This is a genomic window from Paenibacillus sp. LjRoot153, from assembly GCF_964253085.1.
Classification (GTDB): domain Bacteria; phylum Bacillota; class Bacilli; order Paenibacillales; family NBRC-103111; genus Paenibacillus_E.
Genome location: NZ_CAXUQH020000001.1, coordinates 70,172 through 185,514, shown reverse-complemented (window position 1 = coordinate 185,514; position 115,343 = coordinate 70,172). Strand labels below are relative to the sequence as shown.

At 45.7% G+C, this 115,343-nt stretch carries 85 protein-coding genes (1 of these 85 cut by a window edge); 13 read left to right on the top strand and 72 right to left on the bottom strand.

Translation table 11 applies throughout. The features are described 5' to 3' along the window. From ACSQ8P_RS00775 to ACSQ8P_RS00725, 11 genes are all read right to left on the bottom strand, one after another. On the bottom strand, window positions 1-1,021 hold the 5' portion of the coding sequence (locus tag ACSQ8P_RS00775; protein ID WP_436233486.1) for a sensor histidine kinase. 767 nt of this gene lie to the left of the window's left edge; only the first 1,021 of its 1,788 coding nucleotides appear in the window; the start codon lies at window positions 1,019-1,021; the stop codon falls past the left edge of the window. Continuing rightward, window positions 993-2,621, bottom strand: coding sequence for a response regulator transcription factor (locus ACSQ8P_RS00770; protein WP_436233485.1), 1,629 nt, complete (start codon window positions 2,619-2,621; stop codon window positions 993-995). The genes ACSQ8P_RS00775 and ACSQ8P_RS00770 overlap by 29 nt, the downstream gene beginning before the upstream one ends. Before the next feature lie 149 nt (window positions 2,622-2,770). Further along, window positions 2,771-3,775: an endo-1,4-beta-xylanase gene (locus tag ACSQ8P_RS00765; protein ID WP_436233484.1), complete on the bottom strand. Its 1,005-nt coding sequence runs from the start codon at window positions 3,773-3,775 to the stop codon at window positions 2,771-2,773. Between the two features lie 29 nt (window positions 3,776-3,804). Continuing rightward, on the bottom strand, window positions 3,805-5,874 hold the full coding sequence (locus ACSQ8P_RS00760) for an alpha-glucuronidase family glycosyl hydrolase (protein ID WP_436233483.1): 2,070 nt from the start codon (window positions 5,872-5,874) through the stop codon (window positions 3,805-3,807). Between the two features lie 189 nt (window positions 5,875-6,063). Next, the gene (locus ACSQ8P_RS00755) at window positions 6,064-7,656 is read right to left on the bottom strand and encodes a response regulator transcription factor (RefSeq protein WP_436233482.1); all 1,593 of its coding nucleotides are present in this window, start codon (window positions 7,654-7,656) and stop codon (window positions 6,064-6,066) included. Further along, window positions 7,649-9,409 carry a histidine kinase gene (locus tag ACSQ8P_RS00750; protein WP_436233481.1) on the bottom strand — a complete coding sequence of 587 codons (1,761 nt, stop codon included), beginning with the start codon at window positions 9,407-9,409 and terminating at the stop codon, window positions 7,649-7,651. Before ACSQ8P_RS00750 ends, ACSQ8P_RS00755 begins: the two co-directional genes overlap by 8 nt. 108 nt (window positions 9,410-9,517) lie before the next feature. After that, entirely contained in the window at window positions 9,518-11,116 is a 1,599-nt protein-coding gene (locus ACSQ8P_RS00745) for an extracellular solute-binding protein (protein WP_436233480.1), read from the bottom strand. 54 nt (window positions 11,117-11,170) lie between these two features. Further along, the gene (locus tag ACSQ8P_RS00740; protein WP_436233479.1) at window positions 11,171-12,058 is read right to left on the bottom strand and encodes a carbohydrate ABC transporter permease; all 888 of its coding nucleotides are present in this window, start codon (window positions 12,056-12,058) and stop codon (window positions 11,171-11,173) included. 12 nt (window positions 12,059-12,070) lie between these two features. Beyond that, complete coding sequence (locus ACSQ8P_RS00735) at window positions 12,071-13,033, bottom strand: ABC transporter permease (protein ID WP_436233478.1); 963 nt, start codon at window positions 13,031-13,033, stop codon at window positions 12,071-12,073. A gap of 245 nt (window positions 13,034-13,278) precedes the next feature. After that, window positions 13,279-19,107, bottom strand: coding sequence for a carbohydrate binding domain-containing protein (locus ACSQ8P_RS00730; RefSeq protein WP_436233477.1), 5,829 nt, complete (start codon window positions 19,105-19,107; stop codon window positions 13,279-13,281). Between the two features lie 226 nt (window positions 19,108-19,333). Beyond that, a complete protein-coding gene (locus ACSQ8P_RS00725; RefSeq protein ID WP_436239423.1) occupies window positions 19,334-21,886 on the bottom strand; it encodes a DUF3656 domain-containing U32 family peptidase in 2,553 nt (850 codons plus the stop codon). Window positions 21,887-22,152: 266 nt separating this feature from the next. Between ACSQ8P_RS00725 and ACSQ8P_RS00720 the strand changes: the two genes are divergently transcribed. From ACSQ8P_RS00720 to ACSQ8P_RS00695, 6 genes are all read left to right on the top strand, one after another. Beyond that, window positions 22,153-25,410: an FG-GAP repeat domain-containing protein gene (locus ACSQ8P_RS00720; protein ID WP_436233476.1), complete on the top strand. Its 3,258-nt coding sequence runs from the start codon at window positions 22,153-22,155 to the stop codon at window positions 25,408-25,410. A 51-nt stretch (window positions 25,411-25,461) separates the two neighbouring features. Continuing rightward, window positions 25,462-25,713, top strand: coding sequence for an acyl carrier protein (locus tag ACSQ8P_RS00715; RefSeq protein WP_436233475.1), 252 nt, complete (start codon window positions 25,462-25,464; stop codon window positions 25,711-25,713). Between the two features lie 7 nt (window positions 25,714-25,720). Continuing rightward, window positions 25,721-26,920, top strand: coding sequence for a hypothetical protein (locus ACSQ8P_RS00710; protein ID WP_436233474.1), 1,200 nt, complete (start codon window positions 25,721-25,723; stop codon window positions 26,918-26,920). A 91-nt stretch (window positions 26,921-27,011) separates the two neighbouring features. Beyond that, window positions 27,012-27,929, top strand: coding sequence for a hypothetical protein (locus ACSQ8P_RS00705; protein WP_436233473.1), 918 nt, complete (start codon window positions 27,012-27,014; stop codon window positions 27,927-27,929). A gap of 90 nt (window positions 27,930-28,019) precedes the next feature. Then, on the top strand, window positions 28,020-29,174 hold the full coding sequence (locus ACSQ8P_RS00700; protein ID WP_436233472.1) for an MBOAT family O-acyltransferase: 1,155 nt from the start codon (window positions 28,020-28,022) through the stop codon (window positions 29,172-29,174). A 51-nt stretch (window positions 29,175-29,225) separates the two neighbouring features. Next, on the top strand, window positions 29,226-30,194 hold the full coding sequence (locus ACSQ8P_RS00695) for a sugar phosphate isomerase/epimerase family protein (protein WP_436233471.1): 969 nt from the start codon (window positions 29,226-29,228) through the stop codon (window positions 30,192-30,194). Between the two features lie 82 nt (window positions 30,195-30,276). On the opposite strand, the gene ACSQ8P_RS00690 is transcribed toward ACSQ8P_RS00695, so the two are convergent. From ACSQ8P_RS00690 to uvrB, 4 genes are all read right to left on the bottom strand, one after another. Continuing rightward, on the bottom strand, window positions 30,277-30,480 hold the full coding sequence (locus ACSQ8P_RS00690) for a hypothetical protein (protein WP_436233470.1): 204 nt from the start codon (window positions 30,478-30,480) through the stop codon (window positions 30,277-30,279). A 292-nt stretch (window positions 30,481-30,772) separates the two neighbouring features. Continuing rightward, window positions 30,773-30,922 (bottom strand): hypothetical protein, encoded by a 150-nt coding sequence (locus ACSQ8P_RS00685; RefSeq protein WP_436233469.1) that lies wholly within the window; start codon window positions 30,920-30,922, stop codon window positions 30,773-30,775. A gap of 262 nt (window positions 30,923-31,184) precedes the next feature. After that, the gene (gene uvrA, locus ACSQ8P_RS00680) at window positions 31,185-34,067 is read right to left on the bottom strand and encodes an excinuclease ABC subunit UvrA (RefSeq protein ID WP_436233468.1); all 2,883 of its coding nucleotides are present in this window, start codon (window positions 34,065-34,067) and stop codon (window positions 31,185-31,187) included. Between the two features lie 41 nt (window positions 34,068-34,108). After that, window positions 34,109-36,106, bottom strand: a complete 1,998-nt coding sequence (gene uvrB / locus ACSQ8P_RS00675; RefSeq protein ID WP_436233467.1) for an excinuclease ABC subunit UvrB — start codon at window positions 36,104-36,106, stop codon at window positions 34,109-34,111. 271 nt (window positions 36,107-36,377) lie between these two features. Between uvrB and ACSQ8P_RS00670 the strand changes: the two genes are divergently transcribed. Both ACSQ8P_RS00670 and ACSQ8P_RS00665 read left to right on the top strand, forming a co-directional pair. Beyond that, window positions 36,378-37,169, top strand: coding sequence for a flagellar motor protein (locus ACSQ8P_RS00670; RefSeq protein ID WP_436233466.1), 792 nt, complete (start codon window positions 36,378-36,380; stop codon window positions 37,167-37,169). Next, entirely contained in the window at window positions 37,153-37,974 is an 822-nt protein-coding gene (locus ACSQ8P_RS00665) for a flagellar motor protein MotB (protein ID WP_436233465.1), read from the top strand. The genes ACSQ8P_RS00670 and ACSQ8P_RS00665 overlap by 17 nt, the downstream gene beginning before the upstream one ends. A gap of 141 nt (window positions 37,975-38,115) precedes the next feature. On the opposite strand, the gene ACSQ8P_RS00660 is transcribed toward ACSQ8P_RS00665, so the two are convergent. The 5 genes from ACSQ8P_RS00660 to ftsE all read right to left on the bottom strand — a co-directional run bounded on the left by ACSQ8P_RS00660 (window position 38,116) and on the right by ftsE (window position 44,160). Then, window positions 38,116-39,399, bottom strand: coding sequence for a PDZ domain-containing protein (locus ACSQ8P_RS00660; protein ID WP_436233464.1), 1,284 nt, complete (start codon window positions 39,397-39,399; stop codon window positions 38,116-38,118). Between the two features lie 120 nt (window positions 39,400-39,519). Then, window positions 39,520-40,983 carry a S41 family peptidase gene (locus ACSQ8P_RS00655; protein ID WP_436233463.1) on the bottom strand — a complete coding sequence of 488 codons (1,464 nt, stop codon included), beginning with the start codon at window positions 40,981-40,983 and terminating at the stop codon, window positions 39,520-39,522. A 91-nt stretch (window positions 40,984-41,074) separates the two neighbouring features. Continuing rightward, on the bottom strand, window positions 41,075-42,268 hold the full coding sequence (locus ACSQ8P_RS00650; RefSeq protein ID WP_436233462.1) for a murein hydrolase activator EnvC family protein: 1,194 nt from the start codon (window positions 42,266-42,268) through the stop codon (window positions 41,075-41,077). A gap of 298 nt (window positions 42,269-42,566) precedes the next feature. Then, window positions 42,567-43,484 carry a permease-like cell division protein FtsX gene (gene ftsX / locus ACSQ8P_RS00645; protein ID WP_436233461.1) on the bottom strand — a complete coding sequence of 306 codons (918 nt, stop codon included), beginning with the start codon at window positions 43,482-43,484 and terminating at the stop codon, window positions 42,567-42,569. Next, on the bottom strand, window positions 43,474-44,160 hold the full coding sequence (gene ftsE / locus ACSQ8P_RS00640; protein ID WP_056611468.1) for a cell division ATP-binding protein FtsE: 687 nt from the start codon (window positions 44,158-44,160) through the stop codon (window positions 43,474-43,476). The genes ftsX and ftsE overlap by 11 nt, the downstream gene beginning before the upstream one ends. 217 nt (window positions 44,161-44,377) lie before the next feature. Here ftsE and ACSQ8P_RS00635 point away from each other — a divergent pair, with 217 nt between their 5' ends. From ACSQ8P_RS00635 to ACSQ8P_RS00620, 4 genes are all read left to right on the top strand, one after another. Continuing rightward, a complete protein-coding gene (locus tag ACSQ8P_RS00635; RefSeq protein ID WP_436233460.1) occupies window positions 44,378-45,811 on the top strand; it encodes a VanW family protein in 1,434 nt (477 codons plus the stop codon). A gap of 114 nt (window positions 45,812-45,925) precedes the next feature. Continuing rightward, the gene (locus ACSQ8P_RS00630) at window positions 45,926-46,699 is read left to right on the top strand and encodes an HAAS signaling domain-containing protein (protein WP_436233459.1); all 774 of its coding nucleotides are present in this window, start codon (window positions 45,926-45,928) and stop codon (window positions 46,697-46,699) included. A gap of 3 nt (window positions 46,700-46,702) precedes the next feature. Next, window positions 46,703-47,593 (top strand): DUF4097 family beta strand repeat-containing protein, encoded by an 891-nt coding sequence (locus tag ACSQ8P_RS00625; RefSeq protein ID WP_436233458.1) that lies wholly within the window; start codon window positions 46,703-46,705, stop codon window positions 47,591-47,593. Between the two features lie 221 nt (window positions 47,594-47,814). Then, window positions 47,815-48,447, top strand: coding sequence for a DUF975 family protein (locus tag ACSQ8P_RS00620; protein WP_436233457.1), 633 nt, complete (start codon window positions 47,815-47,817; stop codon window positions 48,445-48,447). A gap of 106 nt (window positions 48,448-48,553) precedes the next feature. On the opposite strand, the gene ACSQ8P_RS00615 is transcribed toward ACSQ8P_RS00620, so the two are convergent. From ACSQ8P_RS00615 to ACSQ8P_RS00600, 4 genes are read right to left on the bottom strand one after another with little or no spacing between them, the layout of a single operon-like run. Continuing rightward, complete coding sequence (locus ACSQ8P_RS00615; RefSeq protein ID WP_436233456.1) at window positions 48,554-48,916, bottom strand: response regulator; 363 nt, start codon at window positions 48,914-48,916, stop codon at window positions 48,554-48,556. Beyond that, window positions 48,909-50,666, bottom strand: coding sequence for a response regulator (locus ACSQ8P_RS00610; protein WP_436233455.1), 1,758 nt, complete (start codon window positions 50,664-50,666; stop codon window positions 48,909-48,911). The genes ACSQ8P_RS00615 and ACSQ8P_RS00610 overlap by 8 nt, the downstream gene beginning before the upstream one ends. Further along, on the bottom strand, window positions 50,667-51,212 hold the full coding sequence (locus ACSQ8P_RS00605) for a heme NO-binding domain-containing protein (protein ID WP_436233454.1): 546 nt from the start codon (window positions 51,210-51,212) through the stop codon (window positions 50,667-50,669). Between the two features lie 19 nt (window positions 51,213-51,231). Then, entirely contained in the window at window positions 51,232-52,275 is a 1,044-nt protein-coding gene (locus tag ACSQ8P_RS00600) for an HD-GYP domain-containing protein (RefSeq protein ID WP_436233453.1), read from the bottom strand. A gap of 198 nt (window positions 52,276-52,473) precedes the next feature. Between ACSQ8P_RS00600 and ACSQ8P_RS00595 the strand changes: the two genes are divergently transcribed. Further along, window positions 52,474-54,219 (top strand): methyl-accepting chemotaxis protein, encoded by a 1,746-nt coding sequence (locus ACSQ8P_RS00595; RefSeq protein WP_436233452.1) that lies wholly within the window; start codon window positions 52,474-52,476, stop codon window positions 54,217-54,219. 134 nt (window positions 54,220-54,353) lie between these two features. Here ACSQ8P_RS00595 and argH read toward each other — a convergent pair whose 3' ends face one another. The 48 genes from argH to ACSQ8P_RS00355 all read right to left on the bottom strand — a co-directional run bounded on the left by argH (window position 54,354) and on the right by ACSQ8P_RS00355 (window position 115,297). After that, window positions 54,354-55,769 carry an argininosuccinate lyase gene (argH, locus tag ACSQ8P_RS00590; protein ID WP_436233451.1) on the bottom strand — a complete coding sequence of 472 codons (1,416 nt, stop codon included), beginning with the start codon at window positions 55,767-55,769 and terminating at the stop codon, window positions 54,354-54,356. 153 nt (window positions 55,770-55,922) lie between these two features. Further along, the gene (locus ACSQ8P_RS00585) at window positions 55,923-57,161 is read right to left on the bottom strand and encodes an argininosuccinate synthase (protein WP_436233450.1); all 1,239 of its coding nucleotides are present in this window, start codon (window positions 57,159-57,161) and stop codon (window positions 55,923-55,925) included. Between the two features lie 39 nt (window positions 57,162-57,200). Further along, window positions 57,201-58,160 (bottom strand): ornithine carbamoyltransferase, encoded by a 960-nt coding sequence (argF, locus tag ACSQ8P_RS00580; RefSeq protein ID WP_436233449.1) that lies wholly within the window; start codon window positions 58,158-58,160, stop codon window positions 57,201-57,203. Between the two features lie 30 nt (window positions 58,161-58,190). After that, window positions 58,191-59,387 carry an acetylornithine transaminase gene (locus ACSQ8P_RS00575; RefSeq protein ID WP_436233448.1) on the bottom strand — a complete coding sequence of 399 codons (1,197 nt, stop codon included), beginning with the start codon at window positions 59,385-59,387 and terminating at the stop codon, window positions 58,191-58,193. A 30-nt stretch (window positions 59,388-59,417) separates the two neighbouring features. Further along, entirely contained in the window at window positions 59,418-60,188 is a 771-nt protein-coding gene (argB, locus tag ACSQ8P_RS00570; protein ID WP_436239422.1) for an acetylglutamate kinase, read from the bottom strand. 36 nt (window positions 60,189-60,224) lie between these two features. Then, window positions 60,225-61,475, bottom strand: coding sequence for a bifunctional glutamate N-acetyltransferase/amino-acid acetyltransferase ArgJ (argJ, locus tag ACSQ8P_RS00565; protein ID WP_436233447.1), 1,251 nt, complete (start codon window positions 61,473-61,475; stop codon window positions 60,225-60,227). 7 nt (window positions 61,476-61,482) lie between these two features. Continuing rightward, window positions 61,483-62,532, bottom strand: coding sequence for an N-acetyl-gamma-glutamyl-phosphate reductase (gene argC / locus ACSQ8P_RS00560; RefSeq protein ID WP_436233446.1), 1,050 nt, complete (start codon window positions 62,530-62,532; stop codon window positions 61,483-61,485). 445 nt (window positions 62,533-62,977) lie between these two features. Further along, window positions 62,978-63,850 carry a YitT family protein gene (locus tag ACSQ8P_RS00555; RefSeq protein WP_436239421.1) on the bottom strand — a complete coding sequence of 291 codons (873 nt, stop codon included), beginning with the start codon at window positions 63,848-63,850 and terminating at the stop codon, window positions 62,978-62,980. 116 nt (window positions 63,851-63,966) lie between these two features. After that, window positions 63,967-65,080 (bottom strand): peptide chain release factor 2 gene (gene prfB / locus ACSQ8P_RS00550; RefSeq protein ID WP_436233445.1). Its coding sequence is split into 2 segments (ribosomal slippage): window positions 63,967-65,007 and window positions 65,009-65,080, totalling 1,113 coding nucleotides; the frame shifts between segments, so codons are not numbered across the junction. Between the two features lie 54 nt (window positions 65,081-65,134). Then, complete coding sequence (secA, locus tag ACSQ8P_RS00545; protein WP_436233444.1) at window positions 65,135-67,654, bottom strand: preprotein translocase subunit SecA; 2,520 nt, start codon at window positions 67,652-67,654, stop codon at window positions 65,135-65,137. Between the two features lie 286 nt (window positions 67,655-67,940). Then, window positions 67,941-68,489 (bottom strand): ribosome hibernation-promoting factor, HPF/YfiA family, encoded by a 549-nt coding sequence (gene hpf / locus ACSQ8P_RS00540; protein ID WP_436233443.1) that lies wholly within the window; start codon window positions 68,487-68,489, stop codon window positions 67,941-67,943. 172 nt (window positions 68,490-68,661) lie between these two features. Next, the gene (locus ACSQ8P_RS00535; protein ID WP_028556842.1) at window positions 68,662-68,859 is read right to left on the bottom strand and encodes a cold shock domain-containing protein; all 198 of its coding nucleotides are present in this window, start codon (window positions 68,857-68,859) and stop codon (window positions 68,662-68,664) included. Window positions 68,860-69,270: 411 nt separating this feature from the next. After that, window positions 69,271-69,600: a flagellar protein FliT gene (locus ACSQ8P_RS00530; RefSeq protein WP_436233442.1), complete on the bottom strand. Its 330-nt coding sequence runs from the start codon at window positions 69,598-69,600 to the stop codon at window positions 69,271-69,273. After that, on the bottom strand, window positions 69,593-69,976 hold the full coding sequence (gene fliS / locus ACSQ8P_RS00525) for a flagellar export chaperone FliS (RefSeq protein WP_436233441.1): 384 nt from the start codon (window positions 69,974-69,976) through the stop codon (window positions 69,593-69,595). Before fliS ends, ACSQ8P_RS00530 begins: the two co-directional genes overlap by 8 nt. 35 nt (window positions 69,977-70,011) lie before the next feature. After that, the gene (locus tag ACSQ8P_RS00520; protein ID WP_436239420.1) at window positions 70,012-70,374 is read right to left on the bottom strand and encodes a flagellar protein FlaG; all 363 of its coding nucleotides are present in this window, start codon (window positions 70,372-70,374) and stop codon (window positions 70,012-70,014) included. A gap of 83 nt (window positions 70,375-70,457) precedes the next feature. After that, window positions 70,458-72,452 carry a flagellar filament capping protein FliD gene (fliD, locus tag ACSQ8P_RS00515; protein ID WP_436233440.1) on the bottom strand — a complete coding sequence of 665 codons (1,995 nt, stop codon included), beginning with the start codon at window positions 72,450-72,452 and terminating at the stop codon, window positions 70,458-70,460. 178 nt (window positions 72,453-72,630) lie between these two features. Continuing rightward, window positions 72,631-72,825, bottom strand: a complete 195-nt coding sequence (locus ACSQ8P_RS00510; RefSeq protein WP_436233439.1) for a YjfB family protein — start codon at window positions 72,823-72,825, stop codon at window positions 72,631-72,633. Between the two features lie 26 nt (window positions 72,826-72,851). Next, window positions 72,852-73,148, bottom strand: a complete 297-nt coding sequence (locus tag ACSQ8P_RS00505; protein ID WP_436233438.1) for a hypothetical protein — start codon at window positions 73,146-73,148, stop codon at window positions 72,852-72,854. Window positions 73,149-73,293: 145 nt separating this feature from the next. Continuing rightward, window positions 73,294-75,738 carry a flagellin gene (locus ACSQ8P_RS00500; protein WP_436233437.1) on the bottom strand — a complete coding sequence of 815 codons (2,445 nt, stop codon included), beginning with the start codon at window positions 75,736-75,738 and terminating at the stop codon, window positions 73,294-73,296. A gap of 198 nt (window positions 75,739-75,936) precedes the next feature. Continuing rightward, window positions 75,937-76,176 carry a carbon storage regulator CsrA gene (gene csrA, locus ACSQ8P_RS00495; RefSeq protein ID WP_436233436.1) on the bottom strand — a complete coding sequence of 80 codons (240 nt, stop codon included), beginning with the start codon at window positions 76,174-76,176 and terminating at the stop codon, window positions 75,937-75,939. Window positions 76,177-76,188: 12 nt separating this feature from the next. Continuing rightward, window positions 76,189-76,632, bottom strand: coding sequence for a flagellar assembly protein FliW (fliW, locus tag ACSQ8P_RS00490; RefSeq protein ID WP_436233435.1), 444 nt, complete (start codon window positions 76,630-76,632; stop codon window positions 76,189-76,191). Window positions 76,633-76,731: 99 nt separating this feature from the next. Then, window positions 76,732-77,301, bottom strand: coding sequence for a DUF6470 family protein (locus ACSQ8P_RS00485; protein ID WP_436233434.1), 570 nt, complete (start codon window positions 77,299-77,301; stop codon window positions 76,732-76,734). A 15-nt stretch (window positions 77,302-77,316) separates the two neighbouring features. Continuing rightward, window positions 77,317-78,213 carry a flagellar hook-associated protein FlgL gene (flgL, locus tag ACSQ8P_RS00480; RefSeq protein WP_436233433.1) on the bottom strand — a complete coding sequence of 299 codons (897 nt, stop codon included), beginning with the start codon at window positions 78,211-78,213 and terminating at the stop codon, window positions 77,317-77,319. A gap of 28 nt (window positions 78,214-78,241) precedes the next feature. After that, window positions 78,242-79,807, bottom strand: coding sequence for a flagellar hook-associated protein FlgK (gene flgK, locus ACSQ8P_RS00475; RefSeq protein WP_436233432.1), 1,566 nt, complete (start codon window positions 79,805-79,807; stop codon window positions 78,242-78,244). 42 nt (window positions 79,808-79,849) lie between these two features. Continuing rightward, window positions 79,850-80,347 carry a flagellar protein FlgN gene (locus ACSQ8P_RS00470; RefSeq protein ID WP_436233431.1) on the bottom strand — a complete coding sequence of 166 codons (498 nt, stop codon included), beginning with the start codon at window positions 80,345-80,347 and terminating at the stop codon, window positions 79,850-79,852. A 36-nt stretch (window positions 80,348-80,383) separates the two neighbouring features. After that, window positions 80,384-80,656, bottom strand: a complete 273-nt coding sequence (gene flgM / locus ACSQ8P_RS00465; RefSeq protein ID WP_436233430.1) for a flagellar biosynthesis anti-sigma factor FlgM — start codon at window positions 80,654-80,656, stop codon at window positions 80,384-80,386. A 112-nt stretch (window positions 80,657-80,768) separates the two neighbouring features. Then, window positions 80,769-81,185, bottom strand: coding sequence for a flagellar protein (locus ACSQ8P_RS00460; protein WP_436239419.1), 417 nt, complete (start codon window positions 81,183-81,185; stop codon window positions 80,769-80,771). A 116-nt stretch (window positions 81,186-81,301) separates the two neighbouring features. Then, the gene (locus ACSQ8P_RS00455; RefSeq protein WP_436233429.1) at window positions 81,302-82,060 is read right to left on the bottom strand and encodes a ComF family protein; all 759 of its coding nucleotides are present in this window, start codon (window positions 82,058-82,060) and stop codon (window positions 81,302-81,304) included. After that, window positions 82,057-83,910 carry a DEAD/DEAH box helicase gene (locus tag ACSQ8P_RS00450; RefSeq protein WP_436233428.1) on the bottom strand — a complete coding sequence of 618 codons (1,854 nt, stop codon included), beginning with the start codon at window positions 83,908-83,910 and terminating at the stop codon, window positions 82,057-82,059. The genes ACSQ8P_RS00455 and ACSQ8P_RS00450 overlap by 4 nt, the downstream gene beginning before the upstream one ends. Before the next feature lie 85 nt (window positions 83,911-83,995). Next, window positions 83,996-84,385, bottom strand: a complete 390-nt coding sequence (locus ACSQ8P_RS00445) for a hypothetical protein (RefSeq protein ID WP_436233427.1) — start codon at window positions 84,383-84,385, stop codon at window positions 83,996-83,998. A gap of 80 nt (window positions 84,386-84,465) precedes the next feature. Further along, entirely contained in the window at window positions 84,466-85,191 is a 726-nt protein-coding gene (locus ACSQ8P_RS00440; RefSeq protein WP_056611570.1) for a response regulator, read from the bottom strand. A gap of 1 nt (window position 85,192) precedes the next feature. Then, window positions 85,193-86,356, bottom strand: a complete 1,164-nt coding sequence (locus ACSQ8P_RS00435; protein ID WP_436233426.1) for a sensor histidine kinase — start codon at window positions 86,354-86,356, stop codon at window positions 85,193-85,195. A gap of 98 nt (window positions 86,357-86,454) precedes the next feature. Then, complete coding sequence (locus ACSQ8P_RS00430) at window positions 86,455-89,058, bottom strand: stalk domain-containing protein (protein ID WP_436233425.1); 2,604 nt, start codon at window positions 89,056-89,058, stop codon at window positions 86,455-86,457. A 196-nt stretch (window positions 89,059-89,254) separates the two neighbouring features. After that, complete coding sequence (locus ACSQ8P_RS00425) at window positions 89,255-89,509, bottom strand: hypothetical protein (protein WP_436233424.1); 255 nt, start codon at window positions 89,507-89,509, stop codon at window positions 89,255-89,257. A gap of 200 nt (window positions 89,510-89,709) precedes the next feature. Then, window positions 89,710-90,924, bottom strand: a complete 1,215-nt coding sequence (metK, locus tag ACSQ8P_RS00420; RefSeq protein WP_436233423.1) for a methionine adenosyltransferase — start codon at window positions 90,922-90,924, stop codon at window positions 89,710-89,712. Between the two features lie 397 nt (window positions 90,925-91,321). After that, a complete protein-coding gene (locus ACSQ8P_RS00415) occupies window positions 91,322-91,588 on the bottom strand; it encodes a small, acid-soluble spore protein, alpha/beta type (RefSeq protein WP_436233422.1) in 267 nt (88 codons plus the stop codon). A gap of 151 nt (window positions 91,589-91,739) precedes the next feature. Further along, entirely contained in the window at window positions 91,740-92,132 is a 393-nt protein-coding gene (locus ACSQ8P_RS00410) for a hypothetical protein (protein ID WP_436233421.1), read from the bottom strand. A 219-nt stretch (window positions 92,133-92,351) separates the two neighbouring features. Further along, window positions 92,352-95,576, bottom strand: a complete 3,225-nt coding sequence (locus tag ACSQ8P_RS00405) for an S-layer homology domain-containing protein (protein ID WP_436233420.1) — start codon at window positions 95,574-95,576, stop codon at window positions 92,352-92,354. Between the two features lie 397 nt (window positions 95,577-95,973). Next, on the bottom strand, window positions 95,974-98,994 hold the full coding sequence (locus ACSQ8P_RS00400) for an S-layer homology domain-containing protein (protein ID WP_436233419.1): 3,021 nt from the start codon (window positions 98,992-98,994) through the stop codon (window positions 95,974-95,976). A gap of 392 nt (window positions 98,995-99,386) precedes the next feature. Further along, a complete protein-coding gene (locus ACSQ8P_RS00395; protein ID WP_436233418.1) occupies window positions 99,387-102,404 on the bottom strand; it encodes an S-layer homology domain-containing protein in 3,018 nt (1,005 codons plus the stop codon). A 291-nt stretch (window positions 102,405-102,695) separates the two neighbouring features. Next, window positions 102,696-106,646, bottom strand: a complete 3,951-nt coding sequence (locus ACSQ8P_RS00390; RefSeq protein WP_436233417.1) for an S-layer homology domain-containing protein — start codon at window positions 106,644-106,646, stop codon at window positions 102,696-102,698. A 270-nt stretch (window positions 106,647-106,916) separates the two neighbouring features. Beyond that, window positions 106,917-108,026, bottom strand: a complete 1,110-nt coding sequence (locus tag ACSQ8P_RS00385) for a glycosyltransferase family 4 protein (protein ID WP_436239418.1) — start codon at window positions 108,024-108,026, stop codon at window positions 106,917-106,919. Between the two features lie 128 nt (window positions 108,027-108,154). Beyond that, window positions 108,155-108,946 carry a WecB/TagA/CpsF family glycosyltransferase gene (locus ACSQ8P_RS00380; RefSeq protein ID WP_436233416.1) on the bottom strand — a complete coding sequence of 264 codons (792 nt, stop codon included), beginning with the start codon at window positions 108,944-108,946 and terminating at the stop codon, window positions 108,155-108,157. A 75-nt stretch (window positions 108,947-109,021) separates the two neighbouring features. Next, window positions 109,022-110,152, bottom strand: a complete 1,131-nt coding sequence (csaB, locus tag ACSQ8P_RS00375) for a polysaccharide pyruvyl transferase CsaB (RefSeq protein WP_436233415.1) — start codon at window positions 110,150-110,152, stop codon at window positions 109,022-109,024. Next, entirely contained in the window at window positions 110,125-112,176 is a 2,052-nt protein-coding gene (locus ACSQ8P_RS00370; protein WP_436233414.1) for a DUF5693 family protein, read from the bottom strand. The genes csaB and ACSQ8P_RS00370 overlap by 28 nt, the downstream gene beginning before the upstream one ends. Before the next feature lie 277 nt (window positions 112,177-112,453). Further along, window positions 112,454-114,148 carry a phospho-sugar mutase gene (locus ACSQ8P_RS00365; RefSeq protein ID WP_436233413.1) on the bottom strand — a complete coding sequence of 565 codons (1,695 nt, stop codon included), beginning with the start codon at window positions 114,146-114,148 and terminating at the stop codon, window positions 112,454-112,456. Between the two features lie 32 nt (window positions 114,149-114,180). Further along, window positions 114,181-114,609, bottom strand: a complete 429-nt coding sequence (gene fabZ / locus ACSQ8P_RS00360) for a 3-hydroxyacyl-ACP dehydratase FabZ (protein ID WP_029195635.1) — start codon at window positions 114,607-114,609, stop codon at window positions 114,181-114,183. A gap of 169 nt (window positions 114,610-114,778) precedes the next feature. Further along, entirely contained in the window at window positions 114,779-115,297 is a 519-nt protein-coding gene (locus ACSQ8P_RS00355; RefSeq protein WP_236290457.1) for a CDP-alcohol phosphatidyltransferase family protein, read from the bottom strand. Between the last annotated feature and the right edge of the window lie 46 nt (window positions 115,298-115,343).

Sequence of the window (115,343 nt, the reverse complement as noted above, 5' to 3'; positions counted from 1 at the left end):
TCGTTTCCGGCTCATCGATGAGATCGAAATGTTGATTTTTCACCTTTTTCATATGCACAAGAATACGGACTAGACGCGTATGCAATGAGGATGAGATCCAGAAAATAATTAAAGTGGGTATCAGGAAGTTAAGAAGTGCTAAATAGACGACAAATTGCTTGGATTTGCGCACCGCATCCAGGACATGTCCATCGGAAACGAGTACAATTCGCCAATTTTTTAAATAATTAGTGCTATAATCGCGCTCCAATTGAATGGCATCCTTAGGGATGGCCACGCTGCGGAAGTTCGTTTTACCCCGAATCCAATCCAGCTTCGTGTCCGTCGTATACTGAATATCCCCTTCGGCGTTCAGCAAATACAGATTCCCTTGCAGTGCTTGGTTGCTAAACATCATCTCGATCGCGTCCGGACTCATCTCAATTTTCAGTATTTTACTATAGGTGTTCGCATTCACGAAATTGTTCATTTGACGGATAATGCTAAGTCCGCTGTACGAGCTCTCATTGTCATCGCTTCGCATAACGAGCGGATAGGGTTGCCCGACCGCAAGCACCTTCTGCAGAGCACGGTACCATTCCGATTCCCGAATGATATCCGTAAGCGGGTGTAAGCCGCCTGAGTCAATTATCGTTGGATTGTTGGTATACATCTGAATCCCTTTAATTTCGCTATACACCAAATTGTACTTATTAATGTTGGTAGCCAGCTGGGAGTTATACATGCGCACATAATCGATGGTTTCTGCGTATGTTTGCTCCAGGGCATCATTTAAGAGGCCGTCTGTATAAAAGACGGATGAAATCCCAACCGCATTGTCGATCTTGGCACGAAATTCATCCTTCAATTTATCTAAATTCAACGAGATATCTTCCGTTTTCTGACGCTGAACATTATGAGTCGTCACTTGATAGAAAATTACATTGGTCAATAATATCGGAATAAACACACTTAGAAAGTAAAGCATCAACAACTTATTGCGCAAACGCACATTATTTAGTTGAAATCGTCGTATTTTCATGGGAATGCCCGCCTTGTTTGGTCAGTAGTTTTTTGCGATATTCAGATGGAGGCATATCCTCCATTTTCTCAAATTGCGCAACAAAATAGTCCGCGTTATTAAAGCCTACCTTTTCGGCAATTTCATAAATCCGCAAATCTGTTTGACGTAACAGCTTCTTGGCTTCGCAAATGCGGATAGACAGCAGAAACTCATTAAAATACTGACCGTATGTTTTCTTGAACAATTGCCCGACATACACCGGATTCATATAGAACTCAGCAGCAATGCTTTTGAGATTGATGTTCTCTTGGTAATGATGCTCAATGTAGCTCTTGATCTTGTGGATGCTGCCCTTGGTTTGCTCTCCCCGCAATTGTTCCATCATACGAGAGCTCTCGATCATAAACGAAATAAATAAGTGCTGCAGTTGGCTAAAAGAAAGCGGTTGTGCATCCCAGCTTAGCATGGGCTTAAGATTTACGAGTAAATCCGTTGGCCCTTGCATCCCCTGTAATGTTCCCACGATTCGGTGCACATAGCGATTGATAATCGTTCGAATCGCGTCTTTGGCTAGTGATTTTGTTTCAATTTCAACAAACAGCGTCGCGATCGTTGTCTTTATCTTCTCTGTTTCTTGCTCTTCAACGGCTTCCTGGATGGAATGAAACAGGCCGACATCCGGCTCTGCATAGCTTAGCTTCGTCTTAGAGGCTGTTTCATAGAAGAGAACATCCTTCATCCCCTTCACATACTTGTACTGCAGCAGCTCGTTAGCTGTCTGAATCGACGTGCTGAGCATTTTCATATCTTTCACACTCGTGCCAAAATAAAGCGTGACTCCCGCTTGCAGCCGCTTGGCCAACAAGTTCTGCAGTGCTGCGCCAAATTGCTCATAGCTGCCGCCATACAGCTTCAACGCATCAGAGCAAATAAGAAAAGCGCACTGATGATTGCGCAGCTGAACAACAAAGTCGCTAGGAACATCGACTAACGTTTGTAAGGCCTGGGCGACAACGGTGACATCGTCCTTGATGAGGTAATCCGTCGCATCTCCTTCTTGGGAGAGGCTTCGATTCATTTCAACAATGCCATACCGGAGCACGCTTCCTTTGGACAGACGAACCCGTTCGTCAAGCTCCAGCACGGCTTTGGCTGCTTGCTCGCCTCTACTTAGTTGTTCGAACAAGCCCCTCAATGTGAGTCGGCCGCTGATCGCTTTCTGCAAGCGCACTTCTTTAATCTCAAGCGCTAACTTCCGTAGCGTCTCTTCCAAATCCTCTTCCTCAATGGGCTTCAAAATGTAGTCGCTAACCCCATAACGAATGGCGGTTCGCGCATACGAGAAATCATTGTAACCGCTTAAAATAATAAACTTGCATGTACTAAGATTGTGAAGCTTCACTTCTTCTATTAGTTTTAAGCCATCCATCACTGGCATTCGAATGTCCGTGATGACAACATCAATTTCAGATTGCCTGGAGGTAATGATTCGCAGCGCATCTTTTCCATTATCCGCTTCGTGGCTGACACAGTATCCCAAGGAATCCCAGTCAATTAAGCCTAGCAAACCTTTCCTGACATATTGTTCATCATCAACTAACATCACTTGCAGCTTCATGACCTTCACTCCCTTGGTAACTAAAATGGAAAAGCGAGTCCGGTACTTAGCCGGACTCGCAGGTATCTATACGAGAATCTAGATGTTGTCTATTGTATCCCACTCTGTCATGATCTGACAACTATGGGTGTAAAGGTCTATTTTCACAACTACTTCATTATGCGATGGAAAGCTTTCTTCGGCGCGTGATGACCATCAAAGAGGAATGGCCAATTCTTTCTCCCCTTCACCGGGAAATCATCCAGCCATGTGTAATCGTCCGCCGCTCCCCAGAATGTGACTGCCGTAATGCTGTTACGGTACTCTCGGAATAGCTCGAAAATTTGCTCGTACCTCTGCGCCTGCAGCTCTAGCATCTCAGAGGTCGGCTCTGTGAGATCGGTTCGTCTGTCTGTGAATTCGAATACCGACAGATCTAACTCTGTAATTTGAAGCTGTACGCCAAGAGAAGCGTAGAGCTCAATGGCGGTGCGGATTTCTTCAATGGAAGGGCCTTGAAGGTTCCAATGTCCCTGCATTCCAATGCCATGAATCGGTACACCTTGATCTTGTAAGGATGACACAAGTGCAGCAATTTTATCTCGTTTCACAGGGTTTGTTTCATTGTAATCATTGTAGAATAAGAGCGCATTAGGATCTGCTTGATGGGCAAAATGAAAAGCTTTCGCGATGTAATCTTCACCAATGATGTCCAGCCACTTGGATTTACGCAGCGTGATATCTGTCGTATCCTCAATCGCTTCATTCACAACATCCCATGCGTAAATTTGGCCGCGGTAACGCTTCACTACTGTTTCAATATGCTGCTGCATCCGGATTAATAGCTGATCCCTCGTTGCCGGCAGCCCGTTTGCTCCTTCAAACACCCAATCTGGCGTTTGATTGTGCCAAACTAACGTATGACCTCTTACCCTTTTCCCCTGATTTGTTGCAAAATCAACGATTGCGTCCGCCGCTCCAAACGTATAGCGGTCCAGGTCGGGATGAATCTCAGCAAACTTCATTTCATTCTCTGCCGTTACACTATTATAATGCCGTTCGATGAGATCGGCTTGCGTTACAATGGTTCTCGTATTCACAGCTGCACCCATATCGAAGTAATGCTCAAACTTCTGATATAAGGAAGCTATTCCGATTTGGCTTTCTTTCGTCACGTTGGTTGACCTCCTTCAGTTCCTGTGAGTTAGTAAATCGTACGCCCCTGCTCATCCGAAATCCCTGATTTCCTTGCAAAATACGTATTGATCACATCGCGCCATTCCTTCGCATGCTCAGCTTGATCATGGAGACGCTGCAGCACGTGGGCATAGCGAACTTCATCGATGTGCTCCTGAAGCGCCGTCCATGCAGCAACCAACCCAACCGCTTCATCAACACCTTCAAAGTGGGTGTCGTACACGTGTTGGATGACGGTTTTGCCGGACTTTAAGCGATACGTATACGGCACATGATGGAAAAATAACAACAGCTCATCCGGACATTGCGCTAACGATTCGTATCGTTCTGCCTGCGGCTCATGATATTGTGCGGTATAGCCCGTTCCCGATTTCACGGTGCGATCGACGCCAATACCGTGACAATCCGCAAAATGGTAGGTCCCCCATTTGGCATATTCATACCCATCCACATTCGGACCGTAGTGGTGGTTGGGGTTGACCATCCAGCCTACGCCAAGCGGTGCTGTGTATTTCTCGTAAATGCTCCACGAACGGAGCATCATGTCCGAAAGCGTTGCAACCACCTCAGGCTGGCGGCTGAACGTCATCTTGATCCACTCTTCTGCAATAGCTTCCGCAGTAAGACTTGGATCCCATGCCAAGCGGCCGTATCCATAGAGATTCGCTTGCGCTAGCACGTGACCCGTCCAATTCCAATCATCACCGATATTGGACACCGCTGCGAAGCCGCCGTGCGCCCGCCCAAATAGAGCGCCGCTGGCAATGTCAGCCGTCGTTGAGCCTTCGCCTTGCGCATAGGTATCGAAGTCGATGACTTCTTTCCATTGCGGTACTAAGAAGCAAACGTGCTTCTGCTGCCCCGTGTACTCCTGCGTGACTTGCAGCTCCAGCATTTGATTCGTGCTGCGCAGACCTCCGAGGAGCGGTGATACAGGCTCGCGAACTTGGAAGTCCATCGGACCATTCTTAATTTGCAAAATGACATTATCTTTAAATTTCCCGTCCAGCGGCGTGAAATGATCATAAGCAGCCCTCGCCCTATCCGTGGAACGGTCGCGCCAATCCTGCAGGCAGTTGTAGACGAAGCACCGCCAAATGACCAGACCGCCATGCGGCCAAAGCGCATTAGCCAACATATTGGCACCATCCGCATGGTCGCGGCCATACGTGAATGGTCCTGGGCGGAATTCAGAGTCCGCCTTCACCAGGAAACCGCCGAAATCAGGGATGTATTGGTAAATTTCGGCCGCCTTCTCTTCCCACCAGAGGATAACATCGTTATCCAGCGGATCGGCTGTAGTCAATCCGCCAATTTCCATCGTACTTGCGTAGTTCACACTGAGAAATAAAGTGATGCCGTACGAACGGAACACCGCAGCAATCTGCGCTACGTCTGGAAGAAACGCCTCTGTGATCAGCATCGTTTCCTGGCGATGTACGTTCACGTTATTGATCGAGATCGCATTAAGGCCTACCGATGCAAGCAATCGAGCGTACTCACGAATGCGCGTGTGATCCTTAACGATGGCACTATCCTCGAAGAAAATGGAGCGACCCGCATATCCACGTTCGATGCTGCCATCCATGTTATCCCACTGATTCATCATCCGCAGGCGATTCGTGGGATTCTGAACAACGGCGAGTTGCTCGAGAGATTCTCCGCACTGAAGTCTGCGAAGCAATTCGAAAACCGCGTATAGCACACCCTTATCGGATCCGCCGATGAGGACGATATAGCTGTGACCTGCAGATTCTACCGTTTGAATCAGGTACCCATCTTCCTGTATGTTGACTACACGCTTGGCATCCAACAGATAATCAAGTGCAGTCGTTTGATCTTTTACGCTAAGCAGAATCGCATGTGATTTCGTAGGTGTTTCTGAATGGACAGGCGTGACACCAAGCAACGCTGAAATTCCTCTGTGAAGCTCGTGCGCAGCCGTCTGAAAGACTTCAGATATCGTATAAGTAACAATTTCCTGACACCACGTTCGGTAGGTTTCTAGTAAAGCGGCCTCATTTATTGGGGAGTATCGAAGCCAACAAAGATCTGTTTCTTGCTTATATGTAGGCATGCTGCACCACCCCTTGTTTATGTATAGTTTTCAAAATAAAGCGCTTTCGCGTGTTATTATATCGTCTGCATCGCCAGTTTCATACCCTACGAATTTTAGATTTTACCCAACAGATTAAAGGAGTTCGAAGAACGGCTCCCTCTCTGAAGCTGGAAATGTAAAAAACCATAAACGACTAGTGTCTATGGTTCACACATGCATGGAACTGCTTTTTTTATATTCCGTTGGGGTTGATCCCGTTATACTTTTAAACAATTTGCAGAAGTAACGGTATTCGGGAATACCAACGGCTTGCGCCACCTCATAGATTTTCATCATCGTATGCCGAAGGAGCTCCTCCGCCTTCCTAATTCTGGTACGGTTTAAATAATCGGAAATATGCTCCCCTGTCTCCTGTTTGAACAGCTGACCTGCATAGGAGGGATGGAGATCTACAAAGCGAGCTAACTCCGTAACCTGCAAATCTTCGGTATATCGTTCATGGATTAGCTTACATATCATTCGTACTTCTTTCCGCATATGAGCAATACCTTGTTCCCCAGTTGCACGCTCTATATCAGCCAATGCTTCGTTCCACCAACTTTGGAAATCAGCCAATTTCTCTATATAACGAATGCTATCGAGCTTGGTTATGACCGAAGTTGGCAGTTTGGTATGAGCCGGATCCAGCATCTTCTGTGTAATAAGCAGCAGATCTGGCGGGAAATAAGGTGGATCTACTTTGTTCATCATATCACTAACCGTTCTGCGAAGCGGTTTAATCAAACCTTGCTCAAGTGACCGAACCCCCGCTGAGATCCATTTTCGACTTTGCTCAGGATCGATTCGTTGAAAGGTTGATTTCACTAAACCACTTATATAAGGACTATCTCTATAAAAATAACCCGAAAGTCCTTCGCGTAATAGGAGCATCGCTTCTACCCATTGCTGCGAATATATCAGGTTATTTCCGACATACGTAAAGCTGTGTGCACCTACAATGGAGCGCACTAAGTCCAAACCAATCTTAGCGATCATCACGAGCTCAGATTGTACGCCCGCGTGATCTGGCATACGAAGGAAGACGAACAAGCGGTTTTCTCTATATGGAATGGCAACCGCATTCCGCATTTCTGTGCTGCATATCGTGGACTCCAGTATCTGTTGTACAAGTTTTCTTTCAACGATCCTACCCGCTTCTGCCTGCAATTGGAGAATTCGTTCTTCAGTAACAAGACCACCAAATATACGATGGATATCCCAACCATACGCTAAGATGGCAAAGGGCTGCGGTCGCTCTTGATGAATCAATTCGGACAGTGCAGCCGGATAGACGGCCGTATCTAGCTGTGAATGTCCATCTAGCATTCGCTCTCCCCACTTTTTCCGTTCGTGCCATACCAACTGCCAGTTCGCATCGATTTCTTGATGAAGATTTTGCGCAATCTGATTTATCGTATCCAAAATGTGCTCCGGTGATTTCGCCATTTTCATTAGATAATCAGTAACACCTAGAGAGATCGCCCGCTGGGCGTAAGCAAACTCACCGTAGGCAGTGAGAATGACAATTTTGACCTTTGGCCACTTTGTACGGACGTAGGCGGCCAGTTCCAATCCGTTCATCCCCGGCATCGTGATGTCAGTCAGAAGGATATGAGGTCGCTCTTTCTCCATCCATTCAATAGCCTCCTCCGCATCAGATGCAGCCCCCATCAGGTGGACGCCAATCGAATCCCAATTGACTCGCTCCGAAAACCGTTCTCGTACCCACAGCTCATCATCTACGATCATCAACTTAAGCAAGCCTGCTCACCTCCTTGTTCACAGTCACAGAATGCTCACTCTCCGAAGGTAGTCCCGGCAATCGAATGGACACCAACAATCCTTCACCGGGCTCGTTGTAGAATCGAAGTCCGAATTCAGCTCCAAAGTATAACTGAATGCGTTCCTGAATGTTACGCAGACCTAGATTATTTAATCCTTTTTCAGATGATGTCGCCACGTTCCCCGCAAGAATCTGTTCAAATTTCGCTGGATCAATGCCCGGCCCTTTGTCGGAAACCTCAATCACCACGACCTTCTCTGCCTCTGATGATGCCGTTACGATAATATGATTAACTGCCCGTTTGCGTAATCCGTAAAAAATACTATTTTCAACCAAGGTAATAATCGTCAATTTAGGAATGGGTACATCCAGCAACCACTCTGGTACAACCATATCAACCTCAAATTTCTGGCCATAGCGCAGCTTCATTAACCGTACATAATGCTCCAAATGTGCTAATTCATCCTGAAGTGTGACCATGTCACCTACTTTATCGATGGAATACTGCAGCATCCCCATTAAAGAATCAATCATCGCAGCCATTTCGGAAGCCCGGCCAGCTTCATCCAAGCAGTAAATCGCGTTTAGCGTATTATTCAGGAAATGAGGATGGATTTGAGATTGCAGCACTTTTAATTCATGGTGAAGCTTCTTTTCCTCTGCCGTTTTCAGGTCCTCGAACAACAGCTGAATGTTGTCCATCATACGGTTGAACCCATCAGAGATAAGCGAAAATTCATCATTACGTTTCAATAGCACTCTGGCATGCAGGTCTCCTCTGGCCCCTACCTTCATTTGCTTGATAATAACGCCAACTGGCTTATGAATATATTTGGCGATCCACACGGAGACAATCGCTGATAAAAACACAGCCATCACCAACACAAACCAAAGCTGCTGTTTCAAAAGCGCGATAAGCGGATATGCCTCTTCCTCTTTGACGACAGAAAGTACAACCCAATTCCAGCGATTCTGCTCACTCTTTAAAACTCTATACGTGGCTTTCGAAGTATGAATCTGATCGAATGAGGAGCGGCTTGTCGAAACCAGCTTCTGCAGCTCAACAACCATCTGCCCATGCTCCATATTCGTTTCATAATCACTTCGTTTCCTATTCGAGGTAATAAATTCACCTTTATTCGTAAACAGAAAAATATTCTGATCACGTCTCTGTACAATCGTGGGACCCGCTAATGCACTTAAATTCAAATCGATTACGATCATCCGATGCCCATCAACCCGTTTGGCGACCGAAATCGTTTGGCTATCTGTGATCGCGTATGGAGAACTCCACCAAAATCCGGTCTTCTCTGTTTGTTCAAAAATATTCTGAATTTGCCCCGCTGGCACATAAAATTGGTACCCAAAAGGTGCACTGCTTACGATTTGCCCATCCTGGACATAGTAAAACCCTTCAATCTCTTCTCGATGCAGGCTCATTACGTTCTCCATAAGGGAGTTGTAGTCGTTATCGGCAACTTTCCCGTCAATGACGTAACTAGACATAAATAATAATTGAGATTGGATATTGTTCATTAATGTTTTTATATAATTTTCGACTTCTACAACGGAAAGTTGGAGCGCCTCCTCATTACTCTCACGAATCGGTTCAAATACGCGCTGGTAACCAAAAAAGCTTAGGATGCTCACCACCCCGATAACGGAAATAAAGTTAAGGATGAACAGCTTTTTACTAATACCGACAAAGCTTGGTTTCCTTATCATTCGCATGCTGTTAGAACCTCTCCTTACCGAGGTGATATGAGTCGATTACGACACAAGTATAGCATGTGGACGGAAAGGCTGTCCGCAGATGGCGGACAGCCTAAACCAAATGATCTATTTGAATGTGATTGGCTTGCCAGAAGCACCTGCAACCTGTTCAGCATAGTAATCGAAGAGCGCTTTAGCGCCATACTTATCCATGAGCTCTTGCCGCATTGCCGGCCATTTGGAAGCGTCTTTTTCCTTGAATAAAATTTGGATATGATCTTCACTCATCTTTTTTCGTATTCCCGCTAGATCCATGCCATCTTTCACCACAAGACTAGTACCAACGGATGGAATGAGCTTATAGGACGCGATTTTAGCAGCAATTGCTCTATCGCGATCAGACATATTCGAATCAATAACGTTAAGTCCAAGTTGCGTTATTTCACTCTGAACGAACCAACCGTATACGCTTAAGAAATTTCCGTTATCAATAATGTCCTTCTTATACGCATCTACAATCTGTTCAATACTTTTGCCATTCCTTTTGTAATGCACGCCTTCTTTTCCGTATCTCGTTAACAAGAAGCCTTCTTCACTGGACAGCCAATCTAGAATTTCAATGGAACGCTTTGCTTTCTCATCTGTTGCTTTGGCACTAATCAGGAATGGATTCAATGGTAACGGTTCACGCCATACACCTGTTTTGGCTCCAATATGGAACGGCTGCCAATCCACTTTCTGGTTGCCTGTTACGGCCTTTGTTTTGACCTGAAGTCCATCAGGATTATTATCGTAAGCAATGTCACGCGTACCGCCAAGTACGATACCTACCTTACCTTGCTGTGCTTTCTCGATATGCTGAACACCTTTATTCAGCAGCCAATCTGGATCAATAACCTTCATATCCATGACTTTCTTGACATCTGTCAATACATTCTGCATCCGCGCATCTGTACGAACATCCACAAACTGATTATTTTCTATTAAAAAATCACCAATGAGTCCATTTTTAATATATTCCGGGAAGTCTAAGGAGAGATTAGCTCCATTTCCTGATGCCGAAAAGCCATACGTATCGTTTTTTCCATTGCCATCAGGGTCCTGCTCCGTAAATGCCTTCATCACCGCAACCATATCGTCATAGGTCTCCGGCATTTTGAGATTAAGTTTGTCTAACCAATCCTTCCGAACATAGTAAGAGCGAGGCTCTGTCTTTGGAAAAGGTAAAGGAGCACGTTTGTAAACACCATTTACTTGATATCCCTTAATGTCTGCTTCGGTTACCCAGTATTTGAAATAGTTTGGCATCGTTGCCGGTGTCACAAGCCCTGTCAAATCGCGAGCAACACCATCCTTGATATATTTCACGGACTCCAGACCGTCGGAATAGAAAACATCTGGAATCTCGCCAGAGGCAATCATCGTGTTCAACTTGCTTGCAAAATCGGGACCTTTGCCCAAGTAAATCATTTTCAAATCCACGTTAAATTTCGACTCAATGGCCTGTTTCACGAAATCTTTATCCACGGATGGAAGCTGCGCGTTATTGGCAGCTGGGACGAACCAGGTCAGCGATACTTTCTCTTTCTTAGCTGCATCGGACGGTTTGGTTGACTGTGAGGGACTCGCAGAGCTACCCCCGTCTGTTTTCGTGCTGCACCCTGAAACGGCCACAGCCGTAACCAGCGTGATTGCCAGCAATGACATTGATTTTCTTTTAACCATGGATATGACCTCCTGTTTATCTTTCGTAAGTACATCATGACACGACACCATCTATCAACCTTTAATTGAACCGAGCAGCACCCCTTTCATGAAATACTTTTGCAGAAAGGGGTATACAATCAATACGGGGACCGTTGCCACAACAACTACAGCCATTTTGATCGTTTCTGGAGGCAGTGACTCCATCTGTGACTGGGACACCGCTAGTTCCTGACTCACCGCTGGTGAAACAATCATATTGCGCAGTACCACTTGAAGGGGATATAGCGTACGTTCATGGAGATACATAATGCCAGAGAAGTACGTGTTCCAATGTCCAACTGCGAAGAACAAGGCAAGTGTAGCGACGATTGGCATGGACAGCGGCAATACAATACGCAGCAAGGTTGATACATCACCACAGCCATCTATTTTAGCAGCATCTTCAAGCTCAGCTGGCAAGTCTTCGAAATAGGTTTTCATAATCAGGAGATTAAAAGAAGATACAAGACCAGGAATCATAAGTGCCCATAATGTATTGATGAGTCCAAGCCCTTTAACGAGCATGTAGCTTGGAATAATCCCACCTGAGAACATCATGGTAAACACAATAGCGAGAAGCATTGCGCTTCGCCCTGGCAAGTATTTCTTCGACAGTGAATAAGCAAGCGCTGTCGTGACAGCTAGATTCAGGATCGTTCCCACTACGGTAATATACACCGTAACCCCAAGAGCCCGTGGAACTGTCTGAGAGCTGAAAATCGTTCTAAATGCCTCCAAAGTCAGATGTTTGGGAATCAGCACGAATCCGCCATTTTGCAGGACCTCGGTAAAGGGAGTAATTGACATAATGAAAACGAAGTACAACGGAAACAAGGTTGCTAGACAAAATAAAGCGAGAATTGTGTATAAAAAACTATTGAAGATATGGTCAGAAGGTGTCTTCTTCAGTATATAAGTCATCGTTGCCGCCCCTTACCAGATGCCGGAACTCCCGAATTTTTTGGCTAATTTGTTAGCCCCAAGGACAAGAATAATACCAATAACAGACTTGAACACACCCATGGCTGCAGGCACGCTGAAATCCAAATTCTCGATCCCCCTTCGGAATATCCACGTATCTAGAATGTCTCCTACTTCGTAAACACGCGCATTCAAGAAAATGTAAACTTGATCGAATCCCGCGTCGAGAATGGAACCTATGCGGAAGATGAGCAGCAAGACGAACACTTCCCGAATACCAGGCAAGGTAATGTGCCACAGTTGGCGCCAACGGTTGGCACCATCGACGACGGCTGCTTCGTAAAGCTCGGCATTGATGGATGCCAGTGCAGCTAAGTAAATGATGGCCCCAAATCCGGTATTTTTCCAAATATCTGTTAAGAGAAGCATCGGGCGAAAGGCGTCTGCATTGGTCAGTACGTCAATTTCCCCCCAGCCCATATCCCGAAAGAAGGTTGTGATGAACCCCGCTCCTGGAGCAAAGAAAGAGAATACAAGCCCATAGACAATAATCCATGATAAGAAATGGGGTCCGTACGTGATCGTCTGAACAAGCTTTTTGAACCATTTCACACGAATTTCATTTAGCATGAGTGCCAGAATAATGTCTGGGAACATATTAAACAAGATTCGGTACACACTCAGGATGAGCGTATTCTTCATAAGAAGAGGAAAGTCAGGCGTTGAAAAAATGGTTCGGAAATTATCGAATCCTACCCACGAACTCCCCCACATCCCTTTCATCAAGTTATAATCCTTAAACGCAATGACCAATCCGACCATCGGCGCGTAATGAAAGATCATATAGTAGAGCATTCCTGGCAGGGCCAGGATATACAACCATCGGTAGCGGTACAGCGTCCGGATCACATTTCTGTAGCTGGTTGACTTGGGGAGGCTGGGGTTGACCAACGTGGTCGACTTATCAGTCTGCATCTCTTACTCCTTCTGTGATTAAAGTCACACACATTGTAATTAAAACGCTTCCATTCCGTTTCTATTACCAGTATAAACTCGCTAGAAGGGTGAAAATATGCCACTATTTCTAGATTGTGTTCACTATTTCAAAATAGATCAGCTTTGGTTGTAACACGCAGCTAGCTGATCCGTGAAGCCTATGTATTCGCTTCACGGAAGCAGCTCACTTACGGCTGTGTTGCGTTTCTACAGTTATTATCCAATTATTGAAAATCGAAAGTCGGACTCGTAGTAATGTCTCTAACAAGCTCTCTGTACGTTCCCAAATATGTCATGCCAAATGTATAGGAACCTGGCAATAATTCCTTACTAACTTTGCCACCTATCGTTTGACCGAAAGACCGCCAGCCCCCTGCATAATACTTCACACTGCCCGTGTCGATGAAGTTCCCTTGGCTATCTTTCAGCTGCACCGTGACTTTGGTCGTTTGAAACACAACCATAGGATCCGTGCCAATTGACTGTACCTTCTCTTTGTAGGTTCCCTCATACGTCATGCCGAAAGTGAAAGAACCTGGCAGCATCTCCTTGCTAGCCTCTCCGCCTGTTATTTGACCAAAAACCTTCCAGCCTCCTGCATAGTACTTCACACTACCGCTGTTCAACGGATTGCCTTGGCTATCCTTCAGTTGGACCTTTGCCTTAACCGTCTGGAACACAACCACAGGATCCGTGCCGATATGTTGCACCTGTTCTTTGTAAGTTCCCTCATAGGTCATACCGAATGTATAGCTGCCAGGTAATAGCTCCTTCGTAATCTGCCCCTCGACCGTTGAACCGATCGTCCTCCAGCTTCCTGCGTAGTATTTGGCGGAACCGCTGTCCATGAAATTTCCTAAGCTATCCTTAAGCTGTACCTTCGCCTTAACGGTCTGAAACAGGACAACAGGATTTGTACCTGTATGCTGCACCATCTCTTTGTAGGTTCCTTCATACGTCATACCGAACGTGTAGCTTTTATCGGGAAGCTGTTTACTGACTCTGCCATTGGCATCGGTTACCCCGAAATCCTTCCAGCCTCCGTCATAGTACTTGACTACACCGCCACTAAGCGGATGTCCGCTACTGTCTTTCAATTGAATGCTAACAGGCGGCTGCTCCGTATGGCTTGCTGTATATGTTAGCGGGATTCGAAAGGAAGCACCGCTCGCGATATTGTAAATAAAACCTTTATCAAAATCATTGGGGTCTTTATAGGAACGGACCATAGTAATATCCCCGATGTCGAGTTTCAAATGCGAGTTATCCACTACCGTCACGCCCCTAATGGTGTATGCAGCGTTACCGATACCATCATTTTGAATGATCACATTCTTCCCGATCCAATCCGTAGGGGTGCCCGTTGTACCTGATGTTGCAACCATAATCTCATTATGCTGCGACAATTCCTGTGTGAAGTCTACGACGACTCCAGTAACTGCGCTCACCTGCACTTGCTGAACCTCACCATTTTTTCCGATATAAGATCCGTCATGCAGATAGGTGGTTACATGTCCATCATCCTGCACAGAATACACGCCGAAGAAGCCTTTAAATGCCAATGCATAGGACTGATCCGGCAGGTCAACTGTATAGGCTTTGCTTGGATCCAAGCTGCTCACGATATAATCCGTTCTGCCGTTCTGCAAAGTTACTCCTACGGCCCGAACCTCGCTATCAGATGCAATCTGACCATTCAGCTTTACCGTCAATGGTGTAATGGAGCTAATAAAACGTTGCCCCTTATACGGCTCAATGATCGAAGTAAATAAGCTATCCAAGTTAGAGCCGCTGCGATGAGCAATCATATACCGAAGATTCGCTGGATTACCCGGCTTGTTCGTCGGCGGTACGCCGTCAGCAAGCGCAACATCGTTGACATTACCCATCATCGTTAAGCGGAGATGAACATCTGTTGGAGCTCCTGCTCCCTGACCATATACATTCCATGTATCCTTGACGTTCCAATCGATACTGAATTTGTTCGTCGGGGATGTATCTCTTTCCACATTTTTTAAATAATGAAAGCCACTGCCCATATAGAGAGGTCCATCGATATCATCGACCCTTTGCCCGTAAGGGACATTAGCACCCGCATACGTACCTGTTGGCTGAGCAGTCAAGCTGATTCCTTCCGTTGTGACGGTTCCTTCTGCGCCATGGAAACTGAAATAGTGATCATTTCCACCTTTTACGCGAAACAGGTCTACCGTATAAGAGTTCACATCATCGGCCTTAATCATGGCTGTCGTCCGTTTATACAGCGATGTCTGTGTATAAACATCGGGTGACTCCACGTCAATTAGCTTCACTAAATCTGTTTGATCAAAATGCTTCGGATCCGCAGCCCACAAGTTCTCTTTCTGTTTCCGCGCATCCACGTTCACGGTGTTATGACTAATTGTATTGACTACCCATTGTGCCCGGTGCATATCGACATTATCGGCATACTCTGGATAGCCTAGGTCTGGTGATAAATCGAGACCGAAGCCATGAACGCCAATGTTTAACGTATCTCGATGACCATGACTGGAGTTGCGTCCAAAGAACATCCATGTGTCTCGCAGCGTGCTTTCCTCATCCACTCTTGCATCTCGCAGGGCACGTGCATCCGCATTCAATAAATTCAACACGCGAACGCCCATTTTAAAGCCGCTGGCTAGCGCCTGCTTCCCGATGCCCTGGAAAGAAATATGATGCGCCCCTTGTGTGAGATTCATCCGAATTAAGGTTTCATATTGATTTAAGTTGCTCCCGTAGAAATCCATGTCTTTCACCTGCTGCCCGTCAATCGAAATACGGTACACCCCATAAGACGGAGCCTTGACCGCAAGCAGGTCTAGATCGTAGTCATCGGTTGCAGGAACGTCGAAAACAAATGTTGCGGTTTCCCCGCTTGAGTCAGCCTCCAGCTGAACGGAACCCGACTCTTCCGTAAACTTCATCGGCACACTTTGCTCCGACACCGACATTCCACCAAAACCAAGTCTTATCCCATAATCGACTTCCAGACTCTCTCCGTCTCGCAGCGCCGTAAATCCATATCCGCTTTCCGTTATGCTTTTCAAATCAAGTGTGCCGTACTGCCCAATAACCCCTTTCATACGATCCGCGATCGCGTTCGGGTTGGAGGCAAAGACATCCAAATGAATCCCATCTGTCGTGTTGTTATTCATAAAATAGGCAAGCTGTGCGTAGATAGGATCACCGTATTTATCAAAGGCTTTGACCAGATCGGTCATCCTGTAAATGAGGAAAGGATTGCCGGTACGTCCCGTATCTCCAATATTGGCTGTATATCTCTCGCTCAACAGGAGCGGATTCATAGCAGAAAACATTTTTTGAAACTTAACATTACGGTAAAGATCCGCCTCTGGGTAAAGGTCATAGCCTTCCAAAATGTCAGCCGTCATCCGATGAGTCTGAAGCCACAATGTATTATAACCAGGCGAGCTTTCGTTTCCGTTGCCATCACGATCCACATTTGATACAAGCGAGTTGAGAATATTTCCGCCAGTCAGACGGGTTGGATTACTCAGAACTTCTCCCGTTTGGAAAATAAAGTCCAACCACTCTTTCGTGTCGGGCATTGTATCGTAAACGACAGCCGCCATAGCCAGCGCGCTTTGATGCATACCGTCATTGCCAAGAATTTGCGTTTTCTTCACCGCAGGAAATACTTGTTTAATGATGCCATCTTCGATGTTACGACGAATATCCGTTCCTGAGCTTATGCCATTCGTAGCCCGGTACTGTGTAGACTTCGTTTGTAGGAACTGAACCGTTTGCGGGTCATTCATGGCTGGGAAAAAGGCATCATACGCACTCAAATACGATTTGATATTATCCGTTTCCCAAATACCTCCCACGACTTTGCCATTACCGACTGATTTACCCCAAGAGTTGAGGAACACCGCCTTGTCATATTTGCCTACATCCATGTCTGGATACATATCAGCTACGCGGTTCAACATGATTATGCCAGCTCGGGCATACTTCGTATCACCGGTATAGAGATAGGCATCCCGTAGGGTATCTAGCGCCTGCTGGATGATGGCATTCTCGCGATACCAAACAAACCAATGGACATAGTACGCAATGAAGGTGTAACGATTGCCCTGTCCGTCTACCCAACCCATGCCGTCATCAACGCCCCAAGTTGGTCCCTTCTCTGGATAGAGGGTATTCACGAGCAAGCTTCGGTCTGCTAATTCAGGCCGAAACATCCCGTGTTCATCCATACCACTGTTGTAAAAGGCACCAAAGTCATTCGTTGGAAACTTATAACCGCTGGATGGATCCACTAGTTTCCATGGTTCATTCAACGGATCGGCTCGATAGGGATAATTGCCATATTGCTCGACGGCTTTCCCCGTCACAGGGCTTCCTACGGCCTGATTAACGGCATAACTTCTAGGTAAGGTTTGACCAGGAATGGCTTCCCACAAAAAATCCAAGCCTTTCGCCAAATAGGTATCAGCTTTGGATACAGCAGCATCCTTCAGGCTCTTTGCCCATTGAAGCTGCTGTGCGTTGTACCGCGCGGCAGCAATCTTAGCCGGACTATATAACGTTGTCCTTGTCTTACTATTCATGACTTCTCCTGACCTCTTGAATGTCGCGTTGTCAAAATACACCGTACCTCCCCCCTGCTGCAAGGTGCCGAATCGCAAACTAGCATAGGCGGCCGACGCTGGGGCCACAGTGATAAGCGTCATAGGCTCCCATGTATGGTTGGTTGAACCTGCCATCGTTTGTGAGGATAAGAGAACTTTATCTGCATCCCAGAATTCGATTGCTTGTTGGGCTATCCCTGTGTTCGCGAATGCATACACACTAGAGGTGTACGTCACACCAGGTGAAACTGAGATGAGATGACTTCGCAGACCTGCTTGTTGCGTACCGCTATTGGATATTTGGACACTATGAGTCCCCTCATAGACTTGCGTAGTAGATACTTGCACAGGACCATCTACGCCACGCCATTGGCTAGGCTTTCCATTAACTAATAGCTCGAAGGTACCATTATTTAAATTAGTACTTGGCTCTGGTGGTGCTTCACTAAATTTGGCATCATCGAAGTAGGTAGTACCTACATTCGCAGCCCCCAGATATAAACGAACTGTCGCATAGGTTGCTCCTGCTGGAGCGACGCCCACTGCACGAATCGGCTTCCAAGCGCTCAGATCAATTCCCGAGACAATTACATTCGATAAATTCACATTGGCTTCATTCCAATACTCTAGGAAAACTGTTGCATTGCCCGCTTCGATATAAGCGAATGCCTCTGCTTCATACTTGACCCCTGGTGTAACTGGCATGCGATGACTTCGCACACCAATCCCAGCGGATGCGCTTGTATCTGTGATTCGTATACTACGGTCTCCCGTACGTTTCCTGACGGTTGATGAGGCAATATCACCACCAAAGATAGAGTCCCAGAATCTTGGCAGAATATCGGCCAAAGTCTCCATTCCGCCATTCCTGAGCAGGGAATTCGGATCCTGTACGACCTCCCCAAACTCAGCATCATCAAAAAAGGAGGTACCTATGTTCCCTTGACCCGCGTAGACTCTCAAACTCATCGATACTGCACCTGCTGGCGCAACGGTGGAGATATAGAGCTGCTTCCACTGATTTAACGTAGAATTCGTAGCAAGTGGGAAGGCAATTAGTGTGTTATTAGCATCCCAAAACTCAAAGTACAGCTGTGAACTCCCTTGTGTATTGTAAGAATACACGGATGACTCATATTCCTTTCCAGGCGTCACCGCGATCTTGGTGCTGCGCAACCCCACCGATGCCGTAGAGCTCAAGTCCGTTAATTGCACGCTGTAGACAGCGCTATGTACGGTATATGTTGAGGATGTCACCGTCCCGCTTATTACAGACCAACTTGCAGGCTTTCCATTAACAACCTGCTCAAATCCACCATTTGGAAGAATGGGTAAAGAATCTGCTCTTACTTGTGTAGGAATGGCAGTAAAAACGGAAATAAGCATTAAAAAGGATAGAAAAACAGCTAACAATTGCTGACTTCGAAATCGATACATAAATCATCATTCCTCTCTTATTTAAATGACAGCCCCACATATTTAAAGCGTTTTCATTTCGTATTATCGATCATTATAAAGCCCACTGCAGATCGGATACTATGCACTTATTTCAACAAAGTGTTCACTATTTCAATACAGCCTAGATAAATCATCATATAACAAAATAAAAAAGAGGTGAGCTTCTGCTCACCTCTCTAACGAATACCTAGAATGTTCTAGCTATTTATTTCACTAACGTACCCTTCGTTACACCCAACTGATTCGTCGCCTTCAGGGAACGCCACACTTGCGTGCCATTGATTTGTCCGTCGATTGCACGGCGATACAGATCGAGAATTTCCGTTACTTTCTCCGGTGTTTCTTCCAAGAACTCCACCCGGAACGAGCGGATGCCCAAGTCCATAAAGTGGTTCAAATATTCCGCACCTGACTGATCTACCGCGTTGTAGACGGTATTCCGGCAGCCCTCATCTACGCGGACAGGATGAGACATGCCCACACGATCCTGCAAGGACACACGCTTCTCTTCGCATGGACGACCACAGTTCGTGAAGTCCGTGCCTTCACTCAGGAAGGTACAGTACACGCAATGTTCGGTGTGGAACATCGGCATGTGCTGATGAATGACGACTTCGAGCTTGGATGTTTCCGCGCGGCGAAGCAAGTCAACCATCTGCTGAATGTTCAAGTCATACGAAGGTGTTACTTTCGAAAGACCCGCATCCAAGAACAAAGTTGCTGCCTTATGGTTAGCGACATTCAAGGAGAAGTCACCAATCAGCTGCGGTTGTGATGCATCTGGATTCTCAAAGCGATGCTTCAAGAAATAGTAGGCTGCGCCTGTATTACGAATCAGAACCGCATCTGGCTTAAGCTTGAGTATATTGTTAAAATAGCCCGTTTCCCCTGGCATATGAATCCGTGGTGTCACTAGCGCGATTTTGCGCCCAGCGGCATGAACGGCTTCAACAGCGGCAGGGAACTGCTTAATAAATTCAAAATCAGCATAAATCAAGTTGACGTCCGTTGTTGCTAGCACAGCTTTCACCTGATCCAAGCTACGGCAAAGTGCCGTCAACTCGACCGCATTGCGGTCCGCGAGGGATAGAGCAGGTGCATTCACAGCGGTAACAGCCGCGTGATGCTCGGTCACAGCAGCAGGCACGTCGTCGTACACGCCGACTTCGCGCTTGATGTACGCGCGCGGCTTCTGCCGCTCGTCTTCCATGAGCTCGACAGCCATGCGGCGCATGCTGTTCAATTCACGCATCGGCACGATCAGCTCCCCATCAAGCTGGACATCCAGCTCGCTGAGCTCATAAATCGTGCCGCCAAGACGACCGAACTGCTCGGTGAAGAGCTGTTCGTCCATCGGTCTTTTCTCCGCACGAACCAGCGGAAGCTCGGATTGTACGAAGACGGTGTGACCACCTTTCACATCCGTCCACCAGCTCTTGAGCGTCTCGCCAATGACACCGCTCACTTTCACGCTTACCGGGAATGTACGGTAAGGCTTGTCCGTCTCAAACGTCTGGCGCAGACGTTTGTCCAGCGCAGGATCGTTCGTCTTCCAGATACGGTCGCCAACATGCAGACGACCAAGCTCCACATCGTTTCGTCCCATCACGATTTCAATGAGGCCACCCTCGGCTTCGCCTTCGAGTTTCTCACCTTTGCGGCGCAAATCATAGATGCGCCCGCCTTCTTCCTTCTTCGTCGGGTCCCCCGCGTCGAAGACAAGCCCGTCGCCACGCTTTAATGGCGCCTCCAGCTCACAGATCACAGCATTGCGCAAGATCTGCTTGATGCGCCCCACGAAAACCCCACGGCTCTTCGGAAACGTACCGTCGACTAACTGCTTATTGTTGGTTCCTTGCAGGAACCCAACGGTAAAACCACGTGAGAAGCTTTGCTGAAGCTCACGTACTTCCTCACGAGACGGACGCGCGTCCTGTCCCTCAAAATAACGATCAATCGCTTTGCGATATTTGCTCACAACATTGGCTACATATTCAGGGGTCTTCAGACGCCCTTCAATTTTAAAGGAACGAACACCTGCTTCGATTAGCTCGGGCACGATTTCAATCGCCGCCAAATCCTTTGGCGACAACAAATACGTGACGTCTCCCATCGGTTTTTGCTCACCATCGACCATCAGATCATACGGCAAACGGCAAGCTTGCGCGCACTCTCCACGGTTAGCGGAACGCCCTCCCCACATTTCGGAGGTCAAACATTGTCCCGAATAGGACACACAAAGGGCACCATGCACGAATACTTCCATCGGAAGCTTCGCTTGATCGCCGATTTGTTTAATTTGTTTCAAGTTATTCTCACGACCTAGAACGACACGCTCGATATCGAAAGGTTTCGTAAATTCAACAGCTTCTGGCGATGTAATCGTCATCTGCGTTGAGCCGTGAATCGGGAAATCAGGTGAGATTTCACGAATCATTTTAACCAAGCCCAAATCCTGCACGATCACGGCATCCACGCCTGCATCAACACACGCCTCAATTAATTGCTTCGCATCGTTCAACTCTTCTTCGAACACGAGAATGTTAAACGTCAGGAAGCCCTGTACCCCATATAGATGAAGGAACGACATAATATCCGGCAGCTCAGCCATCGTAAAGTTATGCGCTCTCGCTCTCGCATTGAATTTCTCCACACCAAAAAACACGGCATCCGCCCCATTGGCAACAGCCGCTCGCAAACAATCCCAATCCCCCGCAGGGGCCAATAATTCTACATCTTCTCTGCGTATCGTACGCATGGCAGCAAATCCTTTCAATATCAATCCTCGGAATCCTCAAACTCTTCTCTTTAGTGTAACAGAAACGATAGGTAGGAATCTAGGGCAGGGGATAACTACGCCTAAAGCCAATATCCGACAATACAATCCGTTTCCATGCCTTTAGAAGTTAACAAACGTACCCATGAATGCTATAATGGCAAGGATAGTGACCTATATTGACAACTCTCCCATGCATCGCAAGGGCGAATTGCAATCTTTCTAGCAATCGAGGGATCCATTTGATTTTGTCGAAAATTCGCGCACGTCTACTACTGATCGGGTTAAGCCTTGGCTTCTTAGTCCTCGTGCTAATCCTTCTATTTTTGCCAAAAGTCGAGGAAACTAAGCTTCTATACGCAACTAGTGGGGATTCTTATGATATTGCTGCTTATAGTAATTTCGAGCAAACCTTGCAAGCAGGTGTTCAAATTGATAGAAAAAGCGTGCTTTCCCTCTCAGTCCGCCAGCTACGCTCATATGACGCTTTGTATCTGGATCCCGCGCTAGCGCAGGCTTCCACATGGTCCGAACAATCGGATAAGTTCATGAGCTTTGTGAAGCAGGGCGGACATCTACTGTTGGAAAATGAGTTTGCTGATCGGTTTCCACTAGACTTTCTGGGTGCTGCTGGGATCGTTGATTTAAAAAAAGTGCCCATTAGCAACTTAGTTTTAACGCCGCAGACTTCAGATTCGCTAACGCTCGGTTATCCACAGGTTTCTGTTAATCTACAAGGCATTCAGCAAACGTTTCAATTGTTTACACAAAGCTATCTCAAACATAATGCTATGGATGATATGCCTGGATTTAATCTTGGATACGGCTTTAATCCTTCCACGGGGCAGTCTGTCGTCAACATGTATAAAGCATTCGAATCGAAGCAGCCTGTTTCCCTTGTCATGCAAAATCGCGTTGGCAAAGGTGCCGTGCTCATCAGCAGTAATTTCCTGCCGAATCGGTACTTCCCTACGGGATTTGATATGAAGAGTGGTGCGGATTTGAAGCTAGGCTTTGCCCAGCTCGCCGAGAAATACCAAGCGACAAGCAAGGCAACACCAGGTACGACTTATTTCAATAAAAGAGTGATTCCGATTGAGCCGTATTTCAACTTCGCTTGGGCGGCGGCGAACATGCAGTATCGCAGTGAGCTACTCTCCTATGTCGCTAAGGAAACGCTCGGGTACAGTATAAAGAAGAGTCTTGGGCCATATGGCAGGCCAGCGATGGCGTTCCAGAACCATTTTGAGGCAATGCCGGCCATCGGGCAAAAAGACGGCATTGCTTGGGCGGAGAAGCTGAAGGAGTATAACGAGGTTCCATCGTTTACACTCGTACGCAGCGCCTTCTACTGGGGTGAATGGCGCGAGAGCGTGACGGTGCAGCTCAACACAGGAACGAATGCGAAGCCTTCGTTTGTGGGTGAACTGCCCGGCTCCGGCTACGCGAGCGGACTGCACGTGATGGCTGCCGGCATTCCATTAAGGCAAGCCACGTACCCCGATTATCGTGATCTTGCAGGCACGATTGAACTGCCGTATCGCGCGTACCCGGCCGCCGCGGATCTGAACGGCGACGGCCGCACGGACTTGCTGGCCGGCAGCAGCGATGGATTCGTGTATGTCTACACGAATCTGGGCAAGGATGAGGCGGCTTACGTCAGCGAGCCGCCGCCGAAGGGCATGGCGCTGCCCGACACGTTCGGCGCGCCTGCGAAGGTTTTGCTGGAGAGCGGCGCGCCGCTCCAGCTCAGCCCTTACAGTGCCGTTCACGCCGCCGACGTGAACGGGGATGGCCGCACGGATCTCGTCGTCTCGGACGAGTCCGGTGGGGTATGGCAGCTGCCGCAGCTCGCAGGCGGCAGGTTCGGCAAGCCCGCGGCTGTGCGCGCGGACGGAACTGCGCTGCAGCTGCCCGGAGGGCCTGCAGCGCCATCCGTCGCCGACGTGAACGGCGACGGCAAGCTCGACCTCGTCCTAGGCGCAGCCGATGGACGAGTGTGGCTGTATCAGGGCCGCAGCGCAGCGGCCCTGGATCTAAACCAAGGCAGCGTGATTGTGACGCTGCCGAACAAGGCCACGCACGCCGCGCCAGCGGTGCGTGATATGAACGGCGACGACCGACGCGATCTCGTGGTCGGCAGCAGCGACGGGGACCTGCAAGTATTCATCCAAGAATCCGCTGGCGCTTGGACTGATATTGGTCCCCTCGCAGGGACAACCTTGAACCAAGTCGGCAACCACGCATTGGTTGCTGGACATTATTCCGTTCCGCTATGGCTGGACCTCAATCATGATGGCAACGACGATCTCATTGTGGGCGGTATCGAATTCGGCTCTCCTGTGGCGATCGATGACCCGCACTTTCCTTATAAATCGGAATTAAACGAGTTCATTGCGTATGCAAAAGATCAGCATTTACAACTAAATCCGCATACATTTGTACATAATTTTAAGAGTGCTGAAGATGAGAGCACGGAGTTCAACCTGCATCAACAGGCTTTTGATAAGCTTGGTATACCATGGTTACATCCTGGAACGAACCAGCACACCTGGCGCATTAATAATGAAGATCACGATCAGACCCTGCTTACAGAGAAAGCAAAAGGCATGTGGTACAACTTCGGATTCTTACCATCCGAGTCACCTGTGCTCGCTCGTCCAGAATCAATCTGGTCGCTTCCCTTCCTTTTACAAGATCAGCAAGGGAAGACCAATGCGACAATGCTCATTCATGCTCCTACACCTGTCCTTAGGCTGGCTGGTGACAATGCGAACACGGATGTGTTCGAGTCCATGGTAAAACTAGATATGCCGATTGATTATTTCGAGCATATTGAATACCATTTTCCTGAACCTCAGAAAATTGCTAACTTAACGGAATTTGCTGATTACTTTGACAAGCTTCGCACGAAGCATGATTATAACTTTATGTCCGAAACACAGATGGCCAAATCATTCATAACCGCTATGCAAAGCGATGTGAAGATCAGCCAATCCTGGGGTTCCTACCTGTGGGATCGATTGAAGGATCGTCTCAGCGGAGGTAGTCCTCACTTCCACGCTACGCTGTCACCTGAAACATCAGGTGTTTCTCGTTTAGCTGAGGAGTATGCGGATACCTTAGGCGTCACCATTGAAAAGGGGGATAAGCTCGCCCTATACTCCCTGCAAAGCAATTCAAACATCTACACGACGATTGAGAACAAGTTATACCTCGGATTAGCGAAAAAGGCTGAGCTTCGCGTAGGTCCGTCGTCACAACAGTTCCATGTAGTCCGTTCGAATGTTCCTTTTACCCTTACTAGTGAAGGAAGCACACATCAGTTGAAGCTAGAATCAGCGGGTCTGCAGCAAGTAAAATTATTTAGTCCTGCCCAGCTCAAGTTCAGTACTTCTGAGGACACGACAATTGTTTATGATGCACCTACGATGACGTACACACTGACCCGATACGGGGACGTGACGACACTTACTTTTACCGGCCCTGTCGCAAATGCGCAGTAACCCTATCAACATTAAATCATCTACTTATTTTTGAATCAGGAGGCTTTCCCCATGTCTAATTTGTTAGAAAAGCTAGAACAGCATATTCGCGAGCGTTACGAAATTGCTGAGGACGATGACGATTTCGATGTTGATGTTCATTTGTTCGATTATGGGTTTATTGATTCCGTTGGGGCGACTGCACTCATCGCTCACATTGAGAAAACGTACAACCTACAAGTAACGAACCAAGATTTGATGCTCTATCCGATGAACACGGTGAGTGAAATTGCCGAATTTATTTCCAAGAAGACTGCGAGGTAACGGATTTATGAGTACAGTTAAAATTCCACTTACAGGCCTAGCTGAAAGCCAGCACGGTCAAGTCAAATACGCCTCAGCTTTTGCCGATGAGCACATTCAAGAAATCCTTTTGATCGATGGAGAAATCATCATCACCCACAACTCACCTAACGGCGATGAAGGGATTACTGCACGAGTTGAGCGCCTGATTGAGCGTTTCTCCCACGGTGATTTCGGATTTAAAGAAAATATTTTATTCGAAAATAAAGTCGACACGCCTTATGAAGGCGATATTATTGCTGAGCTTGCTGAGCGTAAAGCGATTAAAGTGCTAGAGCCCGGACTCTTCATCTTCCGTGAGCCTTTCTCCAGCTTAATGCGTTTCCTTGACTACTCGTTCGTCAGCAAAATTGCGAGACGTTTCGAAGGTGTCCAAGAGGAACAATATCCTGCGGTCATCAATAGTCATACGTTGAACAAAACAAATCATTTCACTTCGTTCCCAGAGCACATTCATTTTGTGACGCATCTGCGTGAGGATCTCGATGTTATCGAGGCATTCTCCCAAACGATTCGCGAAGCTGGCGGTTGGGACCAAGAGAAGCCATTGGCGCTGGATAACAACATGGTGAAGCCTAACTTCATGATGAACCCTTCTACGTGTTATCACTGCTATGAAGGTCTCGAGAATGAAACCCTTGAAGGCGACGGCATTGTCGTGACCGCGATTGCGAAATGTCATCGTTTTGAGTCCAAGAACCATTCCGACTTCGGTCGCTTACTCGACTTCTCAATGCGTGAAATCATTTTCGTCGGTAAGCCGGATTTCGTGAAAGAGAATCGCTTGAAATCGATCGAGTATTTGAAAGAGTTGGCCGTTGAATGGCAAGTAGACAGCTTACTAGAGATCGCGAATGATCCGTTCTTCACGAACGATTTCCAAGTAAAAGCGTCGTTCCAACGTAACCAGGAGATGAAGTACGAGCTTCGCCTGAACATTCCGCATGTGAAGAAGTCGATCGCTTGTTCCTCCGTCAATTTCCATAGCAACACATTCGGGAATGCGTTTAATATTAAAATGGGCAAACGTAACGCCGTTACGGGCTGCGTAGGCTTCGGTATTGAGCGTTGGGCTTTCGCGTTCCTCGCACAGTACGGTCTTGATGAGGGGCAATGGCCTGCCACGTTCCGTGAGCAGTACCACGCTTGGCAAGAGAAGGCTTTGTAAGTCTTATTTCAATTTCCCCAGGGTGCTCGTGTCATACGAACGAGTCCTTGGGTTTTCATTTTAACCACTACGAAGATAATGAGTGATTCTATTGAAAGCAACCGCTGCTTTTCTCAAAAAAAATAGCTTTGCACTCGGCCTTTTGCTCGCCATCGTCGTCTCCGACCTGCTCATTTCCTGGTGGAACCCGATGGCGTCTTCACGCCGTTTTTACAAAAACGACTTTACCAAAACGCTCTACCACCATAGCTGGTCCCATACGGGTCCGGTTTTCTTCGGTAATTCGGCCGTTACGGGTGCTTATATCGAAGAGAAGTCTGACGCTCATTTGGTTGAGATGGGGCTTTCTTATGGCAAGCTGACTGACTTGAAGGGCATCCTGAAGGACAATCTCTACCAGGTCAAGGATGAGCTTGTCATCGGGATCGACGTGCACACGATGCTCGACCCTCTCGAAACGGATCCGACTTATCAGTGGTTCAAACCTTGGTACCAGCCTTATGTGTATACGTACCGCGATTACTTCCGTGATTCTGGTATCGAGTTTGCTCGCAATTTAAGCAAAGGTAGCCTTGCCTTCGAGCCGCGCTGGATTGATAAGGAGTTGTACCCAGGTCGCAAGGACGACGCAGCGTTAAAGCTCAAGTGGGACGACTACGACAAACAGTTCGGCGCCATGACCTTGAAGGATTTTCAAGACAATCTGGATGCCTTACAGTGGGTGCTCCAGTATGCGGACGAGCATGAGCTCGCGCTGCGTGTGATTTGGATGCCGTGGAACAAAGGCTACGCCGATCCTCCCTATATCGCTTCACTTAAGGATGCGGTTAACGCCCAGCTTAAAGCCAAGAACATACCTACACTCGATTTGATGCACACGTACGATCCGCGTTATTTCCATGACCTCGTTCACCTGAACCGAGAAGAGGGCGCACCGCTATTTACGAAGGAGGTTGACACATGGTTAAATTCCTTAGGAAAACCGTCGAAATCCTCATCTACCTCGTGATGCTTTACTTGGTTTTCATTTATTTTACCGGCAAGGGATTGTTCATCTACGAGAAGTTCTAAGATCTAGCAAGCGAGGAGTTCTATAGCTATGTTTTATATGCACATGAACGCGATGGTCGCGATGAGTGGCATGATTGCCGTTCTGATGCTCACCCGGAAGTGGACGGATAATAAGCGCATTTTGATGATCATATTCAGTCTGTGCTTCCTCCTGTTGTTTAGTAAGAAGCTGGTCGTTTTCTATGCTGCTTTTACGATTATTAATTATTTCGGGTTTGTGTATCTGTGCCGGACGACGCTTTGGCGGAAAGCGACCTTTATTTTCGGGATCGCCGCGAATATCGTAGGCGTCTTTCTCGGTGTTCGTTTTTTCGTTATGGGTGTTTTCAGCAGCCCGTTGTTCGACGCCATCATTTACTTAGGTCTCATTTACAACGTTCTCAAAGTCATTGATTCGTATTATTTCGCTTATTTCTTTGGAAAAGAAGGCGAAGTGCCGGCCATTGATTATGCCAACTATCTGCTGTTCATTCCGACTTTTACGTCCGGACCGATTCTGAAATTCCGTGATTTCATGGCGGACAGCAAAAAGCCCTACACGGTAGATGCTAAGCTGTTTGAAGACAGTATTAAGCGTATTATCTTAGGCTTATTTAAGAAGATCGTCGTCGTCACCTGGATGACTGGGGTGTTCGACCACGTCTTGAAGCAGGAGCTTCACACACACCAATCGCTGTTCCTGTTAGTCTGGTTCTATGCGCTCATTTATTTCGATTTCTCCGGTTATTCTGATATGGCGATTGGCTTTGGCCGATTAATGGGTTATACGATGCCTGAGAACTTCAAGAAGCCTCTCTTCTCGCCTTCCATGACGCAGTTTTGGCGGAATTGGCATGCGACGCTGGGCGATTTTTTCCGGGATCACATCTTCATGTTCTTCTCGCGAAAAACACCCTCCACGGGGCTCACAGCCAGCCTATCCATCCTGATCATGGTACTGATGGGCTTATGGCATGGCTTTACGTGGCTTTACTTCCTCTATGGGCTGTACCACGGCATCATTATCGCGATCGAGAATATCTTCAAGCTCACGACCGTGAATAAGAAGAAGGTATCCAAAGCATACTTCTACTTCCGCTGCTTCGTTACGCAAACACTGGTTACGTTCTCGGTCATTATTTACAGCTCCAACTATGATACGGTTCTTCGAATCTATAAAGGCTTGCTTCATTTTACTGGATGATAGTGGTATAATTTGAACTGATTGTTTTACCAATTATGGAGGTGTAATCGAATGAAGTTAGGCGTGTTTATGGTTCTTTTCGGTGGAAAACCTTTCGAGGAAGCGCTGGATTATATTGCTGCGAAAGGCTTGGACGCTGTTGAGATTGGTACGGGTGGATACCCAGGTACTGCGCACTGCAACCCAGCTGAATTACTTGCTGATGCAGGGAAACTTAAAGCTTTTAAACATGCGGTAGAGTCCCGCGGTTTGACGATTAGCGCACTTAGCGCTCACGGTAACCCTCTTCACCCGCAAAAACACATCGCGAAAGAGTTCCACGATGCTATTATACAAACGATTGAATTGGCTGAACGCCTTGAAGTACCTGTTGTAAACACGTTCTCTGGCTGCCCTGGTGACCATGAGGATGCCAAATATCCGAACTGGCCTGTAGCGCCTTGGCCAAACGATTTCCAAGAGATCTTGGACTGGCAGTGGACGAACAAAGTTATTCCTTACTGGCAAGAAACAGGTAAATTCGCTGCTGATCGCAATATCAAAATCGGATTAGAACTGCACGGCGGATTCTCCGTACATACACCTGCTACCCTTCTTCGTCTTCGCGAAGCTGCTGGTGAGGCCATCGGTGCTAACCTGGATCCAAGTCACATGTGGTGGCAAGGGATTGATCCCGTTCAAGCGGTTCAGATTCTTGGACGCGCGAACGCGATTCACCATTTCCATGCCAAAGATACGTCACATGATTACAACAACACGAACCGTTTCGGCGTGACGGACATGCAGTCCTACGCAAACATGCTGGATCGCTCTTGGCAGTTCCGTTCCGTTGGTTTCGGCCACGATATGAAGGTATGGGCAGACATTATCAGCGCATTGCGTTTGGTTGGTTATGACTATGTCGTTAGTATCGAGCACGAGGACGGCTTGATGTCCGTTGACGAAGGCTTCTCCAAAGCTGTACAAAACCTACAACAAGTACTCATCAAGGAACCTCTTGGTGAAATGTGGTGGGTGTAATCTAATATAATGTACACAAAAAGCCCACAGGCTAGAGATCTTCCGATCTAAAGTCCTGCGGGCTTTTGTTTGCTTGTATGTACTACCAGCCTTTGATCATGATAACATCCATGAAAAGAAATACGAGTAGAGATACAGTTCCAAATCCAAGTGCAAACAGATTTCTTTTTGGGTTAATCAATTGACGGATAACGGCAATTGCAATCACCACTGTGAAGATCAAAACATAGATATCAAAGCTTGTATACGTGCTAGTTGATGCTTCAGCTGCTTCTGCGAATAACATGGTGAAACCTCCTTATAGTAACTCGGTGCAAGGCACACGTCCTGCTATTTTAATACTATGTTAGCTCGATTGGACACGAGATGCAAGTAGTTGCATCGATGTGTAACAAGTTTGTCACCTTTTGTTTGGGATTAGGCCTATTTGGCTAGCCCTTACAGGCAGATTTCATTATTATCCCTTGTACGTATAAAATGTCCATCTGTGCAACTATTTATTACTCTCAGGAAGAACAACAAAAGCCCGTACGGAGAAACCGTACAGGCACTGTTCCGATTGCAATTTAGAACTGTTCTTACACAGCCAACGAATCTCGGTGCTCTTCATCTTCCGGAAGTTCAGTCAATCTCGTGTAGGTTAGCTCTTTTTCTTGCCATGCTAGAAATCGGAAAGGATCAATTCCCAATGCAGATACAATTTCCTGAAGCTCTAACGTCGGTTTCATTATTAGCCTCCACAACATGAATTAGATTAGAACTGCTATATCTCTCAATCATCAAGTCAATAGTTAGGTAGAGGGAGATGTTCACTGTTACTTACTATTATTATAGGCCTACTTTCATCATGATTGATAGAGGGTTAAATTGTCGAAGCCTGTATCATTCAATTAAGTCTTAGCAAACTTTTAGGTATTTTAGTCACTTGCGAAAAGAAAAAGCTTGAAATTGGCAAATGAAACACCTAATTTCAAGCTTAATGTTCGCTTTTTAGCTAACGGATCCTTCTAGAACCTCCATACGCTTCGCATAGTCATCCGAACGTACGCGATCCCGCTCAAGGATCGGCTTCAAGTACTGGCCGGTGTAAGACCCGGCCACCTTCACGACATCCTCTGGCGTACCCGCCGCCACGATCAAGCCCCCACGGTTACCACCTTCGGGTCCTAGATCGATGAGGTGGTCCGCCGTCTTAATGACATCGAGGTTATGCTCGATGACCAGTACCGTTTCACCGCTCTCCACGAGGCGGTGAAGGACCTTCAGGAGACGATCGATATCATGGATGTGGAGCCCCGTCGTGGGCTCATCCAGAATATAGATCGTCTTGCCAGTACTGCGGCGGTACAGCTCCGCCGCGAGCTTCACACGCTGGGCTTCGCCGCCTGACAGCGTAGTTGCAGGCTGGCCGAGGGTCATATAACCCAGGCCGACATCCAGAAGTGTATTCAGCTTACGATGAATCCGCGGCAAGTTCTTAAAGAACTCGCAGCCGTCCTCAATCGTCATCTCTAACACTTCAGAAATGCTCTTGCCCTTATACTTCACTTCCATCGTCTCGCGGTTGTAGCGTTTGCCTTTGCAAATTTCGCAAGGTACGTAAACATCAGGCAAGAAATGCATCTCGATCTTGATGATGCCATCGCCGCGACAAGCTTCACAACGACCGCCCTTCACGTTAAAGCTAAAGCGTCCCTTCTTATAGCCACGCACCTTCGCTTCGTTCGTATTCGCGTATACATCACGGATATCATCAAACACACCTGTGTACGTCGCGGGATTGGAGCGCGGTGTACGTCCAATTGGCGACTGATCAATATCGATAACTTTATCAATATGCTCTAATCCGACAATTTCTTTATGTTCACCAGGTCGAACTTTAGCTCCATTCAAATCGCGAGATAAGGTCTTAAACAAAATTTCGTTGATCAACGTACTCTTGCCAGACCCGGATACGCCGGTCACACATGTGAAAACGCCTAGAGGCACTTTAGCTGACACATTTCGCAAGTTATTTTCTTTGGCGCCTTTCACTTCAATCCATTTGCCATTCGGCTTACGTCGAACCGCAGGAATCGGAATGAATCGCTTGCCACTCAAATACTGGCCTGTTAAGGAGTTCTCATCCTTCATCAACTCTGTTGGTGTACCTTGAGCAATAACCTGTCCACCATGGATTCCGGCCCCAGGACCGATATCAATGATGTAATCGGCCGCCATCATCGTGTCTTCATCATGCTCGACAACGATCAACGTGTTGCCCAGATCACGCATATGCTCAAGAGTTTGAATCAATCGCGTGTTATCCCGTTGATGCAGACCGATACTTGGCTCATCGAGGATGTAGAGGACGCCCATCAGGCTTGAACCGATTTGCGTAGCCAAGCGAATCCGCTGCGCTTCTCCACCTGACAAGGTGCCTGCAGCACGATGCATCGTCAAATAATCAAGTCCGACGTTCACAAGGAAGCCTAGACGAGCTCGAATTTCTTTCAGGATCAAATTCGAAATCGTCAACTCACGCTCGTTCAGTTGCAGACCCTTGAACCATTCTTCCGCTTCTCCGATGGAAAGGGAAGTTGCGTGCGAGATGTTCTTACCGTTAATCGTTACGGCAAGTGTTTCAGGCTTCAGGCGATGACCTTTACATTTCGGACAAGGCTTGGTGCTCATGTAGCTCTGAATATGCTCGCGAATACCCTCAGAAAAAGTATCCTTGAATCTGCGCTCCAAGTTTCGAATAATCCCCTCAAAAGGAACTAATGCTTCCTTGGAAGCTCCCATATCATTCTCATAGCGGAAACGGATTTTCTCGCCGCCTGTTCCATATAAGATCACCTTCATTTGGTCGCTGCTGATCTCAGATACGGGAACATTACGTGGGATCTTGTAGTGCTCACACACAGCCGCAAGAAACTGCGGATAGTAGTTGGAGGTACTGCCCGCCCACGCTTCAAATGCACCCTCTTCAATCGTTAACTTCATATCTGGAACGAGTAAATCTGGATCCACGATCATCTGACTGCCTAAACCATCACAATCCGGGCAAGCACCGAATGGGCTATTAAAGGAAAACATTCTCGGCGCTAGCTCTTCAACACTGAATCCGCACTCTGGACATGCCAAGTTCTGGCTGAATAACAGTTCTTCCTTCTCCATGACATCGACGATTACACGACCATTCGCCAACTTAAGCGCAGTTTCCAAGGAATCTGCCAGACGTGTCTGTACATCATCTTTGACCACGATACGGTCAACGACCACATCAATGGTGTGCTTCTTATTTTTATCGAGCTCAATTTTCTCGGAAAGGTCTACCGTTTCCCCGTTTACACGAACCCGCACAAATCCCTGCTTCTGAACATCCACAAATAGCTTCGTATGCTCACCTTTGCGTCCAGAAATAAGCGGGGCTAGAATTTGGATCTTCGTGCGCTCCGGGTACTCCATAATCCGGTCTACCATTTGTTCCACGGTTTGCGATGTAATCTCGATACCATGGGTAGGACAGTGCGGCCGCCCAATACGAGCAAACAACAGCCTTAAATAGTCGTAAATCTCCGTTACGGTTCCAACCGTGGAACGTGGATTACGGCTTGTTGTTTTTTGGTCGATTGAAATTGCAGGTGACAACCCTTCGATCGAATCGACATCCGGTTTATCCATATTCCCAAGAAATTGACGTGCATAGGCAGACAGTGACTCTACGTAACGCCTCTGCCCTTCTGCGTAAATCGTATCAAAGGCCAGCGATGATTTCCCCGATCCACTTAAGCCCGTGAGTACGACGAACTTGTCACGTGGAATGGTGACATCAATATTTTTAAGATTGTGAGCTCTAGCTCCTTTAATAACGATCTGATCTCTAGACACAGATACCCTTCCTCTCCTATGTGAAGCTGAAACCCTCTTACTTAGGCGTCAGCTTTCATTTCCATAATCGCGTCACGCAGCTGTGCTGCACGTTCGAACTGTAGGTTCTTCGCCGCCTCTTTCATCTCAACTTCTAAGCGCTCAATAAGGGATGCTCGATCTTTCTTCGACATCTTGGCACCCTTCACATCAGCCAGATAGTCGGACTTCTGTTCGGCAACCTTGGTGGCTTCGATTACATCGCGAATTTTTTTAGCAATCGTCTGCGGTGTGATACCCAATCTCTCATTGTTAGCTTCCTGAAGGGCGCGGCGTCGATTAGTCTCCGAGATCGCTTTCTCCATGGAATCAGTGATTTTATCCCCGTACATAATGACTCGACCATCCGAGTTCCGTGCTGCACGGCCGATCGTTTGAATTAACGAACGCTCAGAACGCAGGAAGCCTTCCTTATCCGCATCAAGAATAGCAACCAGTGAAACCTCTGGCAAGTCGAGCCCCTCTCTGAGGAGGTTGATCCCGATTAGCACATGGAAAGTCCCCAAGCGCAAGTCCCGCAAAATCTGCATACGTTCAAAAGTCTTAATATCCGAATGCAAATAACGCACTTTAATGCCAATTTCTTTAAAATAATCCGTTAGATCCTCCGACATCTTCTTCGTTAAGGTGGTAACAAGCACACGCTCATCTTTACGAACACGGTCTTGGATCTCGGCGATAAGATCATCGATTTGACCTTTGGTTGGTCGAACCTCAATAATCGGATCCAACAGCCCTGTTGGCCGGATAATTTGTTGAATCATAGTAGGGCAATGTTCTAGCTCATAAGGTCCTGGCGTTGCTGATATATATAAAATCTGACTGACTTTCTCTTCGAATTCCTCGAAACGCAGCGGACGGTTATCAAGTGCGGAAGGCAGACGGAAACCATGATCAACCAATACATCTTTCCGTGCTTTATCCCCATTAAACATCGCGCGAATTTGCGGCAACGTAACATGAGACTCATCCACCATGAACAGCATGTCGTCTGGGAAATAATCCATCAAGGTATACGGTGTTGCCCCTCGCTCACGGAATGTCAATGGACCAGAGTAATTCTCAATACCTGAGCAGAAGCCCATCTCTTCCATCATTTCCATGTCATAGCGCGTCCGCTGCTCCAATCGCTGTGCTTCCAGCAGTTTCCCTTGCTCCCTCAACTCAGCTAAACGCTCCTCGAGCTCTTGACCAATGTTCACGAGCGCGCGCTTCATCGTATCCTCGCCCGTTACGAAGTGAGATGCCGGGAAAATCGCAATATGATCGCGTTGGCCAATAATTTCACCCGTTAGGACATTGATCTCCGTAATCCGCTCTATTTCATCCCCAAACAGCTCAACACGGACTGCGTGCTCACTGTGCGAAGCTGGGAAAATCTCCACAACATCTCCACGCACACGGAACGTACCGCGAACGAAGTTCAGATCATTGCGTTGATACTGAATATCCACGAGTCGATGCAAGATTTCAGTCCGCGATTTCTCCATCCCCACCCGTAACGATAACAGTAAATTACCATACTCAATTGGTGACCCCAAGCCGTAAATACACGACACGCTGGCAACAACAATGACGTCGCGGCGTTCGAACAATGAACTTGTCGCCGAGTGACGAAGTTTATCGATTTCTTCATTGATGCTGGAATCTTTCTCGATGTAAGTGTCGGAGGAGGCAATGTAGGCTTCGGGCTGGTAGTAGTCATAGTAACTGACGAAGTAGGAAACGGCATTATGAGGAAAAAACTCTTTGAATTCACTGCACAGTTGTGCGGCTAAGGTTTTATTGTGGGCAATAATCAAAGTTGGTCGGTTTAGTTTCGCTATCACTTGTGCAGCTGTGAACGTTTTCCCTGTTCCCGTTGCACCGAGCAGCGTCTGATGCTTGTTGCCGGCTTGTATGCTCTGGACGATCTCCTCAATCGCTTGAGGCTGGTCCCCTTGCGGAAGAAAATCTGATACAAGCTCAAATTTCTTAGAGCTCATGACAATTTCATTCATCCATTATCACCCTCATTGTCGAAATAAATCGAACTTTTATCCTATAAACTTTCCCATTCGACATTCCGATATAGAAGTCTATGGAACTTTTACGTACATATATGAAGGATTGCAATAACTATCCAACATAAGAATGTTTGTTCTCGTTTTTTCATTATACTATTTTTGAATCATGGATGCAAACAGCTTTATCTGTTTTAGCCTTATATAAGGCGGTTTTCCTGAGTTTTTGGACCCTATTCTTTTTATGATAATTAGGAGTGGTACAGTCATGGATTTGACAACAGTATTAGGATTACTATTAGGACTTGCAGGTTTAATTGGCGGGTACATGTGGGATGGCGGTCATGTCAATTCGTTGATCATCCCCAGTGCGATGCTCATCGTTTTCGGCGGAACCTTCGGTGCAGTCGCCGTTAGTTTCCCTGGCTCTATTTTAGCCAATATTCCTAAAGCACTCGGCATTGCCTTTAAGCAAGTCAAAAGGGATCCTGCAACAACCATTAATGAAATTGTCGATATGGCCTCTATCGCTCGTAGAGAAGGCGTACTTGCCCTAGAGCAACGCGCTCAAGAGCACGAGAACCCGTTCCTGAAGGACGGATTGCTTATGGTCGTAGACGGAACCGATCCCGAGCTTACCAGACAAATTCTTGAGCTTGAAATGGACGCCATCGAACATCAAGTCAATAATATGTCGAAGGTGTTCGAAGCTGGAGGCGGATATGCACCAACCATGGGGATTATCGGTACGGTCATGGGACTTATTCATGTTCTCGGTAATCTAGAAGATCCTTCTTCCCTTGGCCCAGCTATTGCCGTTGCTTTCACAGCTACTCTCTATGGTGTTATGAGCGCCAACTTAGTTTATTTACCCATCGCTAACAAAATCAAAGTCCGTGGTAAAGAAATGGTCAATGAAATGGAACTAATGCTAGAAGGCATCCTTGCCTTGCAAGCTGGTGAAAACCCGCAATTGATTAAGAAAAAACTGAACTCCTTCCTCCATGATAAGTCGAAAAAAGCCGTAGAGGAGGATGACATGAATGGCGAGGCGCGGTAAGAAGCACGAAGAGCATGTTAATCATGAAAGATGGCTCATTACTTACGCTGACTTAATTACGTTGCTGCTCGTATTTTTCATTATTATGTATGCGATGAGTAAAGTGGATGTTCAAAAGTATGCCGTTTTGGCGCAAGCCTTAAACCTACAGTTCCAAAAAGCTGACTCCGTCTTAGATAAAAACCATGGTATCAGCGGCTCGATGACCCCTAAGCAGGGTGATGCAGACAGCAAGGATAAGGATTTAACGCATCAGAATCAGGATGACCAGAAAGAAGAGCATGACAAGACGAAGACGGAAGACAGCGAGAAAGAAAAGCGCGAGAAAGAGCTCCAGGATCTTCTGAAACAAGTGCAAGCTTATATTAAGGATCAAAATTTACAGTCGCAAGTGTCTGCCAGTGATACAGAACGGGGTGTGGCGATCACGCTCAATGACTTGTTCCTATTCGATTTAGGAAAAGCTGATCTGAAGGCGCCATCCTTCCCGATTCTGCAAAAGTTGGCTTCACTCTTCCCAACCTTGAAGAGTAAAGTTAGCATCGAAGGACATACGGACGATCTGCCTCTTGCACCAGGCTCTCCCTATAAGGATAACTGGGGACTATCGTTTGCCCGTTCCCTTTCTGTGCTTCGCTATTTCAGCGATACGGCTAATCTGGATGATCACAAATTCATCGCCACCGCCTACGCGGATACGATGCCTCAAGTGGCCAACTCAAGCGATGCAAATCGCAGCAAGAATCGCCGCGTCGAAATCATCGTCTTGCGGAAAGATATTGCACCAACGACGCCAGCCCAATAATTCGTCCGAACGAATAGAAGCCCTATTTCCACTCTTGTGGAGGTAGGGCTTTGTTGTGTTCGTGGTTACTTGGCGCCGTCTATTCATACAAAAAAGAGCCATCCTCACCCGTAGATCTCTCTACGCTGAGGACAACTCTTCTCACAATGACTTCGTCGAGTCATTCGGCAATAAGCCCGTTAATTTGCTGCGCAGATAACTAAACAGGTGCATCGGACGCTGCTCCAAGAAGTACAGCACATCCTGATCCGGTGCCAGTAGAATGCCCAGTTGATGATGATCACCAGCGAAAATACCCCGCTTTAGGAAGCGAACCTCCCCTTGATCATTCAGGACTTCCAATCGGCAGAAAGCGGAGTTGAGCCCCATGGCCGCATGCAGATCCGTCTTCGACTTAATTTTGTATCCATTGACCTTGTGGATGATCTCTCCGATACCAATACCTAACTCCTGAGCAGGACTATTGGGTACAACGGAAAGCACCATGAGCCCGCGCTCCGAGTGGATGTAGAAGGGCGTCTGCTTCGCTTCTACCCATTGGTTGTAGAGCAGCAGCCCTTCGTGAAGGGCTATGCTAAGGATCGCGGCAAGCAGCACCAGTGGCGTCCAGTAGTGAGCAGCAACCGCTGCGCCTAGCAGAACGAGCCCGTACAGGTAGAGCAGCTTAGCACTAAAACGTGCCTGTCTCTTCGGCAGCTTCGAGATCGTCAGCTCCGTGAAGCCGATCATCGCCGGGAATGCGAGCATCGTCCAGCCTGCGCTCAAGTTTGAGGCAAACAACGTTTGCCACGGCAGGCCCAGTTCACTTCCTCCAGCCATCGGCACGAGGAGAAACAGTGGGACTGGCCAAAAGCCCTGCAGCTGCTGCCCGCCAATCATTTGCCCGCGCTTCCCTTCCAGGAACAGCGGCGTCGCCATTCGCGCACCTTGGAAACCAACGAGCACTCCCTCCAAGAGATGAAGCACGCCTACAATGACCAGCAGCGATGGGATATCTGCACTTGCAATGGTCTCGAGAACCGTGTAGGACTCACGTAGACTGTCTGCGTTAGGAAACCAAGAGAAGATCACTTGGGCAATTCCTAGAATCCCTACTGCATAAGCTAGGCATAGGAATCGTATGCGGAATATCATCAGTACGACAGTGATGATCCAGAGCACGATCACGACATTCAGTTGTATGTTTACTCCGACGAAAAGGAGCAGAATGGAGGCTCCCAGCCCGCCTAACCAGCCCCAGAGCACCACGCGCCATGTTTCGTTCAACAAGGAATGAAGACGCGTGTGAAACAGCTTGCGTTCTAGTTGGATTTGCTTTCTGTAATGCAAAACAATAAAGAATACACCTATATAGTAGAAAGGATTCGTAAACAACTGCCTCACAGCCAGCAGCATTCTGTCCAATAATTGAAACCACACATCCATACGAATCTAGGCTCCTTGAAAAAGAAATAGGAAGGCCGCCTTAAGCAACCTTCCTACACTATTTCGACTGTTAAAGCTTATTTCCTGCCGCTCCGTACAATTTCCATTAACTAACGGTCATTATTTCCCAAGCTGCTTCTGAATTTGAAAGACGGCAGCCTTCAATTGCGAGTCATTCTTCGGATCACGAATTTGCGCTAAAATCGCTTTTTCGATTTTGGCAGCTGTGTCCGTATCAACCTCGCCTGTCACCGGTAAATCATTCGTCCGCTGGAACGCTTTGACCGCTAGAGCTGTCTTATCGTTGAAATAACCATCTGTTCGTTCCGGATTGAAACCAATACCTGCAAGCATCAACTGCAAATTCTTCACATCATCGCTGTTGCTGTCTTGTTTCAGCACATCTTTCTTCGTAAGCGGTGCTGCTTTGAAATAGGCTGGTTGCTCGATCGGGATATCCGGCGTAATGCCCTTTTTGTGGATCCAGTTGCCATTTGGCGTTAACCATTTGTAGACTGTCATCTTAATGTTGCTGCCATCGCCCATTTCTTTCTCGAACGTCACTTGGACCGTTCCTTTACCGTAGGACGTTTCACCAACAATCTTACTGCCTACTGCTTCTTGGAATGCACCTGCAAGGATTTCCGATGCGCTGGCACTTCCTTTATTAATCAACACAGTAACTGGATAATTCTTACCTTTACCTGTAGAAGGTGTTGGCTCACGTTTGCCGTCTCGATTCTCCACTTGGAGAATGGAAGCTCCACTCTTCACGAACGGATTCACGATATCGACTACGACGTTCAGTAGACCGCCTGGATCATTACGAACATCGATGACCAGTCCCTTCATCCCTTTGGCTTCTAAGTTTTTCAACTCTTCAGCAAAACGAACGGCCGTGTTCGAGGAGAACTGGCGAATCTCAATTTTGCCAATCTGATCCTGCATCATTTCGCCGTAGACCGTTTCAACGTCAATATTGTCTCGAACCACGATGACTTGAACTGGATCTCCTGTTCCTTGGCGGAGTAAATCCAGTTTAGCTTGCGTGCCCTTCGGTCCGCGGATTTTCATGACGGCTTGATTCAAGGTTAGCCCGTCCAATTTGTCGCCATTCACGGAGAGGACAACATCTTTGGATTGAATGCCTGCTTTCTCGGCAGGTGAACCTTTAATCGGTGATACAATGACGAATTTACCATCCTCTAGCGATACCTCAGCCCCGATGCCTTGGAAAGAAGACGTAATACTCTCATCGAATTGCTTTGCTTCCTTCTGATCCATATAAACGGAAAAAGGATCCTCTAATGATTCCAACATCCCATTAATAGCTCCGTTAACCAATTGATCATGATCAGGCTGTTTCAAATACTTGCTTTCAATTAACTGAAACGTTGTTGCGATCTTGCTTAAATCCTTGCTCGAAAGACCAGACGAAGCAGATACGGAGGTTGCTGAACCTCCTGTTGATTGCTCCTTCCGCCCCCAAGTAAAGGAGGGATCTACAATCGTTAATGTGACAACACTACTTGCAAACATCGCTAACAGAACAAATACAATGACCGTACGACCTTTGAATTGCAAAACCGATTCACCACCTTTTTCCTAAAACCGAATTTGAGTTGGCCTGTTTGTAGTATATGACAAGCCATACCCCTTTTATAACCAAGTTGTCCTATCTCAGGAACGGTTTAGGATCGGTAGGGACTTCATTTTTCCGAACTTCAAAATGCAAGTGATTACCCGTCGACTGTCCCGTGGAGCCCACGCCCGCAATTTTCTGGCCGCGCTTCACGACATCGCCTACTTTCACATAAATCCCATCGTTCATAATATGACCATATAACGTCCACAGTCCATTCCCGTGATCCACGATGACACAATTCCCGTAACCGTTCATCCACGAAGCATAAATAACAGAACCATTCTCCGCAGCAAGGATTGGCGTACCTTTCGCCGTACCTAAGTCAATACCTTTGTGGTTCTCTGCTCGCCCTGTAACGGGGTTAATCCGCGCTATGAAATCAGAGGTCATTGGCGCCTGTACAGCCAAAGGATATCCAAGCTTACCACCCGAATAAGTAAACGGTGATTTCGCATTGGCAGCTGCCCGCTTCTTCGCTTGCAAATCCGCCTCTTGCTTCGCCAGCTGCGTGATCATTCTGTCGCTTTCTTCCGAAATTTCCTCGAGCTCTCTCTCTTGCTTGGAGAGGGAAGCAATCTTTACTTCCTTCGCCTTCTCTTTCGCTTGCAGATCATCTCTCAGCGCATCTGCTTCCGCATAAAGCCCCTTCACATTCTCAAGCTGCTTCTCGGTGTCAGCCTTCTTCTGCATTACGGTTTCTTTATCTTTCACATTCGACTCTAGTATTTCTTTATCTTGATTAACAATAGATTTCAACGCTTCGACCCGATTCAAAAAATCCGAGAAGCTCGTTGCGCTTAGCACCACGTCCATATAGGAAACGAAACCGTTCATATACATCAAGCGAACACGGGATTTCAGCATATTATCGCGGCTCTCAACACGAGCCTCGGCTTCATCCAATTGCTTAGCGCTCGCTTCCAGGGCGTTCGACACTTGATCAATTTGTTCATTGAGCTGCGTTAGCTTCTTACTCGCCTCATTCACTTGGCTGACAAGGGCATTCATATCCTTCGTTGTCTGTTCTTTCTCAGACTGAACTTTCGTGATTTGACTTTGGGCGCTATTGGCCTTCTGCTGCGCTTCCGCCTTCTGCTTTTTAAGCTGCGTCAACTGCTGGTCAATCTTGTCCGTTGCCGAAGCGGCATAGCTAGCTGCATGAGGTATAGTAAGCGATATCGCCATACCTAACGTCAAAATGACAGGTAAAATCTTCTTCTTCAAGCACGTAGCCTCCCCATTTTCAAGCGATTGATGCCCCATGTATGGTTTGAATCTCTTACGTTCTGTCTCTAGGAATCTATACTTCTAGGAATCTATGAATCTTTGAAAATAAAAAAATAAAAATAAAAGCTAAAAAAGCCCGCTTTCAGAACCGAGAAGGTTGGACGAAAATGAGGGCAGGTGGAACGGAGTGTAGCAAGCTACATGAGTACCGCACTGCCCCATTTTCATTCAAGATTCGATGCCGAGTTTGCTTCATGGAATACTACGTTATCAAAGCGGGCTTTTTTAGCCTCCACTATACGCGAAGGAATTTGCGGACGGAGATGAGGGAACCCCATACCCCAATCACAATCCCTAAGCCAATTAAAAGTACAGTCATCGTTGGTGCAATATCTTCAAATGGTGTTAATTTAATCATCAGTAAATTCAAATTCAAGGAGCTTAAATTCAGCAATTTCCAATAGCCAGCAAGAATAATGGCGGTAGGGATTGCAGAACCAATCATACCGAGCAACGCACCTTCGATGAAAAACGGCCAACGAATAAAAGAGTTCGTCGCACCCACGAGCTTCATAATCGAAATCTCACGTTTTCTTGCCAAAATCGTAACTTTGATCGTATTCGCAATCAGGAATACCGCTGTAAAGGAAAGCAGCACAACGATACCAATGCCAATCCAACGTGCAATCTTCGTCACTTTAAACAACGCTTCCACGGTTCCTTTACCGTAGTTCACTTTGTAAATAGGCTTAGGATCCTTGCCAACGTTAAGCGCTGAGATTTGGTCAGCTACAACCGCCACATTCCGCGGATCATCCACTTCGATCGTGAACGCGTCGTTCAGCGGATTGTTATCCCCCTCGAAGCCATCTAAGAGCGCTTTCCCGCTATCCCCTAACTTTTCGCGTAAGTAGACGAGTCCCTCTTCCTTCGAAACGAATTTAATCGTTTTCACTTCAGGGATCGCCTTAATTTGCGTTTCGAGTGCTGTGATTTGATCCTGAGCGGTATTGACCTCCAGGTACACGTTGATCTCAACTTGTTGCTCAATTTGCGTAGCAACATCATTCACATTTAAGGTGATAAGTACGAAAATACCAAGAATAAATAGGGAAATCGCGATGGAGCTAATCGACGCGAACGTCATCCAACCATTTCGCACGACATTTTTCGTACCTTCTCGCAGATGTCGAGAAGCTGTACTAATCTTCATAGCCATATTCCCCCCGGATTTGATCGCGAGCAATAAGGCCATTCTCGATTGCAATCACGCGCTTACGCATCGTATTCACGATTTCTTTGTTATGCGTAGCCATGACAATGGTGGTACCGCGGAAATTAATTTCCTCCATCAATTTCATAATGCCCCATGACGTTTCAGGGTCCAAATTTCCTGTCGGTTCATCGGCGATAATGACGGAAGGGCTGTTTATTATTGCCCGGGCAATAGCAACACGCTGCTGTTCGCCCCCTGATAACTGCGATGGAAGGGAGTTTGCCTTGTCCTTCAGCTTAACGAGCTCAAGAACTTCCATGGTGCGTTTCTTGATTTGCTTCTTAGGTGCCTCAATAACTTCCATGGCGAAAGCTATATTTTCAAAAATCGATAATTTCGGAAGTAAGCGATAATCTTGGAAAATTACGCCGATATTTCGACGTACATAGGGAATTTTACGTTGTTTTAGTTTTTCTAAATTAAAACCATTCACGAAAATTTGACCTTTCGTTGGTCTTTCTTCTCTATACATCAACTTCATGAAAGTAGATTTACCTGCGCCTGAAGGTCCAACCACATAGACGAACTCATTGCGGTCCACTTTTACATTAATACCTCTTAATGCATGAGTACCGTTGGCGTATGTTTTCCATACGTCCTGCATTTCGATCACAATATCACATCCTAATTATATAGATAGCCTATATCCATTCGACACAAATGGTGAAAATCCTTCTAAATTCACTTTGAAATTCATGGGGAATACCGTCATTATACCATGGTTTGTACATATTTTAGCCGAATCAGGATTCTGTACTAAATTGGCATCGAGATCGATACATATAAAGAGACAGGCCGTATCACATTCGTATGTAAAGGAGTGGCTCTTCATGACACGCTCATTCAGAAACCCCATCCTCTATTTCTCGGTCGCTCTTGGTTTGTTCGTCACGTGCGGCACCGCACTCTACATATATGGGTCTCAATCTACCTTCCCTCGGAATGTCACGATTGCTGGCTGGCGTGTGGGCGGAATGTCCTATGCGACATTTCAGTCTGAATCCGAGCAGCGCCTGAAGCGGCTAGCCGCTTTTCCTGTCCTTTTGCATTCATCCTATCCTGAAATTCCGGCCAAAGAATTGTCCCTTGGACAACTAGGCATTCGTTATGATAAGAGTCTCCTCACACAATCCCTACAACAATTAACTAGCGAATCTCCCTTCAAGCGTGTCAAAGCCCGCTGGACCCTGCGGAATGCGAGTATCCCTTTGAATGTCTCTGTAGATCCCGCGGGGCTTACGGCCACCGTCAAGGAAACTTGGAAAGAGCTATATACGAAACAGCCTGTTGCCGCCAAGCGTATCCTCAAATCTCAAGATCAAATTGCTTACGAACCCGAGCAAAATGTGCTGCGCATTGATACCGCGCACTTGCAAGAGGAGCTGCAGAGCATCGCCCCTAGCCTGGGTACTCTCACGCATACCGCACCACTAGGGCTCTCGTTGCCCGTGTACGAGCTGAGTCCGTCTGTCACAATGACATCCTTGAAGATGCAAGGTATCGACGGCAAAATTTCCGAATTCACGACCTCGTTCCCTCTATCAGGCGAAGGACGGGTTCACAATATACGGGCAACCGCTACGTCCATTCAGGATTACTTGATGGCACCAGGAGACACTTTCGATTACAGTAAAATCATTGCTCAGACAGAAGCCAAATTCGGTTACAAGGAAGCCCCTGTTATTCTCAATGGGAGTCTCGTCCCAGGAATCGGCGGCGGCATTTGCCAGGTATCCACAACGCTCTATAATGCCGTCTTGCGCAGCGGTCTTGAAATCGTAGAACGACGTAATCACTCTCTCCCGGTCAGTTACGTCCCTCTTGGGCAAGATGCCACATTCGCAAGCGGCTATATTAATTTCAAATTTCGCAACAATACAAATAGCTACATCTGGATTCGTACCCTAACGACGGATTCAGCGGTTACCGTGAAACTTTTTGGGCATCAAACGCCATCTATCACCTATGACATTGCGTCCGAGATCATAGAAACGATTCAACCCCCGATCAAGTATGTGAACAATCCGAGCTTGAGCCCAGGGTTAGAACGCCCAATCAGCACGGGAAAGGTCGGTTACAAGGTTGAGACCTATCGAACCAAACGAGAAAATGGCATCGTCGTGAGCAAAGAGTTAATCTCGAAGGATCAGTATTCACCTGTACCCACAGTGGTCGCGGCCAACCGTAAAGATCTCCAAACAGAGGAGCCCGCGCCAAAGCAGCCAATGGTGGAAGATGGCGTGAGTACGCTCGCTGTCCAATGATACACAATAAATGTGATGAAATCATGAAGGTCATGTGACTGTAGTTACTACGTCATTATGACTTTTTTCTTTTATGATTAAGACTATAGAAAGAGTATTGAAGGAGGCATAACGATGAGCAAAGTCGATTATTTCAAAGAATTAAACTATCGCCTGCGCGGACTTCCTGAGAAGGAGCGCCAAAATATATTAAAAGTGTATGAAGAATTATTTCAAAAAGCCGTAGAAAACGGCAAGCATGAAGATGAGGTTTCACAGTCTCTCGGCTATCCGCGGGTACCAAATTGGGATGCACAGAAAGAGACACCACCTGTTCAAGAGGAAGTTGCCAAGCGTTCCATAGATGCTTTTGATGCTGAGGTGACACAAGCTGAGGAAATACCTTATTCGAATGAGGAGTTGGAAGGTTATGTAAAGCAGCCCGATCCGGCCATCGGACCGAAGATTCCCGTACAAGCCCCTGAGGCCTGGGTGCCGCCTGCCTATACACAGCCACCTCAGCCGAATTACCCACCTATGTATAATACACCTTACCCGTCTCCCTATCCGACAGCAAAGCCGGATAGCGGGATCAAGGCGATCATTATTTCGATTATGCTCGGTTTCTTTAATCTCGTCTTCGTTGTAGGTCCGTGGTTTGGGGTTTGCTCTGCGTTGATTGCGTTGTTCGCTGCCGGTTTCGCTCTTCTCATCGCCCCTGTTATCGGCGTGCTTACCAGCTTAGCAGGAACAACGGGCAGCGACTTCCAATTCATTTCCTTTACGCTTCTTGCCTGCTTTGGCTTAGGCATCATCATCACAACGCTTAGCACTTGGCTGCTCAAGCAGTTTTTCAAGCTTAGCTGGACGTACATCCAATTCAACGCCAAATTGATTAAGGGGGTTTAAGCCATGCAACTTAAAGTGAAATTTTTCTTGGTGACTGGCTTTATCTGCCTGGCAATAGGCCTGATTGGAGCAGCCGTATCTTTCCAGTCCCTGGACTTCGATACAGGTGTCGCTAACATAGATGTCGAGAAGAAAATAGCAGCAGCTAATATCGATACATTAATTATTGAAAATGATATCTCAGGCATGACTTTCGTTCCCAGCAATTCAGATGAAATCAGCGTTCGTTTAGTCGGCGCTGCACGATCCGAGAATGCTCAGAACTGCACAATCGAGGCCGTGACAGAAGGTTCAAATACGTGGCGAGTTGACGTCTGTACGAATAGAAAAAATCACATTAATATCGGATTTGATCTCACCGAATTCAAAAGCTTATTCAGCGGTCAACGCCTTCGTTTACAGACAGAAGTTCGTTTGCCCGACAAGCTTTACAAGGCGATTACCGTCAGCACAGATACAGGCAGCATCAACTTCAAGGAAGTGAAAGCTGAGAAGCTAACTGCTAGTACAGATACCGGAACTATTACGGTTGACCGCTATGAAGGAAAAACATTGAATCTGCAAACAGACACAGGCAGTATTCATCTCAATGACGGGCAGGGCAATATGAAGCTCAAAACCGATACAGGTACCATCACAGCGAAGCTTCGTGAGCTTGGTGATACAGTTACCGCTGAATCAGACACTGGAACAGTTCGCATACAGCTAGATTCCGCAACTACAGATACAACCTTTGATCTAAGCACAGATACGGGCACTGCCAGGCTGGATGTGCCAGGTGTGAACGTTCAACAGCCGACCAGACATAATATAGTTAAGGGTTCTATCGGCAATGGCAGCAAAAAAGTTACCGTTCGCACGGATACTGGCTATGTTGAGGTTAAAGGTAGATAATCCTCCTCTTTTTTTCAGATACACATCGTTTTTCCAGGAAGCCGATTCTAAGGAGTCGGCTTTTTTCTCGTTAACAAGGCAATAGCTTGAATAATTATTATTTTGTCGAAGAAGAAGGAATTAAGTCACATACCCCGAATATACAAAAATATACAGATAATATCTATATTTATCCAAAAGTTAAAAAACCTGTATGAGACAAAAAGAGAAGAGGGTCAACATTGAAAAATAGCAGAGAGATTCGAGAAGAAGCAAGGAAAGCATTGAAGGGGAATTGGCTTGCTGCAGTTGGGCTGTATCTAATTACAATCCTCATCACGATCCCGCTTTCGATTGCCAGTAATGCAACTCAAACAAATGAGAATTACCTATTATCTATTATAATTACTTTGGGATCACTCCTTCTTTCCGTTGTCATATCAACAACAGTATCAACTTACTTCCTCCATTTAGCTAGACAACAGAAGCTTGGGTACGCTGACTCGTTCTCATATGGAATTAAAAAATTCTGGCCATTTTTCAAGTTAACTTTTTTAATGGGACTTAAAATATTGGCTTGGACACTTCTATTTATCATTCCGGGTATCATTGCTTCCTTACGATATTCGCAAGCGATATACATTAAGTTAGACAATCCAGAAATATCTTCATCGAATGCCATTCGAATTAGTACGGAGATGATGAAAGGGTACAAGTGGAAATACTTTTGTTTAGCACTTAGTTTTATAGGCTGGGTACTATTAGTTCCATTTACTCTATTTATCGGGGGATTATGGATTGGCGCTTATTATAATACAGCAAGATCGGTATTCTATGATATCCTGAATGCGGACAGATTAGTTAAACTTTCCTAATAAGTAAGACAACACACTTAAGCAAAAAAGCTCCTCTCGAGCATCCGATGGATGACGGGAAGAGCTTTTTTTCCGATAAATGAGTTATTCCTTTTCAAGCGGTGACCTATTTCAAAAAGGTTTGAATCTTCTCCAGCAGCCGATTCCAATCAATTGGCTTCGTATCGAAGTCATCGCAGCCTGCCTCAAAGGCCATCTCCCGATCCGATGCCATGGCATGGGCAGTTAGCGCGATAACGGGAATTCCCTGTGTCTCCGGCGATGTTTTGAGCAGTCGCGTCGCTTGCCAGCCATCCAGGACAGGAAGACTCATATCCATAAGAATAAGAGCTGGTGCCTCTGTCCTCGCTGCATCGACGCCTTGCTGTCCGTCTGTCGCCATAATGACTTCAAAGCCTTTGCGGATTAAACGACGGGACAGCATATCACGATTCATTTCATTATCTTCCACCAATAAAATTTTATACATGGTCTTCTGCTTCCTCTTTACGTCGAATATAAACCTGATCTCCGTTGCTATGCTCATTCACCGCGCTTGCCATAAGGCTGCGGATTTCATGCAACAGCGATTCGCGCTTAAAGCTTCCCTTTTGGATAATGTTTTTCACATAGCCATTTAGTCGCATCCGATCCTCGGAAGCAATATCCTTCGCCGTAACAACGACAATCGGAATCCATTGCCATTCCTCACGTTTGCGCAGCTCCGTAACGAACTCGAAGCCATCCATGCCCGGCATCATTAAATCGAGCAGAATCAATTGAGGAAGTGCTTGTGACATCATGTTCAAAGCCGCGCGGCCATCCTTCGCTTTCGAGACCCTAAAGCCTTCCCTTTCCAACATTTGCGTCATCATATGGCTTGTTGTCACATCATCCTCGATGACAAGTACAGCGTTGGTTTGACGCTCAGGGATATGCTTATCCAGCACGGAAATTAATTTATCGATGTAAACTGGTTTGGTCAGAAACTCTGCCGCGCCAAGCGCATAGCCCATATTCTTGTCCTCGGTTATCGACATCATGATAACGGGGATACCAGATAACTCCGGGTCGTTTTTGAGCGTCGTCAGCACGGTCCAACCATCCATGCCCGGCATAAGTACATCCAGGGAAATCAAGGTAGGACGCAGCTCTCTAGCGAGTCGAATGCCTTCCTCTCCATTTTGGGCCAATGCAACGGTACAGCCTTCTTTGCTTAGAAAACGCTGCATCAGCTGCAGCACAGCTGGGTCATCGTCAATGACCAGCACGATGCGGTTTTCCTGAATGTCTTGCGAACTGCTCTCCATGACCTGGTCATTGCTTCCGCTCACATGATTCTCCTGCAACGGCAACCAAGCGGTAAAGGTTGTACCTTGACCGTACACACTATCGACGGTGATATGACCGCCCATCATTTGGCACAGCTTCTGAGAGATGGCGAGTCCGAGTCCCGTACCTCCGTATTTCCTAGTTGTCGAGGAATCAGCCTGTTTAAACGCTTGAAATAAATGCGTCATCTGCTCCGCTGTCATCCCGATCCCGGTATCTTGAATACTAAAACTAATGCCAGACTGCCGATTGACCATCTCGTAACCAGCGGTTAGCTGGATCGTGCCATCCTTCGTAAACTTGCCGGCATTGCTCAACAAATTGAAGAGAACCTGCATCAGCTTCGTGACGTCTGTTCGTATTTCTCCTTGAGGGAAAACGACCTCCAAACGGTTGCCGCCTGCCTCTATAAGCGGATTGACAGTCGTCAGCACATTGCGAATCAAAGTCGGTATATCACAGACCTCTAGATAAAGATCCATTTTACCCGCTTCAATCTTGGAGAGATCCAGAATATCATTGATGAGCGTCAGTAGATGCTTACCAGCGTTGTGGATTTTGCCCAAGTCGTCTGCAAATGCGGGTTCATTCATGTCTTCGGCATCTTCTTTGAGCATCTCACTATAGCCAATGATCGCATTCAGCGGAGTACGCAGCTCATGGCTCATATTCGCGAGGAACTGACTTTTGATCTGATTGGCTTCAATCGCTTCGTCACGTGCTTTGGAAAGCTCCGCCGTACGCTCCTTCACCAATTCCTCCAGTTGATCATTTAACTGCATCAGTTCTTGATTTACGCAATAAATCTCCCGAGTCTTCTGCTCGGCGATCTGTTCGGCTGCCTTCCGCGCTTTCTTCTCCCGTTCTAGCTGCCTTCGAAGTACATCAACTTCTGAAATGTCCTGCATTTATTTCACTTCCGCTTTCGACAAAATAAAACGTGCCGCGGTTCCTTCCTCCAAGTTCTCGCGTATCATGTCAATCGCCTCACCATAGTGCTGAATGCACCCATTAATCAGCCCTTGTGCTAAATCCGCAAACGGTCGCGAGGATCGGTAAGTCATGATCAGCGTCCCTTCTACCGACGTGTCATATTCGAAAGCAGGCAGCTCAGCGCCTGGATAGAGCTTACGGACTTCAACGTGAATGTAGCTGTCCACCTTTTGCAAAAAGCTGAATACCGTGCTGTTTTCTTGAAGAAATTGCGGGTGCAGTTCGGTGAGCTGGGTAAACAAATATTCACCGAAGGTAATAATCAAGTCGGTAACGGGAATGCTTGTCCGCTGGCTCAACTGCACGATAAGCTGAATCATTTCATTATGATCATAAGTGCCCACAGAGGTGTAGCTGCCACCCGAAGGTAAATCCGAGCCTTCAATAATTTGATCCACGATACTTAAAGAGAATTTATTTTCGACCATTTCGAGAAAAGAAGTAAAAACCATGCCTTTCATCGTAACACGCTCCCATTTACTAATTAGAATAACTCTCTTTACGTACGATGTGCATGAAGGCATCCACCACTTTGGGATCAAAATGAAAGCCGCGCTGCTTCTGAATCTCCGTCAAAGCTTCCTCGGTGGACCATGCTCGTTTATAGGGGCGTTCGTGCGTCAGGGCATCATAAAAGTCGGCAAGTGCCACAATGCGCCCTGCAAGCGGAATCGCTTCTCCCCTTAATCCGTTCGGATACCCGGTACCGTCCCATTTCTCATGGTGCGTCAAGGCAATCGTATGGGCTAACTGCAAATCCGGGAATTGACTTCCCTCGAGAATACTTGCACCAATCGTCGTATGCGTTTTCATCTGCTCGAATTCTTCTGGGCTGAATCTTCCTGGTTTCAATAAAATATCATCCGGTATGCCTAACTTCCCGAGATCATGTAAAGGTGTTGCTCGCTCAATCAGCAAAGCTTCGTGCTCTGATAAACCGAGCGAGGAAGCTATCTCCTTCGCCATTTGACCCACTCGCTGCGTATGCTGTCCCGTCTGATCATCACGGAATTCCGAAGTTCGTCCAAGCAATTGCAGGATTTCCAGCTTCGCCTGCTCTAGTTTAACGGTCCGTTCTTGTACGCGCAGCTCTAATAACTGATTCTGATCTTGCAGCTGTAAATGATAAAATCGTGTTTTCAATAAGTTATTGATCCGTAATACGACTTCTGTTTTATCTAATGGCTTCGTAATGAAATCGTGAGCGCCCAAGTGCAGGGCTTCCTTCTTAGCCTCCTGCGTCACATCTGCAGTAAGCACTAAGATCGGCAGAAAATGACCCTCCTCCACCCGTTCCCGGAGCAGCTTCAAAGCTGCGAATCCATCCACGTCAGGCATATGTAGATCCAATAAAATAATGTCGGGCTTAATCTCTTCAAAGAGGGCTTCTATCTGTCTGGGATCCGTTGTAGAGTGTAAATTGGAAAAACCTGCACGACTCAGTATTCGCTCTAACAGACTGACATTGTAAGCCTGATCGTCGATAATCAGAAAGCGAGCGCCTTGCATCCAAATTTTGTCCATCTATGCACCTCATTCCATCCTTGCTTGCAGATCTAATTATAATGCATATTTTACCATACATATCATGCTATGTGACTTTGAAATGTCGAAATAAAAGCTGACATGGCTCGAATTGTAAAAATTTTGTCGAAATAGAGGGATTACAACGACTAGCAAGAATATATACAAAATAATACAGAAAGTAGGTAAATTAACCATATGTTAAAAAATTTTCAAATGACTATTCAGATGAAGATTGTGACAACATCGCTGCTTTTACTACTTATCCCTATTCTCATCCTCGGCAGTATCAGCTACTATGTATCTTCCAACGTCACGAATGCCTTGATTGAAAAAGACTTAAGGAATGCCGTGCAAATGTCCATCCAACTGATTCAATCCTTCGATGATTCTGTTAAATCGGGGAGTATTACCAAGGAAGAAGCGCAAGAAAAAGTGAAAATATGGATGCTTGGTCCCAAAAGCGAAGGAAAAAGACCGATCAATCCGAAGATTGATTTAGGCAAAAATGGGTATTTCTTTGTCCTTGATAACAAGGGAACCGAACTTGCACATCCCTCATTGGAGGGCCAAAACATTTGGGATAAGAAATCGAATGATGGTCAACTTTTCATCCAAGAAATGATTCAAAAAGCAGAAAATAACGGTGGATTCACGACCTATATGTGGCCACTGCCCGGCGGTTCCACGAAAGAAGCTATGAAAATTACCTACGCGGAGAAAGATCCTCTGTGGGGATGGGTTGTGGCAGCCGGCTCCTATTTACAAGATTATAACGCTGGACAAACGGACATGTTGAATACGATTATAATCACTCTTGTCATTTGTTTGCTGGTCGGTATGCTGGTCCTCATCCTCTTCGCTAGACATATCGCTAAGCCTCTCGTCCGAGTAGAACGTCAAGCCAGTCAGATTGCGACAGGCAATTTATCGATATCCGATTTGAACGTGCTTAATCGTGATGAAATCGGCAAGCTGGCAGGTTCATTCAATCAAATGAAAGCCTATATTAGGCAGCTTGTTTCCCAAGCGAGTTCGAGCTCAGGTGCCCTAAATGAGGAATCTAAGCAAGTCTCGCATTCTCTGGATCAAATGGCTCAAGCAGCAAATCACATTTCTTCTGTGATGCATGGTGTTGCAGCTAGTACAAACACTCATGCGCTTAGTGTCGTAGAAAGCTCCTCCGCTATGAAAGAATTGTCCGACAGCATTCAGCAGGTCGCATCCAGCTCTTCTATTGCCTTCGATTTATCAGAAAACACGGTATTGGAAGCGGAAAAGGGGAATGCCTATATTCAGCAAACGAATGAGCAGATGCAGGTCGTTAGCTCGACCATGGACAACCTGTCTAGCATCATCGACTTGCTGCGTGATCGCTCCCAACAGATTGGTGAAATCGTTTCGATCATCTCCGACATCTCGTCACAAACGAACCTATTAGCCTTGAATGCTTCGATTGAAGCCGCACGCGCTGGGGAACATGGCAAGGGGTTTGCCGTAGTCGCCGGGGAAGTTAAGAAGCTTGCAGAGCGCTCCAAGATGTCCTCGGAGCAGGTTACAGAGTTGATCGTTGGTATCCAAGGTGACATCCTCGGAGCCGTAGAAACCATGCATAAAGGTGACCAAGAAATCTCATCCAGTGTAGGGACGTTGAAGGAAACTGGGTTCGCTTTTGAACGAATTCACAGCGCTGTTAAGCAGGTGCTAGGGCAGGCACAGCAAGCGTCCTCAGAAGCCGAACGCATGTCAGCTACCTCTCAACAGATCATGTTATCCTTATCCGAAATGGAGAATTCCGCCAACCAATCAGCAGGTACGGCACAAACCATATCCGCTTTGACCGAAACGCAGCTATCTAGCATCGATGGCATCTCAGCCTCTGTTAAAAACTTAAATGACATGTCAGCTCAGCTGCAGGATGTTATTCAACAATTTAAGGTATAGGGCGATAACGTGAAAAATATAAAGTAAAAAGCTCTTCTCCTTCATCCACATGGTAATATCCCTTTTAAATAGACAAGGATATTACCATATTGATGACGGGAAGAGCTTTTTTACGTGCCTATTTGAAAATAGTCTTATTTACTTTTCTCTAAAAAGTCATGCAACCATGCCTGCGATTCCGCCAGCACTTGCTCTGCGCGACCAATCGCCTCGCTCACTTGATTGCTCGCTGTACCACCGTAGACATTACGAGCATTCACGACTTGCTCAGGTTGAAGCACAGCATAAATATCGGATTCGAACAGCGTGGAGAAGGTTTTGAACTCCTCGATGCTCATATCGAGTAAATATTTTTTGTTCTGGATGCAGTACAAAACGGTTTTGCCGATGACTTCGTGCGCTTGACGGAACGGAAGACCTTTGTTCACCAGGTAATCCGCAATGTCGGTTGCATTCGAGAAGTCTTGGTTCACGGCTTGGCGCATACGCTCCGTGTTCACTTTCATCGTCGACACCATCGGTGCAAACAATTGCAGCGCACCTTGGAGGGTGCGAACCGTATCAAACATGCCTTCTTTGTCTTCCTGCATGTCCTTGTTGTACGCCAGCGGCAGCGACTTGAGTACGGTCATCAGACCGAACAAATTGCCATAGACGCGACCCGTTTTGCCACGGACAAGCTCCGCTACGTCCGGGTTCTTCTTCTGCGGCATGATCGAGCTGCCGGTGCAGAATGCATCGTCGAGTTCGATGAACGCGAACTCGGTCGAAGACCAGAGCACCATTTCCTCGCTGAAGCGAGAAAGGTGCATCATGATCATGGACGCGTTAGAGAGGAACTCCAGGATGAAATCGCGGTCGCTGACCGCATCCAAGGAGTTCTCGTACACGCGTCCGAACCCGAGCTGCTCCGCCACAAAATGGCGGTCGATCGGGAAAGTCGTGCCCGCGAGCGCGCCAGCGCCGAGCGGGAGCATGTCTACGCGCTTGTAGCTGTCCTGCAAGCGCTCAAGGTCACGCTGGAACATGCTGACGTAGGCCATCAGATGGTGCGCGAACAAGATCGGCTGCGCACGCTGCAGATGCGTATACCCAGGGATAATCGTATCGAGATTAGCCTTCGCTTTCTCAAGCAAAGCTTCCTGCAGCTTGATCAGCAAGCCAACGAACTCCACCACGCGCTTGCGCAGGTAGAGATGCATGTCCGTCGCCACCTGATCGTTGCGGCTACGGCCCGTGTGCAGCTTGCCGCCGACAGGACCGATTAGGTCGATCAAGGTTTTCTCGATATTCATATGAATATCTTCATTCTGAATCGTGTATTCCAGCTCGCCACGACGAATCATGCCTTGTACTTGCAGCAAGCCGTCTTTGATTTTCTCCACATCGTCAGCAGGAAGAATCCCGCATTTGCCCAGCATCGTCACGTGCGCCAAGCTGCCTTCAATATCTTCCTCGGCAAGCTCTTTGTCGAAAGTAATGGATGCTGTATATTCTTCGACCAATTGGTCGGTTTGTTTCGTGAAACGTCCACCCCAAAGCTTAGACACCGTGCATGACCCCTCTCGTATTAACTCCTAGAAACCCTTATGGGACAACCTTATGGACAACCCAAAGGCTTTCCACAAAGGGAAAGCCCACGGCTGAGCAGCTATAGAATTGACAACCAACATCATTTATTCGATGTAATGGTTGTCAAGCAGTTACTTCTTCGCGTTTTGTTCCACGCCGGAACCTACTTTCAAGCGCAGTGCATTCAAGCGGATAAAGCCTGTTGCATCGCCTTGATCGTAAGCTTTCGTTGGATCTGCTTCCATTGTTGCGATATCTGGGTTGTATAGGGATACTGGGCTTTTCACGCCAGCACCAATTACGTTACCTTTGTACAGTTTCAAACGAACTGTACCGGATACGTTCTTTTGGCTCTCGGACACAAGCGCTTGAATCGCCAAACGCTCAGGTGCGAACCAGAAGCCGTTGTATACAAGGGATGCATATTTCGAGATCAAAGAATCACGAAGGTGCATAACATCGCGGTCCATCGTGAGGGATTCCATTTTACGGTGAGCGGTGAAAAGAATCGTACCGCCTGGAGTCTCGTATACGCCACGACTCTTCATGCCGACGAAACGGTTCTCCACCATGTCCACACGGCCAATACCGTGTTTGCCGCCGATTTCGTTCAACGTTTCCATCACTTGAAGTGGGGAAAGCTTCGCTCCGTTAATAGCTACGCAATCGCCAGCAGCAAACTCAAGCTCGATGTACTCCGCTTGGTCTGGTGCATCTTCTGGCGCAACACTAAGCACGTACATGCCTTTGTTGTCATCAGCGGCTGCATCGAACCAAGGGTCTTCCAACATGCCGCTCTCGAAGGAGATGTGCAGCAAGTTGCGGTCTGTCGAATATGGCTTCGCTGCGGATGCTGTTACTGGAATGTTGTGCTTCTCCGCGTAAGCGATCATCTCTGCGCGACCTGGGAACTGCTCGCGGAATTCTTCCAAACGCCAAGGAGCGATCACGGACAGCTCAGGGGCAAGCGCTGCTGCTGTAAGCTCGAAGCGTACTTGGTCATTTCCTTTGCCAGTAGCGCCGTGAGCAATCGCTGTTGCGCCTTCGGCACGTGCAATCTCAACCATACGCTTAGCGATCAAAGGACGCGCAATGCTCGTGCCCAGCAAGTATTGCCCTTCGTAAAGAGCCGCCGCTTGGAACATCGGGTTGATGAAATCTTTCGCGAACTCGTCGCGTAGATCGTCGATGTAGATTTTGGATGCACCCGTTGCTAGTGCTTTTTCTTCCAGGCCGTCAAGCTCATCCTTTTGACCGATATCCGCTGTGAATGCAATGATTTCTGCGTCGTACGTTTCTTTTAACCATTTGAGGATAACTGATGTATCCAACCCGCCTGAATACGCGAGTACGATTTTTTCCTTAGCCATGTCTACTCTTCGCTCCGTTTCTACACTCTCATTTGAAATTTATATCATTGTCGCGGCCATGATAGCCTTTTGCGCGTGAAGACGATTCTCTGCTTGATCAAAAATAATGGAATGTCCGCCATCGATGACGCCCTCGCTCACTTCTTCCCCGCGGTGTGCAGGCAAGCAATGCATGAACAAGTAATCCTGCTTCGCATATTTCACCAAAGCCTCGTTGACTTGGAAGTTTTTGAACGCGATTTCCCGCTCGTGCTGCTCCGCTTCTTGCCCCATGCTCGCCCATACATCGGTGTAGATGATGTCTGCATTTTCAATCGCTTCGCGTGGATCGTTCGTCACCAACAGGCTTCCGCCGGATTGTGCCGCATTTTCCTTGGATTGACGGACCACCTCTTTATCGGACTCATAGCCCACTGGGGAAGCAACCGCGAAATCCATCCCTAACTTACTAGCTCCCATCATCAGGGAGTGAACCATATTGTTGCCATCGCCGATATAGGCGACTTTGATGCCTTTTAAGCGGCCTTTTTTCTCCAAAACCGTCTGATAATCCGCCATAACTTGGCAAGGGTGCGCATGGTCTGTTAATCCGTTAATAACAGGCACCGTCGCTCCGCGTGCCAAATCAATTACCTTGCGGTGCTCGTAGGTACGAATCATGATGCCGTCCAAATAACGGGACAAGGTTTGAGCGGTATCCCATACCGTCTCTCCGCGACCAAGTTGCAGATCATTTTTACTCAAGAAAAGCGCTTGCCCCCCCAGTTGGTACATCCCTACTTCAAAGGAAACACGCGTACGCGTGGAGGATTTCTCAAAAATCATGCCCAGCGTTTTACCCGCTAGCACCGCATGAGGCTCTCTCGCTTTCTGCTTACGCTTCAGCTCGATCGCATAGTGAATCAAATATTCGATTTCTTCCGGTGTATAATCAATCAATGCAAGAAAATCCTTGCCCTTCAACTGGGCAGCCAGTTCTTCCTTGACCGTGCTATTCATGTGATCCAACCTCTCTACTGTAAACTTCGGTTAGACGCCGCTAATGGTCGATGCCTTCTGGGAGAGGACACCGCACACGACTTCTAACGCCTGATCCAAATCTTCTTGCGGTATCGTTAACGCCGGCACTAAACGAATCACGTTAGGTCCTGCTGGAATGACCAGCACGCCTTGCTTATGAATTTCGCTAATGATTTCGGCACTCGGCTGTGTACATTCAATTCCAATCAGAAGGCCGATACCACGGATGCTCTTGACTAGCGGATTGCCTGCCAGCTTGCTCTCTAACGTCTTCACCGTATACGCACCTAACTCTGCTGCACGCTCTGGCAATTGATTGTCGATAATCGTGCTTAATGTTGCATGAGCCGCTGCTGTTGCAATCGGAGTTCCGCCGAACGTGGAACCGTGACTTCCTGCGCTGAAAGCTTCAGCCAAATAGCCTTTGCTCAACATCGCACCGATCGGGAATCCACCGCCAAGACCTTTGGCCAAAGTGAAAATGTCCGGTTCAACCCCATAATGCTCATAGGCAAAAAGCTTACCTGTACGTCCCACACCCGTCTGGATTTCATCCGCGATCAGAAGTAGATTATGCTCCTTACAAAGCTCAGCAAGCTGTTTCACGAATGTCGGATCCGCTGGTAATACGCCGCCTTCTCCTTGCACGAACTCAAGCATAACCGCACACGTACGGTCGTTCACGAGGTTGCGAACAGACTCGATATCGTTATAATCCGCATAGACGAAACCTTCTGGAAGCGGAAGGAAGCCTTCCTTTACTTTGTCCTGACCCGTCGCTGTTAATGTAGCAATCGTACGCCCATGGAAGGACATGTTGAACGTAATAATCTCGTAGCGGCCGTTGTTCAGCACTTTTTGCGAGTAACGACGCGCGATTTTGATCGCAGCCTCGTTCGCTTCCGCTCCTGTGGAACAGAAAAACACTGCATCCGCACAGCTGTTGTCCGTCAATAACCCAGCCAATTTTTCCTGATTTGGAATATGAAATAGATTACCCACATGCCAAAGCTGATCCAGCTGCTCGATCAATTTCTCTTTCACCACTTGCGGTGCATGCCCAAGAGCTGCAACGGCAATCCCGCTCATCATATCGATGTATTCCTTACCTGTATCGTCCCACAATCGGCTGCCTTCACCTTTCACTAGCGTAATCGGATATCTGGCGTAGGTTGGAAATAACGAGCTTTTCCCTTGTTCTGTCATGTACATTCCCTCCTTATGGGGTTATTAAAATTATCGTACAATGCGCGTGCCGATTCCTTCACCTTTCAAAACCTTGCTTAACACGTTCGGCTCCGAACCGTTCACGATAACCACTTCTTGCACTTGCCCTTGTATACAAGCAATCGCTGCACGAACCTTCGGGATCATGCCGCCATAGATGTCGCCACTTGTAATCATTTCTTCAATCTCCGCTACGCTGACGACAGGAAGCACTTGCTTCTCGCCATCCACAACTTTCATTATGCCAGGAACATCCGTCACGACAACCATTTGCTCTACACCCAGGTGAGAAGCCACAGCACCAGCCGCCGTATCGGCGTTGATATTGTACCGCTGTCCGCCATCTGCCCCTAGACCAACTGGCGCGATAACCGGAATGTAGCCCATACCGACGATGCCTTGAATTAGCTCCGCATTGACTTTCGTCACATCGCCTACAAGACCAACTTCATGGCTGTTGGCTACCGGCTTCGCTTCGATCAAATGTCCATCTACACCAGACAAACCAAGCGCCTTCGCGCCTGTTAACTGAATGCGGCGTACGATTTCTTTGTTAATCTGACCAGACAGCACCATTTCAACCACGTCGAGGACTGCTTCAGATGTTACCCTTAGTCCGTTCACGAAGCCAGACTCAATGCCTAGCTTCCCTAGCGTATCCGAAATCGCAGGACCCCCGCCATGAACGATGACCGTAACAATGCCTTCTTCCTGAAGGTGACGCATATCCTCAAAAAAACTGCTAGGCAGCGCCGCAAGCGTGCTGCCCCCGCATTTCATTACAAAGCAATTGTTCTTCACTGCTCTTTTTCCTCCTTACGTCCGATAAGCCGCATTAATTCGCACATAATCATAGGTCAAATCGCAGCCCCAACCCGTTGCTTTGCCTTCGCCCATATGTAAATTCACATGAATTTGAATCGTATCTGTTTTCAAATAAACCAGCGCCGCTTCCTCGTCAAACTTCACGGGGCGCGATTGCTCCAAAACCGCGATATCGCCAAGGCGAATATCAACGGTATTCACGTTCACCGGCTGACCCGAGTAACCTACAGCCGCAATGATCCGGCCCCAGTTCGCGTCAGCGCCATATACGGCGGATTTCACGAGGCTCGATCCGATGATCGACTTCACGATTTTACGAGCCGCATCGTCGCTCTCTGCGCCGATAACCGTCGTCTCGATCAGCTTCGTCGCGCCTTCGCCATCACGTGCAATCGCTTTGGCTAGGTATTCGCCAACGTATTGGAACCCTGCCGCGAAAGCCTCCCAATCCGGGTGCCCCGGATGCAAGGAATCGCCGCCGGCCAAACCGCTCGCCATCACCACGACCATGTCGTTGGTGCTTGTATCCCCGTCAACGGTGATCATGTTGAACGTGTTATCTGTAATCCTGCTAAGCAACAGCTGCAGGTATTCGCTCTCAATCGCGACGTCGGTTGTCATGAAACCGAGCATCGTCGCCATGTTCGGGTGAATCATCCCCGAACCCTTAGCCGCTCCGGCAATGTGAACCTCTTTGCCGCCAACCACAACACGGACGCACGTCATCTTCTGCACGAGATCCGTCGTCAGGATCGACTGGCAGAAGTCTTCGCCGCCGTCTAGCTTCAGCTTCGCTGGCAGCTGCTCGATGCCGCTCAGCACTTTGCCCATCGGCAGCAGCTCGCCGATCACGCCTGTGCTCGTTACGCCGACATGGTGCTCTGCCACGCCTAGTGCCTTCGCACTTGCCGCGCGCATTGCGCGAGCGTCGTCTTCGCCTTGCTGGCCGGTGCACGCGTTCGCGTTGCCGCTGTTCACGATCATCGCCTGCAGCTTGCCGCTGTGGGCGATGCTTTCTTGCGTCACGCGCAGCGGTGCCGCTTGGAACGCGTTCAGCGTGTACACGCCTGCCGCTGACGCAGGTACATCACAGAGGATCGCGCCAAGATCATAGCGCTCCGTTTTTTTCAATCCGCAGTGCAGTCCGCCTGCACGAAAGCCCTTCGGAGTTGTTACAGTGCCCTCTGGCACGACAGTGAAGCTAACTTGGTCCGACATGGTCGTATACTCACCTATCCTCATCTTCTAGTTATGGATATACCGGTGCGAACAACAACCCTGTCGTTTCGTCCCAGCCTTGCATAATATTTAAGTTCTGAATCGCTTGACCTGCGGCACCTTTAACAACATTGTCGATAACCGACACGATCGTTACACGCCCTGTACGCTCATCCACAGCGAAGCCGATATCACAGTAGTTCGAGCCCATAACTTCCTTCGTTGAAGGATACTTCCCAAGCGGGCGAATCCTTACGAATTTGCGGCCTTCATAGTACTGACGATACTGTTCGATGAACTCTTCAGCTGTATGTTCACCTGTTAGCGTGGCATACATTGTCGCCATAATCCCGCGTGTCATTGGCACAAGGTGCGTTGTGAACGTCGTCACAACCGGTTTTCCTGCAATGCGACTCAGTGCTTGCTCAATTTCCGGGATGTGTTGGTGCTTATTTATTTTGTAAGCCGATAAATTCTCATTCACTTCGGAATAGTGTGCGCCCAAGCTCAAACCTCGACCCGCCCCGGATACTCCGGATTTCGCATCAATAATAATCGTGGACGGATCAATCCATCCCGCTTCAACCGCAGGAATAAGTCCTAGCAGCGTCGCTGTTGGGTAACAGCCTGGGTTGGCGATCAGATCGCTGCCCTTCACTTCGTCCCCGAACACTTCGGATAGACCGTAGATCGAACGCGCCAAAGCTTCTTCAGAAGCGGCCGGCTTTTTGTACCATTTTTCGTAGTCGCTAGCTGACTTCAGTCTCAAATCCCCCGAAATATCAATCACTTTCAGGCCCGCCTCGATCAATTTAGGCGAAAGTCCCGCACTCACACCTGCCGGAGTAGCTAGAAACACAACGTCTGCTTTACCAGCGATCAAATCAACATCAAGGACATCGAGGATATCCACGACAACTTCCTGCAAATGTGGAAAATGCTCCGCAAGCGGCGCTCCTGCATTCGATGTAGAAATAACGGATGTAATCTGTACAAGTGGATGCGCCTGCAAAAGACGAATCAATTCCGCACCACCATACCCTGTTGCTCCAATAATAGCCGCTCTAATGCTCTGACTCATTCCCATGACCTCCCGATGTTCCGAAAATATATGTATTATTATACATTCGTATACATAATAATTCAATGAATTTTTTTGCGCTCTGGCTTTGACCAAAATTGCGTTTCAGCAAGGTATTTCAAGGTTTTTATTCGATAAAAATGAATTAATTTTAGTTGACTGAATAATCTGACTATATACAGTTATATGCACATTATGCATCAATTTTACGCAAGCCGTGCATAAAACAAATCGTAATCTCCGCCATCGCCTATTTCGTTGCCAATTCATCCAACCCACTCATTATCCCAAACTCTATAGTCAGAAGGCAAATTATGTTAGTCGATCTCGAGTTATGCACATTTGTACACAGGCATTGTGTATAAGTCGGGGGATTACGCACAGTTTGCCAACAAGTTATCCACAAAAAAAACCATCAGGTAATGATTCTCCTGACGGTCCTCCTCTACGCATGACGCTTAAACCCTTCTCCCAACACTTCATTCGTTTCACTCAAAATTACGAAAGCCTGTGGATCCACGGACTGCACGAGTGTTTTTAATCGACTGACTTCATTCTGTTTCACGACCACCATCATGACCGTACGCGATTCCCCTGTAAATCCACCCGATCCGCTAAGTTCGGTTAACCCGCGATCCAAGTCGTACAAAATCGCCTTCCGAATAGCATCCGTATGATCCGAAATGATAAAGGCCACTTTGGCATAGTTGAAGCCGAGCTGCACGATATCAATCGTTTTGGTCGTAACGAATAAGCCGATCATCCCGTACAGCGCATTCTCTGGGGTAAACACTAGGGCCGAGCTGATAATGACAAGTCCATCGAATATGGCAACCGAAAAGCCTAGGCTTAAGCCGGAGTATTTATGTAATAATTGTGCTGCCAACCCAAGCCCGCCTGTGGATCCACGCCCTTTGAAGACAATACCTAGACCCAAACCTACGCCTATGCCGCCATATACAGCAGCTAGTAATGGATTATGCGTCGGCACGCCTAAGTGGGTCGTGACGAGTACGCAGAACGGGAAAATAACCGATCCTACGATGGCTTTAATGCCGAATTTCTTCCCGAGCAGCCACAGCGCTAACAGTAAAATCGGAATATTGAGCGCCCATTGTGTGTACGCCGGGTTTATTTTGGTCACTTCCTGCAAAATGGTCGAAATCCCCGATACCCCACCTGTCGCAATTTGGTTCGGGTTCAAAAAGCTGTTAAAGCTCGCTGCCATGATCAACGAACCAACGATCAGTAGTATATATTCAAAAACGGTATGCGTGGGACTCCCCATCGTGATTCGTGGTTCTCTTCTGGACACCAGTGGTCCTCCTTCGTTCGTTTACATGAAAAATCCTACACCTATTAGGTGTAGGATCAACGTTTATAACGTGAACCATGCACAGCCCGGCAAATCAGCTTGCTTGGCTTGTGGCAGGCTTACTCTGGCTTCCGTATTTGATGACGCAGATACGCGTCGATGAAGGTATCGAGGTCCCCGTCCATGACAGCTCCAACATTACCTGTCTCAGCGGAGGTTCTGTGATCCTTCACCATGCTGTACGGATGAAAGACGTAGGAGCGAATCTGGCTGCCCCACGCAATATCCGACTGCTCGCCGCGAATCTCGGCTAGGTGCTTCAATTGCTCTTCGATCTTCCGCTCATAGAGCTTGGAGCGAAGCATCTTCATCGCTTTCTCGCGGTTCTTGATCTGCGAGCGCTCTTGCTGACAGCTCACCACGACGCCAGTTGGGATGTGCGTAATCCGCACAGCCGAGTCCGTGGTGTTGATGTGCTGTCCGCCGGCGCCGCTCGCGCGGTACGTATCGATCTTGAGATCCTCGGAGCGGATTTCACCAACGTCTGTGTCGTCTTCGATCTCCGGCATCACGTCACACGATGCGAACGAGGTGTGACGACGGCCAGAGGCGTCGAACGGCGAGATCCGGACGAGCCGATGCACGCCCTTCTCTGCCTTCAAGTAGCCGTAGGCGTTGAAGCCCGTGATCTGCAGCGTGACACTCTTCACGCCGGCTTCGTCGCCTGGCAAATAGTCGAGTACCTCGACTTTGTAGCCCCGCTTCTCTGCCCAGCGGCGGTACATCCGCAGCAGCATCTCTGCCCAGTCCTGCGACTCGGTTCCGCCGGCGCCTGGATGCAGCTCTAAAATCGCATTCAGCCGGTCGTACGGCTGATTAAGCAGCAAACCAAGCTCGAAGGACTCGAGCTTCTTAACGAGCGCCGCGATGCCTGTTTCGATGTCTTTGACAAGACCCGCATCGCTCTCTTCTTCTTCGAGTTCGACCATGACCTGAATGTCCTCGAACGCGTTCGTGAAGCCTTGGAATTCCTCCACGACACTCTTGATCACGTTGAGCTCAGCGATCGTCTTCTGGGCACGTTCGTTATCATCCCAGAAATCTGGCGCGCCCATTTTCTCCTCATAATCTCCAATGGCTTCTAGCTTATGATCTAAGTCAAAGAGACCCCCGTAATTCGGTTAGTCGCTTCGCTGTTTCTCTTAAGTCTTGTTTTACTTCTGGTTCTAGCATGTCGTACACCTCATTTATTCTGCTTGCATGTACCTAGACAAGTTGTTTAGTGGCTTACATGCCTTGCCCGTGGCACTGCTTGAACTTCTTACCGCTGCCGCATGGGCATGGGTCATTGCGTCCAATACGCTGCTCTTCCGCGCGTACGAGCGGTTTTTTGCCGCCAGCTTCATTCTTCGTATCAACAGCCTGACCCTCTGCTACCGCTTGGCGCTCTAGGTTGCTTTGTACGTGTGCTTTCATGATGTACATGGCGACTTCTTCACGAATGTTATCGATCATCTCTTGGAACATCTCGAAGCCTTCGAATTGGTACTCACGAAGTGGGTCTGTACCACCGTATGCACGCAAGTGAATACCTTGGCGCAGCTGATCCATCGCATCGATGTGATCCATCCATTTGCTATCTACCGCACGAAGTGCTACGACTTTCTCAAACTCACGCATGAACTCTGCGCCAATTTCCGTTTCACGCTCATCATACCGTTTGCTCACAAGATCTTTGATCAGCTCGATGATCTCATCTTGCTCTTTGCCCCAGATGGCTTGATCTGTGATTTGAGCATCATCATGCAATAGGTTATTGTTCACAAAATTCGCAACCTCTTGCAGTTCCCACTCTTCCGGAATTTGCTCCTCTGGACAGTGTGCTTTCACGATACGCTCGATCACAGCACTGATCATACCCTCAATGACCTCGCGGATATTCTCGGACTCCAGCAGCTCGCGGCGCTGTTTATATATAATCTCACGTTGTTGATTCATGACATCGTCATATTGAAGGACGACTTTACGTACGTCGAAGTTGTTGCCCTCAACGCGTTTTTGTGCGGATTCCACGGCACGGGAGATCAATTTGCTCTCAATCGGCTGATCTTCTTCCATTCCGAGACGATCCATCATCGCCATAATATTTTCAGCGCCGAATCGTTTCATCAACTCATCTTCAAGAGAAAGGTAGAATTGGGAGGAACCAGGGTCACCTTGACGTCCTGCACGTCCACGCAACTGATTATCAATCCGTCTGCTCTCATGACGTTCAGTACCTATGATATGCAAGCCGCCAGCTTCATGTACGCCTTGACCTAGCATAATGTCCGTACCACGGCCCGCCATGTTCGTTGCAATCGTAACTGACCCTGGTTGACCTGCACGTGAAACGATTTCCGCTTCTTCGGCATGATACTTGGCATTCAAAACTTTATGTTGAACACCCTTCTTCTTCAACATCTCCGAAAGTTTCTCTGAGTTCTCGATCGATACCGTACCAACAAGCACTGGTTGATTCAGCTTATGGCGTTCTAGGATTTGCTCAACAACGGCTCTGAACTTACCGTTCTCTGACTTATAAACCACGTCCGGTAAATCCTTACGAATCATTGGACGGTTCGTCGGAACGATAATAACTTCAAGGCCGTAAATTTTCTTCAACTCTTCTTCTTCCGTCTTCGCTGTTCCCGTCATTCCCGCTAGCTTGCGGTACATACGGAAATAGTTCTGGAACGTAATCGTAGCGAGTGTCATGCTTTCATTCTGAACTTTCAGCTGCTCTTTCGCCTCAATGGCTTGGTGCAACCCATCACTATAGCGACGGCCAGTCATGATACGGCCCGTAAATTCATCAACGATCATAACTTCTTCATCTTGAACAACGTAGTCCACGTCACGTTTCATAATGAAACGAGCTTTGAGCGCTTGTGTGATGTGGTGGTTGATGTTTACGTTTTGATGATCAAATAAGTTCTCAATACCAAAAGCTCGCTCACCTTTCGCCACGCCATCTTCCGTTAACGCGACAGCCCGCACTTTGATATCAATCGTGTAGTCTTCTTCTTCTTTCAGCGTCGAAACGAAACGGTCAGCCGTAAAGTACATATCTGTCGACTTCGCAGCTTGTCCAGATATAATCAATGGCGTTCTCGCTTCATCGACTAGAATGGAATCCACCTCATCGATAACCGCATAGTACAGCGGACGTTGAACCATCTGCTCTTTGTACAGCACCATGTTGTCACGCAGGTAGTCAAACCCGTATTCGTTATTTGTTCCATACGTAATATCACAAGCATAAGCTGCTTGCTTCTCTTCATGAGACAAGTCATGCAAGTTAACCCCAACGGTTAAGCCGAGGAACTCGTAAATTTGACCCATTTCTCCGCTATCCCGCTGTGCCAAATAGTCATTGACGGTTACAACGTGTACGCCTTTACCAAGCAAAGCATTCAAATAAACAGGAAGTGTTCCAACAAGTGTTTTCCCTTCCCCTGTTCTCATCTCTGCGATACGGCCTTCGTGCAGCACCATACCCCCGATAAGTTGAACGTCATAATGACGTTTCCCTAGCACACGCCAAGCTGCTTCTCTGACAACAGCAAAAGCCTCCGGCAATAAATCATCGATTTCTTCGCCTTTCTCAAGGCGTTCTCTGAACTCTATTGTTTTTCCTTTTAACTCTTCATCGGACAGCGGCTTAATGCCAGCTTCAAGCTCGTTGATGTAGTCAACGGCCTTGAGCATCCGTTTAATCTCCCGTTCATTGGAATCACCAAAAATTTTCTTCACTAGTCCTAGCATCGGTGAACCCCTTTCCCTTGCGTTCGTATCCTTAAATTGTACCACTTATGACAGTCTTGTCGCAACAAACGAGCATTCTCTTCCTTCTAAAACCTTTAGAAATAGGACTTAAAAACCATGCTTTTCGTATTTCTTAGTATGAAATGGAGAGGTCGCTAACATGCATAGAAGGATTGATCACTTCGTTTGCTAAAGGAAAGAGCTTAATCCGATAACATCGAATTAAGCTCACTTGATCATTTTTTATAGGAATGTTATAGAATGTATTAGGCAATTTGTTTATGCATTACATCGCTGGTTCGATTAAACCGTATTTACCATCGTCTCGTTTGTAGACCACATTGACTGTATCTGTCTCCATGTTCGAGAAGACAAAGAAGTTATGACCCACCATATTCATTTGGAGAATCGCTTCTTCGACGTCCATTGGCTTCAGATTGAAGCGTTTGTTGCGCACGAGTTCGAAATCCTCTTCTTCTTCCATATAGGAAGCTGCTGCGACTTCTGCTTTGAACAAATCACGTTTGCCGCCATCTTGGCGAATTTTACGATTCGTTTTTGTCTTGTGCTTACGAATTTGACGCTCTAATTTGTCCACAACCAAATCAATGGATGCGTACATGTCTGTGTTGCGTTCTTCTGCTCGCAGTAGCACGCCTGTTAACGGGATGCTTACTTCGATGGCTTGAAGACCTTTAACCACACTTAGCTTTACTTGTACATCGGATGTAAGGGGAGCTTCAAAATACCTCTCTAGTCTATTCAACTTCTTGTCGACATAGTCTCCGAGGGCTTCAGTAACTTCAAGGTGTTCTCCGCGAATGCTAATTTCCATAGTTAAACATCTCCCTTCCTTCTTACATTATACTACATTCCACTCCAACTTCATAATTCCTTTAAATTCCGAGCTAATCTTTTCTAGGCAAAATATAAAAAACACCCCAGCGTATTTCCCCAGGGTGATCTTGTTCATCGTTGTATGCGATGGCACCATACGTGCCAAATAATTATAATCTGCTTACGTTTGCAGCTTGTGGTCCGCGTGCGCCTTCTACGATGTCAAACTCAACAGCTTGACCTTCGTCTAGCGTTTTGAACCCTTCGGACTGAATCGCTGAGAAATGCACGAATACATCTCCACCATCTTCGCGCTCAATGAAACCATAACCCTTTTCTGCGTTAAACCATTTCACTTTACCTTGCATATCGTACACAATCCTTTCGTTTTAAAAAATATAAATGATAAGAGCGAGAAATGAAAACCCTTACATTTTGACTATACCATCTACCCGCTTGACCTGTCAATTTCTAACTTTTAAAAAGAATGAATATTTAGAAAATTCAAGTATTTACATCCCGTGGATAACTGCAGAATTTGTAGAATCCTGTCGTGACGGGCTTTTTTACATGTTATTAACAAAGTTATTCACAGGTTTATGCACATTATCCACAGGGTCAATAGAGATAATTATGGATAACTCGACGTTCATGGGACCGTTTATTCACACTCTGGGGCCAGATCGGATTGTTTATCCACGGATCGCTGTAGGAGGATGAAGAAAACAGGGGATAAAAGAAAAAACCTTCTGCCGCGGCAAAAGGTTTGTGTGGATAGACTATTTTTTCTTGTCGAAGAAGTAACTTTCCTGTGCATAGGGTTGCTCATACGCATTGTTATGCACACGAGCCCGTTCTATTTTATCAATTCCGCTCTTAGCTTCATCCTTTAATTGCTGCATACGTCTTACAATCACATCATCATGTTGGAGAATGTCTTTAATCACCAGCTTTTGCTGATCATTAAAGCTCTGATTCATCGATTGTAGTTGGTCAATAATGATTTGCCTCTCCTCGACGAAACTTCCTAACTGCTCATAGTCCTTCTGATCCAGCTCTACGATGATTCCTTGCGTTATCCGCTTTAATGATTGGAGAAGCTTATCCATGTTTCGATGCTAAAGAAAGCTTGGCTGCCTGTACCCACGTTTCTTTGAGCTCTACTAAATAGCCCAACACTTCCTCAGCGGATTCCACTTGCTTCTTCGTATTCGCTTCGACTAGGCGGAAGAGGAAATAGTCATACAAGCGTAGCAGTTCGTCGGCTACAGGTGCCTCCTTATCCAAAGTGATAATAAACTCTTGGATGATGTCTTGAACTCTCATCAGATAATTATTAGCATCTTGGTAATTCTTCTGAGAGAGTGCCTCAATGGCTTGCTTACAATATCGGATTGCACCATCAGATAACATGATGAGCAGCTGAGCTGGGCTCGCTGTTTGAATTGAATTTTGCACATATTTATTCTGCTGCGCCGAAATCATGCAAATACCCCCTAATGTCTAGTCCTATTCGCTTATTACCTACGCTCATCTACCATAGCTCCAGCCATTTCCCATACCTTAGCCAAAAAATCTAGCGACTTCTCATTAGGAATTTCTCGAATGACTTCACCACTGCTTTTATCTAATACTTTAACAATAATATGCTTGGTCTGTTCGTGAATAGAGAAATCAAGCGTTGTGGATGTTCCTTCTACGGCTTTAATTGCACGCTCGATTGCCTTTACAAGTTGTTGCTCACTGATGGGGATATTCTGACCTTGCGCTTGAGCTTGCTTTAAATCTTGAACGCTCTGAATCCCATCATTGCTCGTTACTTTCGGTGTTGCAGTAGCTTCGTAAGTACTTGGCTTTGGAACATTTCCAATCGGTTGGTTCATACTCACAGCTATGACCTCCTAAAATAATAAGTTATTACTAATATCGGTGAGCAGGTTCATATTATGAAGAGCTATTGGGACGTTTAGCCGCTGCTTGACGATAACGATTGTGAGAGATAGGAACTTTGAGAATTGTATTTATTCAGCGCTGTTTCCATGGCAGTAAATCTTGCATAATAATTACTTTCTTTTTTGCTCAATCGATCCGTCTCTGTATTGATGTTCGTATATGTTTTGGACATTAACTTCCCAATTATACTTTGATCATACTGAGAGTTTCCAGCGCTCCCCGCTTTATCCTTTATTTTAGTGAAAGTCGTTTGGAAATCATCATATAAACGAACAACCAACCCTTTTTTTACACTAGTCGTCGCATCGCTGGGGGATTGTGAGAATAAGTTTTTTACAGCCTCTGGATCGTCCTTAAGCGCAGCTCGCAACTTTGTTTCATCAATATAAAGCTTCCCTTTATCCGCATAACTTTGAGAAGCGATACCAATCGAGGAAAGTGAGTTGTAAATACTCCCATTATCGACGGTAGACGTTATATGATTCCGCATATTATTAACTAGGTCTTTTAGGTTGCTGTCATTATGAAACAGTCCGCTCTTGGCTTTCGTTTCCCACGCTGTGATCTGCGTTTCTGACATTGCTTCTCTTTGTTCATCATTCAAGGGCTGATAGTCCTTGTAGACAGTCTCGTTAATCGCTTTATTGAGTTTATCCAGCATCTCGTTATACTTGCTTACAAAATCTTTAATATTTTTTACTTCTGTATCAATATCACTCGCAATAGTTACTGTCTGAGGCGCTGCCGTAATATTTTTAAGCGTATAATTAACTCCCATAATTTTTACAGTATTGGTTGCCGATGTTACATCCGTACCGTTAAAATTAATCTTTGCATCCCGCGGAACATTCGAATTCGTCGCTACCGAACTACCTGTACCAACGAATTTTCCAGCACTCAGGTCTGTCACCGCATTCGCAGCAGAATTGACCGAGAAGAGGTTTGCTACTTTATCAGCCTGGGCCCCCGTACCTGCACTGATTACAATAGAACTAGCTGTTCCCGTTGATTTGGTCTTGAAGCTTATATCAGTACCATTTTCTGTAATTGTTAACACGTCGGAAAGTTTCGTACCACCAGAAGTTGCAGCTTTAAGTGCGGTAACCACATCAGCTAGCGATTTCCCTGTCCAATCTTTTTTCAAAGCTTCAGCAATATCGAAAATCTTTCCATTAACTGTAATGTTTGCGCCCGTAGTATCACCAGTAGTGTCCATATCAACCAGCCCCGATTCACCTGGTACATAATGAGGATTTGATGCGAGAACTGTGTCAGGCACACGAGTTGCTGAACCTGGTGTCATATATTCGCTTCCAACCTTTTTAAAACCGTTCGCATAATCTGCATCGGCAGACCCGCCCATACCGAGTGTTGTATCTAGAAAGTCGACTTTATCTGCGGAGAGCGAGATTTGCGTGTTAGCACCTGTATCTTTTGTTTTTAAAATAAACTGTTTGAGTGTAGAATCATAGATTGCTTTCACTCCGAGGCTATTACCAGCAGTATCTTTGGCCGTGTTTATTTTACTAAGAACGTCAGCTATTTTATCATCGGTATCAATAGTAATTGTCGCTGTGCTCTCGGTACCCGATTGATTAGCCGCTTTTATAGTCAATTTTGTCTCCGTACTCGTTAATGCTGCATTCTGATCAATATCAATATTGGACTTAATCGTTGCAGATTGAGCAAGATTTGAAATCTGATAATTATAAGTTCCCTCAATAGCCTCAGATGTAGCTACCCCACTCATTAAATCAGAATTTGAAGAAGTTGTCGAAAATGTGTTGTACGTACTTGATAACTTCATATTAAACAACGTATTACTTCGAAACGTAAATAAGTCCGTATTCCACTGGCGGTAACCATCACTTTGCCATGTTAACTTTTGTTGATTTTGTTTCATTTTGGTTAATCCGATACTTTCAGCTGCCATCATCTTTTTCACAAGTGTATCTGTATCCAGACCTGAAACCATCCCACTGATTCGAGTGACCGATGCCATCATCATTCCTCCAAATTATCTATAAAGTTAAACAGCATTCATAGCTGTATTCCAAAACAATCCTATACTGTATTTATCGGTAACAGAGTTGCTTTTATGAATAGCAAATAGGACTTCCTATGGAAAGAAGCCCTACGATGTCATGTAGCCTATTCGTTTCTATCTATCACCTGACAGACTCACACTATGCCCTAATATCCAGGTTACCGCCAAGATGAGGCTGCACAGACTGCTGCATGGCACTGGTTTGATTCAACATAGCCGTCATATTATCTGCATTCACTTTAGCTGTATCCATAGCCATTTTCATCACGGATAGACTTACGTCTTGTATCAGACTGGACTGGCTCATGGCCATAGACATTGCTGCAATATCCATTGTAGACTCACCCTTTTTTCAAGTACTTAGGACAACACATTGGGATGTAATGAATTTTCTAGTTCCAACTTCCATTTCTTACAGCTCGGAAGCAAATTGAACTGAATGGTCTCAAGGGCTTCCCCGATATCTCCTTGTTCATAAGCAAAGACTGCATGTTCGATGGCATTTCGTAGTTGATTAGTAGTTTCTTCAAGCTGATTGGAAGGAAGTTCAGAAATGAATCCCTGCATCGACTTTTCGATCTGGTAGAAACCATTTACAAAGTCATCCATTAACCGAACCGTATCTTCAAATGCGCTCTCATTTAATCTTACTTTCATGTATTCCAAAGCTCCTAAACAGCTATCAGACAATTCTAAGGTTCTTGTCATGACATTCATGTACTTTTCCATTGTCGTTACCTCATCTCAGGGTATGAAAAAGGGGACTCTAGAGAGTCTAGAGTCCCCTTCAGTAAGGCTAATATTAACCACGAAGCAATTGAAGCACGCCTTGAGGCTGTTGGTTTGCTTGTGCAAGCATAGCTTGAGCTGCTTGAGCAAGGATACTGGACTTCGATTGGTTCATCATTTCTTTCGCCATGTCTACGTCACGGATACGGGACTCAGCAGCAGTCAAGTTCTCGGAAGACGTATTCAAGTTGTTGATTGTGTGCTCCAAACGGTTTTGGTATGCACCAAGTTGGGAACGTTGAGCAGATACCGAGTTGATTGCATTATCGAGAACTTTGATAGCTGCAGTAGCAGACTCAGTTGTCGACATATCCAATGCGTACTCTGTGTTCGTGCTGCTAGTACCATCAGTAACCGTTGAAGTTGCTGTAAATTTAGCTCCTTCTACCGCTCCTTGTTTACCAGCTGCAGTCGTACCAGAGATGTTCAGAGCTTGGGAACGCATGTCGCTAACTTTAATTTCAAGACTTTGCCCTGTGTTTGCACCGATTTGGAACTGCTCTGTGTAAGTACCACCAACAGTTGTGGACGAAGAATCAGCAGCAGATTTAGTATCAAATGACCAAGTAATTGTGTCATTTAATGTAGTAAATTGGGATGCATCCCACCCACCGATATTAACATCTACTTCGCCTACACCATCGGCAGAAGCTAGTTTAACATTGTTTTGACCATTTGTAATGTTAACTGCAAGACCTGCAGTAGTGCTGCCAGCTTCAGTCAAAGTCGCTTGATATTGGGTAGAAACCTTAAATGTTAAGGAATCAGCACCAGCAACAGCAGTAAAATCAGCAGCAACAGTATTGGCAAGGTTGATAGCTACTGTATTACCATTTACTGTGAAGTTATTTGTTCCAGCAGCCATTACTTGACCTGCGTCTAGCGTAGTCCAGGAACCATCGGTGTTCTGTTTCTGTAGATCTGCTTGGGTTGCAGTACCATTACCAATAATACGGTAAGTACCTTCTTCCAATTGAGCATTGTTCGCAATAGATACACCATCGGATACTGCAACTGCACCAGTTGCAGCGCTAGCAGCAGCAGTCTTACCAAGGTTAGTAATCGTTACCTTTTGCTCACCATCAGCCAAACCTTTAGCTGAGTTAACAGCAGACCCAGTAAGCTTGTCATTTGTATAAGTATTCGTAACTGTCACAGGCGCGTTGTTACCTACTGCGATTGCGTTACCCGCTTGACCTACTGTGTTAGCTGTCAATTGCAACTTACCATCAGCAGATTTGGAAACCAGTACATTGGCCAGAGCACTGTTGTTAGTACCATATGTTGCTACACCGTTAGGGTCAGCTGCAACTGATGTTGTACTAGCGCCAGAAAGTGCATCTACGATCGTATCCACAATTTTGTCCGAAGTACGAGCACCGTTCAGGTCAATTGCAAAATCTGCTTCGCCAGCATATTTACCGTTTGCACTGTCATAGAAATCAACTTTCTTGCCGTCAATAACAATACCGGTTCCGACAAGATCACTTGCTTTAGCATTGGAGAAATCAATCGTGTTTTGAGCGTATACTCCTGCTGCGCTTGTATTAGCAATAGTAGGAGCTAATCCATTAGTGGTACCATTAGCTGCACTTACTTTACCGCCATCTACAGGTCCTGTAAGAACTCCTGTTGCGCTAAGAGACACGGCTTTAGCAGTAACAGTTAGAACAGCACCAGCATTAGAAGCAGAATAGTTGCCCTTTAGGTCAGCATCGTTCGCAATAAAATTACTAAGTTGACTTGCTAAATCAGTCGCAAGAGCTGTCCCAGTTTCAGTGTTGACAGTTTTGAGCGTGATTGTATTGCCACTTACTCCACTTGCTGTTGCAGTTGAATCATACACGACTTTCAGATCTTTACCACCAATATTTAATGTAAAGTTCTTACCGTCTTCGGCAGTTGCTGCTCCACCGAAAGTAGCAAGCGTGACATCTGTTTTTGCAAGAGTAGCTGTGGCAGTACCTGTACCCCCAACAAGCGTGGATGGAACTACCAATCCATTGCTGGATACTTTAGAACTCTTAGTTGGATCTGCTCCGCCACCGTTCAACAATTTCTTCGTATTGAACTCAGTTGTGTTACCGATACGGTTGATCTCAGAAGTCAATTGGTTAACTTCAGATTGGATCGCAGTACGGTCAGTATCGGAGTTCGTACCGTTCGATGCTTGTGTTGCAAGCTCACGCATACGTTGTAGGATATCGTGAGTTTCGTTCAATGCACCCTCAGCTGTTTGGATCAAAGAGATACCATCTTGAGCGTTACGGGAAGCTTGATCTAAACCGCGGATTTGACCGCGCATTTTTTCGGAGATTGCCAGACCTGCAGCATCATCACCTGCACGGTTGATGCGAAGACCGGAAGACAATTTCTCGATCGATTTGCTTTGGTTAGCTGTGTTGGTAGACAACTGACGGTGAGTATTAGTTGCTGTAATGTTGTGATTGATTCTCATTGATAATTCCTCCTTGAAATATGTAAGTTCCACTTCCATGTGGATTAGCGTTTCTTCCAGGTCGGCCGCCCTTGGAATCGCTCATAGTATTAATATCGACAAGGGGCGACTATTTCTGAAGTCCTATTTTCGCGAAATTCCGACATTTAAGACTATAAAGTCTCGAATATCAATTTATTTCGCCCAGGATTAGCCTATTTACTCTGTTTTTCTCGATTTTTTAAACATTTCATTGAGGCCATTGAAATTCGATGCGCTGCCAAGGGCATCCTTGTTTGCTTGTTGGATCGATAAGTAGATCTCTTTTCGAAATACCTCGACACTTTTGGGAGCTGAAATACCTAATCGAACTGTATCCCCTTCCGTACCCAATACGATAAGTTCAATATGGTCGCCTATCATAATGGCTTCGCCTTTTTTACGAGTTAGAACAAGCATGCCTGTCACCCCTTATTTGTTATCGGATGGAACCGATTGCATCAATTTATGTTTGGCGTTGTAGGAAGAGCCATGAAGGATGACCTGCTTCCCTAACCTCGTATTCACATTCACAATGATGGGCGCTAATAAGTTTAGAGTCGCTTCTTCCAGCTGTTCCCCTACGGACACGACCGTCCATACAGCCACATCTTCCTTGCTTTCAATCCCCAACTCAATAACGACACTATCTGATAATTCCATATCATAATCAGGGAAGAACTCGAAAGGATTCGTTAATAACAGCGCTAGATTCCCATTGTCCACACACTGTAAGAAAATAAAAGGTGACTCCACATCGGGTTGAATGAAGATATAACGAACATTCTGCTCAAACCCTGGAATCCCCTGCGGGAATGTGAAAACCTCATGCTCGGCAATTGTTAATTCACCGAACTGCAACGTGGTTATATTCATGAGTGGCAACTCCTATACCGTTTAGTGGTTAAGAATAAACAAAAAAAACTATAGATTAGACAATCTACAGTTTAAACTATACCCTACTTTGTTGGGCAATCATACTTTCATGTCGATTTCTGGGGGAATCATCTCAACCTTCGGATATTGCTTCATATAGATCGAAACCTTGCCAGGTGTATACAATATCTCGGCTTGATTCGGCGTGATTTGTATGTCAACACTGCTCGGAGTCACATTGATCTCAACCTTGTTCGCCGTATAATCCAGATCGACATTGTCGTAAGAAGCCTCACCTAGATAGTTCATGCTGCTTGGTTCAAAAGCCCGCTGTGCTGCCAAATCGGCAATTGGGTTACCTCCCTTATGTATGGCTGCTAGTCGATTCCCTTTCTCTACAATGCTTGCGATTCCTTGTAGAGCTATATTCTTCGACTCGCTGTATATCCGATTCATAAAGGTAGTGTGGCTTCCCATCCCTAGCGCATCCCAAGCACTACTCTGATCAATATGTAGTTCCCCCTGCGGGGAGCGAATTTCCATAGTAAGTGGAGTCGTATGCATCTCCATATCAGCTTTAGGCTGGCGAATATCCCACTGTCCTCGCTGAACATCTATGCCAATTTGGCCAGACTGAATATCAAGTCTAATGAAAGGTACGGACGACATGACCTACACACCGCCTTATTTGAGAAAATCTACTAGACTAGGACGTATAATCTGAGAACCTATCGACAAAGAGGCTTCATACACATTCTGCGAAGTTTTGAGGTTCGTCATCGCTTCGGCTACATCTACATCTTCCACTCTAGTTTGCAATGTCTGGAGGTTCGTGTTGATATCCTTCAGGCGTTCATTCGATAAATCCACACGGTTCATCTTGGCCCCTACATCAGCGCGAACGGATAAGAAGCTTTCCATTCTGGTATCCAGACGAGCCAGACCATCACTGATCCCCTTAAAATCACTAGTCCCCATAGCGGTCATTAAATCTTGCAAAATTTTAAATGCATTGTCCGCATCTGTTGATTTGCCAAACACTTGATCACCCGTGATATTCACAGGCAGCCGCACGCCTGCACCAATCTCATACTGAATAGATGCGTTATCCACATCGATTGTGGCAGCATTAGCTTCCGTATACGGAGCGATATCTGTTATCTGTCCATTGAATACATGCTTACCATTAAATTCACTATTGCCCAACTCAACAAGTTGACTGTACAACTGCTTGATTTCACTATTAATAGCGTCCTCAGCCGTTTGAGGGTTTGATCCGTTAGCCGCCGCTACAGTAAGCTCCCGCACCCGCTGAAGTACGTCATTAGCCTTGCCTAGCGTTGAATCTGTATAATCCAACCAAGACGAAGCAGACTCCACATTCGCTTGATACTGATCATTCGCCGATAACTCACTGCGGTATCTCATAGCAAAGCTAAGACCAACCGGATCATCCGATGGCTTATTTATTCTTCTGCCTGTTGCTAACTGGTTCTGCAGGTTATCCATACGATTGAGATTCGTCCCCAAATTTCGCACCATCTGGGTATTAATCATCGTTTGCGTGATTCTGGTTGGCATTGAATCCCCACCTTATACAAATTAATTATTATCTACCGACTGTTCCCATACCGTTAATTACTTTATCCAACATCTCATCAAATGTGGTTAATGATCTAGCCGCAGCGTTGTAGGCATGTTGATATTTAATCATGTCCGCCATCTCTTCATCCAAAGATACACCGCTAACAGACTGCCTTCTCGAATCGACCTGATCGACAAGTGCTTGCTGGTTCGTCGTTTGTCTCGTAGCTTCTTGTGACTGTACACCCAGCTGCCCTACGATAGCACGAAGGAACTCATCGAACGTACCGCTAGTCAAAAGCGGTGTTCCGTTAGAACTTGGATCAAAGTCAAACTTCTGATTCTGGAAAGATGCCAATGCTAACGCGATATCGTTATTTCCTCTAACTACTTTGGTATTCCCATCGGTATCCACATAGGTACGAGAGGAAGCAGCAATATTCGCCACTTTGTTGACGATATCAGGATTTACGGTCAGGCTGTTTGCATTGAACTCAGTTGCACCCTCTTTTATAGTAAAGAAAGGAATTCCGCTTTTCGGTGGATCTTCCAACGTATATCCCAATGCGTGCAGACCGTTAATTCCGTTGACCGTGACTTTCGTGTCAGCTGCTAGGGTAGTTCCTGGTGTCGCTCCGGTCAGTATTGCTCCAGCTGGAATTACCGAACCTGCAGGCAACGTGATCGATACCGGTCCTTGGACAAGTGCCTTAACCATGGAATTGAATTGAAATTTATAACTGTCTAAGTACTGATCTCGGGAAACTAGCATTCCATAGATCTCACCGCTCTGAAGATCACCGGATGCCAAATTAGAAGCAACTGTACTGGCATCAATTGGGGTGGTGACATTAATCCCATTAACTAGCTCAACGCTACCCATTCTCAACGTATATCCACCAGTCGTATCAACAGCGGTTATATTCACTATTTTGGACAAATTATCAACTAATAGATCTCGCTGATCTCTTAGATCATTTGCGTTATTGCCCAGTCCTTCTATTTTAAAAATTTCGTTATTTAAATTAGCAACTTGCTTCAACATCGTATTGGCTTCAGAAACCTTAACAGCTATATTATCTGTCAGATTCGCCGATAGATCATCCAATTGCTTGCCTGTATGATTGAAAGCATCGGTCATGGCTAACGCTTTCTCCTTAAGAGCTGCACGAGCTGTCAAGTTGTCAGGTTCCTTACTGACATCCTGCCAAGCACTCCAAAAGCCCTCCACCACTTGCCTGATCCCTGTATCTGATGGTTCATTTACGATAGCTTCCAACTTCTCTAACGTATCTCGGCGAATGGTCCACTCACCTAATGTCTTGTTCTCATCATAAAATTGCGTATCTAGGAACTTTTCGCGAACTCGCTTGATTTGATCGAATTCAACACCTTGCCCCAATTGACCTGGAACTGCGCTTCTTGTCATACTCGCAGGTTCGTAGGGTAGAGATGCAACCATATTCACTCTTTGTCTCGTATATCCTTGCGTATTCGCATTCGCTACGTTATGTCCTGTCGTCTGTAAAGCCGTTTGTTGCGCGAAAAGACTTCGCTTTGAAATTTCAATGCCAGAGAATGTAGATCCCACAGCAATTCCCCCTAGATGTTCTTAGTCAGATCCAATTTGAAGCTATGCCCTTCTGTCAAACATCCCCATTCGCTTATCACTCTTTTGCAAGGTGGGATTCCGATAAACGACATCCTCTTCAGAGGGGCCCATCACAAGATCAATGGAATAATCTATAAATGAAAGTGATTGCTGAATCAATTGTTGATTGGATGTATTGATTTCTTTCAACTTCTCCAAGACAACCATAAGCTGCTTATGTGCATGCAAAAGGGCCTGTTTCTCTTCCGCTTTGAAAATCAGCCTAATCAAGTCACTCACCGTTACCTGAGGATTCGGGTTATAGCCACGTGAAATTAAGTACTTGCCGATTTCATGAAATCGCTGCTTATCCAGCTCGCTAATATGCCTGACAAGCTTGCTCTCTTTATTCACAATCAGATTAAGCTGATTCACATTGTTGCTGACGAGTTCTTGGGTCTTCTCACTGGAAAGCTCCAGCAGCGATTCATGCGCCTCAAGAAGCTGTTCCAATATCGTAATCAACGGTTGAATAGACATGGCGTTCTCCTAATCCTAATAAATCTATATAAACACTTATTTCAAATAAGGGAGCAGCTTCTCTGCAATTTTCTTAGCATCTACGTGATAGGTCCCTGATGAAACCGAATTTTTCAATGACTCAATCCTAAGGCTTTGCTGTTCCGTACGAGCACTGCCTGAAGCTCCAAGAAGCTCCTTAGCTTCCGCAGAGATTTCAACCTGATCCTTCACTTTGCCTTTCTTACCAGCAGCTTGTGCGGATGTTGCCTCTCCAGTCTTCTTATACGGATTCACAGCGCCGATGCGGCCATTCTCATTAATTTTCATACCGATACACTCCTATGTTCACTGACCTAAAAAAATAAAAAACCGATAATCGTTAGTACTATTATCGGCATCTTCTATATAAAACTTTATATCTCTATAGACCTATTTCGAATTACCGCTTATTTTTCAGTCGATCATGAATGTTAAAGGTAATCCTATTCTCCTGCTGTCTCCGCTCTTCGTCCCGTCGCTGATCTTCTGTATGATGATTAACATCCTTCACAAGCTTCTGGCGGCACAGTTCACAAATCGTGTTCTCACGAATGAGTGTCCCACAAACCTCGCACGGATAAGACATGTTCGGCGCATTGTAAATGGAGATACGACCGTCACGAACAAACTTAGTGATTTGCTTGATGGAAACGCCTGTTGCTTCGCTTAGTTCAGTAATGTTGACACTCTTGTTCTCACGTAGATACTTCAAACATTTCTCGTATTGCAGCTCCTGCTCCTTCACGCAATTCGGACAAAGCTCTACGAAGCCCTTCACATATATTTTCCCACAACGCGGACAATTCGCCACATTCATACTCACAGGATGTCCCCCTTTTCAGCATTCCCAGTTTCCACTTTTTAATTCCAGTTTACCGCAATTCGACAGCTTTTGCCTATTACTATTTTTATAAAATTAGGACTATGACCTATTTATCTCGCCCACGTTAACCCGCAAATTTCGACAAGTATCGACATTTCCTCTTTTAAAACCATGGCGCATTGATTCATCGTACTTCCCGTTGTGTACACATCGTCCACGATATAAATGATGACGAATTTACCAGACGCGAATATTTTTCCCAGTTCTGTGGTATCAAACTCAAAAACGTGCGCAAGATCGTCGATCCGTTCACTTCGTTTTTTAAAACTCTGCTTCGCCGTATGCTTAGAACGATTGAGTAGACGTACGACCGGGAGGTCAACTCGCCGGCCTAATTCTCTCGCCATTTGTTCCGCCTGGTTAAATCCTCGCTCTTGCATACGACGCTCACTTACAGGTACGTAGGTGATAAATTCTCGAACCTGCCCCGCTGACGAAGATGCCCTATCCAGTCGAAGTTGCTGAAAAGCATGTACCAACATATGACCGAAAACTACCTTTAAGCGCTCATCTCCTCGATACTTATATCTGGCAAGCAGCTCTTTCATCGTCTCATCGTATCGGACGGCACTTCGACTTCTAGTGAAATAGCTGTGCGGCTTCCGACGACAATCTGGACAATACTCACCTCGTCCACAAGATAGACAAACCACCTTACGAATCCAGGGAATTCGGGTGTAGCACGCGTGACAAAGCCCCAACTCGCCTCTCTCCAGGCTGGTCATCTGTTTGCATAATAAACACGCTCCCCGCTTAGGACCTAATAGCGAAAATAGCGAGTTCCCAATCTGCCTCCACCACCGGCTCATACCTTGCCTCCTTGTAGAAAGCCCTGTTTACGAGCAATACGATTCATCGTGCGTATCTGTCGAACAGCTTCTTTCTGTGATTTCGTTATTTCCGCAGCAGCCAAATACACCTTCCCATGCGGGTCGTCCTTCGACCTTCCTGCACGTCCTGCCATCTGGACTAATGCGGCTTCATCGAACAACTTCGAGTCTGCACCCAAAATGAACACATCCGATTGGGGCACGGTTACCCCACGTTCAAGAATGGTCGTCGTGACGAGCACCCGAATCTCCCGATTGCGAAAAAGCTGTACCTTCTCCGTTCGCGACAGGTCTTTCGATGAGGTGCCCTCTACACGAACATCCAGTTTACTCCCTTTCAGCTTACTTCTTAACAGTTCCACCATCGGCTCTACGAGCTGGATATTCGGAACGAACACAAAAACTTGAGCTCCACGTCCAATAGATACTTCTAAGCGAGATTGAATCGACTGCGGGATGGATTGAACAGCGATGGATTTTCTTAATGTTGGCGTAGTTATTAATTGAGGGACAGGCAGAGGATGTTTATGAAAGCGTACAGGGACGCGAACATGTGGCAGACGTCCGCGTTCGGCGGCTTGTCTAACCAGCGTTGGCGGTGTCGCTGACAGCAGAATATTCGTCCCGCTGGGCTTACACACGTTCTCTGCCGCATAGCTAAGCATGGGGTTATTGTGGTACGGGAAGGCATCAATTTCATCGATGATGACGAGGTCAAAAGCTTGATGAAACCGCAACAACTGATGCGTTGTTGCAATGGTAATTTGCCCTTGCTCCCAGCGTTGCTCGCTTCCGCCATACAGCGTGACCACGCTGTATGTTGCGAACGCCCGCTGGATGCGCGGTTGCAGCTCCAGCACCACGTCCTTGCGTGGTGTAGCGATGAGGACACGCCCGCCACGAGCGGCGGTGTAGTGAATGAACGGGAAGATCATTTCTGTCTTCCCGGCGCCCGTAACGGCCCAGATGAGGAACTTGCCTGGGCCACCAGGTTGCCTCCCTTGGATGTAGCACAGCCCCTCAAGGGAAGCACGGGTCTGGGCATCACTGAGCCCCCAGGGCTCTATGTAAGCCTGTAATTCGTCAGCAGCCTCTCCGCCTACTGTAGACATCGCTTCACCCGAGCCGCCGAGAACAAGCAAGGAGCAAGATCGGACCCTGCCCATTGTGAGGCACTCCTCGCAATAGGGGCAATCTTGACCGCAATGCAAGCATGGTGACCAGAACATTCGGGCTTCTCCGCTTCCGCAGCGTTTACATGCGTAATGCGAAGCCTTCCTCAGCCATCGCCGCCAGTCACGCCTCACCTGCATGTGTAAGCCACTCGTGAGCGACACATCGCCATTGAGGTAGGCGAGTTGCAAATAGGCTGGCCACGAAGCTTCCAACCCTGCCGTCTCAACACCAGAGGCTTCAATTAGCTGCTGAAGCTCATCTACCAACAGGGAGCGCCCTCTGCAAGCTTCAACGAGACTAATATATCTGGATAAGTGTAATTGAAAGCTACGAACCTGCTCGTCACACCAATGCGTGTAGTCCATCAATTCCGAACGTATCTCATCCACATCCATTATTCCAATGGCCGTTGCTTCCCGTTTAACCATCGCAAGTAACCGACTCTCACTATTATCCTTAGAGGCCACGTCAATCTTTCTTAACCCTTCAAGCAGTCGAAACGCTTGCCCTAACGAAACAAAAGGTTCGAACAATACGAGGCCGGCGTCGGCTGCGTAATGCTCGAACCAATATTGGATATCTGTCTGGGCATGTAGTGTAAATTGCCACTCCCACACATCTCTCTTGCGAACAGCATAGATCTGAACCTTCATTCCTCACCGTTCTCTCTTCATCAAATAATGTAGCGTACATGTTGGTTGAAGGTTTGTGTTTGTTAATGTTTGAAAGCGTTTGCTCTCAGACAACAGGAATCTTTACGAGTTCCTCCCTATTACTGAGGTGAACAAGTACAACAGGATCTTCTTCATGCTGACTTAGGAAACGATCAACGGCATCATAGTCAGACTGTAAACGCAGCTCTAAGGCATACGTTTGGGATAAACGCTCAATGATCTCTCTTGTATCGTCAGACGACCCCTCGTCAATAATCGTTGCCTTGACCTGGTTGCCTCTTACACGCGAAAAGAAAAATAACGAGCGAATAACCCACTCAATTTGATTTTGATTGTTTTTGGTAACAAGTAGAACAGTAGCTGGTTTCTTCTTCGTTCCCTTACGTAGTAAGAGATGCAGTACGGTAACACTCACGCCATAGCAACCGAAGATACAAAGCAATCCAATCCACATAGCGGGTCCCTCCCTTACCTGCAGTGTATGCGGCAGTGCAAAGGGGGGTTCCTATAGGCACGGAAATGCAGTATCGCGGATTACAGCGTTACCCAGCCATTTTTAATTGCAATAATTACCGCTTGTGTACGGTCATCGACTTCCATTTTTTGAAGGATACTACTCACATGGTTTTTCACTGTTTTCTCACTAATATAAAGGAATTCACCAATCAGCTTATTGCTCTTGCCTTCCGCCATAAGTCGAAGCACTTCTGCTTCCCTTTTGGTCAATGGGCTGTTTGCATTATGTATGTACTTCAGTCCGGAATCCTTCACGCCAGTGCCTGTTCCAACAACACCAACGTCATCCAGATACGTCATACGTCTTAGTTGGTTGATTAGCTTACCTGTTACCTTAGGATGAATGTAGGCATGTCCTGCAACAACAGAACGAATCGCATTAATCAGCGACTCCGCTTCCATATCCTTCAGCAAGTAACCGGAAGCCCCTTTGCGAAGCGTCTCAAATACATAGCTTTCATCATCATGAATGGATAGAATGATGACTTTAATATCAGGAAAGATTAGTTTCAGACGTTCTGTTGCAATTACACCGTTCTCAAGAGGCATATTGATGTCCATGAGCACGATATCGGGCGTGATTTGATTACACAATTCAATGACTTGGATGCCATCGCCACACTCACCGATAACTTCCATATCATCTTCCATATTAATGATCCGTTTAACACCTTCGCGAAAAAGCTGATGATCGTCTGCAATGACAATATGCACATTGCGTTTATGACTCGCCGTGTTGTCCATTCTAGTTTTCCTCCTTGTTCTCTCCAACGCCGCCGATAGGGATGAGCATCGTAATTTTTGTTCCTGAACCTTTCTCTGACTCCAGGACCATGGTACCTTCTAGCAGTTCTACACGCTCTCTCATTCCCAGTAAACCAAAGTTATTCCCCTTGGCTATTCTTAGTTCTGTTAGCGGAACATCAAAGCCGATTCCGTTATCTACAACGTAAATCTGTACTTGATCTGGTTCTAACGTGAGTTCAACAGACAAGAAGGTTGCTTTGGCATGTTTGTTTATATTCGATAAAGCTTCCTGCACCAATCGGAAAATAGCAATTTCCAACCCGGACGGTATACGTGTTTCTTTCCCGACCAAGTTAAACTGTGTGTGGATTCGATATTTGTCTTCGAAATCCTGCACATATTTCCGTAATGTAGGCACAATCCCTAAATCATCGAGCGCCATTGGTCGGAGGTTGAAAATAATTTTACGAACCTCTTCAAGGCCATTTCTGACTTGTCCCTTTAAATCAACTAACTCATCCTTCACCGCCGAAATATCTTCCTTGACGAGCATCCGATGGGCAATTTCAGTCCGAAGCACGACATTCGCCAAGGTTTGAGCCATTCCATCATGAATTTCGCGCGCGATTCGTTTGCGTTCTTCCTCTTGAGCCAAAATAATTTTCAGCCCCAACAGTTGTCGATTCTTAGCCGACTCAATAATACGTGTTAACTGATTGAGATCCCCTGATAAGTATTCCAGTGCAACATTCATCTGAGAGACGATTGTTTCGGCGCGTTCTACCTGTTTGTCCACATTCTTCATACGAACCTGCAGGTCATTGCGGCGGATTTTGAGATTATTCTCTTTTTCCCGCGCAACGGTTAGCTGTAATTGAAAAGCGATAGCGGCTTCATAAGCAATCTTGATATCTTCTTCTCGATACTTGTTGAAATCTCGACTGACTTCCGTAAGTCGGATCCGCGACCTCTTGTATTCTTTTTCTAACATATCCACGAGATCAATCGTGACACCCGTCTCATGCTTAATGTCATTGAGCTCCCGAGCAAGTGACTCCTTCTCTAAGCGTGATGACTCAGCAATCTCAAACAATTGATACTTGCTGCTTTCCATGACGTTAATGGCGTTGGTTATGACCTTGTCTATAGCGTCTGGTTGCACATGAAACGAGCTCCTTTTAATAAAACCTTATAATAGTAAGTTGTCTACCCCATATTGTAGCATAGTTCTTCCCGTTTGCCGTGTACTTCTAGTACTATTTATTCAATAGAAATTCCGTAATTCTGGGGATCCCAGCCTACTTTGAAGCCTAATCTCTCCGAAATGAGCCGTAATGGGACCATTGTCACATTATTCATGATCGCTGGAGCCACTTCTGCCGTGACTCGACCGCCATTTACAAGCAGATCAGCTTGATCAATCCATAGGTCAATTAGTTTATCGCCACGAAGGACGGTTACCTTACGTTCTTTATCATCCCACTTCACAGTTCCACCCAATGCTTCTGTGACAAAACGAATCGGAACCAAGGTATTATCCTTGACGATCGTCGGCGCTTGTTCCAACGTCATCGGCTTGCTATTCAAAGTTGCCTGCTTCTTATTTACGGTAAGTTTAATTGCATTCTTCGGTAGCGTTGGCAATTGTCCTTTATAAATAAATGAAATATCGTCAATATTAATTTTCCCTTTAGCGGCTCTTTCATCCTGCCCGTTGGCTGGATTTGCGACATAAATGCTTTTCACCAGCAAAGGAGCCTTCAGATCCGACACATCCGCCGTGACCTTGCGCCAGCCTGTCCAGTTCATATTTTCCGTAAAACTTACTAAATTCACCTTACCGTCCGCATCAATAACCTCAGCACGCACCCAATTGAAGCTTCCATCTCCTAGGACTTTGGCTGTCATAAATTCGGGTTCACCCTCAATCGGCGCACCATTCCCATTATTAAACCTTGCGTAAGCTGCTTTCGTTCCAAGTCCCTTGGAGAAATCATAGGCGATTTCCAAGTTCTTGTTGCCATTGTTTTGCACGATATTCACTGTGGAAACGACTTCAGCCGGATATCTGTCCCCTGTTGTCATGACCGCAAATTTATCTAAATCATACCACACTTTCTCCTGCCCTACGGGTAGAGTTACCATGGTGCTATACCCATCATAGTGTGCAATAACCTGAGCCGTCTGCGCTCCCGCTGTGCTATCTACGTGCAGGACACCGTTGGTGATTGTCCCCTTAACCCCGCTTAGCTCCCAAGTTGCTGATGCCGCGGGTAATTCTCTGGTTGCTCCACTTCGTGTTGTAACGGTAATCGGAAGCTTGAAATCGCCGCCCTCTGTCAATGAGAAGGACCCCGAGCTAAAAGCCATCGACGTAATCTGATCACGCCCGACAATTTCAACGTCCATCGTTGCGGATCCTTTTCCTGATTTTGCGACAATCTGAGTTTTCCCAGGCATTGTTGGTGTATATACGTTATCCTTGAACGAGCCATTGGCCATCGTGCTGCTCCATTGTGGAACAATTCCTGTTACGGCTATAGGATTATAATAGTCATCATAAGCTTTAAATTGATAAGTGCTGGATTCATTTACGAATAATAAAGATTGTCCTTTTAAAATAAGACCTTGCAACTCACCCTTAGGCGCTGTCGAATATACGCCCAAACCATTTGCTACCGCACGTTGATTCCCATTTTGTGTTTTGTTCACTAACTTCGGATCTACATCACCAAGTGGCCTAGACACCATCTGTGTCGATCCACCGCCATCAAGGACCATCCCTCTCCATACACCGGCATCAATCATGAATTGCTGCAGCTCTGGCAGCGTCATTCCGGCACTTGGACCGTTGCGATCTGCTGTTATAATATAAGCTTTCTTCAGATCCTTGGAGTAACCCACAGCTGTCCTAGAAACAGGACTATATCCGTTGAAATCATTAATATTCCGCGTAAAATAGCTCGGCTTCGCCTCATCCACTAGCAACGTGCTGCCGCCGATGAGCATTTTGAAGTTTTTCCAATCATACGTCTTGGACGCATCGTGTGGAATCATGTCGTATTTCGTCGTGATTTTATCGCCAACTTTGAGATGCTTTACAATAAATTCTCTCGCCAATCCCGAACCCCTAAGGATGTAACCATCTGCAGGAGCGATCATTTTCACATTCGTATCAACTTGGATCTCCTTGACAATATCATTCTGGATGAGTGCCTCAGTAGGTACGTGTGTGCCATCCACAGCTCGCTGTGTCATCGCCCAAGCACTTGTGTAAAGGAAAAGGCCGTCTGCAATCAGCGGAACGTCATTATCGTCCCAATAGAACGTTTTGTTTACGCCGCCAAGCTCGAACTGTGTCCCATCCTTTGCCGTAACCTTACCTTGGAAATCGAAAATATCAATAATCGGCTGATTAGTCTTCGTTATGGCAAACGAGTACAAGCCTGAAATCTTCGCTGGTGTCGCCATCACCTGTCCGTTCGTGATCTGCGCACCCTCTGGAACTCCTTCCGCCTGGGTATTGTAGAAATCCCCGTTCACTCCTGCTACAGCGCCTGTATCCTTCACCATGCCGAGCACACTTTGGTTCTTCGTGAACTGATTGTTCGTTCCTGCCATTGCGTCTATCTTCACGTTCGGGTTCGTCAGATCCACCTCGATCACATTGGCGTTCACCGATACTTCCTTATTGCTTCGTGTTGTCGACCATACGTAGTTCTTCATAATTGCACCTGATGTAATCGTCTCTTGCGAGCTCAACGTCAGCTTCGTGCCCGCCGCGTTTACCGTAACTCCCGACACCAACTGCCACACCATAGCGCAAGCCAGCGCTGCTACTCCTACTTGCCTCTGTACCTTCACGTTGCCGTTCCACTCCTCTTTTTCATCTAATTCTAGTATCTATCATTTAAGCGATAACTATATAGACTCTTAAACTATGGAAAAAGTTACGATATTCCCCATGTTGTATTCATATGTCATAGATAAATGGTAAAAATGTAAAAAAGAGCACAACCCTCCCGGGTCTGCTCTCTGCTTGAGATGCTTATCTAAACAGTTAAATTATTTTCTTTAATTTAGCTTCCTGTTCAATCGAACGTGCTGAGAGGAGCTCAATGATCCTATGTTGTTGCTCTTGCACATTTTCCAGTCGCTTCACGATTTCATTGGTTTCCAGCACGGCTTGTTTGATTTGGGATTGTTCGAATTCTATTCTGTCTAATCTTGTGTTCATTCCAATTAACTGTTCAAAAACCGGGGATAATTCTGCTCTTAGCAACGTAGTAAGTGATTCCTTCATTTCATTGTCCATCATATCGCTCCCTTCATATACCAACGCAGACTTATCTTATACCTATCATAACATAATTCCCTATGAATTAGCATCAGATGACATATACATATAGTACCACCATTTTTAGCAAGAGGAAACTCAAACATTTACTTCAGTAAATTATGTTGTGGTAAAATACACAAACAAAAAAGCCGCCCATGAAGGACGGCTTCGCAATATTAATGCTTAAGCTCTAAAGCTTGAGTTCTCAAAGATTCTGCTTTATCTGTACGCTCCCAAGGAACGTCTAGATCGTTACGGCCGAAGTGACCGTAAGCCGCTGTTTGACGGTAGATCGGACGACGAAGATCAAGCTCTTTAATGATACCCGCTGGGCGAAGGTCAAAGTTACTGTGGATCAGCTCAACAAGCTTCTCTTCACTCACTTTAGCCGTACCAAATGTATCTACAGCAATAGATACAGGACGAGCAACACCAATGGCATAAGCCAACTGAACTTCACATTTCTCTGCAAGACCAGCTGCTACGATATTCTTCGCAACATAACGCGCCGCGTAGGCACCGGAACGGTCAACTTTCGTCGGATCTTTACCGGAGAATGCGCCGCCGCCATGACGAGCATAACCACCGTACGTATCAACGATAATTTTACGACCTGTAAGACCTGCATCCCCTTGTGGTCCGCCGATAACGAAACGGCCTGTTGGGTTAATGAAATAGTTCGTCTTGTCATCCAACAAGTGTGCTGGAACGATTGGAAGAATAACATGCTCTTTAATATCTTTTTGGATTTGCTCCAAAGTTGTATTCTCATCGTGCTGTGTGGATACAACAATTGCATCTACACGAACAGGTTTATCATCGATGTACTCAACCGTTACTTGTGTTTTACCATCTGGACGCAGGTATGGAAGAGTGCCATTCTTACGAACTTCTGTCAAACGACGAGCCAATTGGTGAGAAATCGAGATCGGAAGAGGCATAAGCTCAGGCGTCTCATTTACAGCGAAACCGAACATTAAGCCTTGGTCACCAGCACCAATTGCTTCGATTTCTTCGTCCGACATGGAACCTTCTCTTGCTTCAAGGGCTCTGTCTACACCTTGTGCAATGTCAGGGGATTGCTCGTTCAACGAAACGAGAACCGCACACGTTTGGGAGTCGAAACCGTACTTCGCGCGTGTGTAACCAATGTCTTTAATTGTTTGTCTTGCGATAGCTTGAATATCGACATATTCAGACTTCGAAGTGATTTCACCAATTACCAAAACCAAACCAGTTGCTACAGATACCTCACATGCTACACGAGCATTCGGATCATTAGCTAGAAATGCATCCAAAACCGAGTCAGAAATTTGGTCACAAATTTTATCTGGATGACCTTCTGTTACGGATTCGGATGTAAATAAACGACGTCCACGAACTTGAGCCATATTATTCATCCTCCTACATTACATTTAGTATGTTTGAAAAGCTTCTACTCGATGCCTCTATGATAAAAAAATGGGCCCGGCTTTAGCGGTAGCTTTTCTCGCCAAACGGAATCCCTCTTTTGCGCTCATGCGCTGATAAGATCTTTGAATTCCGCACTGGTACAAATAGATAAAGCATTAATAAAGACAATACATGAATAAAGACAACATTAAAATGAACCTTCCCCTATCGGAAAAGGTTAAATTGAATATTGACCTTCAATTAATCATCCTACTTTATTTGTCGTGTGTTGTCAATTTATAATTTCGGAAATCCAATGGCAACGGTGATATAAAAAAAAGGTCAGCATTAGCCGACCTCACCTCTACTCTAACAATGCACTATACATATAAATAATTACAAAGTAAATAAGGTTTCTTCTGCTCGTTGGATCAACCGCTGAGTAATGCGACCACCTACAGCGCCTGCATCTCGGGAGGTAATGTGTCCCCAATAGTCTTTCTTCATAGAATTTGAAGGAATAGAACCAAGTTCACCCGCAAATTCTGTATCCGCATTGAGCGACATAGAGATGCCAACAGGTAGACCTAACTCAGCAGCAATTTCATATTTTAAGATATCTAAAGCTTTTTTCGATTCCGGAACAACTTTACTTCTAGCCATAACCAAACGCCTCCTCAGAGTTTTTGTTGTGATCATGAACGTGTTAAGAAGCTGCCATTTCTCTGTTGGGTACAATGATTAGTATGGCTAGATTCGTACAGGCAACACGCATAAGAAGTTGTCAATTTGGGTAAAATTATGGAGTAGACATCTATTGCGTAACCTTACTACCGTCTGCATTTAATATCAAATATCCACCACGTACCATGATATAAATGGACGTGTCATTTTTCGTCGAAGGCTTAATCCCACGGCCCTCTGTTGGAAAAATCAAAAGATGATTCAGCGCGACTTCCGTCCCCGCTGCCAGATCTTTGCCTCCCGTTACATCCGGGATGCCGTTCTCATCGTTGCTCACGGCCAGAACCTTGCCGCTTCGCACGATAAATTCCGCGCCAGCGCCGGCATACAAGGTTTGTCCATTTTCCAATTGGACAACTTTCATATTCGCCGCTGCCGTAGGGTTAGTGCTCGTGCCTCCGTTGCTCCCGCCTGGCTGGCTACCGCCAGCTGCAGCGATCGCGGAGGCCACAATCTCTTTCACCTTTGCTTCGCTTAAGGTGTTCTGCTCAAAGTAGCTCTGCGTGATCAGCGGATCAGTTGTGCCAGGTACTGGGGCTTCGGCTTGGGTTCCCTGACTTAAAGTGAGAAGTATTACAACAACACATATTAATTGTCTTACTAATGTTTTGATTGGAGTTCACCTCATCATTAAAAAGAAAAAGACCCCTAAGGGTCTCAATCTTTTTATAAATTTTAAAAATTATTTCGATACAAGCATTGTTAAGGATTTACCGTTAGGTGCAATTGCTGTAATTAAGAATTCTGTTACTGCAGCAGGAACGTTTGTAATTGCCCCAGTAGAAGAATTAATAGTCACAGAGCCAGTACCTTGAAGTGTTTGTACAGTATACTGAACACCAAGTACTGCGAAGTATTGAGCGATTGGATCAGTACCTGCAGTTGCATCCGTTTTGTACTCGATACCGTAGTTGTCAACAACTTTCAAGTTGTTGAAGTACTTGTACGCATAGTTGTTTCCTGCAGCATAAGTTGCTGTGCTGTTGTCTGCAGTCATTGTTTCAACTGTAATTGTATCAGCTTTTACAGTAATTTCTTGAGTCAAGTTAAGTGTTTGACCTTTGTTCGTGTAAACAACTGCGGATACAGTAGCTGTACCTGCTTTGTTACCAAGAATGTATCCATCTTCTACTCCACCAGTAGTGTAAGTGTCAACAGCTAATACATTCGGATCAGAACTGGAGATACCACGAACATAGTTTAGAGGAAGCTTAACTGTGTTTCCTGCGGAATCCTTAGCCACAACACCAAGCTTTTTGTCAAAACGGCTGTTTCCAGCAACAAGTCCGTCGGCTGCTTGGCCAGGGTTAGTTCCAACAACTGCTGCGTTGCTTGCAAATTTATCTTTTGCTGCAAATAGGCTGCCAACTGTGTTAAGTGAGTAAGTCAAAGCAGTGTCTGGTTTAATAGACTCAAGTGAACGTGTTACAGAAGAAGAGTAATCAGAGAAGTTGGACGTTCCGTTAGGAGCCTTCTCGATTGTCGCCTTAACAGTCACTTTACCTTCAGCTGTGTTCGTCAACAAGTTGAAGCCTTTGTTGAAGTATACCAATTGACTTGGTCCAAAGACGTAAGTAGTTTCATTTGTACCAGTTGCTGTTCCAGTAGGAAGCGCCGCATCATCACTTGTATCAGTGTTCGTTAAGTCTTGAGCACCTTTGAAGCTAATACCTGTTGTACCAGTAGCAGTTACAACTACCTTAACTTGATACTGAGAAGTTTGACCGTTTGCACTTGGAATAGTAGCTGCAATGTTTTTAACATCTTTACCGTACTGATCTTTAAGCATATAGACGACTTCACTATCTGCACCAAGAATTGCTTTTGCAGTAGGTTCAGTTGTCACCGAAATACGCTCAGGAACACGAGCATCGCTAATTGCAATACTTGTTTGTACGAATGTGTTAGTTTGTGATTGGTTGATCGTTCCAGAAACATAAACTTTACCACCAACTGTGTTAGTACCAGTATAAGTCAGTTTCACTTTACCTTTGTCAGAACCTGTTTCAACAATTGCAGCAGTAGCATTGCTTGCAGTGATATTAAAACGAGTCTTTTGGTCAACAATATCTTGAGCGCTTAACTTGTTGCCATTAGCATCAGTAGCAATCAAAGGAACAACTGTAGTTGTGTCACCAGCAGCAATTACTACTGCGGCAGCATCAAACTCAAATTTAGTAGCAAGATTCGCAGCACCTACGCTAATTGTTGCAGTAGCTGAAGATGAACCACCATAGATGTTAACAGTATAGTCAGCTGATTTATCAAGTTTTTCTGTCAATTGAACTTTAATACGAGCATTATCGTTATCATCGAAGAAGTCCGTGTAGTCATTGTTTGTACGAACTACTGCTAACTTTTGCTCATAAGGAGTAATAACAGGGTTGATTGTTGAAGCAGAAATTTCTGCAACTGGGTTATTCAGACCATCGTTTGGTGTAATATCAATTGGTTGCAATTGGCTTTTTACAATTGCGTTGCCATATTGGTCAATTAGGTTCAATGCGATTGAAGCAGTTTCATCTTTTGCAGCAAGTTTAGTACCGCTGTTAGGGTACGTTACTTTACCAGCTTCAATTTTGCTCAAGATCGGCACTGTGCCTACTTTGAAATTCTTGGAAACTGTTACATTGCTATTGTTCAAGTAAACTGTTACTGGAATAATACCATTACCTTGAGTCACACCAGCAGTACCTGAAACATTAGCAGTGATTACTAGGTTTCCATCAGCATCTTTTTTGAAGCTAGCTGGAGCTTGCCCGGATACAAGAGCTGTAAAGCTAGAAGTACCAAGAGAAACTGCCTCATCATATTGGTTTGTTGCTTTAAGTTTAATTGTAGCAACTTTGCTATATGCAACAGTGTCGCCAGCGTTTACAAAGTCAATTTTATTAACAGTCTCGTCAGTAGCTTTGAAAGTTGCAGTTGTTTTGTCAACAGCATCAGCAGCTAGACCTGACAAAGTTACTGTGTAGTCACCTTCAGTGATTCTAGTGTCAGTAGTCAATGTCACTGATTTTTTGTCTTCGGACCAAACTGGAGCAGTTGTGGATGTGGAAACAGCTAGTGTACCTTTAGTCAAAGCCAATTTAGCAAGAGTAGTATCAACTGCTTTGCTGAATGTTACTTTCACTTTGTACACGCCAGCTGCTTTAGCTTCAGTTACGGATACTTTACCAACGCTTGCGATAGCTGCATCAGCTGTGAATGCACCAACTACTAGGTCAGCACGAGTAGCAAATTTGGAACCGTCAGTACCTTCAGGAAGCAATTTTTTATCAACTGCTTGTTTAATTGCGTCAGCGTACCAAGGAGTACCAGTTGTGTCTGGTTTGATTCCAAGACCTTTAACCAATGCAGTTGCGAACTCACCAAGAGTTACGTTAGCTGATGGGTCAAAGGAGGAATCCGTTTTACCATCAACCAAACCAGCTTTTTTAGCTGCTTCGATGTAAGGGATTGCCCAACCGTTAGCTGTATCATCAGCTTTTACATCACCAAAGCTGGATGTTTTTACAGTTGCGTCAAATGGAACACCAGATACTAAAACAAGAACTTTCGCGAATTGTGCGCGAGTCATGTTTTCTTTGATACCGAAGGAATCTTCAGCTGTACCTTCGAAATATTTTTTAGCAAGCATAGCGTCGATTTTTGCAATTGTTGCTGCATCCAAACCTGCAAGATCTTTAAAATCTTTGGAAGTCTTAACTGTTGTTGCAGTTGTAGTAGCTGTTGGAGTAGTTGTTGTTTCAGCAGCCATTGCTACGGAAGCGAACATGGAGAATGCTAGTGTTGCTGTTGCGATTACTTTTAAACTTTTTTTCATAACCTTTTTTTCTCCTCCTTGAATATCGTGAGTTTTATTTTTTATGTTGATATTTTCTTTATTCCAGCTCGATTTACTCATTTTATTGTTCACCCCCCCTCCAGAGTTAGAGCATAATATAACTAAGGTTCGCTTGTAGCATTCCATGCTACATTTGAAACTAGTAAACTGTAATGAAATAAAATAGGAACCTAGACCAATTTACATTATACATTGATCAAACTAGATCGTAAAGAAATATTTTTCGTTATAAACTCCTCAAGATGGTTTCCTTTTGCCCTCATCTTTCGTGTTCAATGTATTAAACGCACTGTTTCGTAAAAAGTTGCGTTTCATGCCAAAAAGTTTTTTACTAAATAAAACCAAGATAGTGAAAAAGAAAATCGTCTATAAATTATCACTTTTAATCGTCATTCAATTTTGCTTTAGAAAAAACAAACCCAGCACGATTGTACTGGGTTTGTTTTAATTCTATTAATTATGGTCTAGCAACTAACACTTGAACGGATTTGCCATTTGGCGCAATTGCTGTAATCAAGAACTCTTGCACGTCATTACCAACTGCAGTAATTTGACCTGTTTTTGCGTCTAGATCAACATTACCAGTTCCACTTACTACAGATACTGTATAACGCAAACCTAATACTGCATCATATTTTGCAATGTTCTCATTTTCGTACTCAATACCGTATTGGTCTGTTACTTTCAGTGTATCATCACCATCTGTGAAGTACGTGTATGCATAACCTAGACCTGTGTAACTTGCGCTTGTTGCACCAGCTACAAGCTTGTCAACAGCAATTGTATCTGCTTTTACAGTCACTTCTTGTGTCAGGTTAATAGTCTCACCTTTGTTTGTGTATACGACTGCTGACACGGTAGCTGTTCCTGCTTTGTTACCAAGCACATAAGCATCTGTTCCATCTACATCTACTGCAATTACGGATGGGTCAGAGCTTGAAATTCCACGTACATAGTTGGAAGGAAGAATAACTTTGTTACCTGCTGAATCTTTGGCGATCACTGTTATTTTTTTATCAAATTGACTGTTACCCGCTGTTAACGCTTCGCCTGATGTAAAGCCTGCTGTCAATTTATCTTGAGCCGCGAATAATGTACCCACTGTGTTAATGGAGTACGTTAATGCTGTATCGGATTTAACCGCCTCAAATGTGCGTGTTACTACTGAAGAGTAGTCAGAGTAGTTGCTAGTTCCATTGGCCGCTTTTTCAATAACAGCTTTAACGGTTACTTTGCCTTCACTACCTGAAGTAGAAGTTAGATTAAATCCATTGCTGAAGTCATCAAACTGTGTGTTGTCGTAGTAGTACGTCGTTACATTTGCTGGCGCTCCTGTTACTACAGTTGGCGCATGCGCAGTTTTTGGTGCTGCAGCAGTACCAGTGCCTTCAGTTGTCACTTCAACTTTAATACGGTAGTTAGATGTTTGGCCATTTGCATTTGCGATATTGGAATCGATATCTGCAATATCTTTACCATATTGATCTTTCAATTGGAATTCAACATCATCAGATGCACCCAGGATTGCTTTTGCTGCTGGCTCTGTGGAAACTGTAATACGCTCAGCGATACGTGCATCTTGTACCGGAATGCTCGTTTGTACAAATGTGTTGGATTGCGATTGGTTAATTTGACCTGTTACGTACACTTTCGTTCCAACTACATTGTCCGTTGTAAAGCTCAACTTGAGTTTACCTTTGTCCGTACCTGTAGGTTGAATTGACCATGTGCCATTTGTAACACTGAAGTTCATACGATCTTTATTGTCTACGATGTCTTGCGCGCTTAGTTTGTTTCCATTAGCGTCAGTTACGTTTAATGGTACATATACACTCGCATCATTCGACGCTAGCGTGACAGCGGAAGTGTCAAATTCTACTTTTGCAGGCAAGTTAGCTGCACTTACGCTTACTGTTGCTGTTGCGGATGAAGAACCACCATAGATATTTACTGTATAATCTGCTGTTTTATCTACTTTAGCTTTCAATTTCACTTGAATAAGAGCGTTGTCGTTCTCATCAAATAAATCGCTTGTTGCAAAAGATGAAGTCGCTTTGACTACTTCAAGGTTTTGTTCGTATGGCGTAATAACAGGATTAACATTACTTGCTGCGATTTCACCTGAAACGAATTGACCTTTAGTAATTGGATTACCATATTGGTCAAATAAATTCACAGGAATAGAAGCTGTCTCATCTGCTGCAACCAATTTCGTTCCATTATTGGAGTATGTTACTGTGCCTGTTTCAATTTTGCTCAAAATTGGCACTGTACCTACTTTAAAGTTTTTGGAAACTGTTATATTGCTATTATTCAAGTAAACAGTTACAGGGACAATTCCATTTCCTTGAGTCACACCAGCAGTACCTGAAACATTAGCTGTGATTACCAAGTTGCCGTCAGCATCTTTTTTGAAGCTTGCTGGAGCTTGACCAGATACAAGTGCTGTAAAGCTTGAAGTACCCATGGAAACTGCTTCGCCATATTGGTTTTCAGCTTTCAATTTAATCACTGCATTTGTGCTGTAAGCTACAGTATCCCCTGCATTTACAAAATCAATTTTGCTTACTTGCTCTTCTTTAGCAGTAAACGTTGCTGTAGTTTTCTCTACAGTCGCTGCGTCAAGACCAGAAATAGTTGCTGTATATTCACCTTCACCAATTTTTGTGTCTGTTGCTAGTGTTGCTACTTTTTTATCTTCAGACCATGTTGTTGTTGCAGAAACAGCAAGCGTGCCTTTTGTTAAAGATACTACTGCTTTTGTTGTATCAACTGGTTTGTTAAATGTTACTGTTGCTTTATACACACCCGTTGCTTTTGCTTCTGTTACGGAAACTTTACCAGCTGGTACGTATTGTTGTTTAGCTTCATATGCGCCAGTTACAAGAAGATCACGAGTTGCATTCGTGATACCACCGAAGGTGCCGTCTGCATTGTTGGAAAGAACTTTCAATGCAAGTGCTTCAGCCACATAACCTTGTGCCCAACCAGAAACTGTTTTATCTGTACCAGTCAAAGCTTTTGCTTCTGCGTCTTTACCAAGTACACGAACCAAGAAAGTAGCTAGTTGTTCTTTCGTTACTTTACCAGCTGGGTTGTATTGACCTTCTGCATATCCATCAGTTACGTTAGCAGTTTTCAAAGCTTCGATGTAAGGAAGTGCATAACCATTCGCTGCGTCGGTTACACTAACGTCAGTAAAGCTTGATGTTTTAAGATCTTTATTTACTTCAAGGCCCATGATCAAAGCTGCTACTTTAGCGAATTGTGCGCGGTTCATTTCTTCTTTCAAACCAAATGTTGTGTCGCTTACGCCATCAAAGATTTCAGCGGAAATCATCGCGTCGAACTTTGCTTTTGTTGCTGCGTCAAGGTCTTTCAAATCCGTGAAGTCTGCAGATGTTTTACCAAATGCAACGGATGAGAACATGGAAAGAGCCATTGCGGACGTAAGAACTACGGATAAAGTTTTCTTCATAAAGGTTGTTTCCTCCTAATATTTGAAAGTTTTTTGTTATAAAAACTTATAACCAACGGGGCGACTTTTGAATCCTTGAATCTACTTTAATCAATCTACTTGATAGACTACTGTGTAGCTTTTCGTATATCATCTCGCCTACAAACTTAGTATACGACACTCTATACTACATTTCATTGCTAAGTATTTTCCAACTGTGTTTTCTATCATTACTCTCTACTTAGCAACTTGGTTACAAGTTAACTTTAAAGCCAACTTGTAAAGAAAATGAGAAAAGAAACTTAATGCTTGCTAAAAGTTTGCTTAAAAATATCTGAAAGCATATTAATAATTTGTTGTAGTCCAACAAAAAAAAGACCCCGAAGGGTCCTTTTTTAAATTTTTCTTATCGATTACGGTCTAGCAACTAACACTTGAACGGATTTACCATTTGGTGCAATTGCTGTAATCAAGAACTCTTGTACATCATTACCAACCGCAGTAATTTGACCCGTTTTTGCATCTAATTCAACGTTACCAGTTCCACTTACTACAGATACTGTATAACGCAAACCTAGAACTGCATCATATTTTGCAATGTTAGCATTTTCGTACTCAATGCCGTATTGGTCTGTTACTTTCAGTGTATCATCACCATCTGTGAAGTAGGTGTATGCATAACCTAGACCCGCGTATGTTGCACTTGTTGCCCCAGCCACAAGTTTATCTACTGCAATTGTATCTGCTTTTACAGTAACTTCTTGTGTCAAGTTAATAGTCTCACCTTTGTTCGTGTACACGACTGCAGATACTTTAGCTGTTCCTGCTTTATTACCAAGTACATATGCATCTGTTCCATCTCCATTTACTGCAATTACAGAAGGGTCAGAGCTTGAAATACCACGTACATAGTTCGAAGGAAGAATAACTTTGTTACCTGCTGCGTCTTTTGCAATTACAGTCAATTTTTTATCAAATTGGCTGTTACCCGCTGTTAACGCTTCTCCTGATGTAAAACCTGCTGTTAATTTATCCTGAGCTGCGAACAATGTTCCCACTGTGTCGATGGAGTACGTTAATGCTGTATCGGATTTAACTGCCTCAAACGTACGCGTTACCGCTGAAGAGTAGTCAGAGTAGTTGCTAGTTCCATTTGACGCTTTTTCAATAACTGCTTTAACCGTTACTTTACCCTCACTACCTGAAGTGGATGTTAAGTCAAATCCATTGCTGAAATCATCAAATTGCGTGTTGTCATAGTAGTATGTTGTAACATTTGCTGGCGCTCCTGTTACTACAGTTGGTGCATGTGCAGTTTTTGGTGCTGCAGCAGTACCAGTACCTTCAGTTGTTACTTCAACTTTGATACGGTAGTTAGACGTTTGACCATTTGCATTTGCAATATTGGAATCGATATCTGCAATGTCTTTACCATATTGGTCTTTCAATTGGAATTCAACATCATCAGATGCGCCCAGGATTGCTTTTGCAGCTGGCTCTGTTGAAACCGTAATACGCTCAGCGATGCGTGCATCTTGTACGGGAATGCTCGTTTGTACAAATGTATTGGATTGTGATTGGTTAATTTGACCTGTTACGTACACTTTAGTTCCAACTACATTGTCTGTAGTAAAGCTTAACTTCAGTTTTCCTTTATTGGTGCCTGTAGGCTGAATCGACCATGTACCATTTGTAACACTGAAATTCATGCGATCTTTGTTATCTACGATTTCTTGCGCGCTTAATTTGTTTCCATTCGCATCAGTTACGTTCAATGGCACATATACGCTTGCGTCATTTGCCGCTAGTGTTACAGATGTAGTATCAAACTCTACTTTTGCAGGCAAGTTAGCTGCACTTACGCTCACTGTAGCTGTCGCGGATGAAGAACCACCATAGATATTAACTGTATAATCTGCAGTTTTATCCACTTTAGCTTTTAATTTTACTAGTACACGAGCATTGTCGTTCTCATCAAATAAGTCACCTGTTGCGAAAGTTGTAGTTGCTTTGACAACTTCAAGATTTTGCTCGTAAGGCGTTATGACAGGATTAACATTACTTGCAGCAATTTCACCTGAAACGAATTGAGCTTTAGTGATTGGATTGCCGTATTGGTCAAATAAATTTACAGCAATGGAAGCTGTTTCATCTGCTGCAACTAATTTTGTTCCATTGTTAGAGTATGTTACTGTACCTGTTTCAATTTTGCTCAAAATTGGCACTGTACCTACTTTAAAGTTTTTGGAAACTGTTACATTGCTATTGTTCAAGTAAACTGTCACAGGAACAATTCCATTGCCCTGGGAAATACCTGTCCCCGTCACATCAGCAGTAATAACCAAGTTGCCTGCTGCATCTTTTTTGAAGCTTGCTGGAGCTTGACCAGATACAAGTGCTGTAAAGCTTGAAGTACCCATGGAAACCGCTTCGCCATATTGGTTTTCAGCTTTCAGTTTAATCACTGCATTTGTGCTGTAAGCTACAGTATCCCCTGCATTTACAAAATCAATTTTGCTTACTTGCTCTTCTTTAGCAGTAAACGTTGCTGTAGTTTTCTCAACAGTCGCTGCGTCAAGACCAGAAACAGTTGCTGTATATTCACCTTCACCAATTTTTGTGTCTGTTGCTAGTGTTGCTACTTTTTTATCTTCAGACCATGTTGTTGTTGCAGAAACAGCAAGTGTGCCTTTTGTTAAAGATACTACTGCTTTTGTTGTATCAACTGGCTTGTTAAACGTTACTGTTGCTTTATACACACCCGTTGCTTTTGCTTCTGTTACGGAAACTTTACCAGCCGGTACGTATTGTTGTTTTGCTTCATATGCACCAGTTACAAGAAGATCACGAGTTGCATTCGTGATACCACCGAACGTGCCGTCTGCATTGTTGGAAAGAACTTTCAATGCAAGTGCTTCAGCCACATAACCTTGTGCCCAACCAGAAACTGTTTTATCTGTACCAGTCAAAGCTTTTGCTTCTGCGTCTTTACCAAGTACACGAACCAAGAAAGTAGCTAGTTGTTCTTTCGTTACTTTACCAGCTGGGTTGTATTGACCTTCTGCATATCCATCAGTTACGTTAGCAGTTTTCAAAGCTTCGATGTAAGGAAGTGCATAACCATTCGCTGCGTCGGTTACACTAACGTCAGTAAAGCTTGATGTTTTAAGATCTTTATTTACTTCAAGGCCCATGATCAAAGCTGCTACTTTAGCGAATTGTGCGCGGTTCATTTCTTCTTTCAAACCAAATGTTGTGTCGCTTACGCCATCAAAGATTTCAGCGGAAATCATCGCGTCGAACTTTGCTTTTGTTGCTGCGTCAAGGTCTTTCAAATCCGTGAAGTCTGCAGATGTTTTACCAAATGCAACGGATGAGAACATGGAAAGAGCCATTGCGGACGTAAGAACTACGGATAGAGTTTTCTTCATAAAGGGTGTTTCCTCCTAATATTTTAAAGTTTTTTTGTTATAAAAACTTATAACCAACGGGGCGACAATTAAATCTCTGAATCTGCTTCAACATATCCAATTGATAGATTCCTGTGTAGCTTTTCGTGTATCATCTCGTCTACAAACTTAGTATACGACACTCTATACTACATTTCATTGCTAAGTATTTTCCATATGGAACTCTTGAGACATTCTATAATCGCATCAAAAAACAAACAACCCCATCACTTATTAGGTGACGGGGCTGTTTGACTTAAGTTCATTTACTCTTTACGGAACCATCTTTTGTTGCTTCATAACGCGATAAGAAATGATGGAGGCTTGGGCGCGGGTTAACAATTCTGTTGGGTCGAAACGAACAGTTGCTTTTGTTTCCCCAGCCAGCAAGGTATTCTCGATCCCCTCAATTAATCCACCCTTAGCAACTGCTTCAACAGATGGTCTTGAGTAAGACTCGATATTATCGGCGTCCGTAAATGTCTTTTGCAGCGTCGCAAGTGATTTCTTAAGATCAGTGCTCAGTTTCATTTCAGCAGCTCTAGCAATCATAACAGCGGCGTCTTGGCGCGTTATGGATCCGCTAGGGTTGAATCTATTACTTGCCTGACCACGAATAATACCTGCTCTTGCCGCGGTCTCAATGTACTTGTAATCGTAAAGCATGCCGATGGCATTATCGATTTTCAGAACATCTGAGAACGTTGAGCTGCCGCTATAATTCATAGGAAGCTTAAAGACCTTCACTAAAATTTGAGCAAACTCACCACGTGTAATGTAATCATTCGGTCCAAAGGAGAAAGTTGTTTTGGCTCTCATAACCCCTTTGGAGTACAGAGTTTCTAATTCCGTTCTCGCAAAAGAATGACCTGTCATATCATCAAAACTGCGGTCCATGTACATAACTTGATAGTAACCAAACTTGCGGAATGGCACCGTTATGGTGTTGTTCTTGTTGTCTACTACGCCACCAAGGTTCTTCCACCCATAATCCGTGGTGTTCGCGTAATTGGCGTAAATGTCGTAGAAGAATACGGTAATATACTTACCTGCATCCTGACGGATAGCTGGATCGAACTGCAACATTAATGATCCTTCTTGGGAAGGCACAACGAGCTCATCGTTAAGGCGATTGAAATAAGGACGTCCTAAAGTCGTATCATCATAGGGATCTAAACCAGTTCCGTTAAGACCTTTACTCAAATCGTCTGCTGTCGTTGTCGTTGTACTTGGCGCAGGAATGTAGCCTGCATCCATATAGTACAGATTACTCGCTGCATGGAACGTATCTTCTGGAACCTTAACGCTTATCTTAGATTTAAAATAACCGTTCGCTACCGGATACAGGGTCTTATCAATTCTTCCGTCATCCGTATCTGCTATACCAAATAAAATTTTACGATTCGTTGAAATGTATTGATTATTATTGCTGTCTGGGACATTTCTCATTAATTTAGTGTCTTTAGGGAAGGTTAATTGAACCCCTCCGTTAAAAATCTTGAATTTGGAATTCATTAATTGCAGCGTCTGTGCGCCTTGCACATTCGTATTGGTATTGAAAAGAATGAAACTACCGTTCACCTTGGCTCCATTACGGGTAATCGTGAACTTGATCGCATTCGCACCAGGTTTTAACCCTGTCGCTTGATACAAATACTGATCAACGGAATTGACTGTGCGTTTCGTCGCTTCATCTTTCCCAAATACGACACTGTCCGCATTTTCCGCTTCAAGAATAATATTATAGAAGTCACTATTAATATTGGATTGAAGTTCTCCTTTTGGATTTTTAATCAGGAGAGGTTGAACAACCGTATAAGGGACATTTTGTCTAGTAATCGTTATGGATCTCGTTGATGTGATGTTGGAATTGTTCGTAATTCTAAATTCAAATACAACATCTGAGTCATCTAATAACTTAAATCCATTTGTCGTAAACGTTTGTACGGGAAGCGTATTGGATACACCCGAGAAGAAATCTGTTCCCAAGGATGTAACTGTCCTCGAATTGGCTGTTTGGTCGATAACAGTGATCGTATCTTTAATCGTTTGCTGATACACCAGTGCATCGCCTTTGGCATCCTTCGTATGCACGACAAGTGTCATTGCTTTGATCGGCGAAGCTGCTCCGTTTGCATCCAGACTCGTAAATATACCACTAAAGGATACGGTACGCTGTGTTGTCGTATAGGTATCTGCATCAGTCCCTGCAACAAATTGGGTACCTGCACCTATTGCACCATTTTCTACTGGTTTAATCAATGTGAATTGCGGCGCATCCGTTGAGAACAAGTAGATGTCATAGGATTGCTCAGTAATGAAGACATTATTAACGTAAATCTTGAATTTTATTGTGTTTTTTCCTTCGACTAATACCTTTGAAACGTCTGCAGGATTAGTTGGATTAAACAAGTTTAACGGCATAGTAAATGCATTGGTACCGGGCGCAAATATCGTATCGATTGTTTGAGAGTCTAGTGTGTACAAACTTTCATTTAAAAATACTTCTACTTTATTCCCAGGCGCAGTAGCTGGTGCTACTACAGGATCTTGATAAAAATTCACTAAACGACCTGAAATACAAGCCTCTGTCGTTCCGCAAGTCAAATTCTTGATATTTCTAATTGACATGCTGTTCGAAATATTATTGATGATAACGTAAGGTGCATTGCTGATGGTTAGTTTATAGTCTGTTGTACTATATTTCACATCATTTACATCATATAGCTCGATGCTCAGCTTCTTGTTACCGTCGCTAATCCCTTGCAGCGTTATATCAAACTTCTTCATATCCCCGTAGACCGCACCAATGATGTCAGTAGTGTCTGGATAATATACGCCGTCAAGCTTGGCTCTAATAAATTTCGTCTCATCATTCGTGTAGATATGAACTAGCCCTGGCAGCTCATTCACTAAATTCTCATCCGTTAAGCTTAGTTCATTCTCTACCGTACCGTTAGTAAGTGTTGTCTTATCAATATAAGGTTTGTCTGGATCTACATATTTGAACTTATATTCTGTCGTTACAGGTACTAGACTGTTCGAGATATCGCGGAATGTAAACGTTAATCGTTGTTCATTAAGCGCAAGACCGGAAAGAGTAGGAATCTCAACCGTTACATTCTTAACAGCATACTCCTGACTACGTGTTAGAGGGGAGCTAACCGAGTAATACGTTGCACTGGTAACAGCAACGGGTACAGCCGGCGGTGGCAGATCAACTCCTCCTAAATCGATGATACCAATTGAAGCATCATTGATCGCAACATCGACATAACGATATTTCAGCGATGAACCTGTAGCATCAAAATCACTCTTAACATTCGCTGTAAAGGTAAGCGCACTGGTTTGGAAAGTTGGGATGCTGATTAAATCTTTCGATGTTGCAGGCGTCCCTGTTTCAAATACTTTACCGTTGAAAGCAAATGGCTGACCATTGTCGTACCATAGTTTTTTAACCACTTGATACTTATTCGTATCATTACTTGCTGTGAAGTTAATAATATTATCCCCTGCGGTCAAACAGAAACTTGTCACTGAAGAGCAGGTAGAAGACGACTTATTCTTATCATCACCCGTGAAGTAGAAATAACCGTCATTACTTTTGAACCCCAGCTTAGGCAAACTATCCCCTGAAAGAGTAGCTTGAACTGCGCTTGCATTGGAAGCTTTGGTTTTAATTTGAATACCTGTTGTGCCTGCTTTCAGCGGGCCGCGGTCAACCGGATAGATTTTACCATCTTCAAGTTGCTCATTATTAACGGTAATGTTAGATAAATTCGTCGTCGGGGCGTAGTAAAGCCAGCCTGGCGCGGACGCAATAGCACTCGATTCTCCTAGATATACAACAACTTTATTCAAACCTTCTGACAACTGAATGTTATCGAATTTGACTAGATTGGATCCAGCAATTTGAGCCTTATTATTTTTCTCTGTTACAACGGCACCAGAGTTAATATTCGTGATCTCAAAATAAATGGATGGAATCTGTGAATCCGTTAAATTCGTTGTTTCTACATTTAAAACAAAGGGTAGTTGTGTAATTCGTGTTACCAAATTGTTATCCGTAGGCCGAGCCGTAGATGTACCGGCATTATCGGTTTCCGTGTATAGATTTTTGATAACAAGCGTCGAAGCTGCACTCGCTGTCATCACAGGCATTAAACTAATCATCAAGGATATGATCAACAGTATGCTTGCTAGTTTGGTCTGTAATCGTTTCAAAACAATTTCCTCCTTATGTTATCTAAATGTGATTAGCTTTTTATGTATGGGACTGGTGTATCACTCATCACTTAACTAGATTTCGACAATCCCTCCCAAATTCTTCTATCATTCTACATGATTAGACGCGGCTAATCGCCAAAAGTTACTGTATATTACTTATCGGTTGATTGCAGTTAAATGTTTAGAGATAGAAAGGTTTTCCCTTAAAAAGTAAAAAACCCAGCTACAAGGGCTGGGTTAGATAAGTCATATGAAATGAGGCATAGGTTATTTACCTACGCGATCGCTCTGTACCTGCTTGCCTACTAATCTTTGTAGAAAGTTGATCACAGGCTTGCGGCTTTTGCTAATAATACCGATGGCTTCTGCCCCAACAAGCATAACGAGAAACAGCGCAACAATAATCATGATAAGTCCCCACGTGGAATCTTGTGAAATAAATACCGAGCATACGACCGCGCTACCACCGAAAATAGCAGCAATGCCATAGATGATCAGGACGCTTGTACGATGGCTGAAGCCCATTTGTAATAAGCAGTGATGCAAGTGGCTTTTGTCCGGTGCCGAGATCGGCAGTTTATTCACATAACGACGAAGCATCGCGAAGAAAGTATCAGATAAGGGCACACCTAGAATCATAATTGGAATTAAAAGTGAAACAACAGCAGCTTGCTTAAAGCCGAGAATCGAAAGTGTCGCAAGGGCGAAGCCTAGGAACAAGGCGCCGGAATCGCCCATGAAGATTTTAGCCGGATGGAAATTAAAGAACATAAAGCCCGAAATACTTCCTAGCAAAATCACACAAAGTAAAATAACAGTTACATTCCCCATCATAAGGGCAAGGACGAGAATGGTTGTTGTCGCGATACCTGATACACCTGCTGACAAGCCGTCCAGCCCGTCAATCAAGTTAATCGCATTGGATACACCGACAATCCACAATATCGTAATCGGGATACTCAACCAGCCAATCGGCAAGTTCGTTTCACCAAATGGAATATTAACCAAGTCTATTTTAAGTCCGAATGAAACAACGATACAGGCAGCAATAAGCTGTCCTAAAAGTTTCCATTTGGGAGATAATTGAAAGCGATCATCCAGGGCACCTGTGACAACAATCACAAACCCTCCGAGCAGAAGTCCAAAAGCAGCATCTGAGTTCACGGTATCAAGTGCTGGAGAGACGACGAAATAAGCTCCGACGAACGCAAGGAAAATCGCTAATCCTCCTAGACGCGGCATAATTCGCGTATGTACCTTTCGATGGTTCGGGGCATCAACAGCACCTACCCAGAAGGCAAATTTTTTGACCAGGGGTGTCAGCAACAACGCCATAACGCACGCAGCAATAAACCCTATCGCATATAATCCATACATGTCTTCTTCACAGCTCCTCTTGTCATGGGTGGCAGGTCGCCGAAATGAATTATACTCCCATTCCGTCACAAATACTACTGCTAAATTCATCTGAAATGACCGTTTTCAGCCAATTTTCAAAGATATTTTCATGGTTTTGTGACGTTCTCTTTGTCGCGCATCACTTTCACTGCGAATTTCGGGAGTAGAAGCATTCTCTTATAGCGCCACGGCTCCTGAAGAAGGCGGTAAAACCATTCCAGACGTAATTTCTGAAAAAATAGTGGTGCTCGCTTTAGCTTGCCCGAAAGCACATCGAAACTTCCGCCGACTCCCATCATTACGGGCACACCCAATTGTTCTTTGTATTTTCCGATCCAAGGCTCTTGGTTTGCTGCCGCTCTACCTACTAGAAGAAGATCAGGTTCAGCATCCTTAATAGCTTGGATCACTTGCGCGTCTTCTGCATCACCAAAGTAGCCATCCCTTACGCCGACAAGGTTCACCTTCGGGTAAGTCATGCGGATTTTCTCAGCTGCAGCTTGTATAACTTCATTAGAAGCACCTAAAAGGTAAACCTTCCAAGCCTTCTTCTCCCCGACCTTCATAAGTTCGTGGATTAAATCGTAACCGGGCACTCTTTCTGCAACAGGTTGACCGACGTGATTAGCCGCCCAAACAACACCCGTTCCATCCGGAACGATCAACTCTGCACGCTGCATCATCTTTAGATAAGAAGGATCGTCTTGCGCGGCCATCACCATAATGGGATTAGCCGTGATAACCTGATGCGGCTGTTTCAACTCGATGACCCTCGTTAAGTAGTCAACGGTTTGTTTCATACTCATTTTGGAGATAGGCACACCGTAAATTCGCACTTTCGGTATGGCTTGCAATGACGCCAGTGCTGCTGGCTGATTGGTAACAGAAGTCGAGCTCATAATATCTCTTCCTTATTATTGACGTTGTAGGTTGCTATTTGGTTGCTAGTTGGTGAAATGTGGTTGAAAATCTATCTACGATTTCCTTTTGTAAAAGGAAATGATCCGCTGCGCGGGCAGCTGCGCTTGCGCCTTCAGCTGCTCGATGGTGGCGCGGCTCGACGCCGCCCACTGCTCTCGAGCATCGAGGAGGCTCAGCGCCTCCTCAGTAAATGCAGAAGCATCGAAGCGAGCTGTCGATGCGGCGGCTTTCATACCAAGCCTATGGAGGAACTGGTCGATCTTCGGATCGTACGAGATCCCCACCATAGGTACGAACTGCGAGGCTGCATAAATCAAAGAATGCAGCCTCATCCCGATCAGCAGGTCGCACGCCGCGACCTGCGCGAGCATGTCCTGCGGATGCGTGATGCCACGCACCATCGCCGCACGACCGCCGTGATCGCCCAAACGATCGATCACGAACTGCGACGCCACCTCATCCGAGGGGAGGTGGAAGGGCAAGAACCGCAGCTGCACATCCGTGCGTGCTGCGAGCAGTTCTTGCAGGGACCGCGCGAGAGCTTCCAGCTCAGAGCGGTCCTCGTTCCAGAAGCGGACGGACACGCCGATCGTCCGCACCGCCACCGTTGGCGCGCCACCATCCGGCGCGCCATCCCCGCCATCCCGGAGGGGCAAGCCCATCACCGGGTCGGGCACGACCGTGATGCGCTCCCGCGGGAGGCGCATCTTACCTAATAAGTCCGCGGACTCCGTATCGCGGACCGACACGAAGGCGCAGCGCTTGAACACGCTGCGGATCCAGCCGTAGAACATCGGCCGGCTCACCGGCCCGATGCCTTGCGAGTAAATAAAGGTTGGCTTTCCGAGCCATTGCGCTATTTTCAACACAGCCAAGTAATACGGGATCGTCTTCGAGCTGGTGGCATCTTGCAATAAGCTGCCTCCACCGCTAATTAAACCATCCGATTCGCGCAAAGCCCGCAACAGCAAGCCTGGCTTCATCCGATGATAAGCTTTCACCCCGTACATCGCTGTGGTTTTCTCTGGGTTGGCCGAAAGCACGATAGGTTCAATCTGAATGCCCTGCGCCTGACCTTGCTCCTGCAAAGCGAACAAAATCGACTGCAGCACAGCCTCATCCCCGCTATTATCGAAACCGTAGTAGCCGGATAACGCTATTTTGACAATTGGGGCTGTACCCATCGTTTCCAACTCCTTGTGAGTATTTCCCAAGCTGCAATGAGAACTAGTCCGATGATTGCACCTAGCACAAGTCCGTAGAAGATACGAATCAAGGAAATGTGCAGCGGTGTGTGCAGGTGAGCAAATGTATCTACTAAGGATAGTTGACCAACGACACCAATGAACAATAAGTACACCGCGTGACGATAGCGAACGGACAAGTATGCACCCAGCAAGAAGATCGGATGAGCCACTAGGAATTCTTTCGTCCGTGGGCGTACGCCTAATGTATTTTCCAAGAAAGAACGGAATAACTTCTCGATTGAAGAAGCTTGTCCTTCATTCCCTGTACGAGACAAGTAATAGAAGACAGCTGCAAGCCCTACGCCTGCTATCACAATCCACAACACACTTATATAGGAAGAAAGCAATCTGCGAATATTCGCGATTTTATCCTTATACGTATTATTCTCACTAAAGAATAAGAGATACACACCAACTATGGCAATTGGTAGCAAATGCAGCATCCCAACCCCTCTAAACTGTTGAAGTACCAGGGAATACGTCACATGATTTAGCAACGCCACAACATAAACAATACCTATACATGAAACGAGCGATGTTCGAAGCAGTTGCCACAACCCATAAGCCAGTCCTGATTTCCACTTCGCTGCAACACCCGATCGCACCGATCGGATAGCCAGCATGACCGCAACACTAGGTGCACTAATGGCTGTCGCCAATGCAAGTCCTTGCGCGTACAAATTCGCCGAAAGTGTATGTAAGGCCACTAAACCAAGCAAACCAAGCACGAAGAAAACAATCGTCAATTCAGGCAAAAAGAATGAAATCATCCATACAATCAAGCTTAATCCGCCTAACAGCAAGAAGAAGCGAGCAATCTTCTGCCAACCTGTTGTATGTACATCGAATGCCTCAGCTTGGCCTAACGTAAAGCCTACGTCTTGAATACGAGGAATCGCACCATCTTTACCTTGCAGTGCCGCATAATAGGACGAAAGCGGGTCAACAACCTTGCCCTTATCTAAGCTTTTCACCGGTTTGGCATTCAGAAACACCATTCGGATATTACGATCCTTCACAGCCAATACAAGCCGATCTGACACACCTTGCACACGATCTGCAAGCTCTGCTTTCTTCAGCGGCTCTGTCAGTTTCTCGCCATCTTTCTCTGTAAAAGAGTGCAGACGCACAACGTTGTAATTCGTTTGTTTAGCTAACGTGCTGAATCCTTTTTGCGGCTCCTTCAATAACTCAATCGCTGCGAGTCCGATGCCGTATTTATTAAGCAGATCAGCCATTTTATTCAAATTCACTTCTGTATCTTCTTCGGTATACCCAGGGACTTCATTCCCGTCCACGATGATGCGTTTGACGCCAAAATCATGGAACTGCTTTAACAATGCATCCATTTCATTGGTGTGGAACGGTCTGCGATTCGCTAACCGCACGACGATTTGGAAACCTTGCTCTTTCAGCATTTGCAGCGTGATCGGGTCTGGATCCATCGCCTTAATAGAGGCATCATCCATGCTCATCTGAATGATGAGACCATTCCGATTTTTGAAGCTCCACGGCTTCACGCCCACTTGCAGATCTGCGAACGTTTTCTGGATCAGCGGCTCTAACTTCTGCTGCGTTTGGTTATCTGCGAACAGCACATATGTATAGTTCTCGCTAGGGTTACCCAGTGTTTGGGTCAGCATAGCCGCGTCACGGGAGTTGTACATCTCAATGCGACGGCTCTCCTTGAACTCACCTAATGTGCTTTCGTAAACAGCCATAGAGCTTATGCCCGCGGCTTTCATGTTCTTTAGCTCTGTGTTCACAAAATTCTGTGGATTGGTCTGCACATCGGCAATATCCAATAAATCACGATAGTCGAACACGAATTCAACTTGATTAGCCGACGTTTCGGTTTGGTGACGTGTATAAGCTAGCGGTAAGGAGCACAGCATCCCTAAAATCACGATCCACCACAAAATATTTCTTAACGGGTTATTCCAGGTTTGATACACATTCACCAGTTTGTCCACTCCTTAGAGCATGTACTTTTTTAAAATATACGCGATTCTATGTTTCACTTGCCCAGACGGCTATATTTCTGGATAATCGCACTCGTCCTAAAAGGTCGGTGCAGCCGATTATTTCGGTTACTTTCCAATCCCGTATACATTCGAAAACCCCTCCGCCCCCAAACGCGGGGAATACGCCCAATACATGGTAGATTCCGCATCCAGCCATTTATTAGACGAGCTATCCCTCACTTAGGTTCTGAAGAGGTTTTGAACACCTATTGCACTATCCGTCTACACGATTAAGTACGTATTGAATGATACCATTTAATTGCTGCGCAGCCTCAGGCCCTGTTGCTCCTTGGACCGCGAAATAAAATTTAATTTTCGGCTCTGTGCCGGATGGACGTAAGCAGAACCAAGAACCGTCCTCTAGTTTGAACTTAAGAACGTTCTCCCGAGGTAAGCCATTAATCCCTTGTGCATAGTCCTCAACGGAGCTTACACGTGTACCGCTGATCTCGGCTGGCGGATTCGTTCTCCAAGCTTCCATCATGCGGCCAATTTGTTCCACGCCGTCTTTCCCTTTAAGTGTTCTTGATTCCAGTTTTTCCAAAAAGTAACCAAAGGATTCGTACAGCTCTTGCAGCACCTCATACAGGGTCTTGCCTTGCTTCTTATAGTAAGCCGCAGCTTCCGCGATTAACATGGCTGCGATGACTGCGTCTTTATCCCTCGCATAATCGCCAGCCAAGTAACCATAGCTCTCTTCATAGCCAAACAGGTAGGTGTGTTCACCTGTTTTCTCGAATTGCGACATTTTTTCACCGATATACTTAAAGCCCGTTAATGTATTCAGCGTTGGAATTCCATAGTGATTCGCGATAACTGCACCCATCTCACTCGTTACGATCGTTTTGATCACAACGCCGTTCGCAGGGAGTGTTCCACGCTCTTTCATACTCCCCAATAAATAATTCACAATAATCGCACCGGATTGATTACCCGATAACACGACATATTCACCATTCGGATCTTTCACGACAGCACCCATGCGGTCAGCATCCGGATCGGTTCCGATGATAATATCGGCATCCCATTCCTTCGCTTGTGCAATCGCTAGCGTGAAAGCTTCACGCTCTTCCGGGTTCGGCGATTTTACGGTAGAGAACTGTGCATCCGGCAGCTCCTGCTCAGCAACAACACGCACTTGCTCGAAGCCTACGGCTTTCAACACCTCGCGTACAGGTATATTCCCTGCGCCATGCAGCGGCGTGAAAATCACGCGGAAATCATCGCTGATTTCCTTTATGACGTCTGGATTTTGACTAACGGCGGTAACCGCCTGTATGTATGCTTGATCGACATCTTCACCTAACCAAGCGAGAAGCCCTTGCGCTTCCGCTTCCTGCTGAGACAACTTCTTCACTTTATCAAAAGTATTGATACTCTGTACGTGATCAATGACTTGCTCCGCAAACTCAGGCACCAACTGCCCGCCGTCTGCACCGTACACTTTATAACCATTATATTCTGGTGGATTGTGGCTCGCTGTGACAACAACACCCGCTGTCGCGCCTAGATATCTGACGGCAAAAGAAAGCTGTGGTGTCGCATGCAGCGTCTGGAATAGATACGCTTTAATCCCATTACCCGCAAAAACAAGTGCGGATTCCAATGCGAACTCAGGTGACATATGACGTGAATCATACGCTAGAACGATAGCCGGATTAGCTACTCCTGTCCCGTTTACATATTGCGCTAAGCCTTGGCTAGCACGACCCACGGTGTATACATTGATACGATTGGTACCCGCGCCAATGACCCCACGGAGACCACCCGTCCCAAATTCAAGATCTTTATAAAAGCGATCCTCGATTTCTCTCTCATCTTCCCGAATAGCTTGAAGTTCTTGCTTCGTTTGCTCATCGACAGCTGGATCTTGGAGCCATAATTGGTACTCTGTTTGCACACGCGTCATCGTCGTAGGTTCATCTCCTTTATATGTATGGGCTATTTATTAGCAAGGGCGAACATAAGCTCACCTTCGACTACCACTTTGTCACCAACTTTAGCCACAGCTTGACCTTTAACAATGGTGCCTTTTACCCGTGTGATGGTCATTTCCAATGTAAGTGTATCTCCTGGTACAACTTGCTGACGCCAGCGAATGCCATCTGCACCTGCGAATAGGCCGATTTTGCCTTTATACTCAGGCATGGACAAAACAGCTACAGCACCAACTTGTGCTAAGGCTTCAACAATCAAAACCCCCGGCATCACCGGATAGCCAGGAAAATGCCCTGCGAAGAACGGTTCATTAATCGTGACATTTTTAATCCCTACAGCTCTAACCCCTTCTTCTACCTCTAAAATACGGTCAACCAGAAGGAAAGGCGGGCGGTGAGGAATGATCTCTTGAATTTGATTAATATCTAGCATCGTGCGTTCGTGCTCCTTTCGAATGCTTGTATAAAATACAAGGGAATTACTTACAATAGGGAGGTCCCTTCATATCCTGCAGAAGTGAAGGTTCATATAAGGGGAGCTTATGTAACGGTCTGTATGACAGACCCCTACATAGGCTCTTTTTTCATTTTGCCTATAACCGTTATTTCGCTCGAGCTCCACGATTTAATAACAGGAACTGAAAGATATAAATAAATGATGTTAAGAAAGAGACCCCGATCACGTACCACAAATAGGTGATGGCAAAGGTGAATTCAAACACAATAAAGAGGATGGCGAAATAGTAGAGAACCGTCGTTAGCTTCCCCATAACGTTCGCTGGAACGGTCAGTTTGCCTCTGAAATGAAAGAAGGCGGAGCCAATAATCATGCCTGCGTCTCGGATGAACATAGCCACTGCTGCCTGCCAAGGAATCATCTCTGAGATGAGGAGAGAGAGGATGACCGCAATCATCATGCACTTATCTGCAAGCGGGTCTAGCATGACACCCATGGGGGTAATCAGCTTGCGCGTTCTAGCGATGTAGCCATCTAGAATATCCGTCAATCCAGCTACAAGTAGAATGATGAAGGAGGTTCGGATGTGGCCATTGAAAAAAAGCACGAGATACACGGGGATTAGTACAAACCTGCTAATCGTGAGCATGTTCGGTATATTCAAGGTAATCCTCCTGCGCCTAGGTATCCGATCCGAAATTTCAGTATTT

What these genes read in the sequence shown, in the direction of transcription:
- ACSQ8P_RS00770 (WP_436233485.1), bottom strand. Translation starts at nt 2,621, where the DNA reads ATGAAGCTGCAAGTGATGTTAGTTGATGATGAACAATATGTCAGGAAA.
- ACSQ8P_RS00760 (WP_436233483.1), bottom strand. Translation starts at nt 5,874, where the DNA reads ATGCCTACATATAAGCAAGAAACAGATCTTTGTTGGCTTCGATACTCC.
- ACSQ8P_RS00750 (WP_436233481.1), bottom strand. Translation starts at nt 9,409, where the DNA reads ATGCGAATGATAAGGAAACCAAGCTTTGTCGGTATTAGTAAAAAGCTG.
- ACSQ8P_RS00745 (WP_436233480.1), bottom strand. Translation starts at nt 11,116, where the DNA reads ATGGTTAAAAGAAAATCAATGTCATTGCTGGCAATCACGCTGGTTACG.
- ACSQ8P_RS00740 (WP_436233479.1), bottom strand. Translation starts at nt 12,058, where the DNA reads ATGACTTATATACTGAAGAAGACACCTTCTGACCATATCTTCAATAGT.
- ACSQ8P_RS00735 (WP_436233478.1), bottom strand. Translation starts at nt 13,033, where the DNA reads ATGCAGACTGATAAGTCGACCACGTTGGTCAACCCCAGCCTCCCCAAG.
- ACSQ8P_RS00730 (WP_436233477.1), bottom strand. Translation starts at nt 19,107, where the DNA reads ATGTATCGATTTCGAAGTCAGCAATTGTTAGCTGTTTTTCTATCCTTT.
- ACSQ8P_RS00725 (WP_436239423.1), bottom strand. Translation starts at nt 21,886, where the DNA reads ATGCGTACGATACGCAGAGAAGATGTAGAATTATTGGCCCCTGCGGGG.
- ACSQ8P_RS00715 (WP_436233475.1), top strand. Translation starts at nt 25,462, where the DNA reads ATGTCTAATTTGTTAGAAAAGCTAGAACAGCATATTCGCGAGCGTTAC.
- ACSQ8P_RS00710 (WP_436233474.1), top strand. Translation starts at nt 25,721, where the DNA reads ATGAGTACAGTTAAAATTCCACTTACAGGCCTAGCTGAAAGCCAGCAC.
- ACSQ8P_RS00700 (WP_436233472.1), top strand. Translation starts at nt 28,020, where the DNA reads ATGTTTTATATGCACATGAACGCGATGGTCGCGATGAGTGGCATGATT.
- ACSQ8P_RS00695 (WP_436233471.1), top strand. Translation starts at nt 29,226, where the DNA reads ATGAAGTTAGGCGTGTTTATGGTTCTTTTCGGTGGAAAACCTTTCGAG.
- ACSQ8P_RS00690 (WP_436233470.1), bottom strand. Translation starts at nt 30,480, where the DNA reads ATGTTATTCGCAGAAGCAGCTGAAGCATCAACTAGCACGTATACAAGC.
- ACSQ8P_RS00685 (WP_436233469.1), bottom strand. Translation starts at nt 30,922, where the DNA reads ATGAAACCGACGTTAGAGCTTCAGGAAATTGTATCTGCATTGGGAATT.
- uvrB (WP_436233467.1), bottom strand. Translation starts at nt 36,106, where the DNA reads ATGAATGAAATTGTCATGAGCTCTAAGAAATTTGAGCTTGTATCAGAT.
- ACSQ8P_RS00670 (WP_436233466.1), top strand. Translation starts at nt 36,378, where the DNA reads ATGGATTTGACAACAGTATTAGGATTACTATTAGGACTTGCAGGTTTA.
- ACSQ8P_RS00665 (WP_436233465.1), top strand. Translation starts at nt 37,153, where the DNA reads ATGGCGAGGCGCGGTAAGAAGCACGAAGAGCATGTTAATCATGAAAGA.
- ACSQ8P_RS00660 (WP_436233464.1), bottom strand. Translation starts at nt 39,399, where the DNA reads ATGGATGTGTGGTTTCAATTATTGGACAGAATGCTGCTGGCTGTGAGG.
- ftsX (WP_436233461.1), bottom strand. Translation starts at nt 43,484, where the DNA reads ATGAAGATTAGTACAGCTTCTCGACATCTGCGAGAAGGTACGAAAAAT.
- ACSQ8P_RS00635 (WP_436233460.1), top strand. Translation starts at nt 44,378, where the DNA reads ATGACACGCTCATTCAGAAACCCCATCCTCTATTTCTCGGTCGCTCTT.
- ACSQ8P_RS00630 (WP_436233459.1), top strand. Translation starts at nt 45,926, where the DNA reads ATGAGCAAAGTCGATTATTTCAAAGAATTAAACTATCGCCTGCGCGGA.
- ACSQ8P_RS00625 (WP_436233458.1), top strand. Translation starts at nt 46,703, where the DNA reads ATGCAACTTAAAGTGAAATTTTTCTTGGTGACTGGCTTTATCTGCCTG.
- ACSQ8P_RS00615 (WP_436233456.1), bottom strand. Translation starts at nt 48,916, where the DNA reads ATGTATAAAATTTTATTGGTGGAAGATAATGAAATGAATCGTGATATG.
- ACSQ8P_RS00610 (WP_436233455.1), bottom strand. Translation starts at nt 50,666, where the DNA reads ATGCAGGACATTTCAGAAGTTGATGTACTTCGAAGGCAGCTAGAACGG.
- ACSQ8P_RS00605 (WP_436233454.1), bottom strand. Translation starts at nt 51,212, where the DNA reads ATGAAAGGCATGGTTTTTACTTCTTTTCTCGAAATGGTCGAAAATAAA.
- ACSQ8P_RS00600 (WP_436233453.1), bottom strand. Translation starts at nt 52,275, where the DNA reads ATGGACAAAATTTGGATGCAAGGCGCTCGCTTTCTGATTATCGACGAT.
- ACSQ8P_RS00595 (WP_436233452.1), top strand. Translation starts at nt 52,474, where the DNA reads ATGTTAAAAAATTTTCAAATGACTATTCAGATGAAGATTGTGACAACA.
- ACSQ8P_RS00585 (WP_436233450.1), bottom strand. Translation starts at nt 57,161, where the DNA reads ATGGCTAAGGAAAAAATCGTACTCGCGTATTCAGGCGGGTTGGATACA.
- argF (WP_436233449.1), bottom strand. Translation starts at nt 58,160, where the DNA reads ATGAATAGCACGGTCAAGGAAGAACTGGCTGCCCAGTTGAAGGGCAAG.
- ACSQ8P_RS00575 (WP_436233448.1), bottom strand. Translation starts at nt 59,387, where the DNA reads ATGACAGAACAAGGGAAAAGCTCGTTATTTCCAACCTACGCCAGATAT.
- argB (WP_436239422.1), bottom strand. Translation starts at nt 60,188, where the DNA reads ATGAAATGCGGGGGCAGCACGCTTGCGGCGCTGCCTAGCAGTTTTTTT.
- argJ (WP_436233447.1), bottom strand. Translation starts at nt 61,475, where the DNA reads ATGAGGATAGGTGAGTATACGACCATGTCGGACCAAGTTAGCTTCACT.
- argC (WP_436233446.1), bottom strand. Translation starts at nt 62,532, where the DNA reads ATGAGTCAGAGCATTAGAGCGGCTATTATTGGAGCAACAGGGTATGGT.
- secA (WP_436233444.1), bottom strand. Translation starts at nt 67,654, where the DNA reads ATGCTAGGACTAGTGAAGAAAATTTTTGGTGATTCCAATGAACGGGAG.
- hpf (WP_436233443.1), bottom strand. Translation starts at nt 68,489, where the DNA reads ATGGAAATTAGCATTCGCGGAGAACACCTTGAAGTTACTGAAGCCCTC.
- ACSQ8P_RS00535 (WP_028556842.1), bottom strand. Translation starts at nt 68,859, where the DNA reads ATGCAAGGTAAAGTGAAATGGTTTAACGCAGAAAAGGGTTATGGTTTC.
- ACSQ8P_RS00530 (WP_436233442.1), bottom strand. Translation starts at nt 69,600, where the DNA reads ATGGATAAGCTTCTCCAATCATTAAAGCGGATAACGCAAGGAATCATC.
- fliS (WP_436233441.1), bottom strand. Translation starts at nt 69,976, where the DNA reads ATGATTTCGGCGCAGCAGAATAAATATGTGCAAAATTCAATTCAAACA.
- ACSQ8P_RS00520 (WP_436239420.1), bottom strand. Translation starts at nt 70,374, where the DNA reads ATGAACCAACCGATTGGAAATGTTCCAAAGCCAAGTACTTACGAAGCT.
- fliD (WP_436233440.1), bottom strand. Translation starts at nt 72,452, where the DNA reads ATGATGATGGCATCGGTCACTCGAATCAGTGGGATGGTTTCAGGTCTG.
- ACSQ8P_RS00510 (WP_436233439.1), bottom strand. Translation starts at nt 72,825, where the DNA reads ATGGATATTGCAGCAATGTCTATGGCCATGAGCCAGTCCAGTCTGATA.
- ACSQ8P_RS00505 (WP_436233438.1), bottom strand. Translation starts at nt 73,148, where the DNA reads ATGAAAGTAAGATTAAATGAGAGCGCATTTGAAGATACGGTTCGGTTA.
- ACSQ8P_RS00500 (WP_436233437.1), bottom strand. Translation starts at nt 75,738, where the DNA reads ATGAGAATCAATCACAACATTACAGCAACTAATACTCACCGTCAGTTG.
- csrA (WP_436233436.1), bottom strand. Translation starts at nt 76,176, where the DNA reads ATGCTTGTTCTAACTCGTAAAAAAGGCGAAGCCATTATGATAGGCGAC.
- fliW (WP_436233435.1), bottom strand. Translation starts at nt 76,632, where the DNA reads ATGAATATAACCACGTTGCAGTTCGGTGAATTAACAATTGCCGAGCAT.
- ACSQ8P_RS00485 (WP_436233434.1), bottom strand. Translation starts at nt 77,301, where the DNA reads ATGTCGTCCGTACCTTTCATTAGACTTGATATTCAGTCTGGCCAAATT.
- flgL (WP_436233433.1), bottom strand. Translation starts at nt 78,213, where the DNA reads ATGCCAACCAGAATCACGCAAACGATGATTAATACCCAGATGGTGCGA.
- ACSQ8P_RS00470 (WP_436233431.1), bottom strand. Translation starts at nt 80,347, where the DNA reads ATGTCTATTCAACCGTTGATTACGATATTGGAACAGCTTCTTGAGGCG.
- flgM (WP_436233430.1), bottom strand. Translation starts at nt 80,656, where the DNA reads ATGAAAATTAATGAGAATGGCCGCATCGGCGCTGTGAATCCGTATAAG.
- ACSQ8P_RS00460 (WP_436239419.1), bottom strand. Translation starts at nt 81,185, where the DNA reads ATGAATGTGGCGAATTGTCCGCGTTGTGGGAAAATATATGTGAAGGGC.
- ACSQ8P_RS00455 (WP_436233429.1), bottom strand. Translation starts at nt 82,060, where the DNA reads ATGAGCCGGTGGTGGAGGCAGATTGGGAACTCGCTATTTTCGCTATTA.
- ACSQ8P_RS00450 (WP_436233428.1), bottom strand. Translation starts at nt 83,910, where the DNA reads ATGAAGGTTCAGATCTATGCTGTTCGCAAGAGAGATGTGTGGGAGTGG.
- ACSQ8P_RS00445 (WP_436233427.1), bottom strand. Translation starts at nt 84,385, where the DNA reads ATGTGGATTGGATTGCTTTGTATCTTCGGTTGCTATGGCGTGAGTGTT.
- ACSQ8P_RS00440 (WP_056611570.1), bottom strand. Translation starts at nt 85,191, where the DNA reads ATGGACAACACGGCGAGTCATAAACGCAATGTGCATATTGTCATTGCA.
- ACSQ8P_RS00425 (WP_436233424.1), bottom strand. Translation starts at nt 89,509, where the DNA reads ATGGACAATGAAATGAAGGAATCACTTACTACGTTGCTAAGAGCAGAA.
- metK (WP_436233423.1), bottom strand. Translation starts at nt 90,924, where the DNA reads ATGGCTCAAGTTCGTGGACGTCGTTTATTTACATCCGAATCCGTAACA.
- ACSQ8P_RS00415 (WP_436233422.1), bottom strand. Translation starts at nt 91,588, where the DNA reads ATGGCTAGAAGTAAAGTTGTTCCGGAATCGAAAAAAGCTTTAGATATC.
- ACSQ8P_RS00405 (WP_436233420.1), bottom strand. Translation starts at nt 95,576, where the DNA reads ATGAGTAAATCGAGCTGGAATAAAGAAAATATCAACATAAAAAATAAA.
- ACSQ8P_RS00400 (WP_436233419.1), bottom strand. Translation starts at nt 98,994, where the DNA reads ATGAAGAAAACTTTATCCGTAGTTCTTACGTCCGCAATGGCTCTTTCC.
- ACSQ8P_RS00395 (WP_436233418.1), bottom strand. Translation starts at nt 102,404, where the DNA reads ATGAAGAAAACTCTATCCGTAGTTCTTACGTCCGCAATGGCTCTTTCC.
- ACSQ8P_RS00385 (WP_436239418.1), bottom strand. Translation starts at nt 108,026, where the DNA reads ATGTATGGATTATATGCGATAGGGTTTATTGCTGCGTGCGTTATGGCG.
- ACSQ8P_RS00380 (WP_436233416.1), bottom strand. Translation starts at nt 108,946, where the DNA reads ATGAGCTCGACTTCTGTTACCAATCAGCCAGCAGCACTGGCGTCATTG.
- csaB (WP_436233415.1), bottom strand. Translation starts at nt 110,152, where the DNA reads ATGGGTACAGCCCCAATTGTCAAAATAGCGTTATCCGGCTACTACGGT.
- ACSQ8P_RS00365 (WP_436233413.1), bottom strand. Translation starts at nt 114,148, where the DNA reads ATGACGCGTGTGCAAACAGAGTACCAATTATGGCTCCAAGATCCAGCT.
- fabZ (WP_029195635.1), bottom strand. Translation starts at nt 114,609, where the DNA reads ATGCTAGATATTAATCAAATTCAAGAGATCATTCCTCACCGCCCGCCT.